This window comes from Pseudomonas putida, from assembly GCF_028682475.1.
GTDB classification, from domain to species: domain Bacteria; phylum Pseudomonadota; class Gammaproteobacteria; order Pseudomonadales; family Pseudomonadaceae; genus Aquipseudomonas; species Aquipseudomonas putida_AG.
The window spans coordinates 57672-173014 of sequence record NZ_JANHLE010000007.1; the positions used below are offsets into that span (position 1 = coordinate 57672).

The 115343-nt window shown below is 61.2% G+C and carries 98 protein-coding genes (2 of these 98 cut by a window edge); 54 read left to right on the forward strand and 44 right to left on the reverse strand.

The genetic code is table 11. The annotated features are described in order from the left end of the window. The 8 genes from NPS47_RS08240 to NPS47_RS08275 all read right to left on the reverse strand — a co-directional run. On the reverse strand, positions 1-484 hold the 5' portion of the coding sequence (locus tag NPS47_RS08240; RefSeq protein ID WP_274294490.1) for an RraA family protein. It extends 182 nt beyond the left edge of the window; the window shows 484 of its 666 coding nt (coding positions 1-484); it begins with the start codon at positions 482-484; its stop codon lies beyond the left edge, outside the window. Positions 485-499: 15 nt separating this feature from the next. After that, positions 500-1324, reverse strand: coding sequence for a carbon-nitrogen hydrolase family protein (locus tag NPS47_RS08245; protein ID WP_274294491.1), 825 nt, complete (start codon positions 1322-1324; stop codon positions 500-502). A 47-nt stretch (positions 1325-1371) separates the two neighbouring features. Further along, positions 1372-2721 carry an MFS transporter gene (locus NPS47_RS08250; RefSeq protein WP_274294492.1) on the reverse strand — a complete coding sequence of 450 codons (1350 nt, stop codon included), beginning with the start codon at positions 2719-2721 and terminating at the stop codon, positions 1372-1374. Positions 2722-2774: 53 nt separating this feature from the next. Further along, a complete protein-coding gene (locus tag NPS47_RS08255) occupies positions 2775-3530 on the reverse strand; it encodes an HpcH/HpaI aldolase family protein (RefSeq protein ID WP_274294493.1) in 756 nt (251 codons plus the stop codon). Between the two features lie 277 nt (positions 3531-3807). Then, positions 3808-5451 carry an acetolactate synthase large subunit gene (locus tag NPS47_RS08260; RefSeq protein ID WP_274294494.1) on the reverse strand — a complete coding sequence of 548 codons (1644 nt, stop codon included), beginning with the start codon at positions 5449-5451 and terminating at the stop codon, positions 3808-3810. Positions 5452-5569: 118 nt separating this feature from the next. Continuing rightward, on the reverse strand, positions 5570-6874 hold the full coding sequence (locus tag NPS47_RS08265; RefSeq protein WP_274294495.1) for an OprD family outer membrane porin: 1305 nt from the start codon (positions 6872-6874) through the stop codon (positions 5570-5572). Positions 6875-7000: 126 nt separating this feature from the next. Beyond that, positions 7001-8455, reverse strand: coding sequence for an amidase (locus tag NPS47_RS08270; RefSeq protein ID WP_274294496.1), 1455 nt, complete (start codon positions 8453-8455; stop codon positions 7001-7003). A 15-nt stretch (positions 8456-8470) separates the two neighbouring features. Further along, positions 8471-9790 carry an MFS transporter gene (locus NPS47_RS08275; protein WP_274294497.1) on the reverse strand — a complete coding sequence of 440 codons (1320 nt, stop codon included), beginning with the start codon at positions 9788-9790 and terminating at the stop codon, positions 8471-8473. Between the two features lie 152 nt (positions 9791-9942). On the opposite strand from NPS47_RS08275, the gene NPS47_RS08280 reads away from it, so the two are divergent. The 4 genes from NPS47_RS08280 (at position 9943) to NPS47_RS08295 (ending at position 13729) form a co-directional block, all read left to right on the forward strand. Further along, positions 9943-10866, forward strand: a complete 924-nt coding sequence (locus NPS47_RS08280) for a LysR family transcriptional regulator (protein WP_274294498.1) — start codon at positions 9943-9945, stop codon at positions 10864-10866. Positions 10867-11330: 464 nt separating this feature from the next. After that, a complete protein-coding gene (locus NPS47_RS08285; RefSeq protein WP_274294499.1) occupies positions 11331-11672 on the forward strand; it encodes a DUF6124 family protein in 342 nt (113 codons plus the stop codon). 171 nt (positions 11673-11843) lie between these two features. Then, entirely contained in the window at positions 11844-12233 is a 390-nt protein-coding gene (locus NPS47_RS08290) for a DUF6632 domain-containing protein (protein ID WP_274294500.1), read from the forward strand. Between the two features lie 149 nt (positions 12234-12382). Next, positions 12383-13729, forward strand: coding sequence for a tetratricopeptide repeat protein (locus NPS47_RS08295; RefSeq protein ID WP_274294501.1), 1347 nt, complete (start codon positions 12383-12385; stop codon positions 13727-13729). A gap of 69 nt (positions 13730-13798) precedes the next feature. Here the strand turns inward: NPS47_RS08295 and NPS47_RS08300 are convergent, their stop codons facing one another. The 4 genes from NPS47_RS08300 to NPS47_RS08315 all read right to left on the reverse strand — a co-directional run bounded on the left by NPS47_RS08300 (position 13799) and on the right by NPS47_RS08315 (position 20709). Then, positions 13799-15070: a Rid family detoxifying hydrolase gene (locus NPS47_RS08300; protein WP_274294502.1), complete on the reverse strand. Its 1272-nt coding sequence runs from the start codon at positions 15068-15070 to the stop codon at positions 13799-13801. 333 nt (positions 15071-15403) lie between these two features. After that, on the reverse strand, positions 15404-16411 hold the full coding sequence (locus NPS47_RS08305; protein ID WP_274294503.1) for an acyltransferase family protein: 1008 nt from the start codon (positions 16409-16411) through the stop codon (positions 15404-15406). A gap of 102 nt (positions 16412-16513) precedes the next feature. Beyond that, the gene (locus tag NPS47_RS08310; RefSeq protein WP_274294504.1) at positions 16514-19381 is read right to left on the reverse strand and encodes an HD domain-containing phosphohydrolase; all 2868 of its coding nucleotides are present in this window, start codon (positions 19379-19381) and stop codon (positions 16514-16516) included. A 158-nt stretch (positions 19382-19539) separates the two neighbouring features. Continuing rightward, positions 19540-20709 carry an MFS transporter gene (locus NPS47_RS08315; RefSeq protein WP_274294505.1) on the reverse strand — a complete coding sequence of 390 codons (1170 nt, stop codon included), beginning with the start codon at positions 20707-20709 and terminating at the stop codon, positions 19540-19542. 117 nt (positions 20710-20826) lie between these two features. On the opposite strand from NPS47_RS08315, the gene NPS47_RS08320 reads away from it, so the two are divergent. After that, the gene (locus NPS47_RS08320) at positions 20827-21294 is read left to right on the forward strand and encodes a winged helix-turn-helix transcriptional regulator (protein ID WP_274294506.1); all 468 of its coding nucleotides are present in this window, start codon (positions 20827-20829) and stop codon (positions 21292-21294) included. 24 nt (positions 21295-21318) lie between these two features. On the opposite strand, the gene NPS47_RS08325 is transcribed toward NPS47_RS08320, so the two are convergent. Genes NPS47_RS08325 through NPS47_RS08345 form a run of 5 tightly spaced genes read right to left on the reverse strand, consistent with a single transcriptional unit; the run spans position 21319 to position 24918 of the window. After that, positions 21319-21900 carry a DUF2889 domain-containing protein gene (locus tag NPS47_RS08325; RefSeq protein ID WP_274294507.1) on the reverse strand — a complete coding sequence of 194 codons (582 nt, stop codon included), beginning with the start codon at positions 21898-21900 and terminating at the stop codon, positions 21319-21321. A gap of 48 nt (positions 21901-21948) precedes the next feature. Further along, positions 21949-22776, reverse strand: a complete 828-nt coding sequence (locus tag NPS47_RS08330) for an SDR family NAD(P)-dependent oxidoreductase (RefSeq protein WP_274294508.1) — start codon at positions 22774-22776, stop codon at positions 21949-21951. A 26-nt stretch (positions 22777-22802) separates the two neighbouring features. Then, positions 22803-23222 carry a MaoC/PaaZ C-terminal domain-containing protein gene (locus NPS47_RS08335; RefSeq protein ID WP_274294509.1) on the reverse strand — a complete coding sequence of 140 codons (420 nt, stop codon included), beginning with the start codon at positions 23220-23222 and terminating at the stop codon, positions 22803-22805. A gap of 10 nt (positions 23223-23232) precedes the next feature. Then, a complete protein-coding gene (locus tag NPS47_RS08340; protein WP_274294510.1) occupies positions 23233-23673 on the reverse strand; it encodes a MaoC family dehydratase N-terminal domain-containing protein in 441 nt (146 codons plus the stop codon). A 57-nt stretch (positions 23674-23730) separates the two neighbouring features. Continuing rightward, positions 23731-24918 (reverse strand): lipid-transfer protein, encoded by a 1188-nt coding sequence (locus NPS47_RS08345; RefSeq protein WP_274294511.1) that lies wholly within the window; start codon positions 24916-24918, stop codon positions 23731-23733. A gap of 260 nt (positions 24919-25178) precedes the next feature. On the opposite strand from NPS47_RS08345, the gene NPS47_RS08350 reads away from it, so the two are divergent. From NPS47_RS08350 to NPS47_RS08380, 7 genes are all read left to right on the forward strand, one after another. Then, positions 25179-27104: a DUF1302 domain-containing protein gene (locus NPS47_RS08350; RefSeq protein ID WP_425313483.1), complete on the forward strand. Its 1926-nt coding sequence runs from the start codon at positions 25179-25181 to the stop codon at positions 27102-27104. A gap of 25 nt (positions 27105-27129) precedes the next feature. After that, positions 27130-28500, forward strand: coding sequence for a DUF1329 domain-containing protein (locus NPS47_RS08355; RefSeq protein ID WP_274294512.1), 1371 nt, complete (start codon positions 27130-27132; stop codon positions 28498-28500). Between the two features lie 420 nt (positions 28501-28920). Next, positions 28921-31017 carry a RecQ family ATP-dependent DNA helicase gene (locus NPS47_RS08360; RefSeq protein ID WP_274294513.1) on the forward strand — a complete coding sequence of 699 codons (2097 nt, stop codon included), beginning with the start codon at positions 28921-28923 and terminating at the stop codon, positions 31015-31017. After that, the gene (locus tag NPS47_RS08365) at positions 31014-32372 is read left to right on the forward strand and encodes a DNA-processing protein DprA (protein ID WP_274294514.1); all 1359 of its coding nucleotides are present in this window, start codon (positions 31014-31016) and stop codon (positions 32370-32372) included. The genes NPS47_RS08360 and NPS47_RS08365 overlap by 4 nt, the downstream gene beginning before the upstream one ends. A 339-nt stretch (positions 32373-32711) precedes the next feature. After that, positions 32712-33053, forward strand: a complete 342-nt coding sequence (locus NPS47_RS08370; protein WP_274294515.1) for a DUF6124 family protein — start codon at positions 32712-32714, stop codon at positions 33051-33053. 384 nt (positions 33054-33437) lie between these two features. After that, a complete protein-coding gene (locus tag NPS47_RS08375) occupies positions 33438-34310 on the forward strand; it encodes a TauD/TfdA dioxygenase family protein (protein WP_274294633.1) in 873 nt (290 codons plus the stop codon). Between the two features lie 106 nt (positions 34311-34416). Beyond that, positions 34417-34896: a 2,4'-dihydroxyacetophenone dioxygenase family protein gene (locus tag NPS47_RS08380; RefSeq protein WP_274294516.1), complete on the forward strand. Its 480-nt coding sequence runs from the start codon at positions 34417-34419 to the stop codon at positions 34894-34896. A 139-nt stretch (positions 34897-35035) separates the two neighbouring features. Here the strand turns inward: NPS47_RS08380 and NPS47_RS08385 are convergent, their stop codons facing one another. Beyond that, positions 35036-36079, reverse strand: coding sequence for an alpha/beta hydrolase (locus NPS47_RS08385; RefSeq protein ID WP_274294517.1), 1044 nt, complete (start codon positions 36077-36079; stop codon positions 35036-35038). Positions 36080-36188: 109 nt separating this feature from the next. On the opposite strand from NPS47_RS08385, the gene NPS47_RS08390 reads away from it, so the two are divergent. Further along, positions 36189-37214, forward strand: coding sequence for an AraC family transcriptional regulator (locus NPS47_RS08390; protein WP_274294518.1), 1026 nt, complete (start codon positions 36189-36191; stop codon positions 37212-37214). Positions 37215-37288: 74 nt separating this feature from the next. Continuing rightward, positions 37289-37522, forward strand: coding sequence for a hypothetical protein (locus NPS47_RS08395; protein WP_274294634.1), 234 nt, complete (start codon positions 37289-37291; stop codon positions 37520-37522). 177 nt (positions 37523-37699) lie between these two features. On the opposite strand, the gene NPS47_RS08400 is transcribed toward NPS47_RS08395, so the two are convergent. The 3 genes from NPS47_RS08400 to NPS47_RS08410 form a co-directional block, all read right to left on the reverse strand. Continuing rightward, positions 37700-38644: a malate dehydrogenase gene (locus NPS47_RS08400; RefSeq protein ID WP_274294519.1), complete on the reverse strand. Its 945-nt coding sequence runs from the start codon at positions 38642-38644 to the stop codon at positions 37700-37702. A 129-nt stretch (positions 38645-38773) separates the two neighbouring features. Then, on the reverse strand, positions 38774-40396 hold the full coding sequence (locus tag NPS47_RS08405) for a methyl-accepting chemotaxis protein (protein WP_274294520.1): 1623 nt from the start codon (positions 40394-40396) through the stop codon (positions 38774-38776). A 260-nt stretch (positions 40397-40656) separates the two neighbouring features. Next, positions 40657-41463 (reverse strand): lytic transglycosylase domain-containing protein, encoded by an 807-nt coding sequence (locus NPS47_RS08410; RefSeq protein WP_274294521.1) that lies wholly within the window; start codon positions 41461-41463, stop codon positions 40657-40659. A 237-nt stretch (positions 41464-41700) separates the two neighbouring features. On the opposite strand from NPS47_RS08410, the gene NPS47_RS08415 reads away from it, so the two are divergent. From NPS47_RS08415 to NPS47_RS08435, 5 genes are all read left to right on the forward strand, one after another. Then, positions 41701-43560, forward strand: a complete 1860-nt coding sequence (locus NPS47_RS08415) for an ABC transporter ATP-binding protein (protein ID WP_274294522.1) — start codon at positions 41701-41703, stop codon at positions 43558-43560. A gap of 731 nt (positions 43561-44291) precedes the next feature. After that, a complete protein-coding gene (locus NPS47_RS08420) occupies positions 44292-45221 on the forward strand; it encodes a hypothetical protein (protein ID WP_274294523.1) in 930 nt (309 codons plus the stop codon). 29 nt (positions 45222-45250) lie between these two features. Continuing rightward, positions 45251-46363, forward strand: coding sequence for a hypothetical protein (locus NPS47_RS08425; protein WP_274294524.1), 1113 nt, complete (start codon positions 45251-45253; stop codon positions 46361-46363). A 519-nt stretch (positions 46364-46882) separates the two neighbouring features. After that, on the forward strand, positions 46883-47689 hold the full coding sequence (locus tag NPS47_RS08430) for a hypothetical protein (RefSeq protein WP_274294525.1): 807 nt from the start codon (positions 46883-46885) through the stop codon (positions 47687-47689). 6 nt (positions 47690-47695) lie between these two features. Further along, entirely contained in the window at positions 47696-48157 is a 462-nt protein-coding gene (locus NPS47_RS08435; protein WP_274294526.1) for an acyl carrier protein, read from the forward strand. Between the two features lie 396 nt (positions 48158-48553). Here NPS47_RS08435 and NPS47_RS08440 read toward each other — a convergent pair whose 3' ends face one another. The 3 genes from NPS47_RS08440 to NPS47_RS08450 all read right to left on the reverse strand — a co-directional run bounded on the left by NPS47_RS08440 (position 48554) and on the right by NPS47_RS08450 (position 50806). Then, a complete protein-coding gene (locus tag NPS47_RS08440; RefSeq protein WP_274294527.1) occupies positions 48554-49279 on the reverse strand; it encodes a tellurite resistance TerB family protein in 726 nt (241 codons plus the stop codon). Positions 49280-49359: 80 nt separating this feature from the next. Beyond that, positions 49360-49794, reverse strand: coding sequence for a GFA family protein (locus tag NPS47_RS08445; protein ID WP_274294528.1), 435 nt, complete (start codon positions 49792-49794; stop codon positions 49360-49362). A 70-nt stretch (positions 49795-49864) separates the two neighbouring features. Beyond that, a complete protein-coding gene (locus NPS47_RS08450) occupies positions 49865-50806 on the reverse strand; it encodes a carbon-nitrogen hydrolase family protein (RefSeq protein WP_274294529.1) in 942 nt (313 codons plus the stop codon). Between the two features lie 103 nt (positions 50807-50909). On the opposite strand from NPS47_RS08450, the gene NPS47_RS08455 reads away from it, so the two are divergent. Then, positions 50910-51605, forward strand: coding sequence for a winged helix-turn-helix transcriptional regulator (locus NPS47_RS08455; RefSeq protein WP_274294530.1), 696 nt, complete (start codon positions 50910-50912; stop codon positions 51603-51605). 128 nt (positions 51606-51733) lie between these two features. On the opposite strand, the gene NPS47_RS08460 is transcribed toward NPS47_RS08455, so the two are convergent. The 9 genes from NPS47_RS08460 to NPS47_RS08500 all read right to left on the reverse strand — a co-directional run bounded on the left by NPS47_RS08460 (position 51734) and on the right by NPS47_RS08500 (position 64184). After that, entirely contained in the window at positions 51734-53431 is a 1698-nt protein-coding gene (locus NPS47_RS08460) for an AMP-binding protein (RefSeq protein WP_274294531.1), read from the reverse strand. A gap of 86 nt (positions 53432-53517) precedes the next feature. Next, positions 53518-54615, reverse strand: coding sequence for a thiolase C-terminal domain-containing protein (locus tag NPS47_RS08465; RefSeq protein WP_274294532.1), 1098 nt, complete (start codon positions 54613-54615; stop codon positions 53518-53520). Between the two features lie 62 nt (positions 54616-54677). After that, positions 54678-56495 (reverse strand): SDR family oxidoreductase, encoded by a 1818-nt coding sequence (locus NPS47_RS08470; protein WP_274294533.1) that lies wholly within the window; start codon positions 56493-56495, stop codon positions 54678-54680. 25 nt (positions 56496-56520) lie between these two features. Further along, the gene (locus tag NPS47_RS08475) at positions 56521-57660 is read right to left on the reverse strand and encodes an acyl-CoA dehydrogenase family protein (RefSeq protein WP_274294635.1); all 1140 of its coding nucleotides are present in this window, start codon (positions 57658-57660) and stop codon (positions 56521-56523) included. Positions 57661-57692: 32 nt separating this feature from the next. Further along, positions 57693-58838, reverse strand: coding sequence for an acyl-CoA dehydrogenase family protein (locus NPS47_RS08480; protein WP_274294534.1), 1146 nt, complete (start codon positions 58836-58838; stop codon positions 57693-57695). 111 nt (positions 58839-58949) lie between these two features. After that, positions 58950-61631 carry a LuxR C-terminal-related transcriptional regulator gene (locus NPS47_RS08485; protein ID WP_274294535.1) on the reverse strand — a complete coding sequence of 894 codons (2682 nt, stop codon included), beginning with the start codon at positions 61629-61631 and terminating at the stop codon, positions 58950-58952. Between the two features lie 250 nt (positions 61632-61881). Beyond that, entirely contained in the window at positions 61882-63024 is a 1143-nt protein-coding gene (locus NPS47_RS08490; protein ID WP_274294536.1) for an acyl-CoA dehydrogenase family protein, read from the reverse strand. A gap of 92 nt (positions 63025-63116) precedes the next feature. Further along, positions 63117-63830 carry a TetR/AcrR family transcriptional regulator gene (locus NPS47_RS08495; RefSeq protein ID WP_274294537.1) on the reverse strand — a complete coding sequence of 238 codons (714 nt, stop codon included), beginning with the start codon at positions 63828-63830 and terminating at the stop codon, positions 63117-63119. 3 nt (positions 63831-63833) lie between these two features. Beyond that, positions 63834-64184, reverse strand: a complete 351-nt coding sequence (locus NPS47_RS08500; RefSeq protein WP_274294538.1) for an alkyl sulfatase C-terminal domain-containing protein — start codon at positions 64182-64184, stop codon at positions 63834-63836. Between the two features lie 185 nt (positions 64185-64369). On the opposite strand from NPS47_RS08500, the gene NPS47_RS08505 reads away from it, so the two are divergent. From NPS47_RS08505 to NPS47_RS08545, 9 genes are all read left to right on the forward strand, one after another. Beyond that, positions 64370-65413, forward strand: coding sequence for a LacI family DNA-binding transcriptional regulator (locus NPS47_RS08505; protein ID WP_274294539.1), 1044 nt, complete (start codon positions 64370-64372; stop codon positions 65411-65413). A 49-nt stretch (positions 65414-65462) separates the two neighbouring features. Further along, the gene (locus NPS47_RS08510) at positions 65463-66767 is read left to right on the forward strand and encodes an MFS transporter (RefSeq protein WP_274294540.1); all 1305 of its coding nucleotides are present in this window, start codon (positions 65463-65465) and stop codon (positions 66765-66767) included. 32 nt (positions 66768-66799) lie between these two features. Continuing rightward, positions 66800-68083 carry a histidinol dehydrogenase gene (gene hisD, locus NPS47_RS08515; RefSeq protein WP_274294541.1) on the forward strand — a complete coding sequence of 428 codons (1284 nt, stop codon included), beginning with the start codon at positions 66800-66802 and terminating at the stop codon, positions 68081-68083. 4 nt (positions 68084-68087) lie between these two features. Further along, positions 68088-68534, forward strand: a complete 447-nt coding sequence (locus NPS47_RS08520) for an acyl-CoA thioesterase (protein WP_274294542.1) — start codon at positions 68088-68090, stop codon at positions 68532-68534. Between the two features lie 78 nt (positions 68535-68612). Next, positions 68613-70202 carry an arylsulfatase gene (locus tag NPS47_RS08525; RefSeq protein ID WP_274294543.1) on the forward strand — a complete coding sequence of 530 codons (1590 nt, stop codon included), beginning with the start codon at positions 68613-68615 and terminating at the stop codon, positions 70200-70202. A 166-nt stretch (positions 70203-70368) separates the two neighbouring features. Beyond that, positions 70369-72165, forward strand: coding sequence for an acyl-CoA dehydrogenase (locus tag NPS47_RS08530; RefSeq protein WP_274294544.1), 1797 nt, complete (start codon positions 70369-70371; stop codon positions 72163-72165). A gap of 20 nt (positions 72166-72185) precedes the next feature. After that, on the forward strand, positions 72186-73988 hold the full coding sequence (locus tag NPS47_RS08535; RefSeq protein ID WP_274294545.1) for an acyl-CoA dehydrogenase: 1803 nt from the start codon (positions 72186-72188) through the stop codon (positions 73986-73988). 36 nt (positions 73989-74024) lie between these two features. After that, positions 74025-76136: a 3-hydroxyacyl-CoA dehydrogenase NAD-binding domain-containing protein gene (locus NPS47_RS08540; RefSeq protein ID WP_274294546.1), complete on the forward strand. Its 2112-nt coding sequence runs from the start codon at positions 74025-74027 to the stop codon at positions 76134-76136. 54 nt (positions 76137-76190) lie between these two features. Then, complete coding sequence (locus tag NPS47_RS08545) at positions 76191-76973, forward strand: SDR family NAD(P)-dependent oxidoreductase (RefSeq protein ID WP_274294547.1); 783 nt, start codon at positions 76191-76193, stop codon at positions 76971-76973. Between the two features lie 152 nt (positions 76974-77125). Here NPS47_RS08545 and NPS47_RS08550 read toward each other — a convergent pair whose 3' ends face one another. Together NPS47_RS08550 and NPS47_RS08555 are read right to left on the reverse strand one after the other, a co-directional pair. Continuing rightward, positions 77126-78163: a DUF1254 domain-containing protein gene (locus NPS47_RS08550; RefSeq protein ID WP_274294548.1), complete on the reverse strand. Its 1038-nt coding sequence runs from the start codon at positions 78161-78163 to the stop codon at positions 77126-77128. A gap of 57 nt (positions 78164-78220) precedes the next feature. Continuing rightward, entirely contained in the window at positions 78221-79576 is a 1356-nt protein-coding gene (locus NPS47_RS08555; protein ID WP_274294549.1) for a DUF1214 domain-containing protein, read from the reverse strand. 219 nt (positions 79577-79795) lie between these two features. Here NPS47_RS08555 and NPS47_RS08560 point away from each other — a divergent pair, with 219 nt between their 5' ends. The 4 genes from NPS47_RS08560 to NPS47_RS08575 all read left to right on the forward strand — a co-directional run bounded on the left by NPS47_RS08560 (position 79796) and on the right by NPS47_RS08575 (position 83246). After that, positions 79796-80956, forward strand: coding sequence for a GGDEF domain-containing protein (locus NPS47_RS08560; RefSeq protein WP_274294550.1), 1161 nt, complete (start codon positions 79796-79798; stop codon positions 80954-80956). Positions 80957-81195: 239 nt separating this feature from the next. Continuing rightward, positions 81196-82077, forward strand: a complete 882-nt coding sequence (locus tag NPS47_RS08565; RefSeq protein ID WP_274294551.1) for a sensor domain-containing diguanylate cyclase — start codon at positions 81196-81198, stop codon at positions 82075-82077. Positions 82078-82145: 68 nt separating this feature from the next. Continuing rightward, positions 82146-82631 (forward strand): adenosine-specific kinase, encoded by a 486-nt coding sequence (locus NPS47_RS08570; protein WP_274294552.1) that lies wholly within the window; start codon positions 82146-82148, stop codon positions 82629-82631. 213 nt (positions 82632-82844) lie between these two features. Continuing rightward, the gene (locus NPS47_RS08575) at positions 82845-83246 is read left to right on the forward strand and encodes a hypothetical protein (RefSeq protein ID WP_274294553.1); all 402 of its coding nucleotides are present in this window, start codon (positions 82845-82847) and stop codon (positions 83244-83246) included. Positions 83247-83252: 6 nt separating this feature from the next. On the opposite strand, the gene NPS47_RS08580 is transcribed toward NPS47_RS08575, so the two are convergent. After that, positions 83253-84350: a DUF3616 domain-containing protein gene (locus NPS47_RS08580; protein ID WP_274294554.1), complete on the reverse strand. Its 1098-nt coding sequence runs from the start codon at positions 84348-84350 to the stop codon at positions 83253-83255. Between the two features lie 311 nt (positions 84351-84661). On the opposite strand from NPS47_RS08580, the gene NPS47_RS08585 reads away from it, so the two are divergent. After that, on the forward strand, positions 84662-85594 hold the full coding sequence (locus NPS47_RS08585; RefSeq protein WP_274294555.1) for a peptidoglycan-binding protein: 933 nt from the start codon (positions 84662-84664) through the stop codon (positions 85592-85594). Between the two features lie 26 nt (positions 85595-85620). On the opposite strand, the gene NPS47_RS08590 is transcribed toward NPS47_RS08585, so the two are convergent. Further along, positions 85621-86316 (reverse strand): tRNA (adenine(22)-N(1))-methyltransferase, encoded by a 696-nt coding sequence (locus NPS47_RS08590; RefSeq protein ID WP_337993418.1) that lies wholly within the window; start codon positions 86314-86316, stop codon positions 85621-85623. 413 nt (positions 86317-86729) lie between these two features. Between NPS47_RS08590 and NPS47_RS08595 the strand changes: the two genes are divergently transcribed. From NPS47_RS08595 to NPS47_RS08640, 10 genes are all read left to right on the forward strand, one after another. Next, positions 86730-87560: an alpha/beta fold hydrolase gene (locus tag NPS47_RS08595; protein WP_274294556.1), complete on the forward strand. Its 831-nt coding sequence runs from the start codon at positions 86730-86732 to the stop codon at positions 87558-87560. A 133-nt stretch (positions 87561-87693) separates the two neighbouring features. Next, positions 87694-87990: a hypothetical protein gene (locus NPS47_RS08600; protein ID WP_274294557.1), complete on the forward strand. Its 297-nt coding sequence runs from the start codon at positions 87694-87696 to the stop codon at positions 87988-87990. 113 nt (positions 87991-88103) lie between these two features. Then, a complete protein-coding gene (gene mexE, locus NPS47_RS08605; protein WP_274294558.1) occupies positions 88104-89345 on the forward strand; it encodes a multidrug efflux RND transporter periplasmic adaptor subunit MexE in 1242 nt (413 codons plus the stop codon). Positions 89346-89357: 12 nt separating this feature from the next. Next, positions 89358-92537, forward strand: coding sequence for an efflux RND transporter permease subunit (locus tag NPS47_RS08610; protein ID WP_274294559.1), 3180 nt, complete (start codon positions 89358-89360; stop codon positions 92535-92537). Further along, positions 92534-93961 (forward strand): efflux transporter outer membrane subunit, encoded by a 1428-nt coding sequence (locus tag NPS47_RS08615; protein WP_274294560.1) that lies wholly within the window; start codon positions 92534-92536, stop codon positions 93959-93961. Before NPS47_RS08610 ends, NPS47_RS08615 begins: the two co-directional genes overlap by 4 nt. A gap of 239 nt (positions 93962-94200) precedes the next feature. Then, positions 94201-94641, forward strand: a complete 441-nt coding sequence (locus NPS47_RS08620; RefSeq protein ID WP_274294561.1) for a hypothetical protein — start codon at positions 94201-94203, stop codon at positions 94639-94641. Between the two features lie 256 nt (positions 94642-94897). Then, complete coding sequence (locus tag NPS47_RS08625; protein WP_274294562.1) at positions 94898-95953, forward strand: tetratricopeptide repeat protein; 1056 nt, start codon at positions 94898-94900, stop codon at positions 95951-95953. A 168-nt stretch (positions 95954-96121) separates the two neighbouring features. Continuing rightward, positions 96122-96892, forward strand: a complete 771-nt coding sequence (locus NPS47_RS08630) for an endonuclease/exonuclease/phosphatase family protein (RefSeq protein ID WP_425313484.1) — start codon at positions 96122-96124, stop codon at positions 96890-96892. After that, positions 96889-98100, forward strand: a complete 1212-nt coding sequence (clsB, locus tag NPS47_RS08635) for a cardiolipin synthase ClsB (protein WP_274294563.1) — start codon at positions 96889-96891, stop codon at positions 98098-98100. The genes NPS47_RS08630 and clsB overlap by 4 nt, the downstream gene beginning before the upstream one ends. After that, on the forward strand, positions 98097-99050 hold the full coding sequence (locus NPS47_RS08640; RefSeq protein ID WP_274294564.1) for a lysylphosphatidylglycerol synthase domain-containing protein: 954 nt from the start codon (positions 98097-98099) through the stop codon (positions 99048-99050). Before clsB ends, NPS47_RS08640 begins: the two co-directional genes overlap by 4 nt. Here the strand turns inward: NPS47_RS08640 and NPS47_RS08645 are convergent. Next, positions 99047-99505 (reverse strand): nucleoside deaminase, encoded by a 459-nt coding sequence (locus NPS47_RS08645; protein WP_274294565.1) that lies wholly within the window; start codon positions 99503-99505, stop codon positions 99047-99049. The genes NPS47_RS08640 and NPS47_RS08645 overlap by 4 nt on opposite strands. A 153-nt stretch (positions 99506-99658) precedes the next feature. Between NPS47_RS08645 and NPS47_RS08650 the strand changes: the two genes are divergently transcribed. Both NPS47_RS08650 and NPS47_RS08655 read left to right on the forward strand, forming a co-directional pair. Then, entirely contained in the window at positions 99659-100363 is a 705-nt protein-coding gene (locus NPS47_RS08650; RefSeq protein WP_274294566.1) for a type 1 glutamine amidotransferase domain-containing protein, read from the forward strand. 108 nt (positions 100364-100471) lie between these two features. Further along, on the forward strand, positions 100472-101275 hold the full coding sequence (locus NPS47_RS08655) for a CSS-motif domain-containing protein (protein ID WP_274294567.1): 804 nt from the start codon (positions 100472-100474) through the stop codon (positions 101273-101275). Positions 101276-101336: 61 nt separating this feature from the next. Here the strand turns inward: NPS47_RS08655 and hppD are convergent, their stop codons facing one another. Continuing rightward, positions 101337-102413, reverse strand: coding sequence for a 4-hydroxyphenylpyruvate dioxygenase (gene hppD / locus NPS47_RS08660; protein ID WP_274294568.1), 1077 nt, complete (start codon positions 102411-102413; stop codon positions 101337-101339). Positions 102414-102722: 309 nt separating this feature from the next. Between hppD and NPS47_RS08665 the strand changes: the two genes are divergently transcribed. Both NPS47_RS08665 and rarD read left to right on the forward strand, forming a co-directional pair. Further along, positions 102723-104303: an EAL domain-containing protein gene (locus NPS47_RS08665; protein ID WP_274294569.1), complete on the forward strand. Its 1581-nt coding sequence runs from the start codon at positions 102723-102725 to the stop codon at positions 104301-104303. 32 nt (positions 104304-104335) lie between these two features. Then, positions 104336-105223 (forward strand): EamA family transporter RarD, encoded by an 888-nt coding sequence (rarD, locus tag NPS47_RS08670; protein ID WP_274294570.1) that lies wholly within the window; start codon positions 104336-104338, stop codon positions 105221-105223. Here the strand turns inward: rarD and NPS47_RS08675 are convergent. Continuing rightward, positions 105186-106757: a TerC family protein gene (locus NPS47_RS08675; protein WP_274294571.1), complete on the reverse strand. Its 1572-nt coding sequence runs from the start codon at positions 106755-106757 to the stop codon at positions 105186-105188. The two genes, rarD and NPS47_RS08675, sit on opposite strands and share 38 nt — an antisense overlap. Positions 106758-107100: 343 nt before the next feature. Between NPS47_RS08675 and NPS47_RS08680 the strand changes: the two genes are divergently transcribed. Next, the gene (locus NPS47_RS08680; RefSeq protein ID WP_274294572.1) at positions 107101-107688 is read left to right on the forward strand and encodes a LysE family translocator; all 588 of its coding nucleotides are present in this window, start codon (positions 107101-107103) and stop codon (positions 107686-107688) included. On the opposite strand, the gene NPS47_RS08685 is transcribed toward NPS47_RS08680, so the two are convergent. Next, entirely contained in the window at positions 107677-108462 is a 786-nt protein-coding gene (locus NPS47_RS08685; RefSeq protein ID WP_274294573.1) for an AraC family transcriptional regulator, read from the reverse strand. The genes NPS47_RS08680 and NPS47_RS08685 overlap by 12 nt on opposite strands. Positions 108463-108467: 5 nt before the next feature. Further along, the gene (locus tag NPS47_RS08690) at positions 108468-109010 is read right to left on the reverse strand and encodes a helix-turn-helix domain-containing protein (protein ID WP_274294574.1); all 543 of its coding nucleotides are present in this window, start codon (positions 109008-109010) and stop codon (positions 108468-108470) included. Positions 109011-109169: 159 nt separating this feature from the next. Between NPS47_RS08690 and NPS47_RS08695 the strand changes: the two genes are divergently transcribed. Together NPS47_RS08695 and NPS47_RS08700 are read left to right on the forward strand one after the other, a co-directional pair. Next, positions 109170-109952 carry an aldolase gene (locus tag NPS47_RS08695; protein ID WP_107023150.1) on the forward strand — a complete coding sequence of 261 codons (783 nt, stop codon included), beginning with the start codon at positions 109170-109172 and terminating at the stop codon, positions 109950-109952. Between the two features lie 37 nt (positions 109953-109989). Beyond that, positions 109990-110892: a dihydrodipicolinate synthase family protein gene (locus NPS47_RS08700; RefSeq protein WP_274294575.1), complete on the forward strand. Its 903-nt coding sequence runs from the start codon at positions 109990-109992 to the stop codon at positions 110890-110892. Here NPS47_RS08700 and NPS47_RS08705 read toward each other — a convergent pair. Beyond that, positions 110869-111882: an AraC family transcriptional regulator gene (locus NPS47_RS08705; protein WP_274294576.1), complete on the reverse strand. Its 1014-nt coding sequence runs from the start codon at positions 111880-111882 to the stop codon at positions 110869-110871. The two genes, NPS47_RS08700 and NPS47_RS08705, sit on opposite strands and share 24 nt — an antisense overlap. 168 nt (positions 111883-112050) lie before the next feature. Between NPS47_RS08705 and NPS47_RS08710 the strand changes: the two genes are divergently transcribed. Genes NPS47_RS08710 through NPS47_RS08720 form a run of 3 tightly spaced genes read left to right on the forward strand, consistent with a single transcriptional unit; the run spans position 112051 to position 114706 of the window. Further along, entirely contained in the window at positions 112051-113235 is a 1185-nt protein-coding gene (locus NPS47_RS08710) for an acetyl-CoA C-acyltransferase family protein (protein ID WP_274294577.1), read from the forward strand. Between the two features lie 17 nt (positions 113236-113252). Further along, positions 113253-114101 carry a 3-hydroxybutyryl-CoA dehydrogenase gene (locus tag NPS47_RS08715; protein ID WP_274294578.1) on the forward strand — a complete coding sequence of 283 codons (849 nt, stop codon included), beginning with the start codon at positions 113253-113255 and terminating at the stop codon, positions 114099-114101. Positions 114102-114112: 11 nt separating this feature from the next. Further along, positions 114113-114706, forward strand: coding sequence for a TetR/AcrR family transcriptional regulator (locus tag NPS47_RS08720; RefSeq protein WP_274294579.1), 594 nt, complete (start codon positions 114113-114115; stop codon positions 114704-114706). A 101-nt stretch (positions 114707-114807) separates the two neighbouring features. Here NPS47_RS08720 and NPS47_RS08725 read toward each other — a convergent pair whose 3' ends face one another. Further along, positions 114808-115343 carry the 3' portion of a hybrid sensor histidine kinase/response regulator gene (locus tag NPS47_RS08725; protein WP_274294580.1) on the reverse strand. The gene runs 646 nt beyond the window's last position, so the window shows 536 of its 1182 coding nt (coding positions 647-1182); the start codon falls outside the window, past its right edge; its stop codon occupies positions 114808-114810.

The following is a 115343-nucleotide window of genomic DNA, read 5'->3' on the forward strand; positions in this document are numbered from 1 at the left end:
GGTCCCCTGGCATCACCACCGCACCACCGCAACACACCGGCACATTCATTCGCCCGCCAATGCCTTGCAGGCGCGTCGTGATGCTCGCCACGCCCCTGGCCCAGACGGCCAGGCCCACATCGCGCAGCTCCTGCGGGTCTGCCACTGGGCCATCGATGATGACGCCACCAACGCCCGCCTTGGCGAGGGCGTAGGCCACGCCACCGCCAAGGCAGGCATGGTGCGTGTCGCCCAGACGATCGATAACCACGATATCCCCGGGGCGCAGTTGACCGACCGCATGGTGCAACAGCGTCGAGTCGGCTGCCGGCAGGGCCAGGGTAACCGCGGGGCCGGCAACCCTGGGTACCGGGTGCAAGGGCCGTATGGCGCTGTCCGGGAAACCCATCAGGCGGAAATGGCCAATCGTGGCAGGCTCGGCATTCAGTGCGCGTTCCATCAGGCTCACGGGCATCGAGTCGGGCATTGGACAGATCTTGAACATTGGATACCCTCCCCTTCAGTTGGCGACGAATCGACGAGCGATCAGCCGGTGGTTCTTCAGTGGCATGCGCGTGCGAATGGCCTGCTGATAGTTCCGGTCGATGCTGGCGCTGGCGAACGCCTCGGTGCTCGAGGCCTGCGCGACAATCTGGCCCCAGGGATCGATGATCATCGAATGCCCCCAGGTCATGTACTTGCCACTGTCGAAGGTGCCTACCTGACAAGGCGCTGCGACGTAGCATTGCCATTCGATTGCGCGCGCCCTCAGCAGCACTTCCCAATGGTCGGCACCGGTCTGGAAGGTGAACGCGGCCGGCACCACGATCAGCTCCGCACCTTCATCGCACAGTGCCTGGAACAGCTCCGGGAAGCGCAGGTCGTAGCAGATAGCAAGGCCGACCCGGACACCGTCGATGTCGATACAGACGACATCCTCGCCCGCCTCGACATGGGCCGACTCCTTCAGTTCCGAGCCATCGGCCAGCACCGCGTCAAAGCGGTGGATCTTGCGGTACTTGGCCAGCAACTCGCCCTCGCGACCGAATACCAGCGAAGTGTTGTAAACCTTTTCATCCTCCAGTTCCATGGCGCTGCCGATATGCAGGTTCACCTTCAGGCGCCTGGCCAGGGCAGAGAAGCGCTCATATACCTCACCACCCGGGAACGGTTCGGCAGACGCTTTCATCGATAGCGGCGAACCGGCGATGCAGGCGATCATTTCCGGTAAGATGACCAGGTCTGGTCGATCCTGTTCTACCGCACGTTCGACCAGCTGCTGCACCGAGGCCAGGTTGGCCTCCTTGTCAGCGGAAACATTTTTCTGAATAACGGTAATTCGCACTTTCCAGCTCCTCTTTTCATTATTTTTTGCGAAGGAATTGCCGCAGGTCACCGGACCTCGGCTGATGCACGCCCAGGAACCCTATGCCATCCAAGGTACAGACCCAACGTCGTCACCGAGAGCAGCAGCCCGCCCCCGCCCACGATGAGTACCGCAGTTCGCAAGCCAGCGGCGCCGCCGCCCAGCCACTCGACGACGCCGCCGACGAGCATCGGCCCGACAGCCAGGCCGCAGATGTTCACGACCATCACGTAGAGGGCGGAGACGCGGCTACGGATCGCTGCCGGCGAGCGTTTCTGGATAAGCGCCGGAGCGATGCCGATGGAACAGGTGCACAGACCATGCAGCGCGGCACAGGCGATGAGCACACCAACGGGCCCGCCAGCAAGCAGGAACACCAGGCCGGCAGGGATCGCCAGAACCCCGGCAACGAGCGGGACACGCAGGGCTGAGCAGATGTCTTGCGACTGGCTTGAAAGACGGTCAGCGATCCATGCGGCGGCAAACATTCCACCGATGCACGAGAACAGCACTACCGCGCCATAAATTCGACCGATCTCACCAGGCAGCCAGAGAAACTCACGAACGAAAATCGCGGGGATCCAGGTGAGCAGCGCATAGCTCATGGTCAGCAGGCCCGCCATGCCTACGAAGACGGCAGCAATGAACGTGCGATCTTCAACAAGGTACGGAATGACTTTCTGGCTCTCACCGCTATGCTGGGCTAATTCGGCAGGTGCATTTTGATGAGCGACACCTTCGCCGCGCTTCAGCACCCACCACAATACCGGCAGCAACAGCAGCCCCGGCAGTGCCACCAGCAGGAACGTCGACTGCCAAGGCTGTCGTGCTGTGACCCAGCCCAGGTCGATGACACCGATCGGTTCCAGCCATTCGTACAACGACCCGACGATATAGAACGCGGTCCCCGCGCCGATAACTGCGCCGGCCTGGAACAACGTCAACGCCCGGTTGAGAATCGCCTTGGGAAAACGTTCATAGATCACTGCATAGGCGGCCGGTGCGAGCGCCGCCTCACCTGCGCCAACCAGCATCCGCGCAAGGAGCAGGCCGGTGAAGCTGTTGGCCAACCCGCACGCCGCGGTTGCCGCACACCAGATCAGCATCCCCAGCAGTATGGTTCCGGTACGGGACCAGCGGTCTGCCAGCCAGCCACAGGGAATGCCGAGGATCGAATAGAACAGGCCGAAGGCCAGGCCGTGCAGGAGGCCGATATGCACGTCGCTGATCGCCAGCGTTGTCTTTATCGGGGCCACGAGCAGCGAGAGTGCGAACCTGTCGACAAATGAAATGACCATCGCGATGGCGAGAATGGCGGTCGTCATCCAAGCCCAGGTGTGGTCGGACCGATCGAGCGGAACCTTGCTGTTGCTCACCACGGCGAAATCCCCTTATCAACTGTCGGTAGTGTTTGCCCGGCCACCCGCGCTTACGCCTGCTCGGGAAGCAGGCTGACGGATGCATCCCAGAGTTGGCGCAAGCCCATGGCCAAGGCGAACTGCTCCATGGCGATGAAGATACGCGCTGCCCCATGCTCGATGGCGAAGGCCTTTTCCTCCGGGCTCCAGGCTGGGAAGATCCAGGGTTTGCCGGCCGCGTTCGCTGCTTCAACGATCACGCCGATGTCGTCCCAGTCACCGGGCTGCTTCTTGTAGATGCCCCGGTTGCGGCGAATCGAAAGGTCGGTGGGGCCGATGAAAACGCCATCCACCATGGGCAAGGCAAGAATGCCGTCGATCTCTTCGAGTGCTTGTGCGTCTTCGATGATCGGATAGCAGCGCGTGTGGGTGTTCTGCTGCTCGATCCAGGCGTCTGCCGGGTAGGCGAACTGCGTCGTACGCCCTCCGGCGAGGCTACGGTCACCCAGCGGTGGCAGCTTGGCGTAGCCGCAGACGCGCCGGGCCTCGGCAACGCTACTGATATGCGGGATGACCACCGCATCGGCTCCGAAGTCCAGTGCCTGTTGCACTGCTTCACGGGTGGGGCCCAACACCTTGACGAATACCTCGAAGCCCAATGCCTTCAGAAACGGAATGAAGCTGTCGAGCGTGGCCAGATCGAAGATGCCGTGCTCCACGTCCAGAATCGCAACCCGGTACCCAATGAGTTTTGCGATCTCCGCCATGCCGATGTTAGGCCCAGTGAACCAGAGCCCCAGATCTTCTTTACGCAGCTGCTTGGTCAATTCATGACTCCTCTTGTTGTTATCCATACCTCATGTATACATGTGGTATTCATGAAGAATGCTAGCGAGGTAGCCTGATGTCGTCAAGAGGATTGATTCATGCTGGAGCGCCGCAGGTCGGCACAAGGAAATGCCACGCGCCAAAAGCAAAAAAACCAGCAAATGGCTGGGTTCTGTAGCCGCTGCCGTCATGCTGCGCTCGTGTGCAAAGCAGGGGCAAAAAGCCCGGGAGTACTCACGGACTCCCACGTTGCCATGCGCCAGCAGCTACGGGGTTTCAGATCGCCAGGGCCCGCTCGCGCAACTCGGTATTGAGGATGCGGTCGTTCTCGCTGTAGTCCATCGGACAGTCGATCACGTGAACACCGGGGTTGGAAATGCAATGATCAAGCAGCGGTAACAGAGCCTCCGCGCTTTCCACCCGATGCCCGTTGGCACCATAGGCCTCGGCATATTTGACGAAGTCCGGGTTGCCGTAGTCCAGGCCGAAATCGGTGAAGCCCATGTTGGCCTGCTTCCAGCGGATCATCCCGTAACCGTCATCGCGCAGAATCAGTACAGTCAGGTTCATCTTCAACCGCACCGCGGTCTCCAGCTCCTGGCTGTTCATCATGAAACCACCGTCACCGCATACCGCCACTACCGGCCGGTCCGGGTACACTAGGTGCGCGGCCATCGCCGACGGTAGGCCCGCACCCATGGTCGCCAAGGCGTTGTCCAGCAGCACAGTGTTCGGCTTATGCGCCTTGTAGTTGCGGGCGAACCAGATCTTGTAAATCCCGTTGTCCAGCGCCACGATGCCCTCGGACGGCAGCGTGCGACGGATGTCGGCCACCAGCCGCTGCGGGTACACCGGGAAGCGGTCGTCGTCGGCACCTTCGGCGATCTGCACTTCGTTGGCTTCGCGAATCGCCATCAGCCGGGTGAAGTCCCAGTGCGCAGTGTCACCCAGGCCCTCGGCGATCTGCCAGACCGCGTTGGCGATGTCGCCGATCACTTCGATCTGCGGGAAGTACACGGCATCGACTTCGGCGGAACGGAAGTTGATGTGGATGACTTCGGTACCACCATGGACCATGAAGAACGGCGGCTTCTCAATCACGTCGTGGCCGATGTTGACGATCAGGTCGGCGGCTTCGACGGCACGGTGGACGAAATCACCGGAGGACAATGCGGCATTGCCCAGGAAGCGCGGGTTGCGTTCGTCGACCACGCCCTTGCCCAGCTGGGTGGTGACGAAGGGAATACCGGTCTGGTCGATCAGCTGCTTGAGGACCTTGGCGGTCATCTTGCGGTTGGCGCCGGCGCCGATCACCAGGATCGGGCTACGGGCGGCGCGCAGCTTCATGACCGCCGCCTCGATGGCGACGTGCTCGGCCAGTGGTCGACGGTGCAGGCTTGGCGGTATCGGCAAGGCATCGGTCTGCTCGGCGGCAATGTCTTCCGGCAGCTCCAGGTGCACCGCGCCCGGTTTTTCCTCTTCCGCCAAGCGGAACGCTTCACGCATGCGCGACGGGATGTTGTCGGCGGACGCGAACTGGTGGGTGTACTTGGTGATGGGGTCCATCATGCCGCACACGTCGATGATCTGGAACCGGCCCTGCTTGGACTTCTTGATCGGTTTCTGCCCGGTGATCATCAACATCGGCATGCCACCCAGATAGGCGTAGGCCCCAGCGGTCACCAGGTTGGTCGCGCCTGGGCCCAGGGTCGACAGGCTAACGCCGGTCTTGCCGGTCAGGCGGCCATAGGTGGCGGCCATGAAGCCGGCGGACTGCTCGTGACGGGTCAGGACCAGTTTGATCTGCGACTTGCGCAGCGATTCGAGCAAATCGAGGTTTTCTTCACCAGGGATGCCGAACACATACTCGACCCCTTCGTTTTCCAGGCATTGCACAACGACATCGGCGGCCTTGGCCATTTTGCTTATCACCTATAATTTATTTGACTGCAATGCATAAGCTGCAAGTGGACTTAGCCACTCAGCGACTACTATCCAGGACCCGATTTGAATAGGGCCCTAGTGAGGATTGGTGAAATCAGAAGTTGTACTGGTAATTGAAGTACAGCCGGTCAGCATTATGGGTCAGGATACCTGCGGGGCCACGGCTTGCGGTAAATCGCGTAATACCATCAGGTGAACCCTGGGTCTCGAATTCTTCGTGCAACCAAATAGCACTGAAACCTTTGAGATACCCTTGGAATGCATATTGCAATACGGTCTGAAGGTCGTTACGCGAGAAACCGTTGTAGCCTGCTGCATGGGTGGACATTGCATAATAGGTATCAAACGTGAGGCCCGGCATGCCAAGCCCTGCGAAATTCACACCCGCGCTGACCTTGTACATCTCTTCATTTTTCAAACCAAAGTAGTAAAACGCTTTGGCACTGCTATCCCACGTGCCATGATCCTTTGCAAAAAACAAACGATCGTAGTCATCACCCCAAACTTTGTTGTAGTTAAATCCGACATAGTAGGGCCCGGCACGGTACTTAACCGAAAGGTCCATGTAGCGCGCGTCATGGTTCTGTTCAGGCTCGTACAGGCCTTTCACACCACCATATTCAAACAACTTGCCGGCATCCTGCTGATTGCCGACGGTTGCATAGACATCAATACCCCGGCCCGAGCCGAGATCAAAGGTGTGCTCGGCTTTTGCCATCGTTTCGCGCAAATAGTCGGCGGACTCTGCATATTCTGTACGCAGCGTGCTACCGACTGGCGTTTTCCAAGAAAGCGCATACAGTCGAAGATCATCGATTTTATCGCCGCGGAAGTTTGTCAGCTCATCCCCCCAGCCGTTTTCCTGACGCGGGCTGAATGCATGAATGCGGCTGTAGCGCGCCTCTACCGAACTCACTCGATACGCGAGGTCATAACCGACCGTTGCGGCAGGAAGAATACGCGTAACGTCATCACGATATTGGCCGTAGCGGCGGATCTTTTTGCCCGCGCCGACATTCAATTCGCCTGCATCGCCAGTGAACTTGCTACGCAGATAGGCCTCCAGCGGTTTGGCGGTGCCGTGCGGATCTGTCACCGAGCGTCGTGCTTCCAGGTTACTGATGCTGGTAGTGTTTTCTCCAATATTCAGATCGTTGGCCAGACCGTAGCTGTAGTCGACACCCAACAGGTCGTGGTACCAGCCCGAGTTAAAGCTCAACTGGGCAGCTTGCACCCATTCGTCCCGGGTCGGGCCTACGCCACCACCATCGTTTTCATTCCAATAGAACTGGCTGTAACGCAGAGATGTTTTGCTGTCCTCGATAAATCCGGCAGCCTGGATGCCCGTAGCCAGCAGGCAACAACCCAATCCAGCCAGAACGCTCTGTTTAATCAGCATGAATCTACCTCTTGTTCTTAGATTTTTAGCGCATAAGTCAACGCTCGGGCGAAATGCGCACATCTCGCCCGTCGATACTTGGTGGATCGCAATCAGTTTGTTTTTTTGCTACCGGCGGCGGCAGCGCTACAGAACGCTTGCGGGTGCCTGGAAGGAATGCCACTCCAGCTCAAGCCACTGGGCGAAGCGCAGCGCGGCATGATCGGCAAACGCCGGGGCGATAATCTGCGCTCCGAAAGGCAGCCCGCGAGGGTCGAGGCCCAATGGAATCGCTGTTGCCGGTAGCCCTACGACACCGGGGTAGCCCGCCCAGAACATGGAGTCGGTGCTTTCCTGAGGCTGCCCATTGACGTCGAGCATTCGCTCCCAGCGCTCGCCCTGCTGGTTGTGCGGGAAGGCTGGGGTGGTAGCGACCGGGCAGATCAGCAGGTCGAAATCCTCGAAGAATGCCTCCCATTGCTGACTCAGCCTGGCCCGGCGCTGATCCCAGGCGAACCAGTCCCGGTGCGTGAGCGAAACCCCGCGGTAGTGGCAGGCCCGGTAGCTCATATCGGCCGGATCCAGTCCGCTGGCGACCTTCTGGGCCGCTTCATAGGCCTCGTCGGAGAAGAATGCGCCGGTCGCCGCCCGCACCTGGTGCAGGTACACGGCGCGGGCCTCCACACTGTCGACCGGACGGTGGCTCTCGCTGACATGGGCCACTTTTGGGCGCAGGAATGCTGCCAGCTCCTGCAATCGCTCCACGATCACGTTAGAAACGCGGGCCACTGGGTCGTCGCAGATGACGGCAATACGCAGCGCTGCGACCGGTCGCCCGCCGCATTTCCACTCCGTATTCCGCCAACCGTGGCGGCCAAAGCTTTGGGCAAGTGGCGCGAGGATGCTCATCGCCAGCTCGAGGTCAAATGCACTGCGCGCCATAGGCCCGGCTACACCAATATCCACGGAATCGATGCAGGTGATACCCGGCAAAGCATGGCCGGCCATCGGGACCAGACCCCATGTCGGCTTGTGGCCATAGACGCCGCAATAATGCGCCGGATTGCGGATGGATGCGCCGATATCGCTGCCCAGTTCGAGCGAGGTATAGCCGGCGGCCAACGCAGCGGCTGCCCCTCCCGAAGAGCCGCCCGGGCTAAGGCTCACGTCCCACGGGTTGTTGGTTGTCCCATAGACCGGATTGAAGGTCTGCCAGTCCGCCAGTGAGACAGGTACGTTGGTCTTGCCGAAGATGATCGCACCGGCATCGATCAGACGCTGGACAGCCACGGCGTTAGTGCTGGCGATGTTGTTCCTGAACGCCTCATAGCCCCATGTAGTGGGCAGGCCAGCGACGTCGAAGGACTCCTTCACGGTGATTGGCAAACCATGCAGGGGCCCCCAGCTCACACCTCGAGCCCGGTCTGCGTCCGCTTCGGCGGCACGCGCAAAAGCACGCTCCACATCCAGCATCGCAACCGCATTGACTGCTGGGTCGGTCGCCGAGACACGGGCCACCTGGGTGCGCAGCAGCTCGACACTGGTCATTTCACCGTGCTCAAGGTGCTTCAAGAGCTGATGGACCGTCAGATAGTGATTCATTGGCTGCACCTGTGTTCAGCGATTGACTAACTGTTTGGGAATCAGGAGCACCGCGACGCTGCCCAGAGCGAGGCATGCGGCGAGAAGGCCCAGGCCGAGCGACACGTTGCCCGTGGTCGCGGACAGCCAGCCAAACAACGATGGGCCACTGAATCCGGCCAGTTGCCCGAACGCGTTGACAAAGGCGAGACCGACAGTGGCCGCGACGCCCGACATGACTGCCGTAGGCAGATTCCAGTACAGCGCGTTGGCGATCACGTTGCCGCCGATGGCGCCGACACTGGCGATAAGCAGCAGTGTTGGGTTTTGCAGGGTGAACGGCATGACAGCCACGCTCAACGCACCGATGAAGGCGGGCACAGCGCAGTGCCAGCGACGCTCAACCAACGCATCAGAGGTACGGCCAAGGACCAGCATGCCGATGATCGCCAGCACATACGGCATCGCTACCATCAAACCGATGTCCACGGTGCTGGTCACGCCGGCGGTGCGCAACATCGAAGGCATCCAGAACGCCAGCGTGATACCGGCGAGGAACGCAAAGTTGATGAACGCCAGCAGCCAGACCAGCGGCATGCGAAAGACATCGCGCACGCGGTGGGCACTGGAGTGCTTCACATCCTCGGCGACGCGCTGTAGAAGCCACTGCTGCTCATCAGCACTGAGCCAGTTAGCCTGTTTGATCGAGTCTGGCAACAGACGCAGGGTGAGCAGGCCGAGAATAACGGCCGGCACCCCTTCGATCAGGTAAAGCCACTGCCATGCCGCCAGGTCTCCCTGATTGGCGAAGGCTTTCATGACCCAGCCCGACAGGGGGCTGCCGAGAATGCAGGAAACTGGAATCGCCGCCATGAACAGGGTGATCACGCGGCTGCGTCGAGCGGCCGGATACCACTGGGTCAGGTACAGCATGACGCCGGGGAAGAAGCCCGCCTCGGCTGCACCGAGCAGCAGTCGCACAGCATAGAACTGGGTGGGCGTCTGAACGAACAGGGTGCAGATGGACAACAGTCCCCAGCTCACCATGATGCGGGCAATCCAGCGCCGTGCACCGACGCGTGCCAGCAACAGATTGCTCGGCACCTCCAGAAGGAAGTAGGTCAGGAAGAAAATGCCCGCACCCAACCCGAAAACAGCTTCGCTGAAACCGAGGTCAGACTGCATGCCGAGCTTGGCGAAACCGACGTTAATACGGTCAAGGAAGGCAAAGACGAAGCAGACGAAGAGGAAGCTGACAATGCGCCGCGTCACCTTGGTATAGAGGGCATCCTCGCGGGCTGGAAAGCCGTGGAGGACCGGCTCGGATGGAGCCTGGTTGTAGATCTGGGATTGCATGACATCTCCTTTCTTATTCGATAGCCAGAGGTCTCGGCATCCCGCCATCGTAGAAATTCACTCCTGGTTTAACTACTGAATAGATTTCATAGCGAACACTTTTGGTGTTCACTGAAGGCTCTTAATCGGACGCTGCCATAGGGGCCAACCAGGTGAAGAACAGTCAACTACGGGTTTTTGTCGCGATTGCCGAGCACGGCACCATCCGGGCGGCAGCCCGGTCCCTGGCGCTGTCTCAGACAGCCGTCACGAAGTCGCTGAGGGAACTGGAGCTTGATCTCCAGGTACCGCTGCTGAGTCGAAGCCCACAGGGCGTACGCCTGAATGAAGCCGGGCTGGAGCTGCTCAGACGAGCCAAGCTCATCCTGGCCGAGGTGGGGGACGCACGGGCAGCCATCCAGAGCCTGTCAGGCCAGGGCGTGGCGCGGGTTCATGCAGCGGTGACGCCCGCATTCTCACTGCTTTGCCTGCCCGATGCGCTACAGCGCTTTCATAACCGTTACCCCGACGCCCGGCTGACCATCCGCGACGCCTTCGTGTCAGAAATGCTGCCGATGCTGCGCGATGGGACGATTGATGTGGCCATAACGTCCTTGTTACCGGAAGTGCTCGGCGCGGACCTGAGCTACGAGCCTCTGGGGGAAGTCGCCGTGGCGATCTCTGCCCGCACCGGCGCCTTCAGCCGAGACGCTTATCGTCTGGCCGATTTGACCGGGTCGGTCTGGCTGCTCGACCATTCGCACGGCGGCACCAGCGAAAGGGTTCGCCGGTGGTTCGCCGAGCACAATGTGCCCTTGCCGCTCCAGATGATCGAATGCCCTTCATCCATGGCCTCGCTCGTGCTCACAACCCAAGGCAAGGCGATCGCCCCAGTTCCGCAGGCCATACTTTCTCTACCGTGGCTAGCGCCCTTGTTGAGTGAGATCCCCCTGGAAGAGCCACTGCCGACGATGCCTATCGGGTTCGTCAAGCGCAAAGGTTATGTACTCGACGCTCCAGTCAGTTGGTTTGTCGAATCTGCCCGTCTGGCAATCGCGGCAGTGCCCGGTCTGAACCTTGACAGGCTGAGCGAATGACGACTTGGGGTCGAGCGTTGCCGGTCGTGGATGACCGCTATCACCCGTTAGCGCCCCTTCTCGGAGGGCAGCTTTGGGTCGAAAGCAGCCTCTCACAATTGCATCCACTTGACGGCTATCGGATTACCAAAAGCCTTCAAGTACTCCTGCTTCTTTGATCGCTTTCGTCTCTCTGACCCGATAGCCCCTTGCCCTACCCCACCCACCACGTTACTCTCCCCCAGTCGCTGCCAATTCAGCGACCGGGTTTAGCAGCCTGTCCAAAGATCAAGGTGCAAACAGCGCCCGTTCTCGATCAACTGGCGCTTTTTTTATGCCGGTTGTCTCGTGTTATGGCGGCTGTGCGCGGGGCGCCTTCGTGCGCGCCGGGTTCCTTGATCCCTGGTCTGCTAACCCGCGTACAGCTGCCACCCATTTCGTTTAGCAGCGATGCGTGGCAGTTCCACTGATCAAGGAGCTCCACAATGACAAAACCCGTTCCCGATCCACCCTTAACTACCCAAACCAGCACCACCTTCGGCTCCTGCAACGGCAGCCACGACCCACTCTTCGCTGTCCGTGCCGGTGTCTCGTCCGAAGACGCCCTGGTCCACGCCTCCGTCCTGCTCAAAAGCGCCTACCAGACCAACGCCCACGCCTGTGAGATGGTCAATGCCGAGGTGCGCGGTTTGCGCTGGGCGACTGAACAATCGCTAGAGATGAGCCTCGCACTGGTCGAGGCGTTGCTGGACGAAGTCGAAGCGCGCTCGGCAACGGCAGCGTTGTTGCGCCGCTCGATGCAAGCAGGTCAATCGGCGGCGGAGTGATCGCCTGTGATTGGCCTGGGCCGCCGATGCGGCCCAATCAACTACCGACGTTCGCGTTTTCAGCTCTTTGTGACAGGCTGGATTCGGCCAGAAGCAGCCGGTGGACGGAGCGATAGCAAATGAGTAGCTATGCTTGGCCTACTGCCGGATAGGCCCCAAAAGGAGTCCGCCATGACCGTAGTCGATCGCCTCAGGTATTTACGCGTCGTTTTGGTTTTGGCTGGCCTCGCGTGCCTTGCTCTCTACCCACTTATGCTGTTCTGGCCGTCCGGCTGGGCCTGGCACGTCGGTCACTCGGACTACCCGATGATGATCGTTGGCATCTACGCAACACTTGGCGTGTTCTTGATCCTGGCCGCACGTGATCCATTCGCCAATCTGAGCCTCATCTGGTTCACCGTGTGGTCTAGCGCCGTACACGGCGCAATCATGGCCTTCCAGGCTATAACCCAGCCGGGGCAAATGGGGCATTTGACAGGTGACGTGCCGGCGCTCTTCATCGTGGCGGTTGCCTTGGCCATCTTGACGCCCCGCTCGGTACTGTCAGGATCGGGTCGATAACTGCCTGCCGCGAAGGTTTGCTAGCGGCCAGAAACAGTCATTCACGTTTCGTCGGAAAAGTGTCTCTGAGCCAAATTCGGGAGGGACAATCGAGAGCGATCTTCACATCTCGATCATAGCCACCCTCAGGGCGTGGTCAGGAGCAAGCCATGAGCAAACGCGACCAGCGTGGCAATCCTGTTTCCTATGGCTCGCAAGCGGCAATCGATGCGCTGGACAGCGCTTGCGATCTGCTGCATGCCTACCAGGCCGATCCTCTGGCAGCCGTTGACCACATCATCGCGCAGCACCCGGACTTTGCCCTGGCCTACGCCTTTCGTGCCGGTGCGATTGCCACTGCGACCGACAAAGCGTTTGACTCAGAGCTGGTCAAAAGCCTGGACGCAGCCGAGCGCCTGGCAGCGAAAGCGAATGATCGCGAGCGTCAGCATATCCATGCGGTACGCGCCTGGTTCGACGGCGACTGGGAGCGGGCAATCGAACTCTGGGGGCGGGTTGCAATCGAGCACCCGCGCGATCTGCTGGCACTGCAGTTCGCGCACCTGGGCGACTTCTATCTGGGTTACTCGCACATGCTGCGTGATCGCATAGCGCGGGTGATGCCGCGCTGGGATCAGGACGTTCCCGGCTTTGGCTTTGTGAAAGGGATGTATGCCTTTGGCCTGGAAGAGTCAGGGGATTACCGCCAGGCCGAAGAGCAGGGTCGCGAGGCGGTTGCCTTGAATCCGCAGGATGGCTGGGCAGTGCATGCCGTCACCCATGTCATGGAAATGCAGGGCCGTAGCGAAGAAGGCGCCAGGTACCTTTCATCCAGCGCCAGTGCCTGGGCTCCCAACAGCATGTTTGCCTTCCATTTGTGGTGGCACAACGCACTGTTCCTCCTTGAAGCGAATGATGTGGCTGGCGCGCTGCGTCTGTTTGATGAGGACATTTCAGCGGGTGGGTTTGGCCAGGCGCTTGAGCTGCTTGATGGATCAGCGCTGCTCTGGAGACTTGCCCTGCTCGGTCATGATGTTGGCGATCGCTGGACAGCACTGGCCGAAAAATGGGAGTCGCGTTGTGAAGACGGTTTCTACGCCTTCAACGACGTGAACGCGATGCTGTCATTCGTGGCTACTGGCAACAGCCGGGCACAGATTCAGCAGTTGGATACCCTGAGGCGGGCCGCTGCCGGCATTGGTACCAACGCCATGATGAGTAGAGAGATTGGTGTGCCAGCGTGCGAAGGACTGGTGGCGTTTGGGCGTGGTGATTATGCCCAGGCTATCGCGTTGTTGATGCCGCTACGGGCCAAAGCCAACCGCTTTGGCGGTAGTCACGCGCAGCGTGATGTCTTCTCATGGACGTTGACCGAAGCCGCCATTCGCCTGGGCAACCGCGCACTTGCCGAGGCCCTGGTTGCCGAGCGCCTTGCATTGAAGCCTGAGAGCCCGATCAACCGCGCCTGGAACATACGTGCGGGGCAATTGCAGTCGCTGCATGAGGGATCGCAGTAAGCGAAAAAAGGAAGCCGGGGCCCCACCCCGACTTCCCTTTCTCCTCACCGCGATAGGCAAATTTGCCTGCTATTTTTTCGGCGGTGTGCCTTCAGCGTTCGCCACCACTACGTCGATCTGGACCAGCGCATTTTCAGGTAGCGCCGACACACCCACTATTCTGCGTGCAGGAACGCCGCCCGGGAAAAATGCCGTGTAAACCTCATCCATTGCAGCAATATCTTCAATGCTTTTAAGGAAGACATTGACCTTGACGACATCACTCATGGCGTGATCAATACTTTCGACAATTGCTTTAATGTTTTTCAAGCACTGCTCGGTCTGCTCCTTCACCTCCCTACCCGCCAGCTTTCCAGTGTTGGGATCTAAAGGTAATTGCGCAGAGACATGATTGTAATGAGAAAAGGCTACAGTCTGTGTGGACAGCGCATGCCTGGGGGCGCCAGCGGTGTTGTTTGCCTTTATGACAATCCCGTGCCGGTCTTCAACACGTTGCGGTGGTGTACCATCCCCGTGTGAGACAACGGCTTCTATCTGTACTAAAGCATCCATGGGCAACGCCGCGACCGCTACCGTAGTCCGCGCGGGAAAATAGGCGACCGCCCTGGCAATGGCCGAGTCCGGAAAAAAGGTGGTATACACTTCGTTCACAGCCTCAATATCCGCGAGGTTTTTAACGAAGACAGTGACCTTTACGATGTCATCAAAAGGAACATCAATACTTTCTAAAATCGCCTTGATATTTTTCAAACACTGCACAGCTTGTTCTTTTACACCCCCCGCCACCAACTTGCCTGTTTTAGGATCGATAGGCAGTTGGGCCGACAGGTTATTGTAATGCGAGAAAGCCACTGTCTGCGCCGACAGTGCGCTGACCGGTGCGTTCTCCGTGTTCTTTACAGTTTTTACCAGATCGCCTGCCTGTGGCGCATGTGGAATAGTACCTTCGCCGTTTGAAATCAGCGCTTCCACTTGCACCAATGCATCCATGGGCAACGCTGCCACGGCGACTGTCGTCAGCACTGGAACATAGCCAGGGAAGAATGCGGCATAGACACCATTAACAGCGTCGATATCGGCGATATTTTTAAGGAAGATTGTAATCCTGACGACATCTTCCATCACATGATCGATGCTTTCTATAACCGCCTTGATGTTTTTGAAACACTGTTCAGCCTGCGCTTTTACACCACCCGCTACCAAGGCGCCGGTTGCCGGGTCGACAGGTAACTGAGCTGAAAGATTATTATAGTGAGAGAACGCTACGGTTTGTGAGTATGGGCCTATCCCTTGTGGAGCTTTTCCTGTATTTCTCGCCAATACAGCGTTATAGCCACTCATCATAGTACTCCCATTCGTCTGGGACTTCGCAGGTGGTGTGGCAAGCACATAGTCCACTACGCTATCGACGGCTGCCACCGTTGGTCCGGGCGACTGACCTCACGTCCACACAGGGCAAGTGAGTCAGTGCCTGGGGGTGCTCCATGAAGCAGGATCAAGTGTAGTGGTCTCTGCGCAGACGGCGAGTCTAATTGCATCGAGTTTGTCGAATGGTACCCACGCGCGAAAGCACGGAGCGCTGATCCGCGGCCCGGCTATCGGCGAGAAAGCTCAATGCGAAAAAATGCGAAAACCAGGCCAGCACCAGCCTGCTGAACCGCCGGCTGCGGACATTTAGCCGGCAACAGACTGGCTGACCACTTTCCTGGAAAACGTCTTGCCAAACGCAATCCACCATTTTTCATAGTAGAACGTCGAGATATGCGCGGTGGCAAAAACGGCGGCGAACAACAAGGGTCGTTTCAGATATTTGACAAGGGTATCTCCACTGCCCAGCCAGGTCTGTTCTAACAGTGGGTGAACAACGTACAGCGCATACGAGATGGTGGCGATATAAAAAAGGAGGCGGTTATTCAAAAGCTGGGCAATGAGTGTCCGCCCATTGAACAGCGTGCTGCCGACCATTGCTGCGGCAAAATAGGGGCGCAAGTAGTTCATGAAGCCCGCTTCGGGATGGCTGGATACAACAAACAGCAGCGCTAGCAGTATTTGCGCAATCCACATGTGTTTCGCAAGTTGCGCAAAGGTGTCGCCCAGCCGACCGTTGTAGATCAGTGCCAGTATGCACCCGGCCAGTATCTCATCAATGCGGTAATACGTATTGATTGCGACATGGACTTCATTCATGACCCGGTACAGCGTTACGGCGATGCAGAGAAACGGGATCAGCACCATCCACTTGTTTCTCATCAGCACCACCATCAAGGCGATGGCGAGATAAAACTGGACCTCCATGCACAAACTCCAGAGATGGCCGTTTGCACTGCCAAGCCACATGGGCGGCCAGTTGGCAACGAACAGAAAGTTTGCGATGTAGAATTCCGATGGGCTGTTCATGAACGGTAACGCAATGGCCATGTACAACCAGGCGAGCGGCACAATTCTGAAGATCCTGCGAATCAGAAAGTCAACAACACTGCTGTTGCTGAGCAAAAAACTTGTGATCAAAAAGCCCGACAAGGTAAAAAATATCGCCATGCCCATCACGCCGGCGGTGGAATTCAATTGCCAGGGCTTGGGGCCAAGTGGCAACAGGTGGCACGCCAGGACCAGCAAGATGCTGATGCCACGCCATCCGTCAAGTACGCTTAATCGAGAGCCCGCTGCAGAACTATCATTCATATTTTTATTCGCTCTTTGAGTCGTCGCAGCGGTGAAAATTTCATGTAGCCAGAGCATTTAATGCCTGTAGTCTAGGCCACCTTTTGCACCTCACACCTCCCCTCACGAAAAAATCGTGCCCTGTATCTGTGCCAACCAATAGTCGACATCCACCTCATCGATCTGCTCGGCACGCAGGAAGCGCTCACCATACTGGCGATACACCCCGCTGCTCAGGAACAGCTGCAGCAGTTGCCCGTCGATGTGCTTGTCGCGGGCCATGCCGACGAGGATTTTCACCGATTCGGACAGGGTTTTCGGCGCCTTGTAAGGCCGGTCGGCGGCCGTCAACGCTTCGAAGATGTCGGCGATCGCCATCACCCGCTCGGCAATGCTCAGCTCATCCTTGCTCAGCCGGCGCGGATAACCGCTGCCGTCCATCTTCTCGTGATGGTTGCCGGCAATCGACGGTACGCGCCTGAGCTGGCGCGGAAACGGCAGGGAGTCGAGCATGATAATGGTCTGCACGATGTGTTCGTTGATCTTGAAGCGCTCCTCGTCGTTCAGGGTGCCGCGGCGGATCGACAGGTTGTACAGCTCGCCGTAGTCGCTGGCATTGGCCGGCAGGCGCATGTCGAAGCCCCAGACGTTGCGCGGGTCGTCCCTGGCCACCGGCGGCTTGCGCGCGCCCCAGGGCACCCGGTGCTCGGGGCGGTCAGCCAGCAGCGGCTCATCCACCGGCAATGGCGCCTGCGCTAGGCCGGCAAAGCGCTCCTGTTCGTCGCGCGAGATACCCAGCCGGTTGTCGAAATACCGCCGCCAGCAGCGCTGGCCGATCCGTTGCAAACGTTCGACGTCGGCCTCCTGCATGAACTCGCCACCGATATTGGCCTTGGCGACAAAGGCGAACTCCTCCTGCAATTCGGTCTGGCAGTGCTCCAGTGTGCGTTGCAGCGTGGACTGCTCGGCACCGCTGGCCAGGCCCTGCCAGTAAGCGAGCTCGGCATCGCGCCAGAGCACCTCGAAACGCATGCGTACCTCATGGATGCGGTTGTACAAGGTCTCCAGTTTGGTCGCCTTGTCCACCACATATTCCGGGCTGGTGACCTTGCCGCAGTCGTGAAGCCAGGCCGCTACACGAAACTCGTAGCGTTCGGCCTCGCTCATGGTGAAGTCGGCATAGGGACCGCTGTCCGCACGCACGGCCTGGTCCAGCAGCATCTGCGCCAGTTGCGGTACGCGTTCGCAGTGGCCACCGGTGTAAGGGCTCTTGGCATCGATGGCATCGGCCAGCAGCTTGATCATGGCATCCAGCAGGCGCTGCTGGGCTTCGACCAACTGGCGGGTCTCGATGGCCACCGCGGCAGCGCCGGACAACTCCTCGGCAAAGCGCCGGAACGGTTCGCGCACCTCATCGCGCGCATGTTCACTCTCCAACTGCAGGACCAGCATGCCGAGCAGCGCCTGGCTACGGTCATTGAGCACCACCGCCAGGCTGTGTCCGCGCAACGCCAGCGCCTGCGTGACGGCAGCCGCCAGATCCTCATGATCGCGTTCGCAAATCTTTATTTCTTCAGGGTAGCCCTCGCCCCGGCAGGAGGCCGCCAGACGCAGGAGTGCGTGGTCAGCATCGAACAGGTACACCGCGCCAGCGCTGACGCCGGCGGCGTCCACCAGATGACTGAGGACCCCGTCGAGCATGCGTTCCAGCTGGCTCTCGCGGCTGAGTGTGAGGGTGATCGCCTGGAAGTTGCGGATGGTTCCGGACATGCGGCTGAGCACCTGACTCAGTTCACGCACCTCGGATATCCGCGAGGTAACCCCCACCTCGCGGCTGAAATCGAAAGCCGTCAGGGCGCGCACCTGGTCGGCCAGCACGCGCAGCGGGCGGCCAATTCGTCGGCCGAGCAGACCGCCGAGGACCAGTAACACGCCCATTAGCGCCGCCGTCCACAGCAACTGTTCGAACAGCACCTTGCGCGCCCCGGCCAGCAGCTCGTGGGCAGGCACGGCGATCAGCACCTGCAGATCCTGTCCGGCCAGGGTCGTAAGCTGCGAGCGCATGCCATACCAGGTTTGCCCCTGCACCTGATAAGGCTGTAGCTGGGTCCCCTGGGGCAGGTCGGCGTAGATATGGTCCAGGCTGGGAATGCCTAGCTCGGCGATGCGTGAAAGGCGCACCGTCTCCCCCTCATGCACGATAACCCGCTGCAGGTCCGGATAGGCCACCACACTGCCTTGGTCGTCAACCACAGCGATTTCGGTGCCGGGGGTCATGCGCAGGTCGCGGCTCTCACTGGCCAGATCGTCGACCGAGACATCCATGCCGATCACCGCCGCGCCGTCGACGCTGCGCTGGGCCATGGTCAGGCCGATTTCGCGGGTGGTGAAAAACACGTAGGGACGGGTCAGTACGGTGGTGGAGCGCCCGGAGGCTTCGACAAACCAAGGGCGCTGGCGTGGATCGAAGTGATAGTCCGGCTTGAGCTGGGTCTTGAGCAGCGTCAACTCCCGGTCGTAGTAACGCCACTCACCCAGCATCGCGCCGTCGTCGCCCTTGCTGATGGTTTGCACCAGGAACGCAGTATCTGGCGGCGCGGCGAAGCGCTGGAGCAGCTGCGGCCCGCGTAGCCGGCGGACGAGGAGGAACTCGCCGTTGGAATAACCGACGTACACGGCGCTGAGCATGTCGTTGGTGTTCAGGTTCTCGACCAGTTGCGCGAGCCCCTCCAGGCGCTCTGTCAGGTTGCCAGCGACCGGATTGAAAGCTAGCAGCCGAATGCTGCTCTGCGCCGGATCGATCAGACGCCGGGCGCGCTCGTCGATGGTCTTGCCAAGCTGCTGGGCCGAATCGCCAGTGGCGGCCACAAGCGTCTGCTGTACCCCGCGATAACCCTGCCAGGCCAGGCCGACGCCAAGCAACAACATGCCGAGCATGATGGCCAGCGCCACCAGCAGTTGCAGGGAGACGCCCCGTCCTGGGTTCTTCATGACACAGGCCCGACGGCGCGAACCGGGAACACAAGGCTCGCCCACCGGCGGCCCTCCAGCCAAGCAGCATGACCCATCAGCGCGCAGCCCATTGCAGGTTCTCGATATGTGGCGGTTTCAACAGTGTAATCGGCCAAATCGATCATGCAGGCCTGATTTCAACTGCTCGCTGGTGTATCACGCAGATACGCCCAGTACACCAGAGCCACACCACTGATGACCGCGCCAAGCACACAGACCGCCACCCATCCCCAGTGGGCGTAAGTGTAGGTCGCAGCAATCGCGCCAAGCCCACTGCCCACCGAGTAAAAACACATATAGGCCCCCACCAGACGGCTCTGCGCATCGGGCCGGGCCGCGAAGATCAGGCTCTGGTTGGTGACATGCACGGCCTGTACGGCGAAATCCAGCAACACCACACCCACCACCAACGCCAGCAACGAGCTTTCGGCCCATGCGCTAGGCAGCCAGGACAGGGTCAACAGCGCCAGGGCGATCCCGGTCGTGCGTTGGCCACGCCCCTGATCGGCCAGGCGTCCGGCGCGTGCAGCTGCAATGGCACCGGCAATCCCGGCCAGGCCGAACAGCCCGATCTGGGTATGCGACAGCGACAACGGCGGCGCGCTCAGTGGCAGCACCATCGCCGTCCACAACACACTGAATGCGGCAAAGATGAGCAAGGCAAACATGCCCCTGACGCGCAGTACCCGCTCGCTCAGGAACAGCTGCACTACCGAGCCCAGCAGTTGCCAATAGCTCAGCCGGGCCGGTGCCAGTGTCGAGACTGGCATGCTTCGCTGCAGCACCAGCGCCATGCCGACCATCAATGCCGCCGAAATAAAGTACACCGCCCGCCAACCGGCAAGATCGGCCACCACGCCGGAAACCAGGCGTGCCAGCAGGATGCCCAGGACCACGCCGCCGGTTACGGTGCCGACCACCTGGCCACGCTGTTCGGGGCTCGCCAGGCTGGCGGCGTAAGCCACCACCACCTGGACCATGACGGCCATCAATCCGACCAGCAGCATCGCGCCGAGCAACACACTCCAGTCTTGGGCCAGGCCCACCACGCACAGGGCCACAGCCGACAGCAGCATCTGCGTCAGGATCAGCTTTTTGCGATCGAACAGGTCACCCAGCGGGACCATGAACAACAGGCCCACGGCGTAACCGATCTGCGTCGCGCTGACCACGGTGCCAATGCTGCTGGCCGGTATCGCCAGGCTGACCGACATGGACTCCAGCAGCGGCTGGGCGAAATAGACATTGGCCACCGCCATGGCGCAGGTGAGCGCAAACAGCAGCGTCAGGTGCCGGTTCAACAACATCGTCAGCCCAGCCTTGGAAACCGGTTTCAAAATGAAACCGCTGCGTTGATTTCTAACAAATGAGGTTTTAATCTGCAACCACTTTGCTTAATCTCTTATCTCTGCCGACGGTGCGCGATGACCACAGATAAACAACCGCTACAAAGCGAATGCCCGGTGGCGCGGGCGCTCGACGTCATCGGCGACCGCTGGGTGCTGATGATCCTGCGGGAAGCCTTCGAGGATATCCGCCGCTTCAATGACTTCCAGAAGCGCCTCGGCCTGGCCAAGAACATCCTCGCCACGCGGCTCAAGCTGTTGGTCGAAATGGGGGTGTTTGTAGTTCAGCCGGCATCCGACGGCAGCGCCTACAAGGAATATGTGCTGACTGAAATGGGCCGCTCGGTTTTCCCTGTCGTGGTAAGCATGCGCCAATGGGGCGAACGCTTTCTCTTCCGCCAGGGCGAGCGTCATTCGGTGCTGGTGGACAACGACCTGTCGCAACAGGTCGAGCCCCTCGTGGTCCGCTCTACGTCTGGAAAAATACTGACCCCGGCAGACTGCCATCGGCGTGTGGTCACGCGGGAGTTGCACTCAGGGAAATGAATCGTTAACCCACCTGCCACCGCTTCAGCTCGGCGCTGGGTCATCGATCGGCTGCCACTCATTGGCGCGGCGGGCGGCATCGCCATCAGGGTGATAGGCATGGCAGGTGCCGACTACCCAGTGCTTGGGCATCTGGTAATCGCGGTCCTGTGCAGCACGCTGACGTTGGCGCTTGCGCAGCACCGGCGCCAGGGTCTGGATCGCGGTGGTTGCCATGGGCCCAAGCAATTCGGTCAAGTGGGTGCAGCCCTTAACCCCACCTACCCGCTCGGCAACCCGCTTGCGGAACCCCGGGCCGATACTCACCCCCACCAATGCCGCATAGGCGCGGTTGATCTGGCTGCACACCGGGGTCGGCGCCTGTTCGGAAACGGCTTTGATCTGCTGGATCACCAGCGTGCGGTCGATGGTCATGACGATACGCATGTAATGCAGTACGCCATTGGCCGGAATGGTGCCGTAGGGGAAGTCGGTATCAACGCCTTTGGTGTCGAGCAGACGCCCCTCGATATCGAACAGGCCGTCATCACGCTCAAAACCTGTGCAAACCACCTGGCGAGTGTGCAGCAAACGCCGCTTGGGCTGACCGGTAATTGACAGGGTCATGGACATGCACTCCAGAATGGCGGAGCGCCAAGGCGCCCCGCCGCATTTTCAGACGTTACCCAAGCCGCCACCGCACACCAGTACCTGGCCGCTGACGTAGTCCGACTCCGGAATGCAGAACAGGTAGACCGCGCCCGCCGCTTCCTCGGTGTTGCCGGGACGGCCCAGCGGAATCAGGGTTTTGGACTGCTCGACGATGGCCGGGCTGATACCCACCTTGATCTCGCGGCCTTCGATGTTGATGTAGTTCGGGTCGCCTTCCACCGGTTGGGTCTGGCGGGTTTCGATATGGCCGAAAGCAACGGCGTTGACGTTGACCTTCATCCGTCCCCACTCCTTGGCCAGGCACTTGGTCATGCCCAGTACCCCGGCCTTGGCGGTCGAATAGTTGACCTGCCCCGGGTTGCCGCTGGCGGATACCGACGACACGTTGACCACTTTGCGATTGACCACGCGCCCTTCGGCGGCTTCTTGCTTGGCCATGGCGCTGATGATCGGCTGCGCCGCGCGCAGGATGCGGAACGGCGCGGTGATGTGGCAGTCGATGATGGCGTACCACTGCTCATCGCTCATTTTCTGGATCACGTTGTCCCAGGTGTAGCCGGCGTTGTTGACGATGATGTCGATGCCGCCGTAATTGTCGACGGCGGTCTTGACGAAGCGATCGGCGAAATCGACCGCGGTGACACTGCCGACGCAGGCCACGGCATCGCCACCGGCTGCGCGGATCTCGGCCACCACTTCTTCCGCCGGGCCGGCATCCAGGTCATTGACCACCACGCGCGCGCCATCGGCGGCCAGTTTCAGCGCCACACTGCGGCCAATGCCACGGCCGGAGCCGGTTACCAGGGCGACTTTGCCTGTCAGTTTACTCATCGGGATATTCCTTGTTTTTAGGGGGTTCAGGTCAGCGCCACGACGGCTTCGCCAACCAGTTTGTCGTCGCCGTATTGATTGGCGCAGCGGATCGCCAGGCGGACACGCGGTTCACCCTCGGCCTCGAAGCATTCGATGACCCTGGCGCTGCAGGTCGGGACATGCCCCAGCTGCGTGATACCGGTGAAGCGCACCGCCAAGCTGCGGATTTGCGCTTGCGCCACCCACGCGGTGAGCAGACGGCCAAGGTAGGCCACCGACAGCATGCCGTGGGCGAACACATCGGGCTGGCGCGCCTTGCGGGCGAAGTCCAGGTCGATGTGCACCTGGTTGTGGTCGCCGGAGGCACCGGCGTAAAGCGCCAGCGTGGTGCGATTGACCGCTGGCAAGGTGAGCGACGGCAGCTCGAAGCCGACCTGCACATCGCGCCATTGAATAGGGTTCATTGCCGGCTCCTCAACGCTGGACCAGGGATGAGCGGATGTCGGCGATGTGCTGGCCATCCTGATTGGTCACACGGGTCTGTTGCACCACAAACGTCAGCGCCCCGCCTTTTTTCTGGTAAACGTCCAGCACCCGGGTATCGAAGGTCAGCACGTCGCCGGCGTAAGCCATGCCGTGATAGTCGAAACCCTGTTCGGCATGGAGGATGCGCCCCAGGTCAAAGCCAAACACCTGCTGGACGATGTGATCGGTGTCGCGCCCTTCGGCTTCCAGGCACATCAGGAAGCTGGGCGGCACCGGCAGCGAGCGGTGCCCGGCTTCTCTGGCAGCGGCTTCGTCGGTGTAAACCGGGTCGGTCTCGCCAATTGCCTTGGCAAAAAAACGCAGGCGGCCCTTTTCAACTTCACAGGTGGTCACACCCAGTGAACGGCCGATCAGAGTCTTGTCTGCCATCTCAGATCATCCTGTCAGTCTGTGCAAACGCGCGCCCATGACGGGCGCGCAGTATCGTCAGGCGCGACCGAACAGGGTCACGATGCCGGCGCCACCCAGCCCCAGGTTGTGCTGCAGGGCGTGCTGCAGGTTGGCCACCTGACGCTTGTCGGCGGTGCCACGCAGTTGATGGGTCAGCTCGTAGCACTGGGCCAGGCCCGTGGCACCCAGCGGATGACCTTTGGACAGCAGGCCACCGGACGGATTGATCACCACCTGGCCGCCATAGGTGTTGTCGCCGTCCATCACGAACTTCTCGGCGCCGCCTTCCGGACAGAACCCCAGCCCCTCGTAAGTCAGCAGTTCGTTGTGGGCGAAGCAGTCGTGCAGCTCGCAGACGCGGATATCTTCAGGGCCGACACCGGCTTTCTCGTAAACCTCGGTAGCGGCCTGACGGGTCATGCCGACGCCGACAATGCTGATCAGCGACGGCGGCTCGAAGGCCTCAGGCTGATCGGTCACCAGCGCCTGGGCAAGGATGCAGACATCGGTACGCAGACCGTGCTGCTTGGCAAAGCGCTCGGAAACCACGATCGCTGCGGCACCACCGCAGGTCGGCGGGCAGGCCATCAGACGGGTCATGACGCCAGGGAAAATCACCTGGTCGGCCATCACGTCTTCGGTGGTAACGATCTTTTTGAACACCGACAGCGGGTTGTTGGCGGCATGGCGGCTGGCTTTAGCACGGATGGCAGCGAAGGTTTCCATCTTGGTGCCGTATTTTTCCATGTGCTCGCGACCGGCGCCGCCGAAGAACTTCAGCGCGTCCGGCATGTCGCGGCCTTCAGGGAAGATCGCATCGACCACTTCATGGCCCTTGCCATAGGTGATCGGACGGTCGAGCCAGTGCGACTTCAGGGCACCGGGCTGCATCTGCTCGAAGCCGAAGGCCAGTGCGCAGTCCACCGCGCCGCTTTCCACCGCCTGGCGCGCCAGGAAGAGCGCGGTAGAACCGCTGCCGCAGTTGTTGTTGACGTTGATCACCGGAATGCCGGTCAGCCCCACCTCATACAGCGCCGACTGGCCGCTGGTGGAGTCGCCGTAAACGTACCCGGCATACGCCTGCTGGACCTTGCGGTAATCCACGCCGGCATCCTGCAGGGCCTGGCGGATAGCCTGGGCGCCCATTTCGATGTAAGTCCCGCTCTGGCCAGGCTTGGCAAATGGAATCATGCCGACACCGGCGACAAATACTTTCTGCGACATCATGTTCTCCAAGGTCAGTTTTCAAGGCCTACGCCATTCACCCCTGCCTGGCGGCGATCGCGGCAAACCGTCCGACGATGGTCACGTAATGACGAGCAAAGCCGTCCCCCCCCGGTGGAGGGGGCGTACCAGCCGAGGGGCTGAGGGGTGGTCAAAACCGACCCTCCCCCCCCACTTGAGGGGGAAGGGTAAAGCGCACCGGGGTTAGCGTTTGCGGGCAGTCACCCGAACAACAACAAGATCACAGGGGTATCCTAGACGTGACTTTCGCCCTCCACCCAAGCGCGCATCGCCCGTGGCCCACCACCACGCTGCACAAAGAGTTCCGCCCGCACCTGCTGGCCCTTGCCGTTGGCCTTGGCGCGTGCACCAGTGCCAATGCCATCGACTTCCAGATCGGTGAAATCGAAGGCCAGTTCGACTCCTCGCTGTCGATCGGCTCCAGCTGGTCCGTGCGCGGGCCGGATCCGAAATTCATCAACGCCGCCAACACCATGGGCCTGCGCGGCGAATCGGCCACCCGCACCGCCGACGACAACCGTCAGAACTTCAAGAAGGGCGAGACCTTTTCGAAGATTTTCAAAGGCGTGCATGACCTTGAACTCAAGTACGGCGACAGCGGTGTCTTCGTGCGTGGCAAGTACTGGTACGACTTCGAACTCAAGGACGAACACCGCCCGTTCTACGACATTGACGACCGCGGGCGCGACGACCTGGCCAAATCGTCCGGCGCCGAGTTCCTCGACGCCTTCATCTACCACAACTACAACCTGGGTGAACTGGCCGGTAACGTGCGCCTTGGCAAACAGGTGGTCAGCTGGGGCGAAAGCACCTTCATCGGCAACTCGATCAACAGCATCAACCCGATCGACGTCGCCGCCCTGCGCCGTCCGGGTGCCGAGGTCAAGGAAGGCCTGGTGCCGGTGAACATGTTCTATATCTCCCAGGGCCTGAGCGAGAACCTCAACGCCGAAGCCTTCTACCAGTTGGAATGGGACAACTCGGTCGTCGACAACTGCGGCACCTTCTTCGGCTCCGACCCGCTGCCCCAGGGTTGCAACGACCGTCTGGTCTTCGCCGGCCCGGACCTGGCCCCGGGTGTTGCAAAAAACACCGCGACCGCCGCCCAGATCCTGCGCGGCACGGTGCTGGACAACGTCTATATGCCGCGCCTGGAGGACAACGACCCGCGCGACAGCGGCCAGTACGGCGTGGCCTTGCGCTGGTTCGTCCCGGAGCTGCACGACACCGAATTCGGCTTCTACGCCATGAACTACCACAGCCGCACGCCGTTCCTGAGCTTCAAGCAAACCACCACCGCACCGATCACCGCCGCCCAGCTGGGCGCCCTGCCCGCCGCTGCCAGGCAGCTTGCCGCGGTTCAGAACCAGTTCGACCGGGTGCGTTCGGCGCGCTACTTCGTCGACTATCCGGAGGATATCCGCCTGTACGGGGTGAGCTTCCAGACCACCCTGGGCGCCACCTCGGTCGGTGGCGAAGTCAGCTTCCGGCCGAACATGCCGCTGCAGATCAACACCGCCGACCTCAACCTGGCGGCACTGCAGTCCACCGACACCGACTTCAGCACCCAGACCTCGCCGGTGTTCACCAGCGGTGAAACCGCCCAGGCATTGGGCGGCGACCTGCCCGGCTACAAACGCATGCCGGTGATGCAGGCGCAGGTCACCGCCACCCACTTCGTCGACCAGATCTGGGGGGCCAGCCGCCTGACCCTGATCGGCGAGGTCGGCTACAACCGCATCAACGGCCTGGGCGACGCCGATGGCACCGATGTCCGCTTCGGCCGCAGCCCGGTGTTTGGCCCCGGCGCCTTCCCCGGCAACCAGAACACCACCGTATGCGCTACCGCCACCAACCCGCAAAAGGCGTGCAACAGCCACGGTTTCTACACCACCGATTCGTGGGGTTACCGGGTGCGCACCAAGCTCGACTACCCCAACGTCATTGCCGGTATCAACCTGTCGCCGAACCTTGCCTGGTCCCATGACGTGGATGGCTGGGGCCCGAACTTCGAGGAAGGCGCCAAGGCCATCAGTGTCGGACTGGATGCCGACTACCTGAACGACTACACCGCGAGCCTGAGTTACACGGACTTCTTTGGCGGTCGCTACAACACCAACACCGACCGCGACTACGTCTCGCTCAGCTTCGGCATCAACTTCTGAGTCGCAAACGACAGAGGGTACATCCATGAAAGCAAGCATGATCAACACCGTCGGCGCGCTGGCGCTCTCCCTCCTGGCCAGCAACGTCATGGCCGCCGTCAGCGAACAGGAAGCGGCGCAGCTGGGCACCACCCTGACCCCGTTGGGCGCGCAGAAAGAAGGCAACGCCGACGGCAGCATTCCAGCCTGGAACGGTGGTCTTAAAGCCGGTGCGGCAGCCGTGGACAGCAAAGGTTTTCTCGCGGACCCGTTCGCCAGCGAAAAACCGCTGTTCACCATCACCGCCGCCAATGCCGAGCAGTACAAAGACAAACTCACACCCGGCCAGCTGGCGATGTTCAAGCGTTACCCGGACAGCTACAAAATCCCGGTCTACCCGACTCGCCGCACCGCCCAGGCGGCCCAGAACATCTACGACGCGGCGAAAAAAAGTGCCGTCAGTGTGCAACTGGTCAATGACGGCACCGGCCTGAGCAATTTCGCAGGTTCGCGCTACTACGCCTTCCCGATCCCCAAGAGCGGTGTCGAGGTCTACTGGAACTACGTGACCCGCTACCGCGGCGACAACGTCGAGCGCTGGTCGGTGCAGGCCTCGCCACAGGTCGACGGTGCCTACTCGATCGTCGAAACCCATGACCAGAACAGCTTCCCGCAGTACATGGATGGCGTGAACCCGGAAGAAGCGAAGAACATCCTTTACTACTACATTTTCGCGGTCAACGCCCCGGCGCGCCTGGCCGGTACGGTATCGATGGCGCATGAAACCATCGACCAGGTAAGCGAGCCACGCAAAGCCTGGACCTATAACGCCGGCCAACGCCGTGTGCGCCGTGCGCCGCAGCTGGCCTACGATGCACCTGGCCTGGTCTCGGACGGCCTGCGTACCTCCGACAACGCCGACATGATGAACGGCTCACCGGACCGCTACGACTGGAAGCTGGTGGGCAAGAAGGAAATGTACATTCCCTACAACAACTACAAGCTGCAGTCGCCGAGCCTGAAGTACGCCGACATCATCAAACCCGGACACATCAACCAGGACCTGACCCGCTACGAGCTGCACCGGGTGTGGCATGTGCAGGCGACGCTGAAGTCCGGGCAACGGCATATCTATGCCAAGCGCGACATGTACTTTGATGAGGACACCTGGGTGCTGGCCGAGGTCGATCACTATGATGGTCGTGGGCAGCTCTGGCGGGTGGGTGAGAACTACACCTACAACAACTATGACAAGGGTTTGAATGCGCCTGCGGCGCAGGGGTTCTATGACATTCTGGCGGGGCGGTATGTGGTGGCTACGATGAGCAACGAGTCGAAGCTGGCGCCGCAGTATGGGGGACGGACCAAGCTTGCGGACTTTACGCCGGCGGCGTTGCGTAATGCGGGGATTCGCTGAGGTTTGAAGGTTGTTTTGTGAATGACGCCCTGCGATTGCAGGGCGTTTTTTATGGTTTGGATGACGGATGCCGGACGGGCCGGTGGGAGCGGGTTTGTCCCGCGATACGATGCGGCTGATAACACGCAATCGCGAGGCAAGGCCGCTCAAGCCCGCTATCAAGGGTGTGGCTCCGCGGCTGATGGGAACCTGGCAACAGGGGCACCAAAGTAGCAAGTTAAGACAGTTGCCCTCACCGGCCCTCTATGCGCTGGCTGCGACCGGCCAAAAGCGACTACTTAAGGGACAGACTGCTCAAGGTTTCGTAAACTGCACAGCAAGAGGTCATTCAAGCCGCATACAAGGCTTAAACACAAGACCATCTCCCTGCCATATTGGAGACGCCTCTTGGGGAGAGTCGATGAAAAAGGGATTTATCTAATGCAACGGGACGATGCTGAGAAACTGCTGAAAGTCGCTATTGATAACTCGGCAGCTACGTTTAGGGATGGGCAGTGGGAGGCTATTGATGCCTTGGTCAACCATCGCAGGAAGATGCTGGTTGTCCAGCGCACAGGCTGGGGCAAGAGTTCCGTATACTTCATCAGTACGCGAATCCTGCGTGATCGGGAGCTGGGGCCAACCATTATCATCTCACCTTTGCTGGCTCTGATGCGTAATCAGATCGAGGCAGCCCGCCGGCTGGGCATTAACGCCGTCACCATCAACTCCACCAATACTCACGAATGGGAACAGGCCCGGCAGGCCGTGCTAGCCGATCAGGTCGATTGTTTGTTGATCTCTCCGGAACGACTGTCGAACGATGGCTTTATGGAAACCATTCTGCAGCCAATCGCGGATCGTATCGGCTTGATGGTGATTGACGAGGCGCACTGTATTTCTGACTGGGGGCATGATTTCCGGCCGGATTACCGGCGCATCGTCAACATTCTGCGTTTCCTGCCGGCCAATACCCCTGTTCTGGGAACAACTGCGACTGCCAACAAGCGGGTTGTGGAGGATATCCAGGCTCAGTTTGGCGATATCAATATCGTGCGTGGTACGCTGACACGCGAGAGCCTGGCGTTACAGAACCTGTACATGCCCGATCAGGCGAGCCGTTTGGCATGGTTGGCTCAAACCATCCCAACGCTACAAGGTACGGGCATTCTATATACCCTCACCCAGCGTGATAGTGAGCAGGTCGCTCGCTGGCTTCGTGCCAATCGGATCAGTGCTGCGGCGTATCACAGTGATGTTGCTCACCCTGACTTTGGCAGTAGCGATCAATACCGCCAGCACCTGGAAGATGAGTTGCTGACAAATAACCTGAAGGTGCTGGTGGCGACCTCTGCGCTGGGAATGGGCTATGACAAACCGGATCTTGGCTTTGTCATTCACTACCAGGCGCCTGGCTCAATCGTTGCGTACTACCAGCAAGTCGGCCGAGCAGGAAGGGCTATAGATTATTCGCTTGGCCTGCTCATGTCCGGGGAGGAAGATGAGAAGATTCATGCGTTTTTTAGGCGCTCGGCCTTCCCGCCCGCCGGGCAGGTTAGGCACTTACTGGGCGTACTGGCTAACTTCGATGGGCTGACAGTTCGTGACCTGGAAGAGCACAGCAATCTCTCCCATGGGCAGATAGAGAAGATCCTCAAGCTCCTCAGTGTTGAGAACCCTGCCCCCCTTATCAAAATCGACAGCAAGTGGTTGCGCACCCCGGTTCACTACGAACTGGATGAGGCCCGTATTGCCCGACTCACCGAGTTGCGCGAGCAGGAGTGGCAGCAGGTTCAGGCTTACCTGAATGAGCCTGGTTGCCTAATGGCATTTTTACGCGGTGCGTTGGACGACCCGGAGCATGAAGGCTGCGGAAAATGCACGAACTGCATGGGCACGGCGCTGGTATCTTGCAATGTAAACAGCAAACTAGTGCATCAAGCTGCAACATTTATTCGCCACGCCGAATTTCCGATCAAGCCCAAGAAGCAAGTCGCCAAAGGAGGTTTCAAACACTACGGCTTTCCGACGAACCTCCCACCTCAGCTACAAGCGGCTGAGGGACGGGTGCTTTCACAGTGGCGTGATGGTGGCTGGGGAGATTTGGCTGCTGAGGGCAAGGAGCGCGGTCATTTTGACGATGCTTTGGTTTCTGCCATGGCGGAGATGATCCACTCGCGTTGGCAGCCGAATCCCAAGCCTGCGTGGCTGTGCTGTGTGCCTTCCCTGGGAAATCCAACGCTAGTCCCTAATTTTGCTCGGCGGTTGGCAGCTGCTTTAGGGATTCCTTTCGTCGGCTGCATAAGTAAGGTCAGGCAGAATGAGCCGCAGAAGTTCCAATACAATCGCTTCCACCAGTGCCGAAATTTAGATGGTGTGTTCGCTGTAAGCGAAAATATCCCTTCTGGCCCGGTGCTGCTGGTTGATGACATGATCGATTCAGGCTGGACGATGACCGTCATTGCTGCACTGCTCAGGCATGCTGGCAGCGGGCATGTCTATCCGCTGGCAATTTCATCTACGGCAAGCAAAGCATGATAAATACCAATACCCAGTCGATCCTCCTGCTGACTTCTTACTTTTCGAAGTCAGCCGGTGACGCCAAACCGCTTTCCCCAACCGAGTGGGGGCGTTTCGCTCTGTGGCTCAACGCGCAGAGCAAGACGCCTGCAGATTTGGTGACGGATGATCCACATGCAGTGCTTCAGGGCTGGCAGGATGACAAGATCTCGTTGCATCGCATTGAGCAGCTGCTTGAGCGTGGTCACGCGCTGGCATTAGCCCTAGAGAAGTGGAGTCGCGCCGGAATATGGGTGCTGACTCGCTCGGATGCTGACTACCCCAAATTGCTCAAGCAACGTTTACGCAACAGTGCGCCACCCGTGCTTTTCGGTTGTGGTAACGCACGGCTGCTTAACCAGCGTAGCGTTTGTGTGGTCGGCGCGCGCAAGGCGGATAATGCCGATCTCAATTACGCCACTGCTTTGGGTGAGCGTATTGCTGTGGCAGGCATGACCGTGGTTTCAGGTGGCGCACGCGGCGTCGATGAAGCTGCAATGCAGGGCGGTTTACAACAGGACGGAACCGTCATCGGCATAATGGCAGATAGCTTGTTGTCGGCGGCGATGGCCAGCAAATGGCGACAGGGATTGATGAGCAACAATCTGGTACTGGTTTCGCCGTTCTATCCTGAGGCTGGATTCAACCCTGGCAATGCCATGGCGCGTAACAAGTACATTTACTGCCTGAGCCAAGCCGCAGTGGTTGTTCGCTCCGATACCAAAGGCGGAACCTGGAGCGGCGCGATTGAAAACCTGAAAAAAGTGTGGGTACCTTTGTGGGTCAAGCGTGATCAGGATGTCCACTCTGGGAACCAGGCATTAGTATCGCAAGGCGGGCGATGGTTGGAGGAGGAAGCAGAGCATTTGGATGTGCAGAGACTGTGTGCTCAAGCCACTCCCGAACCAGGTGTTTCCGGATTGCGGACTGCTGTCCAAGGACTTGCCTGCACGGAAGCCGAGCAACCTAGTCCAAGTATTGCAAATGAAGATACCCCGCAAGCAACTTCCTCTGTAAATGGATTGATTGGTCAGGGTACTGAGGCTACTTCAGAGCAAATCGCTGCTGTTGCAGAAATGAGTTTTTATCAGTTTTTCCTCAAAAAAATGGCGTACTTTAATGACGCTGTCACAGTTGATGAGCTGGATGCGCAATGGGACGTGTCCAAGAAACAGATCAATGATTGGCTCAAGCAGTCAGTCGACGAGGGGGTTGTCCAGAAGCTGACAAAACCTGTGCGCTACCAGCTCCAGAAAGACCCAAAGCCTGAAGATTGCGCTACTGCAAATCCAGTCCATGAATCTGCCGGGCAGCTGGGATTCGTCCTCGATTAATGCTTCGTCCTAGTGCGATGCGACCGGCCGCGCTGGGCCGAAAACACCCATAAAGTACTCCCCTCTTGAATCCCTGCTCCAACCCCGTTACCCTCCATAACGTCGCTGTAAATCCAGCGACCGGGTTTGGTAGCCCGACCTCTCCAAGACGTGCAAGCGTCCCATCCGTCTCGGCAGGCGCTTTTTTTGTGTCTGTCGTTTCGTGTCATGGCGGCTGTGCGCAGGGCGCATTCGTGCGCGCTGGGTTTCTTGGAGTCCCGGTCTACCAACCTGTGTACAGCCGTCACCAATCGTTTGGTAGCGAGCGGTGAATGGCTCCACTACTCCAGGAGCTCCACCATGACAAAACCCGTTCCCGATCCACCCCTCACCACCCAAACCAGCACCACCTTCGGCTCCTGCAACGGCAGCCACGATCCACTCTTCGCTGTCCGCGCCGGTGTCTCATCCGAAGACGCCCTGGTCCACGCCTCCGTCCTGCTTAAAAGCGCCTACCAGACCAACGCCCACGCCTGTGAGATGGTCAATGCCGAGGTGCGTGGTTTGCTGTGGGCGACTGAGCAATCGCTGGAGATGAGCCTCGCGCTGGTCGAGGCGTTGCTGGATGAGGTCGAAGCGCGCTCGGCAACGGCCGCGTTGTTGCGTCGCACGATGCAAGCAGGCCAGTCGGCGGCGGAGTGATCGCCTGCGATTGTCCTGGGCCGCCGATGCGGCCCTATCAACTACCGTCGTTCGCGTTTTCAGCGCTTCGTGACAGGCAGAATTCGGCCAAAAGCAGACACCCGACTGACATCAAAACACAGTCCGTTCACCTCAATTTCTTGTCCCAAAACGCGAAGAAACTGTCCTGTCGCGCCAATAGCATTGCACCCAAGATACCTACTATAGGAGCGCCCCTGTTCAAACAACCGAGGGCGCTACCCATAGCGGATGCCCCTATGGCGCACCGCTGAACAGCACGTATTGGAGACAATAATGACAACAGTCGCCGCAGACCAAGACACTCCTTCACCTATCACCCCCTCGGCATCCGCCATAATCCGGCCGTCAGTCCGACAGCATTCAATCAAGGTGGAGATTTGTTCCCCGGCCATCGGCGCCGAACTCCGCAACATCAATCTAGCCGATGCGACCCAGGACCCCGACCTGATCGCGGAAATCAGGGCGCTCTGGTTGAAACACAAAGTGCTGTTCTTCCGAGATCAGAACATCAGCCCCTTGGAGCAACAGATGTTCGCCGCGCAATTCGGCGGGCTGGAAGGTCATCCCCTGGCGCCGAGCCATCCGGAAGCAGACAAACTGCTGATGTTGTACCGCAATCTCGACCCAAGTAAACCCAAGAGCTTTGTCGAGAAGGCCAGTCGCGAAAACCTTTGGCATACCGATGTCACCTTCAAACCGGCACCACCTCGCGGAGCGATATTGCGCTGCGAGCAGGGTCCTGAATCCGGTGGCGACACTCTGTTCTCAAACATGGTGATGGCTTACGAGAATTTGCCGGAAGCCATCAAACAACGGATCGATGGTCTATACGCCAAGCACAGTGCCGAGCACTCCTTTGGTGCCCAGTTGCCACGTGAAGAACGTCACGCCATGGCTGCGAAAAACCCTGCCGCCGAACACCCGGTGGTGCTGATTCATCCAGAAACAGGCGAAAAGGTGCTATTCGTCAACTCCGCGTTCACCACGCACTTCTCGAATTTCTTCAACTTCGAGGATATCCGCTACGGACAGGACTTCATGCCGGAGGCTCATCATTTGATGAACTACCTGACGTCTCAGGCCGCGATCCCGGAGTACCAAGTGCGCTTGAAATGGCGAACCAACACGATTGCCATGTGGGACAACTTGCAAGTCCAGCACTACGCGGTGGCTGACTACGGCAATGCACCACGCAAGATGCTGCGCGCCACTCTCGCGGGCACCCCGCTCACCTGATCCCGAATCCTCGGTGGAGCCTCCAAGCCCCCCGGCCATCACCGATGGTCGGGCGATCCTGGCTGCCAACAAATACTCGATTTGAACTGCGTCAAAGGAGAGACCCATGCTCTACGAACACGTCGACACTGCCGTCATCGATGCTGAAACATTGCCGTGGGTGCCGTTCACACCCTATGCGGAAAACGTCCTGCTCAAGTACTTCAAGCTCGACCCGATCCGTGGTGAATGGATCGTCATGATGAAAGCGCCGATAGACATGCAACTCCCCAAGCACCATCACACTGGAACGGTGATGGTCTACACAATCGAAGGCCGGTGGAAATACAAGGAGCATGACTGGATCGCCGGCCCTGGCAGCATCGTCTATGAGACTGCCGCATCGACTCACACCCCCGAAGTCGTCAGCACGGGCAGCGCCGACGGGTATGTGCTGACGCTGGTTCACGTGACCGGTGATCTCGCGTTCCTGGACGGGAACGACAACATCGTTGCGCTCGAAAACTGGAAATCCGGATTGCATCGCTACCTTGCCTATTGCGAGCAACACGACATCACGCCGAAAGATCTGACGGCGTTCAACTGATCCGGATGGCATGAGAAGTACCGGCATCCCCGGTGTTTAGGGGTGCCGGTTGTGCGTCACATCGAACAACCCCTTAGCCGCTCGAATGTCACGATGCACCGTGCGTGAGCGCCACAACCTACAGTGCAAAACGCAGGCTCTAGCGTTCCAAATGCTCAAGAAACTCCAGCAGCAATTCGTTGACTTGGTCGGCGCGCTCTTCCGCCGCGCTATGGCCCACACCGGCAAGCAGCACCTTTTTCCGCAATCCAGGCAAATAGGTGTCGAGTTGCTCGTAAAGGCCACGTATTTCGGCGGGTTCAAGTGACGGATCAGCAGCACCACCGATGAACATGCTTGGCTGGCGAATGACCGCCCCGTCGAGAAACGCTGTGATTTCCCAATTCCGGTCGCGACAGCGGTAGTAATTCAACGCACCGGTAAACCCTGTACGTGTGTACTCCGCGACGTAGTAGTCGAGCGACCGCGCGCTCAACCATGACGGGAACTCCCCCTTGGGCTCCGTGAAAGCATTAAGAATGGGCTCACCAGGCTCGACGAACAAGCGCCAGCGTTCTGCTCCGACTGCATTGCCGGAGATCGAGTAGAAGACACTGCGCAAGGTCTTGCGCGGATCATTCGCTAACTCGCGATCCGGCTTATCGAGCTGCTGGAAATACAGATGGTGGTACACCCTGCCCTTTGCCATTGCCTGTAAAGCTACGGTTGGTTTGATCTTGCCCCGTGGGGGCACGGGCGTATTGAGCATCACGAGGCTGCGGAACAGATCCGGGCGCAGCATGGCCGACGCTTGGGCCACCCAAGCGCCCAAGTCATGCCCAATGATCACCGCAGATGTTTCGCCCACTGCCGCCATCAAACCAACCATATCGCCGACGGCCTGGCTCATGTCATAGGCCTCGATGGCGTCAGGTCGATCTGTCTGCCCAAATCCCCGTTGATCCGGGACGACGACCCGATAACCAGCCTCGGCCAACGCCAGGATCTGGCGCCGCCACATGTACCAGAGATAGGGAAACCCGTGCAGCAGAAGGACGAGTGGACCTTGCCCTTCGTCGACATAATGCATGCGAATACCGTTGATTTCAGCAAAGCAGTGGTTGAATGCGTCTGGGTCGTCGGCATCCACTTTCCCCATTGCGGCGAGCGACTGACCAATGTGCATTGCAGCGGGCGTATCCATTTACTACCTCCATTTTTTGTCGTTGTCGGCGTTGAAGGTAGCCCTGACAAGGTGTTTCGCACTAAGCTTCTTAGGACACAAAATTGGGAATCTGGGACACGAGGAAAACATGTATAGCCTCACGCGAAGCGCCAGCCTTACCGGCTATGAGCCGGTTGCCCGTTCAGTGGGGCTCGATCCTTTTCGTATGCTGCGACTGACCAAACTGCCGGCCGGCATCCTCGACGATCCGAATATCATGATCAGTAGCGACTCGGTGGGATGGCTTCTGGAGGAGTCCGCGCGTCTGTCCGGGCAAGTGGCTTTTGGGCTGTTAATGGCAGAGCACAGACTCCTTTCCAACTTTGGCATGTTGGCGTTGCTAATCCGCGAAGAACCAACACTTCGGGCAGCGCTGCAATCTTGCTTCCGCTATATGCGCCTGCATAACGCCGGTGTGCACTTGCGGCTTGAAGATGCGGGCGATCTGACCTTGCTGCATGTGGGCGTGAACATGCAGGGTCATCATGGTGTCTGGCGCCAGGCTATCGAACAATCGACCGGGATCATGCTGCGCACGTTGAGTATTCTGAGCGGCAATACCTTCCGCCCGATAAGGGTCTGCTTCACCCATGAATGCCCTTCCAACCTGGAAATCCATCAGCGCGTATTAGGACCCGCTATCGAGTTTTCACAGGAACTCAATGCCATCATTTGCCGCGGGCGCGATCTGGACATGCCCATTCCTGCGGCTGACCCCGCGTTGAATCGGGAGGTCAAGCGATCACTGGATATGCAGCTGGCTAATCTGCAGGACGAGCCGACGCAGCGAGTACGTCAGATCGTCAAGATGCTGCTGCCAAGCGGGCTGTGTTCTGTCGATGGCATTGCCCAACACCTTGGCATGCATCGACGCACACTTAACCGTCACCTGGCGAGCGAAGGACAGAGCGTGACAACGATCATCAACGCTGTTCGTGCTGAACTCGCCGAAGAGTATTTAGCCAATAGCAAGCGCCGACTGTATGAAGTTGCCGAACTTCTCGGATTTTCTTCTGCGGGAGACTTTTCACGCTGGTTCCGCAGCCAGTTTGGCAAGACGCCTTCGGCTTGGGCCACCTCCTACCGAGAGAGCAAAGCAACACCCCCGATCTAAATTTCAGAAGATAGGTTCAGAGGCGATTCACACGCCTAGCGGTCATCCACGTCGACTGAACCTATGAAGCCGCACTGAACGCATCCGACGTCGACCGTGTCATGACCTTGTATGCAAACGATGCCGTGTTCATGCCTCAGCACAGCCCGCCGGCCGTAGGCCGTGATGCAGGAAGCGCGGCGTATCGCCAGTTCAGCGATCAAGCCCAGATGGTGATGTTCCTCAAGAACGTCGCAATGGCTGGTGGACTTGTGCTGTTGGCAGTCGCGGGACCCGGCGCGTTCAGTTTCGACGCTCGTAGAGCCTGACTCAGCTGTCATAAAGCGAAATAGAAACTGCCGGTGGGAATCCACCGGCAGGTGTAAAGCGGTGGGAGCGGGCTTGCCCCGCGATTGCGGTCTATCAGCGACATCGCATCGCGGGGCAAGCCCGCTCCCACCGCAGAGGCTGTTTTCAAGGCACCAGGTCAAGACTGCTGCGGCCCCTCATCCAGCCCCGCTCACTAAAGCATTCATCTCAGCAATATCGCGCACCACCTGATCTGCAGAATGATCGAACATCGCCTGCTCCTGCGCATCCAGGGACATCTCGATCACCCGCGCAACCCCCAGCTCTCCCATCACACAAGGGACACCCATGGCGACACCGGTTCGCCCGTACTCGCCCTCGAGAATCGCGACCGTCGGCAAAATGCGGTTTCGCCCATTGGCGATGGCATCGACCATCTCTGCAATGGCCACGCCCGGCGCATCGCAGGCGCTGCCGACCTTCTTCAAACCCAGAATCTCGCCGCCACCCTGACGGGTGCGCTGCACAATCCGCTCTATCTGCTGATCAGTCAGAAAGTGCGACAGCGGCACCGAACCGACCGCACAGTAGCGCATCAGCGGCACCATGCTATCGCCATGCCCGCCCAGCACCAGCGCGGTGATATCCCGGGCAGAAAACCCGGTCTCTTCGGCAATGAAACATTTCATGCGCGCGGTATCCAGCACCCCCGCCTGCCCGAACACCCTGTTACGCCCGAGCCCACTGAGACTGCACGCCCGGTAGGTCAGCACGTCGACCGGGTTCGACACCACCAGCACCGTCGCCGCCGGGGCATGCCGATTGATATCGCGCATGATGCCATCGAGAATGGGCAGGTTGATGCTCAATACATCCTGACGCGACTGGCCAGGCTTGCGCGGCACACCCGCGGTAATCACCACCAGGTCGGAATCCTGCAGCAATTCGGCATCGGAGCCGCCGTAAACCCTGGTATCAGAACCGGACTCAACTGCCGCCTGCCAGACATCCAGCGCCTTGCCCTTGGCCAAATCACCCTGCACATCAATCAACATCAACTCACGACAGTACTCTTCCCGGGCGATGATCTGCGCAGCGGCCTCACCCACTATTCCGGCACCCACGATTGATAGCTTGTTCACCTCACACCTCCCAGCGGGTCGCGCCACCAGCAACATGCCCGCGTGTACAGAGAAGTATTACCCGCAAATGCTAAAAGACCACCCGAAGGTGGTCCTTGAGGAGTGGACTCAAGTTGCGATCAACCCAGGTTAAACCACAAAGTTCGACACCAGACCATTGAGGGAAACGGCCAGCCGCGACAGTTCCTGGCTGGCAGCGCTGGTTTGTGTCGCACCGGCGGCGTTCTGCGAAGCCAGTTCGCGGATATTGACGAGGTTGCCATCCACTTCCCGGGCTACTTGCGCTTGCTGCTGCGCAGCACTGGCAATCACCAGGTTGCGTTCATTGATCTGCGCGAACGAAGACGCAATCTGATCGAGGGCCTGACCCGCTGCCTGGGCCACTTCCAGGGTGCCATGGGCGCGGGTGTTGCTTCCTTGCATGGCATTGACCGCCTGCACGGTCCCTTGCTCGATGGCCATGACCAATTGCTCGATTTCCTGGGTCGAGCGCTGGGTACGATGGGCAAGGCTGCGCACTTCGTCGGCGACCACGGCAAAACCGCGACCGGCCTCACCCGCCCTGGCCGCTTCGATGGCCGCATTGAGTGCCAGTAGATTGGTTTGCTCGGCAACCGTGCGAATGACATCGACCACCTGGCTGATGTCCCGTACCCGCCCGGCCAGGTTTTCTACCTCACCGGCCGTTACCGTTACGCCAGTGGCCAGCTCGGCAATAGCATCGACGGTACGCAACACCTGCTGTCGGCCCTGCTGCGCGGTCTGGTCGGAGGCGCGCGTGGCGTCGGCCGTGACCTGCGCGTTGCGGGCAACATCCTCCGCGGCACTGGTCATTTCATTGACCGCCGTGGCCGCCTGCTCGATCTCGCCATTTTGCTGATGCAGCCCATGACTGGCAGTTTCGGTCACCGCACTCAACTCTTCGGCAGCCGACGCCAGCTGATTGGATGACTCGGAGATAGCCAGGATGGTGTCACGCAGATTGCTCTGCATGGTCACCAGTGCGCCCATCAGCCGCGCGGGTTCATCACTGCCGACCACCACGGCGCTTGTGGTGAGATTGCCGGTTGCCACCGTCTCGGCCAACCGGACGGATTGGCGCAGCGGCAAGACGATGCTGCGAATCAAGCCAACGGCAACGATGCATGACGCCAGCGCGACGACCAAGAGCACGCCGATTACACCACTGCGTGCACTTTTGAACACCTCGACACTGTTGGCGGCAGCACCATTGGCACCGCGGTTGTTAAATTCGATCAGCTCGGTGAGTGTCTTGCTCAGCTCGTCCGCACGCGGGTTCATCTCACCATTGATGAGGTGGCGGGCTTCGTCGAGTTGATCCTTGCGCGACAAATCGATCACTTTGGCCTGAAGAGACATGTAGGCCGCTGCCGCGGTCTTGAAGCGCTCGAACAATACCCTGTCCTCATTGATGAGAATGGTTTTTTCGTACTGCTCCAGTTCTTTCTGGGTTTCGACCTTGAGCAAGTCTATTTTGTTGTAGTTCTGCTCAAGGCTTTGCGGGTCGCGGCTGATCATGACGCGCAAGGTCAAGGCACGGATACGTTGAACGTTTTGCGCGCCGTGACTCAAGCTCATCACCCCGGGTAACCAATCGTCACTTATTTGCCGGGTGCTTTCACGCATGTCGTCCAGCTTGGACAGCGCAAATATACCCAGGCCTGCAGTCAATACTGCAACCAGGCTGAAACCAACGGACGCACGCCAAGCAATACTTATGTTCCTGAACATATAGGGTTTCTTCTTATATTTTTATAAGCAATCGGCTCCAGCCATCGGTGCTCCTTCACGCAATGCTAATTGCTGGAAAGTGAAGTTGTGGAACGAGCAGCTGTTTACCGCTCTGAGACTAACCCTCCGCTCAGTGTCGAGACTGGCAGCGGATTTTTCTACATGATTGCCTGGAGGCCAGCTTTACCTTCGATGCCATTTTCTTTGCATTTCATGCCAGATTCACAACGCCGAACTAGCGGGTTATGCGTCCTACGGTACTAGCGCTGATTGCGATAGCGTTCGGTCAAGGACTGCACGCGGCTGACGTAGGTTTGCGTCTCGGCGTAGGGAGGCACCCCGTTGTACTCCTCCACGGACGCTTCACCGGCGTTGTAACCTGCCAACGCCAGCATCTGGTTGCCGTTGAAGCGCTTGAGCAGCCAGGCCAGGTAGCGCACGCCGCCACGAATGTTCTGTCGGGCGTCGAACGGATTGTCCACGGCAAAGCGCGCGGCGGTGGCGGGCATCAATTGCATCAGCCCCTGGGCGCCGGCTTCGGAAATGGCGTTGGCGCGAAACGCCGACTCGGCATGTATCACGGCGCGGACCAGCGCCCTGTCGACACCATACTGGCCCGACGCGGCTTCGATCTCCCGCCGATAGGATTGGGTGTCCAGGCGCAGTGAGGCGACCTTGAAATCCTTCGGCGCCATGCACAGATAGCAGCCCTTGATGTAATAGAGGTCAAGGACATCGACCCGTGCGGAGATCCCGACCGGGCGCCGGCTCACATATTGACGAACACCCCGGTGGACGAAGGTGAACACCCGAACCCGCACCGCGCCTGCATCGTCGTACCGAACCAGCCGTGGCAGGGCTTTTGCCTTGGCGCCGACAGTGGCGCCCGCCACGCCATTCACGCGAGTGCAGCGGGCGCTGGTAGTGGCTTGGCTGCTGTAGCTGATGGCGCCGTCGCTGGTTTCGCACTTGAACATGGCGCTGGCGCACAGTGGCGCGACCAGCAAAGCCAGCTGGATGCAGCCCAAAAGACTCTTGCGAGCCCATCGCCATGCTCTGGAACTCATCACATCGCTCCACGCCGCAGGCGCCTGGCCCGGGCGCTGTCTTTGGAGGACCTATTGTGGGTAACCCGCCTTTTGTTCTGGTAGTTATACCCCTTGCAACACCCCTTGTAACCGGCCTTGGAACTTGCCTTGACGTACGGGCTGCCGGCGTTCCCGGGCGAGGCGCAACCTCGCAAATCCCGCAAAGCAACCGTTCGATGGCAAAATCTGCCGAATTTGACCGTATTGGAGACCACCATGCTTGGTGCATTTGAGCGAAGGCTCGACCCCTTCCCTCCTGACGAGGTCCCGCCACCGCCCGTGGGCCTGGCCCGGTTCCTGTGGGCGTGCACACGGGGCGCCCGCGGCTACATCCTTGCGTTTGCGCTGCTCAGTGCCAGCGTGTCGATCTACGAAGCCTGGCTGTTTTCATTCCTCGGTCAGGTCGTGGATCTGCTCGCCACCTGGCAGGCAGGCGGTGAAGCGGCGGCGCAGGAAAGCCGCGTGTTGTGGGGCATGGCTATCGTCATGCTGGGCAGCATCGGGCTGGTGGCGTTGCGAACCATGGTCCAGCACCAGATATTGGCGATCAACCTGCCATTGCGGCTGCGTTGGGATTTCCACCGTTTGATGCTGCGGCAAAGCCTTTCGTTCTTTTCCGATGAGTTTTCCGGGCGGGTCACCACCAAGGTCATGCAGACGGCGCTGGCCGTGCGCGACCTGCTGTTCACCCTGATCGAGATCGCCCCCGGGATTGGGGTGTATTTCATTGCGATCATCGCCCTGGCGGGCGGATTCGCGCTGAAACTGATGCTGCCTTTCGTGGCCTGGGTGGTGCTGTTCGGTCTGGCCATGCTGTACTTCGTGCCGCGTCTGGGCAAAGTCGGGCAGGAACAGGCCAATGCGCGCTCGATGATGACCGGGCGTATCTCGGACGCCTACACCAACATCACGACGGTGAAGCTGTTCTCCCACTCCAATCGTGAAGCGCACTTCGCACGGGCAGCGATGGAGGACTTCAAGCAAACCGGCTTTCGCCAGATGCGCCTGGTCAGCCAGTTCGAGATCGTCAACCAGGCATTGGTGGTGGCGTTGATCATGGCCGCCGGTGGTTACGCCCTGTGGCTCTGGCACCAGGGTGAGGTCGGCGCCGGTGCCGTGGCCGCGATCACCGCCATGGCGTTGCGGATCAATGGCATGTCGCACTGGATCATGTGGCAGATGACGTCGCTGTTCGAGAGCATCGGCACCGTGCAGGATGGCATGGCCACCCTCACCCGCGGCCCCAAGGTGCAGGATGCGCCGGATGCAGGTGTGCTGGTGACCACCGGCGGAGCGGTAACCTTCGACAATGTCAGCTTCAACTACAGTGGCGAGCGCCAGGTGCTCGATGGCCTGAGCCTGAGCATTCGCCCGGGCGAAAAAATCGGTCTGGTAGGCCGCTCCGGCGCGGGCAAATCCACGCTCATCAACTTGCTGCTGCGCTTCTATGATGTCGACAGCGGGCAGATACGCATTGACGGCCAAGACATTGCACAGGTGACGCAAGACAGCCTGCGCAGCGCCATCGGCATGGTCACCCAGGATACGTCACTGTTGCACCGTTCGATTCGCGACAACATCGCCTACGGCCGACCCGATGCGAGCGACGCACAAGTGCGCAGTGCCGCGGCCAGTGCCCAGGCCCATGAGTTCATCAGCCAACTCAGCGACCGGCAAGGCCATACCGGCTACGACACCCTGGTGGGCGAGCGCGGCATCAAGCTTTCCGGCGGCCAGCGCCAGCGCGTCGCAATTGCCCGGGTAATGCTCAAGAACGCCCCGATCCTGCTGCTTGACGAGGCCACCAGCGCACTGGATTCCGAAGTCGAAGTGGCCATTCAGGAAAGCCTCGATGAGATGATGGAGGGCAAAACCGTGATTGCCATCGCCCATCGGCTGTCGACGATTGCGGCGATGGATCGGCTGATTGTCATGGATGACGGACGCATCATCGAACAAGGTACCCACGCCGAACTGCTGGCAAAAAACGGCATCTATGCGCAGCTGTGGCATCACCAGAGTGGCGGGTTTCTGGGTGAGGATCAGGGGGTGGCCGAGGCGATGGATCAGGGGTGAGCGTGAACGGCCCAGAGGAGCTGCGAGCGGATGTTCTGGGTCGAGAGCAGTTGGTCGCGACTGATCGCTATGATCCGAAGCTGCCGTTGGTGGAAGGCAGCTACCGGCCTATGTCGCGCTCTAGCGCTCGACGCAGTTGGCTCAAGGGGTTTCGCATGGACAAGGAGCGTTATGCGACAAAAATGGCTGAAAGCATTACGCCACTTCTGTCATCTACTTATAGTTAGCGAGCCCGTACACCAAAAGTGCGGACGCATGGTTATCCGTCACGGAAGGAACTACGCTTTCCACAAAGATGCGAAGCGTCGCCTAACAATGCACTCAACTGCCGCTCACTCTGAAAGGTTGAAGGAGCATAGTGCAATGGAGCTCATCGAGTGCTGTGCAACTTCCAAGCTTCCTGTGAAGGCAGGTTTGGCTGTGGCTCTGCAGTCAACGCATTCAAAAAGTTTGCAATCATTTGAGCGCTGCGGTGGTTCTTCGCAAGTCGGTCGCTGCGCAGGAGGGGCTTGGCCGTGCTCTGCAAGCTTGTCGATCCCGACGTGCTCATCGGGCTCTGTTGCGTCGCGACGCTGGTTTCGTTCAGTGGCTCCTGGCACGCTCGGCGCTTTCGGCATTTGCATGCCACCCAACTCGCGCTTCGAACGGGACAGCCCTGTCGACGCGCTCAAGCTGCGGGTAAAGAGCTCGACTGGCCAATTCAGAAGCGTCACTGAATTCCAGGAGCAGGTATGACACTCAAGCCCACCGAAACACGAAAGAGGCCCGGCGTCCTAAAGGCGATGATCGTCATTTGCGCCGCGCTTTCGGCAGCATCCTGCCATAGCCCGGCGGACCGGGCGCCGGGCTTCGAGGGGGGCGCCAAGGACGCAGTCGCGCCAGAGAGCTTCGACCGCATCGAGTCTCTGGTAAAGCAAACGTCGGCAATCGTTCATGGCCAGGTCACCGGAATCTCCTATTCATATGACGATTGCCTCGGACCACGGACAGTCGTCAGCCTGAGCAGGGTTGAGACGCTCGCCGGGACATCTGTTGGCGATCACATCAGTCTCATCACGTTCGGCGGGAAATTGCCAAGCGGTAAGTTCGTCACCGCGAGCGAGCTCCCGAGATACGTCGACGGCGCGTCCTACGTACTCTTCCTGTTCAACAGAGACTGGCGCTTTTCACCGGTAATAGGCGATCTCGCCTTTCGCGAGGAGACAATCGGCGGCCGAAAGGTTCTCGTCGATAGTGATGGTTTCGGGGTTTCAGGGATAGGAAAGCTCGGTATCGAGCGCAACACTGCGCGGCTGACTGAGCCGGCGCTAAACCGCTTCGCAAGCGAGCGCGCAAGCATTGTCATGGACGCGGTGACGGAACCGCTGCCCGCAACGCCCTGTAGGGCAGGAACCCAATGCGAACCTTCAACTACGGACGGCGATGCGGCGGCCCGCGAAGTACTACCGCAAGGTCGGCCGATTGCAGTCGCCGCTCGACCGGCGATCCTCCCCGGCATTGGGCCCACCGAAGTTAGCGCCGCCATCACTATTGACGAACTCGTCGCTGGGATTGGGCGCGCGGCTGACAAATCGGGACAACGACTAGGAGGACAAGCTCAGCTCAAGCCGCGCCTCGGCTGCATGCGAGTCACCCCAACAGCTCGGTGGAGGCAAAGATGAAATCAAGCATCCATTCAAGGACCAGGGTCTTGTCTGTCTTCGTCGCACTCGCGCTGTCGAGCTCCGGCGGCGTGCAGGCCGGTTGGAAAACCTGCGACGGGGTTCCCGTCCGCCCAAAATATATGCCGCTGGGCTTCCTCGTGAACGGCTGTAGCGTCGGCGACAATTCGACGCCGCGCGGGCGCAGCGTGGTGATCGCACTCGGAGAAGTCATGGGCTATGCGCCGCTTGCCAAGCTCGTCAACTGGGTCTCCGGCGCGTGCCAAATCACCCACGAAGACAATGTATCCGACATCGCCGTCGTCGATGCCCCCGCGACCGACGGCAGGCCGGGCCTCACGCTCACCTGGACCGACGGTTGCACGGTCATCGGTGACGAGCACATTCTCGAATCCGACGTGATGGCACGCTCGGACCTCGACTTCAACGAGCCCGACCATTCGTTCGTTGCCTTGAAATCATCTGACGCAGGGCTTGGCCGCGCCGTCATGGTCCATGAAACCGGCCATGGTGTCGGTCTCGAGCATGACGGCAATTTCGCGATCATGCGTGACGGTATGCCGGCTCGCGTGCCGTGGATCGGCGGTATCTATGGAGGTTTCGGGGCAGGTAATTCGAGCCACGTCCGGTTCACCGCGATCGACGTCCATTCGGTGAGGGTCCTCCACGGAATCCCGCAGGATTATCCGAACCTCTATGTCTCCGCGCAGTGGTTGAACCGCAGCAAAGGTAGAAACGTCATCGATAACAATGACATGGACCAGAACGGCAATCCGCTCGGTTCGCCCAGAAACATGTGCCCGGGGCAATCGATGACGATGATGACGGCGGTCGGCAATACCTCGCAATTCTCACGCAGCAGTGACCTTCGAATCTATGCCGACCAGGTCGACAACTGCACATCCCTTGACGGCGTTGGCACCGAACTCTCCTATTGGGGCGTTTCCGTGCCGGCGTACAGTACGAGCAACTTCATCATCACCCAGACGATCCCGGCCACTATCCCGCGCGGCGTTCCACTAAGGATCTATTCGGCAGTCAACGTGCGCGAGGAACCGGCGGGCGAAAAGAAGGCGTTCGACGACTGCGCGCGAAGTGCAGGAACGATCATCGTTGGGAATGCTGCTGTCTGCGGCTTGTAAGGCATGCGCTAGGCGATGGCGCCGCAATTGCCTCCCGCTGATATCCCGACGGGGGTTCCTGAATTTGATGCAGTGGTTCCTGGGGAGACCAGTGGGTTTCATCCGTAACGAAATCGGGCCGCGCGCCCAACAATAGGTTCAAGGGGCGCACCAATCCTCTGACTCGATGACCGGTCCGGAGGCAATGGAGCTCCTATCGTCTCAAGGCGTCGAACGTCAGGTTTGGGTCGGATAGATTCTTGAGTGACCGTGTGCGTAGGCTGAGCAGCAGCCCAAGCCCAGACTCTTTGCAGGTCGCGTGGCTACGAGGCAGTGAGGAAAACGGTTTTCACTGCAGTTCAGCGGAGTTGCATCAATAAGAAACTGCGCTGCACCCGTCAGTGTTTAAGAATTTGTCGAGAAGTCGCACGCCCTGCGACCGCGACTTGACGTCCTTCTCAGCACTTCTATACCTGTATTAGACCGATACGGAGCCGAAAACCTATCGGTTGGGTCTTAGAAAGTCCCGCAGGAGCATGCATGAAGCTAGATGATGCTTCAAAAGTGACGGCGATAACGTCCACGATCGTGGCAATGATCGTGTCTGTTGCCGCATATATCAGCAATAGCCAAGTGCAGGCTCTGGACGCCAAGCTCCAGCAAATCAGCTTCGCCGCGAAGTCGTTCGAGCACGCTAAAGAACAGTTTTCAGTCGCCGCGAGAATAGCGGTTGAGTACGCTACACCCTTAGCGCGCGAGTTCGCGCTACAAGTGGCCGATCAACGCGCTACGGGTGCCCAACAACTGTCTCAAGTAATGATACCTACAAATGCCCTATCAGACGAACTGCTGGGACAATGGAGGCAGCGCAAGGGCTTAATGACGGGACAAGCCTGTCAGAAGGGAGGACTAAAGGCCAGACAAATTGCTCTACTTCAGACGAAAAATTACGGAACGGTAATGGCGGAAAGTGTCGTTCTTCGAGCTGGAAAAAAGAGTCCCAGCGAGGCCGACAAAGACGGCCGTTGGAATGTACTTGACGAAGTTGGAACGCCCGTGGCGTACGCTGACCTGGGCAGCATTGCCAAGACATGGGACCAGATAGACATTCCGATTGGAACGCTCATGGGTTCAGACGTGACTTCGGACAAACTAAAAACCGTAAAAGTGGTTCTTGCTAGCGTTTCCGGCTCGACTGACTTCTATGGACCAATACTGGTCCCGGAGGAGATTACATGGATAGATCCGTTAAAAAAAGAAAAGAAGTCTATCGCTTTGGATTTGGTCTATTTCAGGTCGGCGCTTTTGGGCGCTGAGATAGGCTCGCTTTCTGCTGGCTGTAGGTAGTCTGCCGTGTCGCGCGCCGCGAAAATCGCTACCGGATCAATAATTCTTGTTGCGTTCGGTACAGCTTTCTTAGCGCAATCCGTCGTAAATCGTCGGCAGGCTTCGGAAGATGAATATATCGCAAAAATCGAAAATGATCTTTCTATTGTTTACGGGGCTTATTCGCGAATCGTTAGAGACGGTGTGAAGCGCGCTTTATCTGAAAGTCTTCAAATTCCGGTTGACTCAATCAAGGACGTTGATACGCTTAACAGCCTCGGGGCGGACAGCCTGGATACAGTCAGTTTTGCCCTCGATCTGAATAAGTATTTTCGCGTCGAAATTGAAGATGTGGTCTGTGACAACATTACCGAATATAGTGTCTCATATATTGCGGAATTCTTGATCAAAGAGTACCTACTTAAAGACGTCCGATTCGTAGGGAGCCAACAAAGTACTCCATTCTCGCTGCAGAAATCCGATGACTGAGTTCAGCCATTTTAACTAGCTTCGTTTTTTGAGAACAAATGTGGCAGCGCTTGGCGGTCCTGATCCAGAAGCTTGGGCTAGGTGAGTCCGACGGAGAACATTGTTTACCGAATTATCAGGCGGTCTTTCTGGTCGTAATCGGCGGGCTCGCCTTGCTGAAGTTTCTAGGTTATATGTAGGCGCGCAAAGTGCGAGCATACCTATACAACTGCTACTTGCTAAAAACGTCTCATCGAAATTGAAACGGATACACCTAAAAGGGCTGCCAAATGGCAGCCCTTTTAGGTTCTGGTATCGACTGGCGTGCCCCCCGTCGGAGATAAGAGTGCATGCAACCTCCCGAGCCTTCCCTGCGCTGACTTCAGATTGATGAAGAGCGCAGGCCTCTCAGCCCGATCAGGCGGTTCCCTTGGCCTGCTGCTCCAGGTGCACCTGCAACTCCGGATCGATTTGCAGTGCGCCGGCCAGTTCGTCAAGGTAGGCCCGCTCTGCGTCCTGCTGGTCATCCACGAGCATCACACTGGCCAGGTACACTTCTGCGGCCATGCCCGGGTCCTGAGCCGACTGCGCCACCTCGGTAGCATCGAGTGGCTTGCTGACTTCCTCATCCAGCCATTGCTGCAGCTGCGGGTCGCTGGTTTGCCGTTTGATTTCAGCGTAGATCAACTGTTCTTCCTGCTTGTCGATGCGACCGTCAGCCTTGGCTGCCGCAATCAGCGCGCGCAAGATGGCATGGCTGTGATCCTCGGCTTCGGGGCCGGACAATTGATCGACCGTACGCACCGCCTGTTGCGGGGCTGCGGCCTGGCTGCGCTGCCAGCTTTGATAGGCCTGGAACGCCATCATGCCCAACGACGCCAGGGCCGCGTAATTGGTGCCACCCGCGGAGCGCCCCTGGGTAAAGCCGCCAGCGCTGCCACCAGCACCGCCACCCAGTATGCCGCCCAGTAAACCACCCAGGCCACCACCGCCACCCGTTGCACTGCCGCCGCCAAGCAGACCGCCCAACAAGCCGCCCAAACCGCCCAGGCCGTCTTGCGACGACAGGCCGCCGCTCCCTTGTTGCGCTTGCGAGCCCTGCCCGGCCCGCAGTAACTGTTCGAGTAAATCACTGGTGTTCATGGCTCCGCCCTCGCTCGGTAGTCGTTGCCCAGACAAGCAACGATAGCCCCCTCAAGGCGATCCGCCATGACCGTCTGGCGCTATTCGTCGACGCTGATGCCCGATCCGCCTAATTCGCTGGGGACATCCTTCATCTTGGGCAAGCCGTCTTTGATGCGCAGCCTGGTCTCCTGATAATGGACGTGAACCTCTGGTGCATACGCCAGATCCGGAATGGCTGCGGCATACACGTCGATGAGCCCCATCCCCGGGTGTTCGGTGAAAATATGCCCGCCGCAAAGCTTGCACCATTTGCGAAAACTCTGCGGTGTCTTGCTGTAGGTGCCAATGTTCTCAGCCCCCCGAGTGACCTGTACCGCCTCGGGTTTCCACAGCGTGAAGGCATTGACCGGCGCTGCCGACCAATGTCGACACGACTCGCAATGGCAATAGCCCATTGCCGCAGGCTCACCGCTGACGGTGAACTCGACTGCGCCGCAAAAACAACTGCCTTTGTAAGACTTTTGATTGCTCATGGAGTGACTCCTTTTCGGTTTTGACACACATCGCCGAAGTTGAAAGGGATCGCCTGAGGGTCGGTCAGCTTCATCCGTCGATCAAACGCACCGCTGTCGCCGGCGTGCGTCGCACCTGCAATTGGAAAATGTCAGGGCGCGCATAGTGCCCGGTGACGTCAAGCGCCCGCCGCGCCGGCGCCACGAGTGACACGTCGATGTCTGCATACAGAATGCCTGCCTCCCGGTGCAATGGACCGGCTGTGATCCGCCCTTGAGGGTTGACCACCACCGAGTCGCCGTCGTTGATCCACTCTTGCGGATCGGGAAACACTTGCATGCGCGCCGGAAAGTCATCGGGAATGTCACTGCCGCGCAGCAAGGTGCCACTGCCGAGCACCCAGCATCGACCTTCGAGTGCAATGTGACGCATCGTGCTGATCCAGCCCTCGCCGGTGTCGTACGTTGGGGCGACGTAGATTTCCACGCCTTGGGCATACAAAGAATAGCGCGCCAAGGGCATGTAGTTTTCCCAGCAGATCAGCGTACCAATGCGCCCCACAGGTGTATCGACCGTACGCAACCCGGACGCATCACCGAAACCATGGACCATGCGCTCAGGGTTGGTTGGCATCAGCTTGCGATGGCGGTTGAGCACTTCGCCGTGCGTACCGATAACGACTACGCTGTTATAGAGCGTGCCACCGCCATTACGCCGCTCGCATTCATTGATACCGCATACGATTGTCACGGCATGAGCGCTGGCGGCCTCGCACAGTTCGTTCAAGTCACCGTTTGCGAGATCAACGGCATTGGCCAGCAGACGCGTGTGCAACTGGCCGATTAACGCCCCGTCTTTTCCCGCCGCCAGCCGCCAGATCCACGACGGGTAACCTGGAATGAACGATTCGGGCAAAACGATCAGCGAGGCGCCGGCCGCTGCGGCCTCAGCGACCGATTGCACGGCCCGGGCGATCGTTGCGCTGCGATCGAGCAGCACGGGCGGCCGCTGAATGATGGCTATCGTGGTCATGGCGTTCTCCTGAGGCGATGGCTTTCGGAGATTTCAGCGTGCGCGTGGCGAAGGCGCGAGGCTAGTTCAGAATCTGAAGCGTTGTAGTTGCGGAGTACAGGCGATGGATGAAAGCTACGGGCAGTTCTGCACGGTCGCGCGCGGCGCTGAAGCCCTGTGCGAGCGCTGGACACCTTTGGTCGTGCGCGAGCTGCTATGCGGCAGCAAGCGCTTCAATGAACTGCACCGCGGCGTACCACGGATGTCCACCAGCTTGCTGGCACAGCGGCTGCGCCACCTGGAAGCGATCGGTGTGGTACATCGCACAGCCACAGGCAAAGTCTGGGAGTACAGCCTGACCGAGGCAGGAGAGGAATTGCGCCCCATCATAATGGCGCTAGGCCATTGGGGTGCGCGCTGGATCGGTAGTCGCCTGCGCGATAATGAACTCGACGCGGGCCTGCTCATGTGGGACGTGCGCCGGTTCGCGCGCATCGAGCTGTTCCCGCCGCGGTCGGTGGTCATTCACTTCAGGTTCCGCGACGCGCGGTCCGGCGAGCAGGAGTGGTGGCTGGTGGTCGAACAGGGTGTGGCAGATCTGTGCCGCGACGATCCCGGACGCGAACTCACGCTCGTCGTGGACTCCAGCGTGCGTGCATTGACCGAAGTGTGGACTGGCGAACGTACACCCAGGGAGGTGCTTCAGTCGCAAGAGCTGCGTGTAGACGGCGCGGTGCAGGATGCGGAAAACTTGTGGCGCTGGCTTGGCACCAGTGCGTTCGCCGGTACCCGCAGTGCTGCAGGCCAGGCTTTGCATTAGTCATCGAGAAAAGATGGAGCGCAATCGCGGGGCAAGCCCGCTCCCACCGAGGGTGTCGGCAGCGTGACTGCACAGCAAGTGAAAAGGCCGGTCACAAGGACCGGCCAGGATTGACGCGATTACCGTGCTTACTCAAACACCACCTTGCCGCGACTACCACCCCACCCTTCGATCTGGTTGTGATAGCGCTCCTCAATCTGGCTACGACGGATCTTCAAGGTCGGCGTCAGCAACGCATTGGCGATAGACCAGGGTTCATTGACCACCACCAGACACGCCAGTTGCTCGTGCGCCTCGAACTGGCTGTTCACCTCCGCCAGGAACACCTCAAGCTCGGTGACGACCTTATCCCGTCCCTCGGCACTGGCCAGGGCCGCTCGGGTATCGGCGGACACGTTGAGCAAGGCCAACGGCTGCGCCAGACCGACACCGGTAACGCAAGAGGCCTCGACCCTTGGATGGTTACCCAGCTTGGCCTCGATAGGTACGGGGGCCACGTATTTGCCCTTGGCGGTCTTGAACAGTTCCTTGACCCGCCCGGTGATACGCAGGCGCCCCTGCTCATCCAGCTCGCCACGGTCACCGGTACGGAACAGGCCGTCCTCGGTGTAGCTCTGGGCCGTCAGTTCCGGCAGTTTGTAGTAGCCGAGCATCTGCGCCGGGCTCTTCACCAGGATTTCGTTATCCGCCCCGATCCGGCACTCGACCCCCGGAATCACCGCGCCGACATAACCAACGCGCACCTGCCCCGGCAGACTGAAGTGCGAGGTGCCGAAGTTCTCCGACATGCCATAGCCCTCCAGCAACTCCAGCCCCAGCTGGCGGTACCACTCCATGACTTTGACCGGCAACGGCGCCGAACCGGAGAGCCCGGTATGCACCCGGTCAAGCCCCAGCGCCGAGAGAATCTGCGCCTTCATCAGCGGGCCTTCCACCGGGTTGGCGAATACCGCGGCCTGGGTGGCCGGGTCGATGCGTTCGTTGATGCCCTGATAGAACTTGCCCCACAAGCGCGGCATCGACAAAAAGATCGTCGGCCGTGCCCGGCGCAGGTCTTCACTGAAGGTGTCCAGCCCCAGGCTGAAGAACACCTGGCAACCACTGAACAACGAGACCGCCTCCACCACCGCGCGTTCGGCGGTATGCGCCAGCGGCAGGTAAGACAGCAGCCGGTCGCTGCTGCGGGTGCCCTCGCCGTTGGCGTACATGCAGCCGGTCACTGCCGGGGCGTTGTACATGGCCCGGAAGCTGTGCATCACGCCCTTGGGATCGCCGGTGCTGCCGGAGGTGTAAATGATCGTCGCCAGCTCCTCGGCGGCCGGCAGGTGCACCGTTTGCAAGGGCTCGGTCGTGGCGATGATGTGTTCCCATGACGTGCCTTTGCCACAGCTGGACATTGGCAGGTCAATCAACGCCAGGCTGTCCGGGATCGAGGCGCAGATCGCCTGCCAGCCGGCCGCCTCACCTTCCAGGCGGCCGACGAACAGCAGGCGCACTTCGGCGTGCTCCAGCACATAGCGCACGGTGTCAGCGTTGGCGGTGGTGTACAGCGGCACGCTGACGTGCCCGGCCATCCAGATCGCCAGGTCGGCGATGATCCAGTGGGCGGTGTTTTTGCCGAACAGGCCGATCGAGGACTTGGCCGGCAAATCGAGCGAACGCAGATGCGCGGCCATGCGCCGCGCCTGGTCGCCGACTTCGCGCCAGCTGTACTCCTGCACACTGCCATCCGGCAAGGGCTGGGTCAGGTAGATCGCATCGGCGGTGTTGTGCTCCCAGTGGAGGAAACGATGCAACAGCGTAGTCTGATTATTGTTGTTGTTCATTGCAGATCCTGCGTCTGAAGGGTGGTGTTCCACCTATTGAAATTGTTCTGTTTCGAGCCGGTCCTGATGCGCGTTGGCGCAATGCTTCAACTGCGCTGATAAAGTGTGGTGATCACCGTACCGGCAGCGCTGGTGTAGTGCTGCAGGCCAATGCGGGCGTTGGCGACCTGACGCCGGCCGGCGCTGCCACGCAACTGGTGGGTCAATTCGATGCATTGTGCCAGAGCGCTGAGCGACTGCGCCTGACCGAGTGACAACAGGCCACCACTGGGATTGACGACCAGGTTGCCACCATAGGTGTTGTCACCCTCCTCGACCAGCTTCTCGGCGCTGCCCTCCAGGCAGAAGCCCAGCGCTTCGTACAGCAGTAGTTCGTTAAGGGTGCTGCAGTCATGCAGTTCGCACACCTCCACTTCCTGCGGCCCCCGGCCCGCTTGTTCATACAGCTCGCGGGCGGCAGCCACGTTGATGTCGTAGCCGACGTCGGCAAACGTCGATCCCAGCGTCGTCCCGGCCACCTGCACCGGCGCAACGCAGGCCTGGGCCAGGGTGCGGATCAGCGGACCGTTACCGTAGCGACTGGCGAACTCGCTGGAGCACAGCAGCACGGCCGCGACGCCGGCAACGGGCCAGGCAAACTGTGGCTGGGTCAGTGGGTCGGCAAGCAGGCTGGCCCCCAGTACCTGATCCAGGCTCAGTGGTTGTCCGAAGGCGGCCAGAGGATTGAGCGCCGCATGCTGATGGGCCTTGACGGCGATCATCGCAAAGGTTTCGCGCCGCACCTGATAGCGCGCCATGTACTCGCGCGCCGTACTGCCCAGGCGTTCGAGCATGGCGCTCATATCGGCTAACACGCTGGGTGCGCTTTGTACGCCCAGCACCAGAATGCTTTCGGCCTGCCCCTGCGCGATGGCCTGGCAAGCATCAGAGAACAAGTCGCTTCCCTGCCCAACGTGGCGCAACGGCACCCGCCCCACCCCAGCCTGTTCGAGGCCGAGCTGCACGACAGCCGCCCGGGGAACATCCGCAGCGACATAAACCTCGGTAAGGCGGCTGGCGGACACCCCGGCATCGACCAGCGCCTGACGCGCCGTATGGCCAATCAGGGCCACACCGTCCGGGCTCAAGGCGGCCGGGCTGAAGGGGGACATACCTACGCCAATCACATTGACGCAACGTTGCATCGCGCTCTCCTGAAATACAAAGCTGCCGCTACCGGTGCAGGCTAGCGGCAGGTGGCCATGGATCAGGCCGGCACGGACTCGAACAGTTCGACCGCGCCATTTTTCAGCACCACGACATCTCGCTCCACAGCGCGCATCTCGACAATGATGCGCGTCGCAGACTCACGCCACATGCGCGTTTCCAGGGTGTCACCGGGCATCACGATCGAGGCGAAGCGCGCACGCACGCTCTTGAACAGACGCGAGTCGTTGTCGCAGAACGCCTTGATCACGTGCCGCCCGAGGTAACCGAAGGTGCACAGGCCATGCAGGAACGGTTTCTCGTAACCGGCCTTGGCGGCATAGTCCGGGTCCACGTGCATCGGGTTCCAGTCGCCGCACAGGCGGTACAGCAAGGCCTGGTTGACCTCGGTGGTATCGGCCAGGACGGCGTCGGGTGCGCGGTCCGGCGCCACGTTGATTTCTTCGCTGGCAACACGCTCCAGCCCGGCACCTGGAACGCCCGGGTAGAAGCCTGTGACCTCGTTGTAGAACAGCGGCGTGCCGTGCTCGTCGGTGGTCTCGATGGCCAGAATGCTCACCGAGCTCTTGCCTTTGTCGATGGCCGCCTTCAGGCGCATGGTGTGCTTGAGCTTGGCCTTGGGCGGCAGCGGACGGTACATCACGGTGTACTGCTCACCGTGCAGGCCCTTGGCGAACGGCAGGTTCAGGCCTTCGAGCTGTGGCTCGCCGGATTTCGCCGCACGCAGGAACACTTCGGTCGCAGGCAGCACGGCCATGGTCGGCAGCACGCGGAAATCGTCACCATTGAACTCGTTGACGTAGAGCAGTTCGGTACGGTCCAGCGGGTCTTTGGCGGCGCCGACAGCCAACGCATACAGCGCGGCATCGTTCTGGTCGTACTCGGTTTCCAGGTAAGACACCGCATTGGCCGCCACTTCCATATCGACGAACGCGTTGCCGCCTTTGGCCGGGGATTCCATGCGCGCAAAGAACTCTTTGAAGCTGTCACCGCCGTTGGCGTGATACACGCTGTGCTCGTCGAAACGGGTGATGCGTTCCCAGTTGTCGCGCACCAGCTCCGGGCTCAGGGTGTTGGAGTGCAGGAAGCGGCCCTGGGAACGTTCCCAGCGATACTTGGCATGGAAGCCGCCGCCGACTTCGAACAGCCCGCCGCTGTCCTGGCACTGCTCGCTGCACAGCCAGCCCACCAATGGCGCAACGTCTTCGACTTTCAGCTTGTCGTGCAGCTCCTCGGGGAACAGCCCGCTGGCGATCACCATGCGCGAAGCGGCAATCGGCGCAATGGTGTTGACGCGGATGTTCTTGCTCGCGCCTTCGATGGCCAGCGAGTTGGCGAAACCGATCAGGCCGGACTTGGCGGTGGAATAGTTGCACTGGCCAAAGTTGCCGAAGATGCCGGCACCGGAGGCGGTCATGACGATGCGGCCATAGCCCTTGTCGCGCATGATCGGCCAAACGGCGTGAGTCAGGCGGAACGCGCCTTTGACGTGGACATCCTGGATCAGGTCCCACTGCTCCTCGGTCATCTTGTGGAACGAGGTATCGCGCAGGATGCCGGCGTTGTTGATGAGGATATCGACGGTGCCGAATGCCTCCAGCGCGGTGGCGACGATTTTCTCGCCCTCGGTCACCGAATGATGGTCGGCGACCGCCTCGCCACCCATGGCACGGATTTCAGCGACCACGGCGTCGGCCGCTGCGCTTGAGCTGCCGCGGCCATCGGTGCTGACCCCCAGGTCATTGACTACAACCTTGGCGCCGCGCGCCCCCAGCAGCAAGGCGTGGGCGCGGCCCAGGCCGTTGCCGGCGCCGGTGACGATAGCGACTTTGCCGTCAAAACGAATTTCTTCAGACACGTGTGCACTCCTATTGTTATCGCGCTCACAAGGTGCGAGCGATGATTTCCTTCATGATTTCGTTGGTGCCGCCCCAGATGCGGTTGCCGCGGGTGTCCAGGTACAACCTGGCAATCGGGTATTCGGTCATGTAGCCGTTGCCGCCATGCAGTTGCAGGCAGGCATCGACCACCCGGCTGCTGAGCTCGGCGGTCCAGTACTTGGCGACCGCTGCGGTCTCTGCGCTCAGCTCACCGCGCAGTAACAGTTCCATGCAGCTGTCGACCCAGGAGCGGCCGAGCTGGATCTCGGTCTTGAGCTGCGCCAGGGTGAAACGCGAGTTCTGGAAATCGAGCACCGGCTTGCCGAAGACGATGCGTGTGCGCGTGTAGTCGAGGGTGTGTTCAAGTGCGGCCTCGGCCTGGGCCTGGAAGCCCACGGCGCCGATGATTCGCTCCCACGCCAGGTCGTGCATCAGCTGGTAGAAGCCCTGCCCTTGCTCGCCACCGAGCACGTTCTCGGCGGGCACGCGGCAATCGTCGAAGAACAGCATGCTGGTGTCCTGGGCGTGCAGGCCGATCTTTTCCAGCGGCTGCGAACGGCTGAACCCGGCCCGCTCCTTCTCGACGATAACCAGCGAGATATCCTTGGCGGTGCCAGTGTTACCGGTCTTGCAGACCACCAGCGCCAGGTCGCAGGAGGCGCCGTTGGAGATGAAAGTTTTCGAGCCGTTGAGGATCAGCTGGTCGCCCTCGGGCGTGGCGCGGGTGCGCACCGCTTGCAGGTCCGAACCGGTATTGGGCTCGGTCATGGCGATGGCACCCACCGCCTCGCCGGCAATCATCTTCGGCAACCAGGCCTGCTTTTGCGCCTCGGTGCCATAGTTGAGGATGTAGAACGCCACCAGACCATGCACGCCAAAGCCGATCAGACCGGTGGCGCCGACACGCATGAACTCTTCGGAAAAGACCATATCGAACAGGCGGTCGGCACCCGGGCCGCCATATTCTTCGGGCATGGAAGGCAGCAACATGCCCAGCTCGCCGGCCTTGCGCCACACTTCACGGGGTACGCATTTGTCTTTCTCCCACTGGGCGTGGAATGGCGCGACTTGCTCTTCGATGAAGCGGCGGCAGGCGCGGCGGAACTCGTCGTGCTCGGTGCTGAACAGTGTACGGGGGATCAGGTAGTGCATTGGGTAGTCCTCAGCGGCCCGGCTCAGAGTGTGCGTCCGACCAGATCTTTCATGATGTCGTTGGCGCCACCGGCGATGCGCAGCACGCGGTGATCGAGGTAATGACGGGCTACCGGGTACTCGAGCATGTAGCCGTTGCCGCCGTGCAGCTGCACGCACTCGTCCACCACCTTGGTGTAGAGGTCCGAGCACCACAATTTGGCCGCAGCGGCCGCTTCGGGGCTGAGGGTGCCGGCCAGGCACTGCTCCATGCAGCGGTCGACGTAGTTCTGCGAGACCGCCAGTTGCATCTTCAGGTCGGCCAGTTTGAAACGGGTGTTCTGGAAGGCGAAAATCGGCTTGCCGAACACGTTGCGGCCCTTGGTGTATTCCAGGGTGCTTTCCAGTACCGCCAGCGCGCCGGCCACACTGCTGATGGCGATGGACAAGCGCTCCCAGGCCAGCTCTTTCATCAACTGGAAAAAGCCCTGGCCGGGCACGCCACCGAGCAGATTCTCCCTGGGTACGCGCACGTCTTCGAAGAACAGCATGGTGGTGTCCTGCGCATGCAGGCCGACCTTGCGCAACGGTTGCGAACGGCTGAAACCGGCACGATCGGCTTCGACCAGAATCAGCGACGTGTCCTGGGCGCCCTTGCCGGAGTTGCCGGTCTTGGCCACCACCACGACGATGTCGCAGTTGCTGCCGTTGGAGATGAAGGTCTTGGCACCGTTGATGACATACTCATCGCCCTCCAGTACCGCACGGGTCTTGACCGCCTGAAGGTCGGAGCCGGTGTCCGGTTCGGTCATGGCCACCGCGCCGATGGCCTGGCCTGCCGCCATCTTCGGCAGCCACTGGAGCTTTTGCGCTTCGCTGCCGAAGTTCACCAGGTAACCGGCAACGATGTCGTGCACACCGAAGCCGATCAGACCCGACGCCAGACCCGCGCGGTAGATCTCTTCCGTGGTGACCATCGAGAAGCGGCGATCCAGCCCCAGCCCGCCATAGGCCGCCGGTGTGGTCGCATTGAGCATGCCCAGCTCGCCGGCGTGCTTCCAGATGTCGCGGGGTACCCGATGATCGGCTTCCCACTGCTCCTGGCTGGGCGCACACTGCTGCGCCAGGAAGCGCCGCACGCTGTCGCGAAACGCCTCGTGCTCATGATCGAACAGGCTACGCGGAATCATTGAAGGTTCTCTCCTCGGCTCATCGTTCTGCCGCCCTTGCAGGTGGCGTTGAATCGATCATAGGAGGAGCTTTCAGCGATCCGCCCCCTCACAGCGGGGGGGATTTCGTGCCTACTCGATCAAACCGTGCTTGCGTGCCCAGCTCACGGCGTCATAGCGGCTGGAGACGCCCAGTTTGGCGTAGATGTTCTTCAGGTTCCATTTCACTGTTTCCAGGGAAATGTTCAATGTCAGGGCGACCCGTTTGTTCGCCATCGCCTGGCTGATCAGTTCCAGAATCGCCAGCTCACGTGGCGTCAGCATCGACGGCGCACCTGTGGCCGACGCCTCATTGCTGCGCCCTGCAACCCCGTGGCCGAAACGCTCCAGCAACAGCGCCAGGTAGCTATCGTCTGCTGGTGTCAGCGACACGTTCGTCAGCGCCGCGAGCATTTTGCGCAGCACCTCGCCCTCATCCAGGAAGGTACGCACCAAGCCCAGTTGGCGCCCCTGGGACAACGCGGCAAGCAATTGCTCCTTGGCCTGCTGCGGTTGCAGCAGGTCGGCTCTGGCGCAGGCCGTCAACAGCTGGCCGGTGACCTGCAACTGCCCACGGTGGTAGTGGTTGGCGTAGCAATCGAGCGTTTCCAGTTCGAGCAGGGCTTTGTCCGGGTAGTTGGTGGCCAGCAACAGACGCGCGCGGGCCAAGGCCGCCATCGCCACGATGTCGGCCTGAAAGCCGTGCGCGCCCTGATAGGGAACGCTCAGCGCCTGCAGTTTGGCGACCTGCTCGCTGGCATGCGCCTTGTCATTCTCAAGCAAGGCAATACGCACCTGCTCGGCCAGGCAGTGGACCAGCGCACGGTCCTGGCCAATGGCACGGAAGTGACGCTCCTGGCGTTCGAGAAAGGCCATGGCCACCGCGGCACAATCCTGCAGCAGGTCCAGGCGTGCGCGACAGATCGTGGCGCGCAACATGGTGTCGGGCATGGCCCATTGCAGCAGGCCACTGCGATTGGCGAGGATTTCCCGCGCTTCGTCGGTGCGGTCCAGCTCACGGTACACCTCAGCCAGGGTGGCCGCGCCCAGGTAGGCGCTGGCGGAGCGATGACCGTGGACCGAGACGGCGCGCGCCAGCTGCGCCGAGCCAACGCGCTCGGCTTCGAGGATTCGCCCCTCCTGCAAGTAACACAGGGTCCGCGCGCCCTGGGCGACCAGGGCCATTTCCGCATCCTGTTCGGACTCGGGAATGGGGTTGTCATCCAGGCAGCGCAGCGCCTCCTCGATCCTCCCCGCCGCCAGGTAGGCAATGGCCAGCAACGCTGGCGCACCGTAGCGGGTCACCGAGTAGTCATCGGGCAAGGCCTGAAAGCCCTTGAGCAAATCAATGATCGGCTCGGTGCGATCACGCTGTAACTCGATGGCGGCCTGCACCAGTGGCAACCGGTAGGCAACGTCGTCCTGATGGGCCGCACCGCTGTGATGGAACTGCTCGAGCCAGGCCTCGGCTTTGGCCGGGCGCGCGGTCAGGGCATAGGCCAGACAACCGAGAAAGAACAACCGCGGCCGGGAAAACAGGATGTCCTGCGGCAGGCGGTCGAGCAGGCGCAGCAACGGGCTCAACTGCCCCAGGCTCCAGGTCGCCGGTGCGGCCCGCTCGATCACCTCGGCGGCAAACCGCAGGTCACCGGCCTGGGTGGCATGGCGTACGGCTTCGGCAAGCAATTTGCGCTCGGCGAACCAGTGTGCCGCGCGGTTATGCAGTTCGGTTTGCGAGGTGCTGTCGCGGCGTGCCAGGCGCGTGGCAAGAAAGTCGCCGAACAGCGCATGAAAGCGATACCAGGGCTGACGGTCATCAGCCTCGACGCGAAAGATCAGCAGATTGTCTTCGTCGAGGCGCTTAAGCATGGCCTGCGCCGTTTCACTGCCGGTCACCGCTTGCGCCAGCGAGGCATTGAAACGCCGGCAGATGCTGATGCTTTCCATAAAGGTCGCAAGCTCGGCGGGCAGATGGGCCATGACGTTTTCAGCCAGGTAGCTCTGCAGGTCGTCAGAGCGCCAGCCCATTTCGCGCAGCGTGCCACGCGAATCCGGATCGCTGCGCAGGAGGATGATCACCAGCTGCAGGGTGGCCGGCCAGCCACTGGTGAGCTCGTGGATCTGGTGCAGTTCTTCCGGGCTGAGCTTCAACGTCGCCAGGCTCTGTTCCAGGAACAGGCGCGACTCGCTCAGGTCGAACGGCAGCGCGGCACAGTCGATTTCCACCAGCTGTCCGCTCAGGCGCAGGCGGCTGAAGCTCAGCGGCGGGCCAACCCGCGATGAAATGACGAAATGCAGGTTATCGGGGCTGTGATCCAGCAACTTCTGCATCAGTTGGTGGGCGCGCGGGTCAACCACATGCTGGTAGTCGTCGACGACCAGGAACAACTCTTTGTTGATCGCGGCGGCGCCTTCGACAATGGCCGCGACGACTTCATCGATCAGTTCCTGGCGCGCCCCCTCCAGCGGGATGCCGCTGTCCAGGACGATGCCCAGCCGTTGCAAGGCGCCGCGCAAATAGGCGAAGAAGATCGACAGATGTTTGTCATCGGCGCTCAGCGACAGCCAGACTACCTCGGCGCCAGAACGCATCATCACTTGCCGCCATTGCGCCAGCAACGTGGTCTTGCCGAACCCGGGGCTGCCGGTAATCAGGCCCACGCGGCACTGTGACATGCCGCTCAGGTCCTCCAGCAGGCGCTCACGAACGATCGTCTGAGTACCGATGCGCGGCGGAGCGAATTTCGTCGATACGAGCAGTTTGTCGGTATGCATGTGCTGACTGGTCTCCGATCCTGCCGAATGCAATGGCGCAGCGTCGGCGACGCTGCACAACCGGCAAGGTGTGGCCACGGTTTGGCGAATGTCGGATTATTTACCCGAGTACCGTCAAAAGTCAGCACGTATCGTAGCTTCGCACTGGCTGGTGGCAACCTCGGGAATCCGCCTGGCACAGATGGTGGCGGGGAACCGAGACAAACCACCCCCTACAAGTGAGGGGGGCTGGCGATATCAATGCAATGCTTCAGAGTGTGCGTGCCACCAATTCGCGCATGATGTCGTTGGCGCCACCGTAGATACGATTGACCCGGCTATCCAGGTAATGACGCGCCACCGGATACTCCAGCATGTAACCGTTGCCGCCGTGCAGCTGCACACATTGATCGACCACTTTCGAATACAGCTCGGTGCACCAGAGCTTGGCCGCTGCGGCCGCCTCCGGGCTCAGCTGGTGCTGCAGGATCAGCTCCATGCAGCGATCGACAAAGGTCTGCCCGAGGACGATTTCGGTCTTCAGTTCGGCCAGTTTGAAGCGTGAATTCTGAAACTCGATGATCGGTGTGCCAAACGCTTTGCGTTCGCGGGTGTAGGCAATGGTCTGCTCCAGCACGGCCTGACTCGCGGCAATCGAGAGGATGCCAATGCTCAGACGCTCCCAGGCCAGTTCCTTCATCAGCTGGTAAAAGCCCTGGCCCGGCTCGCCGCCGAGGATGTTGCTGCGGGGCACACGCACGTCCTCAAAGAACAGCATGGTGGTGTCCTGGGCGTGCAAACCGACCTTGCGCAACGGTTTCGACTTGCTGACGCCCGCCCGGTCCGCTTCCACCAGGATCAGCGAGATGTCCCGCGAGCCCTTGCCACTGTTGCCGGTCTTGGCAATCACCACAATGATGTCGCTGTTGGTGCCGTTGGAGATGAACGTCTTGGCACCATTGATGACGTATTCGTCGCCGTCCAGCACTGCGCGGGTTTTCACCGCCTGCAGGTCGGAGCCGGTATCCGGTTCGGTCATGGCCACGGCGGCGATGGCTTCACCGCTGGCCATTTTCGGCAGCCATTGCTGTTTTTGCGCTTCGGTGCCGAAGTTGATCAGGTAACCGGCGCAGATGTCGTGGACATTGAAACCGTTCAGGCCCGAGAGCCCGGCACGGGCCACCTCTTCGACCGCGATCATGGAAAAGCGCCGGTCCAGCCCCAGGCCACCGTAGGCCTCCGGCGTGGTGGCGTTGAGCATGCCCAGCTCACCGGCACGCGCCCACACCTGGCGCGGCACCCGGTGATCCTCCTCCCACTGCTCATGGAAGGGCGTGCAATGTTCGGCGAGGAAACGCCGGACCGTGCTGCGGAACGCTTCATGCTCATGATCGAACAGGGTACGCGGAATCATCGTTTGACCTCGGGATACGGTGGCTGATGTGTGCCACCTTAGGGCTGCGGGCCGAGGTTGCGCCCCCCTCGAAGCGGGTAAGCCCCACCAGGTTATTCCGGGTCTTGCGTCGTCAGCAGCGCATGGATCATCCGCGCCAGCATGCGCACGGTGCCGTCCTCGATCAGGTAGTGCGGCTTTTCGATCAACAATGCACGAGGCAAGGCGGTGACCGCCTGATAGGCAAGAAAACCCGCTTTCTCGCGATCCCGCACCAGCACCTGATTGGAAAAGCGTTGCACCAGCGCCGGAATCACCATGGAAATCCAGAAACGCTCCGGCTTGACGATTTCCAGGCGCACCAGCTCGCCATAGTAGGCGCTCTTGATGCTCAGCTCGGAGTCGATCTGCAACCAGCGGTGCAAGGCTGACAGGCCGGTGCGCAAGAGCATTTCGATACCGTCATAGAGGCTGGCCGACGCCGGTAGCGCATCAATACTGGCGATCGCCTGCAGGCGGGCATCGGCGCGGTAATCCTCGAAGATCGCGCCGATCAGCGACTCGATGGTCGGGAAATATTCGTAGATCGAACTGATGGCCACGCCGGAGTAATCGCAAAGGCGATAGATCGACAGTGCCTCTCGCCCTTCCCCTTCGAGGATCTCACGCCCGGCAGTTTTCAAGGCCTCGACCAGGGCGACCGAGCGTGCCTGCTTCGGTCGCTTGCGCGGCCGGGCCGGCAGTTCCACGACGACATTGTCATGCCGGCCCTGGCCACGAGCGCCTGTCCCCTCGTGACGTGGCGCCGTATCGGGACGACGGGCCATGGGTCAGGGCGTCACGACGTTGAACGTGGGCTGGAAGCTGGCCAGCATGCCGAGCATCGCCTGGAAGCGCTCAGCATTGCCGTCGAGCTTGATATCACCCTGCTTGATCGCCGTGGCATCGGCCTGGGCATCGCGGGCGGCTGTGTTGTCAGGCTCGGCGAACACCGGGCCCCTGCGCGCGGCTTCATAGTCGGCGCGATCCTCGAAAGGCAACGCGTTGAGCACCGCCTGGTTGGCCGCGGCCGTGGTCGGGCTGGCAGCCTTGGCCGGGTGGGTCGAGGCCGCGTCCGTCGCCCATGACGGGGTGCCGGACAAAGCAATGGCAGTGGCACGTGCAGCAAGCGAATAGCGCATTCAGATTCCTTGAGCGTGGCTGAGGCTGTGCACGTTGCTCCTCGAACAGGCGCGCCCTGAGTCGCACGTTATGCCGGTTTACTTGGCGGCCTCCCCCCTCTATTGGGGAGGGGGGCATGACGGGCAAGCTGGGTAGCATCCGGGGCATCAGTGCACACGATTGCACAGCAGCCTGAGGAACCGGCATGACGAGTGATCGCAGCGCCACACAGCCACCCGCCCCCTCCAGCCCGCTGGCTGGCACCCGGATCACCGCCCGGGACCTGGCCCAACGCCTGGGAGTCGCCACCTCGACGGTCACCCGTGCCTTCGACGCACAGTCGCGGATCTCTGCCGCAGTGCGCGCACGCATCCTGGCCATGGCCGATGAGCTGGGCTATCGACCCAATGCCATCGCCCGCTCGCTGAACCGGCGGCGCACCGGCATCGTTGCCCTGGTGATGGGCGACATGAGCAATCCGTTCTACCCCGCGGTGCTGGAGGCGTTCTCCCTGCAACTGCGCAAGTCGGGCCAGCAACTGCTGCTGTTCGTGGTCCCGGCTGGAGGTGATGCCGACACGCTGATGTCGCAGCTGCTGCAGTACCAGGTGGACGGCATTGTGGTCACGGCGGCGAAGCTGTCTTCGCACATGGCCGAGCTGTGCGCTCGCCAGGGGGTTGCCGTGGTGTTCCTCAATCGCCGCGTCGAAGACCCGACCGTCTGGTCGGTGTGCTGCGACAACCAGCGCATGGCCGCCGAGGTGGCCGCGTACCTGGTCGGGCAAAAACGCCGCGCCTGCGCCTTCGTTTCCGGTGACCCGGACGTCTCCACCACCGCCGACCGTCTGCGCGGTTTCGAACAGGGCCTGGCTGCGCACGGGCAAGCGGTGGTCGCCAGCATCCACGGCGGCTACAGCTATGAAGGCGGACGCGCCGCAGCCGCGCGATTGTTCAGCGCCGGGCAACCCGCCATCGACGCGGTGTTCTGTGCCAACGACGTCATGGCCCTTGGCGTGCTCAGTCACCTGCGCATGCACACCCGCCTGCGGGTGCCCGAAGACGTCGCCGTGGTCGGATTCGACGATATCCTCGCCGCCGGCTATCCGGAGCATGCCCTCACCACCGTGCACCAACCGCTAGAGCAGATGATCGCCTGCGCCATCCGCTTGCTGGGCGCAGGCCGCCCCGCCGGCGGTGCCCCTTCGCTGTACGAAGTACCCGGGCATCTGGTGCGGCGCGCCACGGCGTAGCGCCACACCCTTGCAGGCCAATAACAACAAAAACCCTCAGGAGACAGGCATGAACCCCAGCGAGACCGCGGACGACCGCAAGCTGTACCGAAAAATCGGCTGGCGCATCATGCCGCTGCTGATGGCCGCCTATGTGGTGGCGTTCCTTGACCGCATCAACGTCGGTTACGCGCAGTTGCAGATGAAAGAGACGCTGGCGTTCAGCGACGCCGTCTATGCGCTGGGCGCGGGGATCTTCTTCATCGGCTACCTGCTGTTCGAGGTGCCCAGCAACCTGATGCTGGAAAAGATCGGTGTGCGCAAGACGCTGCTGCGCATCATGGTCTGCTGGGGGGTGGTCGCCATGGCCATGATGTTCGTGCAGACCCCGACGCAGTTCTATGTGCTGCGCTTTCTGCTGGGCGCCTTCGAAGCAGGCTTTACGCCCGGGGCCTTGCTCTACCTGACCTTCTGGTACCCGCCAGCGCGGCGTGCGGGGATGATCGCGGTGTTCCTGCTCGGGGCTATCTTCGCCAGCCTGATCGCCGGGCCGCTGTCGGGGGCGATCATGAAATTCCTTGATGGCTTCAATGGCTGGCACGGCTGGCAGTGGCTGTTTCTGGTGCAAGGCCTGCCCGCTCCGCTGCTGGGGCTGCTGGCCTGGCGCGTGCTGGTCGACCGTCCTGAGCAGGCCGGCTGGCTGAGTGCCGAAGAGAAGGCCCGCCTGCGCACGCAACTGGACGCCGAGCAGCAATCAGCGCACAAGGCCAGCCATGCCTCGCTGCGCGACCTGCTCGGCGATACCAGGTTCTGGGCGTTGTCGCTGGTCTACGTACTCATGGTCGCGGGCACATATGCCATGGCCTTCTGGACCCCCAGCCTGATTCGCGGCTGGGGCGTCAGCGACCTGATGGAAATCGGCATCTACGCCACCCTGCCGCAGTTGTGCGCGGTGGCCGGGGTGCTCCTGCTCAGCCGTAGTTCCGACCGCCTGCGCGAGCGGCGCTGGCATTTTTCCAGCGGCGCACTGATGGCCGCCAGCGGCCTGGCAATCATCGTCCTGGCGCAGGGGCAACTGGGCACCTCGCTGATCGGCCTGTGCCTGGCCATGCTGGGCATCGCCTCGGTCACGCCGGTGTTCTTCGCCCTGGTCTCGGAATACCTGCCGCACCCCTCGGTAGCGGTGGGGATCGCCCTGGTCAGCAGTATCGGCAACCTCGGCGGCGCGGTCATTCCGTCGCTCACCAGTGCCCTGAATACCGCCAGCGGCGGAACCACCTACAGCCTGTATCTGGTCATGGGCCTGTACCTGCTCGCCAGCGCCATTGTGCTGCGGGTCGCCCGGCCTGCCCTGCAGACCTACCAGTCCGCCTGAGGCTCAACCTCTTAAACCGAAGGAGATCTACCGTGATTCAACACCTCAAGAAGGGGCAATCAGCCCAGGCCAAGGCCAGTGACCAGGCCCAGGTTCGGGCCACCGTCGAGGGTATCCTCAGTGATATCGAGCAGCGCGGCGATACGGCGGTACGCGAATACTCAGCGAAATTCGACAACTGGACACCGTCCAGCATGCGCCTGAGCCAGGCGCAGATCGACGCCTGCATCGCCAGCCTGCCGCGCCGGACACTCGACGACATTGTGTTTGCCCAGACCCAGATCCGCCGTTTCGCCCAGGTGCAAAAAGACTCGATGCACGACGTCGAAGTCGAGACCCTGCCGGGGGTGGTGCTCGGTCATCGCAACATCCCGGTCAACTCGGTGGGTTGCTACATTCCTGGCGGCAAGTATCCGTTGATTGCCAGCGCGCACATGAGCGTGCTGACCGCCAAGGTTGCCGGGGTCAAGCGTGTGATTGCCAGCGCGCCGCCTTTTGAAGGCCAGCCCTGCGCGGAAATCGTCGCCGCCATGCACCTGGCCGGCGCCGATGAGATCTACTGCCTTGGCGGCGTCCAGGCCGTGGCCGCGATGGCCCTAGGTACCGAAAGCATCGCCGCCGTCGACATGATTGTCGGCCCCGGCAACGCCTATGTCGCCGAAGCCAAGCGTCAGCTGTATGGCCGCGTCGGTATCGACCTGTTCGCCGGCCCCACCGAAACCCTGGTGATCTGTGACGACAGCGTGGATGCCGAACTGGTCGCCGTCGACCTGCTCGGCCAGGCCGAGCACGGCCCCACCTCCCCGGCCTATTGCGTGACCACCAGCAAAACCATCGCCGAACAACTGCCCGCCGCCATCGAGCAGGTGCTTTCACGCCTGGACACGGCGCCAATCGCCAGCGTCGCCTGGCGCGATTTCGGCGAGATCTACCTGTGCGACAGCGACGAAGAGGCGCTGGAAGTCGCCGAGCGCCTGTGCTCCGAACATGTCCAGGTAATGACCCGCGACCCGGACTGGTACCACCAGCGCATGACCCGCTACGGCGCGCTGTTCCTCGGCCACCGCACCAATGTCAGCTATGGCGACAAGGTCATCGGCACCAACCACACCCTGCCGACCATGGGCGCCGGTCGTTATACCGGCGGCTTGTGGGTCGGCAAGTTCATCAAGACCCACACCTACCAGCGCGTGCTGACCGACGCCGCGAGCGTGATGATCGGCCAGTACTGCTCGCGGCTGTGCGGCTATGAACATATGTCCGGTCACAAAGAACAGGCGGACATCCGTGTGCGCCGCCTGCAGCAGGAGGCTTGAAGCCATGAGCAAACCTGTACCGCAAGCGCGCAGCGCCTACCCCTACCTGCGTGACATCACCACACGCTGGATGGACAACGACGTCTACGGCCACGTCAACAACGTCATCTACTACAGCTGGTTCGACACCGTGGTCAACGGCTGGCTGCTCGAGCAGAACCTGCTGGACTTCGATCAGTGCCCGACCGTGGGCCTGGTGGTCGATACCCATTGCAGCTACTTCTCCTCCATTGCCTTCCCCGATCTGGTGCGCGCCGGCTTGCGTGTGGCACGCCTGGGCAGCTCAAGCGTGTGTTACGAGGTCGGGCTGTTCGCCAACGACAACAACGAGGCGTCGGCCCAGGGCCACTTCGTGCATGTCTACGTCGACCGCGTAACCCGCAGGCCGGTGCCACTGCCGGCGGCGTTGCGCGATGCGCTGGAGACCCTTCAGGTATTGTCCCCGAACTGATACACCCATGAGTTCAAGCCCTGGGCGCATCGCACGCTCAGGGCGCGCAGGCACAAACAACAATAAAGGAGACTGCTGATGATCGAACGTCTGAGAGGGGCAATGGCCCTCGCCTGCCTGTTGCTGGTCAGTCCGTTGACCCATGCCCAGACCGCCAGGCCCAATATCCTGGTGATCTGGGGCGACGACATCGGCTGGCAGAACGTCAGCGCCTATGGCATGGGCACCATGGGCTACAGCACACCGAACATCGACAGCATCGGTATGCAGGGCATCCGCTTTACCGACCACTACGCACAGCCCTCCTGTACCGCAGGCCGGGCCGCGTTCATCACCGGCCAGTACCCGATCCGCTCGGGCATGACCACCGTCGGCCAGCCGGGTGACAAGCTCGGCCTGCAGGCGGCCTCGCCGAGTCTGGCCGAAGTGCTGAAAAACGCCGGCTACAGCACCGGGCAGTTCGGCAAGAACCATCTGGGCGACAACAACCCCAACCTGCCGACGGTGCATGGCTTCGATGAGTTTTTCGGCAACCTGTACCACCTCAACACCGAAGAGCAGCATCAGTACACTGACTACCAGAACTACGCCAAAGACTATCCCGGTGGACCGCAGGCCTACGCGAAGAAATTCCAGACCCGCGGTGTGCTGCATACTTTCGCCAGTGACCAGGACGACGCCAGCGTAGACCCGCGTTTCGGCCTGGTCGGCAAGCAGACCATCGAAGACACCGGCCCCTTGACCATGAAACGCATGGAAGACTTCGACGGCGCCGAAGTGATCCCCATGGCCCTGGACTTCATGCGCAAGGCGCAAAAACAGGACAAGCCCTTCTTCGTCTGGCTCAACACCAGCCGCATGCACCTCTACACCCACCTCAACGACAAATGGCGTCACGCCGCTGCGCAGTACACCCATGAAGACGACACCCAGGGCAGCGGCATGCTCCAGCATGACCATGACATTGCCCAGGTGCTCGCCTTCCTCAAGGACCAGGGGCTGGAGGACAACACCATCGTCTGGTACTCCACCGACAATGGTCCGGAGCATTCGTCGTGGCCTCACGGTGCAACCACGCCATTTCGCGGCGAGAAGATGACCACCTACGAAGGTGGCGTGCGCGTGCCCTCGATGTTGCGCTGGCCGGGGGTCGTCAAGCCGGGGCAGATCAAGAACGGCATCCAGGCGCATCAGGACATGTTCACCACCCTGGCGGCCGCAGCCGGAGTGCCTGACGTCGCAGAACAGATGAAGACGGAAAAAAAGCAGTACATCGACGGCATCAACAACCTCGACTACTGGACCGGCAAGTCGCCTGTAAGCCTGCGCACCAGCCTCCTCTACTACATCGAAAGTAAATTGACCGCGGTGCGCATGGGCCCCTGGAAACTGCATTTCTCCACCAAGGAGGACTACTACGCGCAACTGGTACCGCGCTTCGCACCGTTGATGTTCAACCTGCGCAGCGACCCGTTCGAAAGCTACGACAGCAAGGACTCTTACGGCCAGATGATTCAGAAGTCCTCATGGATCTCAGGGCCGATGGGCGAGCTGATCGGCGCGCACCTCAAGACCCTGGCCGAGTATCCACCGGTGCAACAGGCCAGGTCGTTTGACCGTTCGAACCTGGTACAGGACTTTTTGCAGAGCCAGAAGAAGGCACCTTGAAGCCACCGGGGGGGCTGCGAACGCATACCAAGGGCGCGGCCCACCCTACCGGGGTGGGCACGTCGGCGGGTCCGATCTGTTGAACTGCGTGTCACAGCCTCCCCAGACATCCACTTTTCAGGAGTCGTCTCCATGAGCCACAACAACATCGGGCCAGGATCCAGTCATGAGTGAATACCACGCGCCGTTGCGCGACATGCAGTTCGTTCTCAATGAGCTGGGCTACTTTGACCAGGTAAAGACATTGCCCGGTTGTACTCACCTCGACGCCGAGCTGGTCGAGGCCATTCTCGGTGAAGCCGGCAAGTTCGCCCACGGCGTGCTGTCGCCGCTGAACGTCCCGGGCGACCGCGAAGGCGCGCGCTGGTGCGATGGCGAGGTCGCCACCAGCAGCGGCTGGCGCGAGGCCTACCAGCGCTTCATCGATGGCGGCTGGAATGCGCTGTCCTGCGACCCGGAATTCGACGGCCAGGGCCTACCACGGGTGGTGTCGGCACTGGTGGAAGAGATGTGGAACGGCGCCAACCTCGCGTTCGGCCTGTGCCCGATGCTCACCCGTGGTGCTATCGAGGCGATCGAGTTGCGCGGCTCGACCTACCTCAAGCAAACCTACCTGAGCAAGATGATCAGCGGCCACTGGACCGGCACCATGAACCTCACCGAGCCCCAGGCGGGCTCGGACCTGGCTGCCGTGCGCACCCGCGCCGAGCCGGTGGGCGATGGGACCTACCGCATCAAGGGCCAGAAAATCTTCATCACCTATGGCGAACATGACCTCACCGAGAACATCGTTCATCTGGTACTGGCCCGTACACCTGGCGCACCGGCCGGGGTCAAAGGCATCTCGCTGTTCGTAGTACCGAAATTCCTCGTGCACAGCGATGGCAGCCTGGGCGCGCGCAACGATGTGCGCTGCGCGTCCATCGAGCACAAGCTGGGTATCCACGCCAGCCCGACTGCCGTGCTGGCTTTTGGTGACCATGACGGCGCCCTGGGCTGGTTGGTGGGCGAGGAAAACCGCGGCCTGGAATACATGTTCATCATGATGAACGCGGCGCGTTTCAGCGTCGGCGTTGAAGGCGTCGGGTTAAGCGAGCGCGCCTACCAGCGGGCACGCGCCTATGCCCGTGAGCGTATCCAGGGCAGCGAGATCGGCGCTGCACAGCGCAGCAACGTGGCGATCATCCGCCACCCGGATGTACGGCGCATGCTGCTGTCAATGAAGGCGCGCACCGAGGCCATGCGCGCCCTCGCCTGCGAAGTGGCGGCGGCGATGGACTGTGCCGAGCGTCACCCGGACCCCACCAGCCGCCAGGAAGCACAAGCCCTGGTCGACCTGATGATCCCGGTGGTCAAGGGCTGGAGCACCGAGAACGCCGTGGACATCGCCTCGCTGGGCATACAGATCCATGGCGGCATGGGCTTTATCGAAGAAACCGGCGCAGCCCAGCACCTGCGCGATGCGCGGATCACCACCCTGTACGAAGGCACCACCGGTATCCAGGCTGCCGACCTGATCGGCCGCAAGATCGCCCGTGATGGCGGCAAGGCCATCGGTCAGCTGAGCAAGCAGATTTACCGGGTGATGGAGGAGCTGGCCTGGGCAGACGATCCACAACTGCAGGCCAACGCCAGCGCGCTGGCCCGGGCGCTGGTGGCACTGAATGCCAGCGTCGAGTTCATCGTCGGTCATTTTGCCGCCGAGCCTGCCCGAGTGTCGGCGGGGGCCGTGCCGTTTCTGCAACTGCTGGGCATCGTTGCCGGTGGCTGGCAGATGGCCCGTTCAGCACTGGTCGCGCATCAGCGGCTCAAGGCCACAGACCACGATCAGGACTTCTATCGCGCCAAGTTGCTCACCGCACGCTTCTATGCCGATCACCTGCTGCCACAGGTCGAGAGCCTGTCGCACAGTGTGATCCACGGCGCCGATGCCGTTCTGCAGATGCACGATCAGCAATTCTGAACCCAGTACGAGAGATCCCGATGACCGATGCGCTGCTCAACGAACGCGAACTGAGTTTCCAACTCTATGAACTGCTCGACACCGAGGCGCTGCTGCAGCGTCCACGTTATGCCGAGCACGACCGTGCGGTGTTTGACGCCACCTTAGAAACCGCTCGCGGCATCGCCGCCGAGTATTTCGCCCCGCACAACCAGAAAGGCGACGCCCAGGAGCCGACCTTCGACGGTGAAAAAATCACCCTGATTCCGGAAACCAAGGTTGCCTGGGACGCCTTCGCGCAAGCCGGTTTCCTTGCCGCCCACCATGATGCCGACGACGGTGGCCTGCAGCTGCCGGAAGTCATCCTGCGCGCCAGCATGGCTTATTTCAATGCCGCCAATATCGCCACCGTGGCCTACTCGTTCCTGACCATCGGCGCTGCTAACCTGGTCAAGAGCTTTGCCAGCGACAGCCTGCGCGAGCGCTTTCTGCCGGCGATGCTCGATGGCCGCTTCAGCGGCACCATGGCCCTGACTGAACCGGGCCAGGGCTCGGCCCTTGGCGATCTGCGTACCCTCGCCCGCCCCGCCGAAGACGGCAGCTACCGCCTGTTCGGACAGAAGATGTTCATTTCCGGCGGTGACCACGAGCTGACCGACAACATCGTGCACATGGTCCTGGCGCGCATCGAAGGCGCCCCGGCTGGCACCCGCGGCATCTCGTTGTTTCTGGTGCCCAAGTACCTGGTCAACAGCAGCGGTCAGCGCGGCGAACGCAACGACGTGGCCCTGGCCGGGCTGCTGCACAAGCTGGGCTACCGCAACACCACCTCGACCGTGCTGAATTTCGGTGAACAGACGGGCGCAGTCGGTTACCTGGTGGGCGAGGCCAACAAAGGCCTGTCGTACATGTTCCAGATGATGAACGAAGCGCGTATCGGTGTGGCCCTGGGCGCTTCGGCGCTGGCCTACCAGAGCTTCATTCATGCCCTGGACTACGCCCGCGAACGCCCGCAGGGCCGTCTGCCAGGCGCCAAGGATCCGTTGTCGCCACAGGTGCGCATCGTCGAACACGCCGATGTGCGGCGCATGCTGCTGCAGCAGAAAACCTATGCCGAAGGCAGCCTGGCGCTGTGCCTGTATGCCAGCAGCCTGTACGAAGATGCCCATACCGCAGCCGAACAGCAGCGCCGTGACGATGCCGCTGAACTGCTCAACCTGCTGATCCCGATGGTCAAGTCCTATCCGTCGAAGTACGGCGTTATCGCCTCGGACATCGGCGTGCAGATCCTCGGCGGCTCCGGCTACATCCGCGAGTACCCGCTGGAGCAGTACTACCGGGACAACCGCCTGAACCCCATCCATGAAGGCACCGAAGGTATTCACGGCCTGGATTTGCTCGGACGCAAGCTGCAACAGAACGGCGGTACGGGTTACCGTCTGTTCTGCGAGCGGGTCCGGCGTACCCTCGACGAGGCCGGGCGCGACGACCGCTGCGCGGCCCTTGCCTACCTGTTGAGCAGCGCCGTGGATCGCTTGCAGGATGTCACCGAAAACCTGCTGGCTCAGGTCGCCGCCGACGCCAATCGCGGCCTGTCCAACGCCACGGCGTACCTGGACCTGTTCGGCCGCGTGCTGGTGGGCTGGCTGTGGCTGCGCATGGCGCTGGTCGCCAGCCGTGCCCTGAGTGCCGGCGCGGTAGACAGCGAAGCGGACTTCTATAACGGCAAATTGCAGGCAGCGCGCTACTTCATGGATTGGGAACTGGCCGGCATCGATGCCCAGGCGCGCCTGCTCGCCAGCGCCAACCGCACCAGCGTTGACATGCAGGACCAGTGGTTCTGAGCCCGTCCCCTCATTAGAGCTATGCAAGGAGTCACCATGAATGCCCTGGTTACCTATCAGGTGGAAGACAACCTGGCCCTGATCGGCCTCGCCCGTCCTCCGGTCAACGCCCTCGGCCAACCGCTGCGCGCCGCCCTGCTGCAGGCGTGCGAGCAGGCCAACGGCGATCCGTCGGTGCGCGCCATCGTGATCTTCGGCGCTTCGGGTCTGTTCTGCGCCGGTGCCGATATCACTGAGTTCGGCAGCCCGGCCTCATTTGCCACGCCGAATCTGCCCGACGTACTGCTGCGCCTGACCCGGCTCGACAAGCCACTGGTGGCCGCCATTGGCAAACTCGCCCTGGGTGGCGGTCTTGAGCTGGCCCTGGCCTGTGGTTATCGCATCGGCGAACCGCAAACCCGCGTCGGCTTGCCGGAAATCAACCTCGGCCTGCTGCCCGGTGCCGGTGGAACCCAGCGCCTGCCGCGACTGATCGGGGTACAGGCGGCACTGGAGATGATGATCAGTGGCGCCCAGGTGCCGGCCCAACGCGCTCTGGAGCTGGGTATTGTCGACCGCCTCGCAGACAGCGCCGAACAGCTGCTCGCCAGCGCCTGTGACTATGCTCGCGAGCTGATCGCCAGCGGCGCCCCGGCCCGCCCGAGCGAGCCTTTTGCCGATCCGGCCAAGGGTGTCGCTGCAGACTTCTTCGAGCGTTACTGCGTCGAGCAGGAACCACGCTGGAAAAGCCGCTTGGCCCCACGCCTGGTGTTTTCGGCGGTGCAAGCTGCCTGTCTGCTGCCACTGGAGCAAGGCCTGGCGCGCGAACTGGCGCTGTTCAAGCAGGCTGAAGCCTCGCGCCAGTCCGAGGCGCTGCGCCATGTGTTCTTTGCCGAACGCGAGGCCGGCAAGGTGCCCGGAATCGACGCCAGCACGCCGTTGCGCCCGATTGCCAAGGTCGCCGTCATCGGTGCCGGGACCATGGGTGGCGGCATCGCCATGAACTTCGCCAATGTCGGTATTCCGGTAATCCTCCTGGAACGCCAGGGCGAGGCCCTGGACCGCGGCCTGACCCAGATCCGCCAGACCTACGGCATCAGCGTCAAGCGCGGCAAACTCAGCGAGGCCCAGCTGGAGCAGCGCATGGCACTGCTGAGCGGCACCCTGGATTATGCCGACCTGGCCGACGCCGACCTGGTGATCGAGGCGGTGTTCGAAAAGCTGTCGATCAAGCAGGAGGTGTTCCGCACCCTGGACCGTGTGTGCAAGCCTGGGGCCATTCTCGCCACCAACACCTCGTCGCTGGACGTCGACCAGATCGCCGCCGTGACCTCGCGCCCGCAGGACGTGATCGGCCTGCACTTCTTCAGCCCGGCCAACGTCATGCGCCTGCTGGAAGTGGTCAACGCCCGCGAAACCGCCGCCGACGTCCTGGCCACCACGCTCAAGATCGGCCGTACCATCGGCAAGATCCCGGTGGTCTCCGGCGTCTGCTTCGGCTTTATCGGCAACCGCATGCTCGAGCCCTACGCCCGTGAGGCGCACCGCCTGGTACTCGAAGGCGCCACGCCAGCCCAGGTGGACGGCGTACTCACCGGGCTGGACCTGAACATGGGCGTGTTCAGCATGCTCGACCTGGCCGGCATCGACGTGAACTTTCTGGTGCGCGATGCCAACCGGGCGGCCATCGCCCACGACGACAGCTACTGCCGTCTCGGTGACGAACTCTACGCGCTTGGCCGCTACGGCCAGAAAACCGGGCGCGGCTTCTACCAGTATGAAGGTCGCGAGCGTCACAACGACTACGAAGTGGTTGCCCTCGCCGAGCGCCTCGCCGGTGAGCTGCATGTCACCCGCCGCCCTATCGACGACGGGGAAATCCATGCCCGTTGCCTGTTCATGCTGATCAACGAAGGCATCCAGTTGCTCGATGAGGGTATCGCCTTGCGCTCGGGGGATATCGACCTGGTGTGGATCAACGGCTATGGCTTCCCGGCCCACCTTGGCGGCCCGATGCACTACGCCGAGCAGTATGGCCTGGACAAAGTGCTGGCCGGCATCCGCCACTATCGCGATACGCTGGGTGATTATGGTCGGATGTGGTTTACCCCGGCGCCATTGCTCGAACGCCTGGTGGCCGCCGGCAAGACCACCATCGACCGCATCTGATGCATCAGGCAGGCGCCACGGTGGCGCCTGCCCTCGCACAAACAGGATTAGCCCATGCAAGAAGACATCACTTCTCCCTTCTCCCTGAGTGGCCGAACGGTGCTGGTCACCGGTGCATCCAGTGGTATCGGCGCTCACCTCGCCCGCGTTGCCAGCCGTGCCGGTGCGCGGGTGGTCCTGGCGGCCCGGCGCGTGGAACGTCTGCAGGCGCTGGCCGAAGCGCTGCGCCAGGACGATGGCCAGGCCCTGGCAGTGGCCATGGACGTCACCGATCGGGCCAGCGTCGAAGCGGCTTTCGATGCCGCCGAAGCGGCGTTCGGCGTCGTCGATGTAGTGCTCAACAATGCCGGGGTCGGTAACGGCCAGCGCGTACTTGAGATCAGCGAGCAGGACTGGAGCCACATGTTGTCGACCAACCTCGACGGCGTCTGGCGCGTGGCCCAGTGTGCGGCACAACGTCTGGCGCGCGCCAAGCGTGGCGGGAGCATCGTCAACATCGCCTCCATGCTCGGCCTGCGCGTCGGTACCGGCTACAGCCATTACTGCACGGCGAAGGCCGGCGTGGTGCAACTGACCAAGTCTCTGGCGCTGGAGCTGGCCCGTTATGACATTCGGGTCAACGCCATTGCACCGGGCTACTTCATCACCGAAATGACCGACGGGTACTTCGACAGCGAACAGGGTCAGGCCTACATCCGCAATGCCGTGCCGATGCGTCGCCTGGGACGTCTGGAAGAGCTTGAGGGGCCGTTTTTGCTGCTGGCCAGCCAGGCCGGGGCTTATATGTCGGGGTCGGTATTGGCGGTGGATGGCGGACAGTTGGTGGGGAGTTTGTAAGACTACTTCCCCCCGGTGGGAACAACTGTCTGTCACCTGCTTATTTGTGGGAGCCGGCCTTGCCGGCGATGGGGCGCGTAGCGGCCCTGGCCCGGCTACGCCGGGCATCGCCAGCCAGGCTGGCTCCCACAGGTTGATCCAGCCCGCCCAGCTCAGGAGGCGGGATGTGCCGCAGGCAACTTCCACGAGCCATCCAGCACCGCCTTGGCCGGCTGATAGAAGCGCACCATGTAGTTCCAGCCCGGCATGATCGGCAAGCAGTTGGCAACCGTCGCCGTGCAGCCGCCGAAGCGAACCGACACCCTGCCGTCCTCACCTTTGCGCGCGGTGAAGTTGTTCAATGCGTAGGCTTCCTGGGCATTCTTCTGGAACTGCCCCTGCGCGTTGTAAACGCTGATCGACCAGAATGCCCCGGCAGGCACATTGGAAACGTCCAGCTGGTAAGCGGTCTTGCCATCATTACGCTTTGGCGTGACAACCTGATAGTAAGCATCCTTCTCCGGGTTGCCGCCCCAGGCCATGGCACTGCCGATCAGGTGGCGTATCGGGTCGACGTTTTCACGCTTGCCGAACATGCCGCGCGAATCAGGCAGAGTCGAGCCCAGCTCGAACAGCGTTTTGCGCAGGTGCGCCCGAGTGCTTTCGTCCCAGCCCGGTACCTGGAACTGGCCAGGACCACCGTCCTGTTTGACCACGATTGCATCCTGCAACGCGGCGATCTTGCCGAGGTCCTGCGGGTCGGCCGGATTGATCAGGGTGCGTACACCGAACAATACATAACGGGTGGAAACGTCCGACTTGTCGAGGCGGTACTCCCCGGCGCCATAGTGGACGCCAATGACCTGGTGATCCTCGTCGATCATCACCAGCGACATGAACCGACCGCCGGCATCCGGCATGGTCACGCTGACGGGGCCGGCATTCATGTCGAACACGGCTGTTGAATACAGGGTGTCGCGGTTCGGTCTGACCACGGTCGGACGGTCCACCGGGATCAGGTTGCGCCAATGCGCAAACGCGCCAAAGCCGCCGCGTTTGACGGTCAGGTCGAAATAACGGTCGGTTTCGGCGCGGATGAAGTTGTCGACGGTGACCGGCACCACCGCCGTTTGCAATGCATCGCCATGCGCAACCGGCAGGTAGGCGCCGTACAAGGCGATAGCCGCCAGCAGTGCTTTCAATTCATTCATTGTTCTTGTCCTTATGATTGCAATGACCGCGGCACGGTGACCGCGGTCTTGGAGCCCTCAGAGCCTGACCAGCGCCGGAGGGAAATAGTCGCCGGCGGCTACCACGCCCTTGGCGCCGTAATAGCGCAGTATCAGCCTGAACGGCTGGCCCGCCGCGGTAGGCAGCCAATTGCCCTGGCTCGCGCCTGCCGGCTGTTGCGGCCCGAAATAGAGGGTTAACGAACCATCCGCGTTGTATTTCAGCTCGGACTGGTTGTTGAGCAGAAAACGCCCCAGCGCATTGGGCAACACACGGAAATTCTTCGCATCGGTGGCGGTGATCGACCAGAAGTAGCGGGCGAAATGTTGCGGCAACTGGTCAGCGGGAATCGTCAGGGAATAACTTTGGCCACCATCGAGCAACTCGCCGCTGCCTGTTACGGCCGCCCGGAAGTAATGCACCTCCTGCTGGGTGTTGGCCCAGATGCCGCCATAGTCGACCAGGGTCCGGGTCAGGTAGTCGCTGCCGTATGCGCCGGATACTGCCGGGCGTACCCAGCCATTGCGCACGGTGCCCGGGCCGAGCGTGACCGCCGCCCTGGCCAGTGCAGGATAGGTACCGGTTTTGATCTGCTGATCGATACGTGTGCGCGTGGCCGGGTCTGCAACCTGCGCGGCAATTGCCCGTACCTTGGCCTGCAGCGCTTGCATGCCGGGGTTCAGGTCCGGCTCCTGCAGGGCAACCTCAGCCCTGTCGAATGCCTCGACGCCAGGCAGCTTGTTCAGCGCGAACACCGGCGCCTCCGGTACAGCCGGGAGTGTTGGTGTACCGGTAGTACGCAAGGTGAACTGCTGTTGCAGCTGCTCGGCCTGCTGCCAGTCGGCGCCCAGCTCTACCCGCGACAGCACGCGGGCGGTGCGTACCGGCAGATCGATACGTTTGACGCCAGCAGGCAGGGTAACCTTTGCGCCCTTCAGACAGACCGCAAAGTCGCCATAAGGATGGTCCGGCTGACTGCGCTCATTGATATTGGCCAGGGTCTCGCCCCAGCCATTGAGGAACTGCACCGTGTAGTAGCGATCAACGATTTTCGGCACCGCGATCTGCGCGCAACTGCGCTCGTCAAGAGCTAGCCAGGCTTCCGAATAGGCAACATCCAGGTTGGGGTTGGGCCACTCGACATCCCCCGGCTTGCGGTGCACCAGCTGGTTCCACTGCATCCCTTGGTGAAAATCCAGCTGCTGTTGGCGCTGCACCAGCAGACGACCCAGCAAATAGATGTAGGCGTCGCTGATATCCTGATCCGAGAACGCCTGCGTTTGCGGCGCAGTGACGGTTTCAGTGGCATGGACAAACGATGACTGCAGTGCAGCCGTCAGGCAGGAAACCGCAAAAACGCCCCCTGCAAGTGCCCGTCGCGATGATCGTTTCATTATTATTCTCCGTGGTAATCCATTATCTGCAGCACGCGCACTTATGCATGAGGCAGACCGGATCCGCCCCTCCCCTTTGGAGTGGGGACGAGGATGCAAGGGTATCGAGCCGCCCCAGCGCTACAACGCCCTGGCTATGGCAGGTCGGAACACGGAAAAAATTGACGCAAACGCTTACAATTAACTCCATTTCTGCCCCTCAGACAGACCCTTCAGGCTATGGCACTCGACCCTCCCACGCTGTTGACCCTTTCCATCGCCCTCGCCGCGGCCGCCGCCCTCTATCTGGCGGTCGAGTGGCGCAGCATCCGCGAACCCTCGCTGCTGTTCTGGAGCGCAGGCTTTGCCACCATCAGCATCGGTTCGACCCTCGCCCTGCTACGCATCAGTGGCCTGCTGCTGATTGGTATCTGGTTCGCCAACGGCCTGCTGGTGCTGGCCCACTGGTTGTTCCTGATGGGTGTCGCGCGCTTTACCCAGACCCGCCTGTCCCGCGGTTGGTACCTGATCGTCGTCACCTGGTTCGCGCTGCTGCTACTGCCGAGTGAGCCGTGGTGGTCGAAGGTCATGCTGATGGCCAACTCGCTGCTGGTCGCCGTGTTGGCGCTCCGAGCCAGCTTGCTCCTGCGCCCCCATGGCAAGTCGTTGAGCGTTGGCGCCGTGCAATTACGCTATGTATTGCTGATCCACGGTCTGTTCTATCTGGCCAAGGCCCTGACCGCAGTGATTCCCGGCACGCTGATCGACCTGGCGGCGTTTCATGGCGAGATCATCCAGATTTCGCTGGTCGAAGGTGCGATGGCGATCATGTTGATCGCGCTGTCGATGACCGGCACCGAGCGCCACCGCCGTGAGGCGCGCATAGCGCGACTGGCCGCACGCGATCCGCTGACCTCCCTGTACAACCGTCGCGCCCTTGAAGTGCGGGCTCCGCGCTTGCTTGAGGGTGTCTCGGCGACACGGCCAGGCGCCTTGATGCTGATCGACATCGACAACTTCAAAGGCGTCAACGACCTGCACGGCCATCTGGCCGGCGACCGCCTGCTCATCGCGCTAAGCGAAATGATCCGTTCGCACCTGCCCGAAGGCGCATTGGCCGCCAGACTGGGCGGTGACGAGTTTGTCATTGTGCTGAGCAACACTTCATCGCAGCGCATCGTCACGCTGGGCAATACCTTGCGCGAGCGCTTTGAGCAGATGGCCTCGGCCTCGTTCGTCACGCCCGATGCCGTGACCTTGAGCATCGGCGCCACCTTGTTCGACCAGCCGCCGGCGAGCCTGGCGGCGTTGATCGAGCAAGGCGATGCGGCGCTCTACGAATCCAAGCGCGCTGGACGCGACAGTATCCGTCTGGTGGAGCGTACGCTTGCAGGTCTTTAATAGCGGGTGAAAGCAGCCCTTGGTGGGAGCAGGCCTTGCTCCCACTGGGCAGGCGTTTCAAGCAGATTTCGGTGTTCAACCCAATCCCGCTCGAATGATCCGTTTGTCGGGTGGCGCGAGACTGGACTTCAATGGCGCGCCAGTCCATTTACAGGCGCAGCGCAAGTCTGCAGGATTGCTTGCCGCCGCCCTGCACGGTCAGGCTATGATCAAGCTCTTTGAACCGGACCTCCTGGCCTATGCCCGTTGACCTGCAAGCGCTCTACCCCAAACTGATCCACCTGATGCTGGACACGGTGTTCGTGGTCGACCGGGACAACCAGATCGTATTTGTCAGCGATGCCTGCGAGACGCTGCTCGGTTATCGCGCCGACGAGCTCACCGGCACGCCGATCACCGACTATATCCATCCTGACGACCTGTCGGTGACACGGGCCTCGATCGTCCGGGTCATGAATGGGCATTCTCACGTCGACTTCCGCAACCGCTACATCCGCAAGGATGGCGGTGTCGTGCACATCCTCTGGGCGGCCTTCTGGTCGGATGAGGTGGAGGCGCGGATCGGTGTCGCGCGGGACGTGACCGCCCTCCGGCAGGCCGAGGAAGAATTGCACTTCATGGCCCACCATGATCCGCTGACCGCGCTGACCAACCGCTCGCTGTTCAATGACCGGCTGGACTCGGCCCTGCGCGCCGCCCACCGCCACAACAACATGCTGGCGTTGCTGTTCCTTGATATCAATGATTTCAAAGGCATCAACGATGTGCATGGCCATGCCATGGGCGATCAGGTGCTGTGCATGGTTGCCCGGCGGCTGCAAGGCTGCGTGCGCGAGACGGACACGGTGGCGCGGATGGGCGGTGATGAGTTCACCGTGCTGTTGACCGATATCCACTCGCAGGAAGCCGTGGCCGAAAAAGTGGCACAGATCCTCGCGGTCATGGCCGAGCCGCTGGGTGCCGAGTTTGGCGCGATCAACATGCCATCCTGCAGTATCGGCGTGGCTTTCTATCCTGTTGACGGTAAAGATGCCGATACGTTGCTCAGCCATGCGGATGGCGAGATGTACCGGGTGAAAAGGCAGCGTTCTGCGGCGGCCCAAAGCCGTCAGGAGCATTAGCAGCCCAGTAGCTATGCTTGATCTGTTACCAGGCCCTGGTAGCAACATCGTGAAAGGAGGCGTTTGAGATGCAACTCATCACGTTGAAAATCGATAAGCCGGATACGACAAACTTCATTCTGGGACAGACACACTTCATCAAGTCCGTCGAGGACATCCATGAAGCGTTGGTGAATGCCGTGCCAGGTATCCAGTTTGGCGTGGCCTTTTGTGAAGCTTCTGGCAAATGCCTGGTGCGATGGTCTGGCACCGATCCCGTAATGATTGAACTTGCACAGCGAAATGCCCAGGCCATCGGCGCAGGCCATAGCTTCATCATTTTCCTCGGCGATGGTTACTTTCCGCTGAACGTGCTGAACACCCTCAAAATGGTGCCAGAGGTATGCCGTATTTTTTGTGCAACAGCCAACCCGACTGAAGTGATTCTGGCTGAGACGGAACAAGGCCGAGCCATTCTCGGCGTAGCGGACGGCTTCTGCGCCAAGGGTATTGAAGGCGACGAGGACATCCAGTGGCGTAAGAGTTTTTTGCGGCAGATTGGCTACAAGCAGTAAGTTGCTGTTGCTCACCAAAGGCCGCAGACGGCCAGGTGTCTGCCGGCAGGCTGTTGTCGCAGACCTTTGAAGCATCGATCTCTAAATAATTGGTTACGTAGAACTTTTCCCTGTTTACGGGTCTATTTGCATAAGCCCGTCAGCTCAGCTAGCACGACACGAAGCTGCCCGATGGCTACACGTCCAATTGTCATTCAGAGGTTGTCTTCGCTCATGAAATTCCATGTCCCACGGATGGTGCTCTTCAGCCTGTTCGCGTTTGCGGCAATGGGCTCAGCATCAGCAACGCAAATGAAGGCCTCAACCCCTGTTTTCGCAAGCGCAGCCCCAGCCGTTCAGGCTCCGGCCGAGGCTGCCGGCAGCCCTTGGCCGAGCCTGGCCAGTACGGCCGACAAGCAGCCAGGGGCATTGCTGGCCCATGACGACCGCTACTGGCACGACCATCGGTGGGACGACCGTAGAGACGATTGGCGTCGAGACAACTGGCGCAGAGAGCAAGCCCGCCGGGAAGCCGAACGCCGTCGTGATTGGGAACGCCGTCGTGACTGGGAGCGCCACCATGATCGGGCGATGCGCCATCGCTACGAGAACGATCACCGCTACTACCGTCGCTAGGTCACGCTAGCCTGGCGGATCGAGGACAAACAGGTCCCCTTCCACACTCAGATCACCGTGTCTACGACTCTGCGCTGCCGAGTCGTAGACAATCAGCAGCTCCTCACCTTGCTCGCCGGCATCGAACAGGCACATGCCCTCAGCATGGTCGTCGCCTTGCCCGAACGGCACGTCCAGCACTGTCTCCAACTGGTCCGCAAACACCAGGCTTTCCTCGCCGGGGACGAAACCGCCGCGCCAGCGAAACACCGTTACCGGGCCGTCCAGGTTCATGGTCGGGCCCGCCAGGATCAGCAGATCGTCGCCGCTGACGCACAGATCACGCACCCCCAGGCCATTCAGCGCGAAGAAGTGTTTGCGGTAGCGGCGCCCATCCGCGCCGATCTTCTTGAGCACCAGCGTGTCGGTCGAGCCGTCCTTGAGTTCAGGCTCGATCTCCAGCAGCACGGCCCAACCGCGCAGGACCGGGCCGCGCAAACCCAGCAACAGGCGCGATCCGACTACCGCCAACCCTTCGATATCGAAACCGTTGTCTTTGCCTGGAATGCGCAGGAAATCGCGCAGCTGATCATCTTCGGCAATTTGCGCAGTCAGGTCGTTACCCGTCTGGCTGCCACGCAGCTGAGCCGCGGTACGCCCATCGGCAACAACCTTCCCGGCAAGTTCACAGTTGTCGTTTTGCTGTACCACAGGAATGCGCGCCAACAGAAAGCGATTGCCGTCCGCCTCTACCGTCGATAACCGCTTGATGTTCTTCTGCGCAGGCTTGTCGGCTTCGGCCTTTTTACGCTTGAGGCTATGCGAACCCACCACCCAGAGGTAGCCACTGTCGCCGGCATAGGCCAGGCCTTCGATATCGATCTCGGCGTCTTCCTCCGCCAGGGGCAGGTCCAGGTAGGTCATGAGTGGGAACGATTGGTGCTGATCGCAGATCACCCTTTCACCCGGTGCAGCGTCCTGGATGGTCAGGCGTTCCAGGCTCGTGGTTTCGTCGTTGGCCAGCCAGAGTGAGTCGCCAATGCGCTGAACGACCGAAAGGCCATCGCGCAACGACGCAGGCGCCGGACCAAAGCACAGCAGTGCAACATGGCTTCGCTCGCTCATGAACGCTCTCCTTTGTTGAAGGCGTTGAAACAACAAACTGCTGTCGAGGCTAGTGGCTGCCCGACGACATTCAAGCCCCTGCGCTAGTCTGTTTTTTCACAGCCGATAGAGCGCTGGAGAATAACCTGAGCGTTTGCGCGAGATCCGCAGGCGCGCCGGCAAACACCTTCTGTCGTGCGACCGCGCAGGTGGCTAGACGGGTATAAAACTCTCGGCTAACCCTATTAACTAGTGCCGATGAACAGGTGTAGCTCTGCCAACAAGAGCCGGTTGTTGCTCCTCGTCACTCGCCAGACGCGAGGAGACCAGCAATGCTGACGCCACTACAGAAACGAACCGCCCAGGCCATCGTCAACATCTTCGAAACCGGGAGCGTCCTCGGTGACTACGGCAATGTCACCGTGATCAAGGGTGATTCCGGGCACCTGACCTTCGGGCGATCGCAAACCACCCTGTCTACCGGCAACCTGCATACCTTGATCGAACGCTATTGCCAGAACCCCGGTGCGCGATTCAGTGAACGTCTCAGCCCCTTCCTGGCTCGCCTGGCAGCCTGCGACACCGCCCTCGACCATGCCGGACACCTGCACAACATCCTGCGCGCCACCGCCGACGACCCGGTCATGCGCGAGACCCAGGACCTGTTCTTCGATCAGACCTATTGGCAACCCGCGGAAAAATCCGCCATGGGACAGCACATCACCACGCCGCTTGGCCTGGCGGTGGTCTACGACAGCACGGTGCACGGTTCCTGGAAACTGATTCGCGACCGTGTCACCAGCGACAAGGGAAGCCCCGACGCCGCAGGCGAACGCGAGTGGATCACCGCCTATGTCGAAGCGCGCGAAGCGTGGCTCGCCAGCCACCCCAACAAAGTGCTGCACGCCACGGTCTATCGCACTCAGGCCTTCAGCCGCCTGATCGCGCTGGGGCACTGGGGGCTTGACCTGCCGCTAGTGGTTCGTGGCCTGGAAATCTCCACCGCTACCCTCAATGCAACACCACCGGGCTGCTACGACGGCCCCCAACCCGGCAGCCGCCTGCTGGCCTTGCAAACACCCTTGGCGCGAGGCCTTGACGTGCGCCTGGTGCAGCTCGGTCTGTCTGCCCATGGCGCAGACATCAAGGCCGACGGCGTGCTCGGCCAGACCAGCGCGGCACGGCTCAAGGACTACCAGAAGGCCAACGGTTTACCAGCGTCTGGCGTGGCGGATGCCGCGCTGATCATGCAGTTGCTGGAATAAAGCCAGGGCAATGAAGCGAAACGGGCTCAAGCCAGCAGTTCGGTGATCCACCGGGCCTGCCGGGCAATCTCCTGCACCTTCTGCTCAGGCACGGCATGCCGCGCCCGGGCGAAGTTGTTCAGTGTCTTTTGCTTGAGACGCAGCTGGCGCTGCCATTTGACCAGGAACGCCGGGCTGCGTGCCTGCATCTGCAGTGGGCCGAAGTACAGCTGCTCGGCGCTGTACTTCACCGGTCCGGCGCGCTCGGCGACGATGATTTCATAGTCGAAGCGGTTTTCCCGCAGCACTTCCTCATGGAGGATGCAGTAGTCATTTTCCATCAGCCAGTGACGCAGTGGCTGCTCGCCGCCGTTGGGCTGCAGGATCAGACGCTCTTGACCGCTGAGATGGGCTTTGCCGCTGTCGAGAATGTCGCGGATCGTTTCACCGCCCATGCCGCAGATACTGATCGCGGTAATCCCGTCGCCCGGCTCGATTGCCGCCAGGCCGTTGGCCAGGCGCACAGTGATGCGCTGCTGCAGACCGTTCTCGCGCACACTGCGCTCGGCCGCCTGGAACGGCGTCAAGGCCACCTCGCCGGCCACCGCCGCGGCGATGCTGCCACGGCGCATCAGTGCCACCGGCAGGTAGCCGTGATCCGAGCCGATATCGGCCAGCCGCGCACCAGCCGGTACCTGCGCCGCCACACGCTCCAGGCGCATGGATAATGTCTGTTGGTTCAACCGCAGCCCCTTTCAACCAGCAATGTCCGGCACCTTTGGCCGGATCGGGGGGCGATTCTGTCGAGCAATGCGGGGGATTTCAAGTTTATGCAACCAGGGTCAACGCGGCCGCTGCTCTCCACAGGGAAATAGACTCGGTGGGAGCGGGCTTGCCCCGCGATGCGATGTGACTGACAGCCCGCAATCGCGGGGCAAGCCCGCTCCCACCCGAGACAGTTGCTACCACCGAGGGGGAGTCAAGTTACCTGGGCGCTGATGATGATCTGCAGGGTCCACCGAGAGGTAATCAGGCCGCTGCGTTTCGCCAGTTCTCCTATTCTCATAGCTCGCCTTCAGTAGGGCATTGACCTTGAACCTTACTTTAACCTTGGCGTCGATTCACCCAACAAGCACATCTCAGAGGAGCAGCGAACATGGCATTCGTCACAACCAAAGATGGTGTTGAAATCTTCTACAAAGACTGGGGCCCGCGCGATGCCCAGGTCATCTTCTTCCACCACGGCTGGCCACTGAGCGCCGACGACTGGGACGCGCAGATGCTGTTTTTCCTGGCCCAGGGCTACCGTGTCATCGCCCACGACCGCCGCGGTCACGGGCGCTCCAGCCAGGTCTGGGATGGCCACGACATGGACCATTACGCCGACGATGTGGCGGCGCTGGTCGATCATCTGGGCGTACGCGGCGCCGTGCATGTCGGCCACTCCACCGGCGGCGGCGAAGTGGTGCACTACCTCGCCCGCCACGGCCAGGAGCGCGCCAGCAAAGCGGCGATCCTCGGCGCTGTGCCGCCGTTGATGGTGCAGACCGCCAGCAATCCCGGTGGCCTGCCCAAGTCGGTGTTCGACGACCTGCAGGCGCAGCTTGCGGCCAACCGTGCGCAGTTCTACTACGACATTCCGGCCGGGCCGTTCTACGGCTACAACCGCCCGGGAGCGGCGCCGTCGCAGGGGGTGATCTGGAACTGGTGGCGCCAGGGCATGATGGGCTGCGCCAAGGCCCACTACGACGGCATCGTCGCGTTCTCGCAGACCGACTTCACCGAGGACTTGAAGCGCCTGACCCTGCCGGTGCTGGTGATGCACGGTGATGACGACCAGATCGTGCCCTATGAAAACTCAGGCCTGCTGTCGGCCAGGCTGCTCAGTAACAGCACCCTGAAAACCTACAAGGGCTACCCTCACGGCATGCCCACAACCCACGCCGACACCATCAACGCCGACCTGCTGGCCTTCGTGCGCAGCTGAGGCACGGGTGCCGGAGGTGACGCCTCCGGCATCCGCCGATTCCGACCAGCAGCCCTGAGCGAGCGCAAATGGCAGCTACGATTGGTGTATCAGTTACCATGACCGCAATGGGGCTTCGTCGAGGGGAAACAGGATGACCGGCAGATCAGGGTTCAAATGCTCATCGCTCCTGGTCCCCTCGTTCCTGGCCATCAGCCTCGCGGTGTCGGCGGGATGCTCGAGCAAATCGACGAAACCACATTACTCGAGTTCAAAAGCAGGCTCCAGCTGTTACGCCAAAGCCCTGCCGACCTCTGGCGAAGGCGGCCTGGCCTGGGGCGCGACCCTGCAAATGGCGCGGCAAAAATCCTTGAACAACTGCATACGCTACGCCGGCCGCTCCGGGGGTACACCCGAGACCTGCAAGGTGGTGTTGGCCGAGTGCAAGTAGCACCCACCCGTTCATATCATTCCGAATGATAGTTACCTTCGCCCCGTTCGATTCGTCGTTAATAGTTACAAATCGCAGAATCCGCCCATTCTTAATAAATTGGCGGATTCTCCATGGAACAGTCACTCAAACCTTTGCGTTACCCCCTGGCTCTATTGGCAGTACTGGTGATGAGTGCCTGCGGTCGCACCCCGGAAGCCGTTCAGGCGCCCGCGGCGGCCAAGGTCAGCGTCGCCAAGGTACTGGAGCAACCGATCAATGAATGGGACGAGTTCACCGGTCGTCTGGAAGCGCCGGAGACGGTAGAAGTGCGACCGCGGGTGTCCGGCCAGATCGATCAGGTGACCTTCACCGAAGGTGCTCAGGTCAAGCAAGGCGACCTGTTGTTCCAGATCGACCCGCGTCCGTTCCAGGCCGAAGTGCGCCGCCTCGAAGCCCAGTTGCAGCAAGCCCGTGCCACTGCCATTCGCAGCGAAAACGAAGCGCGCCGTGGCGAGCGCCTGCGCAGCAGCAACGCTATCTCCGCAGAGTTGGCCGAGTCGCGCAGCAGTGCCGCCGCCGAGGCTCGCGCCGGTGTCGCCGCGATCCAGGCGCAACTGGACCTGGCCCGCCTGAACCTGAGCTTTACCCGCGTCACTGCACCGATCAGTGGCCGGGTCAGCCGTGCCCAGTTCACCGCCGGCAACATCGTCAGCGCCGATGTCACCCCGCTGACCAGCGTGGTCTCCACCGACAAGGTGTATGCCTACTTCGACGCCGACGAACGCGTCTACCTCAAATACACCCAACTGGCGCGCAACGGTCAGCGCGGGCAGAGCACGCCGGTGTACCTGGGTCTGTCCAACGAAACCGGCAACCCGCACCTGGGCCAGATGAACTTCGTCGACAACCAGGTCAACCCCAAGACCGGCACCATCCGTGGCCGGGCGGTGTTCGACAACACTGACGGGCAGTTCACCCCAGGCCTGTATGCACGTCTGAAGCTGGTCGGCAGCGCCACCTATTCGGCGGTGCTGATCAATGACGAAGCGGTGGGTACCGACCTTGGCAAGAAGTTCGTGCTGGTCATGGACCAGGACAACAAGGCCGCTTACCGCGCCGTGGAACTGGGGCCGAAACTCGAAGGCCTGCGCATCGTGCGCAGTGGCCTGAGCAAGGATGACCGCATTGTGGTCAAGGGCCTGCAGCGGGTGCGTCCCGGCTCGCCGGTCGATCCGCAGGACACGCCGATGGCCAGCGAAGCGACCATTGCCGCCCTCGCCCAACAACGCCAGGCGCTGGAAGCCAGTACCCAGGGCAAGCCTGCCGCCACTGCCACCGTCAAACTCGCCAGTGCTTCGGCACCGCGCGGTTAAGGAACCGGTCCGATGAATTTTTCCAAGTTCTTTATCACCCGGCCGATTTTCGCCGCCGTGTTATCGCTGCTGATCCTGATTGCCGGCAGCATCTCGCTGTTCCAGCTGCCGATCAGTGAATACCCTGAAGTCGTGCCGCCCACCGTGGTGGTGCGCGCCAACTTCCCCGGGGCCAACCCGAAAGTGATCGGCGAAACCGTGGCCGCGCCCCTGGAGCAGGCCATCACCGGCGTCGAGAACATGCTCTACATGTCCTCGCAGTCCACCGCCGACGGCAAGCTGACCCTGACCATCACCTTCGCCCTCGGCACCGACCTGGACAACGCCCAGGTGCAGGTGCAGAACCGGGTGACCCGGACCCAGCCCAAGCTGCCCGAGGAAGTGACGCGCATCGGCATCACCGTCGACAAGGCCTCGCCCGACCTGACCATGGTCGTGCACCTGACCTCGCCGGACAACCGCTACGACATGCTCTACCTGTCCAACTACGCCATCCTCAACATCAAGGACGAGCTGGCGCGCCTGGGCGGGGTCGGCGATGTGCAGCTGTTCGGCATGGGCGACTACTCCCTGCGGGTCTGGCTGGACCCGAACAAGACCGCCTCGCGCAACCTCACCGCCAGTGATGTGGTTGCCGCCATTCGCGAGCAGAACCGTCAGGTTGCCGCCGGCCAGCTCGGTGCACCACCCGCGCCGGGCAGCACAAGCTTCCAGCTGTCGGTCAACACTCAGGGCCGTCTGGTCAGCGAGGAAGAGTTCGAGAACATCGTCATTCGCTCCGGCGCCGACGGTGAAATCACCCGCCTCAAGGACATTGCCCGGGTCGAGCTGGGTTCCAGCCAGTACGCCCTGCGCTCGCTGCTGAACAACCAGCCGGCGGTAGCCATCCCGATCTTCCAGCGCCCGGGCTCCAACGCCATCGAGATCTCCGATGAAGTGCGCTCGAAAATGGCCGAGCTGAAGAAAGACTTCCCCGAAGGCATGGACTACAGCATTGTCTATGACCCCACCGTGTTCGTGCGTGGCTCCATCGAAGCCGTGGTGCATACCCTGTTCGAAGCGCTGGTGCTGGTGGTGCTGGTGGTGATCCTGTTCCTGCAGACCTGGCGTGCGTCGATCATTCCCCTGGTCGCCGTGCCGGTATCCTTGATCGGGACCTTTGCAGTGATGCACCTGTTCGGCTTCTCGCTAAACGCCCTGTCGCTGTTCGGCCTGGTGCTGGCCATCGGCATCGTGGTGGACGACGCCATCGTGGTGGTGGAAAACGTCGAGCGTAATATCGGCCTGGGCTTGAAACCGCTTGAAGCCACGCAAAAAGCCATGGGCGAAGTGACCGGCCCTATCATTGCCACCGCGCTGGTGCTGTGCGCCGTGTTCGTACCCGCAGCGTTCATCTCCGGCCTTACCGGGCAGTTCTACAAACAGTTCGCTCTGACCATTGCCATCTCCACGGTGATCTCGGCGTTCAACTCGCTGACCCTGTCGCCAGCGCTGGCGGCGGTACTGCTCAAGGAGCACCACGCGCCGAAGGACCGCTTCTCGAAAGTGCTGGAGCGCCTGTTCGGCGGCTGGTTGTTCAGCCCGTTCAACCGCTTTTTCGACCGTGCCAGCCACAGCTACGTCGGCGCCGTCGGCCGGGTCATCCGCAGCAGCGGCATTGCCCTGTTCGTCTATGGTGGCCTGATCGTCATGACTTGGCTGGGCTTCTCGGCGACCCCGACCGGTTTTGTGCCAGCACAGGACAAACAGTACCTGGTCGCCTTCGCGCAACTGCCGGACGCCGCTAGCCTGGACCGCACCGAAGCGGTGATCAAGAAGATGAGCGAAATTGCCCTCAAACAACCGGGCGTAGCCGACTCCGTGGCGTTCCCGGGCCTGTCGATCAACGGTTTCACCAACAGCCCGAACAGCGGCATTGTGTTCACCCCGCTCAAGCCTTTTGATGAGCGCAAGGACCCGAGCCAGTCGGCTGCGGCAATTGCCGCGGCACTGAACGCGCAGTTCGCCGATATCGAAGACGCCTACATCGCCATCTTCCCACCGCCGCCGGTACAGGGGCTGGGCACCATCGGCGGTTTCCGCCTGCAGATCGAGGACCGCGGCAACCTGGGGTACGAGGCGTTGTACAAGGAAACCCAGAACATCATCGCCAAGAGCCAGAATGTGCCGGAGCTGGCCGGGCTGTTCACCAGCTATCAGGTCAACGTGCCGCAGGTCGATGCCGCTATCGACCGGGAAAAGGCCAAGACCCACGGCGTGGCCATCAGCGACATCTTCGATACCCTGCAGATCTATCTGGGCTCGCTGTATGCCAACGACTTCAACCGTTTTGGCCGCACCTACCAGGTCAACGTCCAGGCTGAACAGCAGTTCCGTCTCGAAGCCGAACAGATCGGCCAGCTCAAGGTACGCAACAACCAGGGCGAGATGATCCCGCTGGCGACCTTCATCAAGGTCAGCGATACCGCAGGTCCCGACCGGGTGATGCACTACAACGGTTTCATCACTGCCGAGATCAACGGTGCCGCAGCCCCTGGCTACAGCTCCGGGCAAGCGGAACAGGCCATCGAGAAGCTGCTCAAGGAAGAACTGCCCAACGGCATGACCTTCGAATGGACCGACCTGACCTACCAGCAGATTCTGTCCGGCAACACCGCGCTGTTCGTCTTCCCGCTCTGCGTACTGCTGGCCTTCCTGGTGCTGGCCGCCCAGTACGAAAGCTGGAGCCTGCCCTTGGCGGTGATCCTGATCGTACCGATGACCCTGCTCTCGGCGATCACCGGGGTGATCCTCTCGGGCGGCGACAACAACATCTTCACCCAGATCGGTTTGATCGTCCTGGTGGGGCTGGCGTGCAAGAACGCGATCCTGATCGTCGAATTCGCCAAGGACAAACAGGCTGAAGGGCTCGACCCGCTGGCCGCGGTACTGGAAGCCTGCCGCCTGCGTCTGCGGCCGATCCTGATGACTTCGATCGCCTTCATCATGGGTGTGGTACCGCTGGTGTTCTCCTCCGGTGCCGGTGCAGAGATGCGCCATGCCATGGGTGTGGCGGTGTTCTCCGGGATGATCGGGGTGACCTTCTTCGGCCTGCTGCTGACACCGGTGTTCTTTGTCCTGATCCGCCGTTATGTCGAACGCAGCCAGGCCCGCAAGGCGGCCCGCGCGCTGAAGCTGGAGACTCATGCATGAACAGCCCTCTGAAACTTTTTATGCCGAGCCTGCTGGTCCTGGCCCTGGCCGCCTGTGCGGTGGGCCCGGACTACAAAACCCCGGACACCGCGGCGGCGCAGCTGAGCGCCGCCAATGACCCGGCGGCCAAGGCCGAGTTTGACCGCAGCCGTTTCGAAAGCATCTGGTGGAAGCAGTTCGACGATCCGGTGCTCAACCAGCTGGTCAGCCAGTCGCTACAGGGCAACCGCGAACTGCGCGTGGCCTTCGCCCGACTCAAGGCGGCCCGGGCGATCCGCGACGATGTCAGCAACGATGCCCTGCCGACCGTGACCAGCCGTGCCAGCAGCGAGCTGGGCAAGGGCCAGGTTCCGGGGCAGACCGACGACCGGGTCAACAGCGAGCGCTATGACCTGGGCCTGGACATGGCCTGGGAGCTCGACCTGTTCGGCCGCATCCAGCGCCAGCTGGAAGCCAGCGAAGCCCAGCAGGACGCGGCCCAGGCCGACCTGCAACAGCTGCAGGTGAGCCTGATCGCCGAACTGGTCGATGCCTATGGTCAGCTGCGCGGTGCGCAGTTGCGCGAGAAGATCGCCCTGGCCAACCTCAAGACCCAGCAGGATTCACGCGGCATCACCGAAACCCTGCGCGATGCCGGGGTTGGCAACGATCTCGATGTCGTGCGTGCCGATGCACGGCTGGCGCAGGTCGAGGCCACCGTCCCGCAGCTGCAGGCTGAACAGGTACGGGCACGCAATCGCATCGCCACTTTGCTCGGCCAGCGCCCGGATGCCTTGAGCGTGGACCTTTCGCCGGCACAACTGCCAGCGATTGCCAAGGCGCTGCCGGTGGGCGACCCGGGTGAGCTGCTCAAGCGCCGTCCGGACATTCGCAGCGCCGAACGGCAGCTGGCAGCGGCAACGGCCAATATTGGCGTGGCCACCGCCGACTTGTTCCCGCGGGTCAGCCTCAGTGGCTTCCTCGGCTTTACCGCCGCGCGCGGCTCGCAGCTGGGTTCATCGGCTGCGCAAGCCTGGGCGCTGGGCCCGAGCATCACCTGGGCGGCGTTCGACCTCGGCAGCGTGCGGGCGCGCCTGCGCGGTGCCAATGCCGATGCCGAAGGGGCTCTGGCCAACTACGAACAGCAGGTTTTGCTGGCGCTGGAGGAATCGGAAAACGCCTTCAGTGACTACAGCAAGCGTCAGCAACGTTTGCTTGCCCTGCTGCGCCAGAGTGAAGCCAGCCGCAAGGCTGCCGATCTCGCTTCGATCCGATATCGCGAAGGTACCGTCGATTACCTGATTCTGCTCGACGCCGAACGCGAACGTCTGAGCGCCGAAGACGCCCAGGCTCAGGGTGAGGTTGAGCTGTACCGTGGCATCGTCGCTATTTACAAGGCCCTGGGGGGTGGCTGGCAGGCCGAGAGTGTTGCCGTGGCGAACTGATTCAACAGCTCCTTTGGTTGGTTTCTGACCGGCCCTTTGCCTCGCCTGCTCGCGCTCGCGGGGCTTTTTTGTGGTGCAAGCGCCTAGTCCTACATCTCAGGCGACTCACCCGTCAGACGTTTCCTCATAGATCTTAGGAATTGTCCTCTATCACCCTGAATGGTCCGACGATATGTTTGCTTCTCCCTGCAAGGCACAGGGTTATACAACTACACACATATGAGCAAAAGGAAGTACTTGTGAACGCAGTTCTGAAGTTTCTCGCAATATCGACGCTTGCCGCCGCAGCCACCGGTTGCACCAGCTACAACATCAGCCAACCGTCTTCGCCGATCGACAGCCAAGTCAAAGCGGACCTGAAGGCTGACGTAGCCGTGGGCGAAGCCATTTCGGGTCAGTCGTCCGTCAACATCCTGTTTGGCTTCCTGCAATTCGGCGGTGACAACCAGTTTGCCGATGGTGTCGCGTACGGCGGCGAAAGCGGTGGCGCTCTGGGCGGCCTGGGCCTGGACCCTGTCAGCGCGGTCAAGTCTGCTGCGGCATTCAAGGCGGTGAAGGCTTCGGGCGCAGACTTGATCGTGGCCCCGCGCTATGAAGTCAACGAAGAAAACTACTTCGTCTTCAAGAAGGTTTCCGTGACCGTGAAAGGTAACAAAGGCAACATCCGCAGCATCCGTTGACGCCTGCTGTACCCGGCGGCCCAGGTGGAGAGTCGTTGAATTCGCGGGTGTGGCTCCCCATTCGCGAATTCCTCTCCATTATGCTTTCCTGGTTCCGTTGAAACCCTGATGATAGTTAATCCCTTAGCCCGTCCCCCACGGGCTTTTTTTGGTTCTTCGCACACTCCTGGGGGACTAAGGTCCTACAGCATTTGACGCAGCCACCTACCCTGTCCCAAGCTGATACCCTAGCCTGCCGCGTGCCCCGGATCCACCCATGTCGAAACAACGCCAATACACCCTGATCAGCCTGATCCTGCTTATCGCCCTGGGTCTTGGCGGCTATTTCTGGCGCGACGACAGCCCGGCACCGCCCCCCGCCCTCAAACACAGCTATGCCAAGGCCGTGGCCATGGCCCACAACGGCCAGCCCGGCGCGGCCAGGGTCCTGTATCAGCAACTGGGGCGCACGGACCTTTCCGCTATTCGCCGTGCCGGCCTGTACGCCGAACTGCCCAACTACCCCTCGCCGCTGGCACTGAAACTGGCCAACCGCGACCTGCAGCACGACGATCCACTGGTTCGCCGTGCCGCCATTGCCAGCATTCAAGCCATGCTGCCCGGTGCCCAGCGCAGCCTGGCCCTCGGACCGTTGCTCGACGATGAAGAGCAAAGCGTGCGCTTTGCCGTGGTCGATGCCTTGCTGGGGCTCGGGCCTGACGATATCGGCCTGTACTTCGGGCCCTTGCAGCACAGCCTGGAGCAGTATCAGCAGGTACTCGCGCAGCAGACCGACGACCCCGCCGCGCAGTTGCATCTGGCCCAGCTTTACCTGCACGAGAACAGCCTCAAGGAGGCAGATGCAGCCCTCGACAGGACCCTGCAACTGGACCCGGACAACCTCCAGGCCTTGGCCGTACGCGTACAACTGCTGGAACGCCAGGAGCAGACCGATGCCTCGCGCAAGTTGCTGGCCGACGCCTTGCAGCAGCGCCCGGACTCCGCCTTCCTGCAGCACGAACTGGGCCACTGGCTGCTGCGCCATGGCCAGGACGAATACGCCCTGCTGGCCTTTGCCCGCGCTCTGGAACTCGAACCGGACAACAACGAGTACCGCTACACCCTGGCGACCACGCTGCACCAGCTTGAACAGGTGGAACCGGCGCAGAAGCAGCTCGAAACGCTATTGTCTCGTGACCCGGCCAACCGCAAAGCCAGGGTGACGTTGATTGAATACTGGAAAGAAACCGGGCAGATGCAGAACGTTCAGGTGCTGCTCGCCCAGCTCGAGCAGTTGAACCCAGACGACCCGCTGGTACAGCAAGGCCTCTAGGCATGGGCCTGACCATTGGGCAATACAGTTGAACCGCCGTTGATACCTGAGGGTCCAGTGATAGTGCAACGACAGTAAGCGCCCCTGGCGAATGCTGTCTGACCCTATCAAAGGAGGTCCGACGTGGCTGAACCGTTGCCCCCTGGTGAACCGACATCACACCTGACACTGCCCACCGATCGGCTGGGCACGGCACCCGCCGTAGACCATCTGCGGGTGCTGACCGTCAACGCCCATAAAGGCTTCAGCCCCCTGAACCGCCACTATGTCCTGCCTGAACTGCGCGAAGCGGTGCGCAGTGAAAACGCTGACCTGGTGTTTCTTCAGGAAGTGCTCGGCAGTCATCGCCAACATCGGCGGCGGCACCGCAACTGGTCGGATGTGCCGCAGTACGAGTTCCTCGCCGACAGCCTCTGGCCGGTGTTCGCCTACGGTCGCAATGCGGTGTACCCGGACGGCGAGCACGGTAACGCGCTGTTGTCCAAATACCCGATCCTGCGCCACGACAATCTCGATATCAGTGTCAAAGGCCGCGAACAGCGGGGCCTGCTGCACTCGGTGCTGGCGCTGCCCGAAGGGCTGCAGCTGCATGCCATCTGCGTGCACCTGGGGCTGGATGAACGCCAGCGCCAGCAACAGCTCGGGCTGTTGTCCGGGCTGCTCGACAGCTTGCCGCCGCTGGCGCCGGTGATCGTCGCGGGCGACTTCAACGACTGGCGTCAGCGCGCCGACGCACAACTGGCTGGCAACGGGCTGCAGGAGGTCTTCACGCAGGCCTACGGCAAGCCAGCGCGCAGCTTTCCGGCGCGCTGGCCGTTGCTCTGCCTGGACCGCATCTACCTGCGCAATGCCCGCGCCCATGCGCCGAAGGTGATGTCGCGCAAACCCTGGACACACCTGTCCGATCACTTGCCCTTGGCTGTGGAGGTGCGCTGGTGAACGGACAATGGCGGGCCGACAACCAGGTTCAGTTGCTGATCAATGGTGAAGACTATTTCCCCAGTGTGTTTGCGGCCATCGAACAGGCGCGTGAAGAGATCCTCCTGGAAACCTTCATCATTTTCGAAGACAAGGTCGGCCGCCAGCTACAGCAGTTGCTGATCGATGCAGCGCAGCGTGGCGTACGGGTGGAGATGCTGGTCGATGGTTTCGGTACCGCCGACCTCAGTCACGACTACATCAAGGCGCTCAGCGACGCCGGTGTTCATTTGCAGGCCTTCGATCCGAGTCCCAAACGCCTGGGCATGCGCACCAACCTGTTTCGCCGCCTGCACCGCAAAATCGTGGTGGTCGATGGTGAAGTCGGCTTCGTCGGCGGCATTAATTTCAGCGCCGATCATCTGCAAGATTTCGGTGCCATGGCCAAGCAGGATTATGCCGTACAGGTGCGTGGGCCGATTGTCGCCGACCTGCGCAACTCAACCCTGACCCTGCTCGACGAGTCCACCCGCTTACGCCAGCGCAGTCGCCATTGGTGGCAGCGCGCCTTGCCGCTGGCCGCCGACAGCGATCAGGCCAGCATGATCCTGTGCATCCGCGACAACCAGGATCATCCCAATGATATCGAACGGCATTATCTCAAGGCCCTGAACAGCGCCCGCGAACGCATCGTCATTGCCAACGCCTATTTCTTTCCCGGCTATCGCCTGCTGCGTACCTTGCGCGATGCCGCCCGCCGCGGGGTGAAGGTGACTCTGGTGCTGCAGGGCATGCCCGACATGCCGCTGGTGCGCCTGTGCTCACGGCTGCTCTACAACTACTTGCTACGCGATGGCGTACGGATCTTCGAATACTGCGAGCGGCCGTTGCATGGCAAGGTGGCACTGGTGGACCAACACTGGTCAACCGTGGGTTCCAGCAACCTCGACCCCTTGAGCCTGTCGTTGAACCTTGAAGCCAACCTGGTGATCCACGACCCGCCACTCAACGCGCGCTTGCATGAGCACCTGCAGGACCTGTGCATTCACCGCTGCAAGCCGGTGAGCCTGCGCCGGGCATTGCGTGGTTACTGGTGGCGGGCGCCGCTGATCTTTCTCAGTTTTCACTTCATCCGCCACTTCCCGGCCATGGTCGGCTGGCTCCCGGCCCATGTCCCGCGCCTGCAGCCGCTGTTGCGCGAACAGCAGCCCACAGGCAAAGCCACATGAGCAAGCACGCCGGCCACTGGCATCGCGCCCGCCAACTCCTCACCCTGGGCTTTTTCATCCTCGTCCCGGTGTTGCTGTACACCTTGCTCAAGAACCTCGACTGGCAGGAAGTGCGCCACGCGCTGACGTCCTACCGCTGGCAAACCCTGGCACTGGCCGCGCTGGTCAGCGCTTGCAGCTTCGCCCTGTTCAGCAGTTTCGACCTGATCGGGCGGCGCTACACCGGCCATCATCTGCCGGCGCGCCAGGTACTGCCGCTGGCCTTCGTCTGCTACGCCTTCAACCTCAATCTCAGCGCCTGGGTCGGGGCCATTGCCCTGCGTTATCGGTTGTATACCCGCCTGGGATTGTCGATGGCCACGGTGACCCGGATTCTCAGCCTGGGCTTGCTGACTAACTGGACAGGCTACTTATTCCTGGCTGGCACGCTGTTTCTCTGCGGATTGCCACACTTGCCTGCGGGCTTTGAAATCGGCAGCAGCGGCCTGCGCCTGATCGGTTTGCTGCTGTTGTTGATCGCCCTGACCTACCTGCTGGCCTGCCGCTTTGCCAGGCGCCGCACCTGGCAGCTGCGCGGCCACGACATCACCCTGCCCGGCCTGCCCATGGCGGCCCTGCAACTGCTCATGGGCGCCAGCAACTGGGCGCTGATGGCCCTGGTGGTGTTCAGTCTGCTACCGGACAAGGTCGGTTACCCGACTATCCTCGCGGTGCTGATGATCAGCAGTATCGCCGGCGTCATTACCCACATACCGGCAGGCCTGGGCGTCCTGGAAGCGGTGTTTCTCACCCTGTTGCAAGCCCATTACGGCAAGGGCACCCTGCTGGCGGCGCTGATTGGCTACCGGGTGGTGTACTTTCTCTTGCCACTGATGGTGGCCGGACTGGTCTATCTGCTCCTCGAGCGTCTGGCCAGTCAGCGTACCGACACTTCAGCCAATAACGCCTAGCGGCCGATGTCTTCGTCCCACAGCTCTGGTCTGGCCTTGATGAAATCTTCCATCATGCGGACGCAATCGCCATTGTGCTGAACCTCAAGCGCCACACCACGGGAGGTGAGCAACGCCTCTTCACCGAGGAAGGTCTTGTTTTCGCCGACGATCACCCGCTTGATCCCGTACAGCAGGATCGCGCCACTGCACATCGCACAGGGTGACAAGGTGGTGTACAGGGTCGATTCGGCATACACCTTGGCCGGCTGACGACCGGCATTCTCCAGGGCGTCCATTTCGCCATGCAGGATTGCACTGCCGGACTGCACCCGCCGATTGTGCCCGCGACCGATAATCCGGCCTTTGTGCACCAGCACCGAACCAATCGGAATCCCGCCCTCTTCCAGCCCCTTGCGCGCCTCGTCGATGGCGGCCTGCATGAATTCATCGGTTTGCGCTGTGGTGGTGCTCATGGGGTTGTTGACTCCAGTGTCAGATTCAAGGCTCCAGCAAGGCTAGCACACCGCCCGCAAGGAATGGCAACCTGGCCAGTCACTACTATGCTGTAGGGGTTTTCCTTGGTGATCCGGGCGTACCGGGTCCGATCCAGTGAAGGGAGCCTGGTGATGAGCAAGAAGATTCTGGTGGTCCTGACCAACACGGCCAAATACCCGACGCTCAAGCGCGCCACCGGGCTGTGGCTGGGAGAGGCGGTGCATTTTGTCGAAAAAGTCGAGGAGGCAGGCTTCAAGGTCGATTACCTGAGCCCGACGGGTGGCTATGTTCCAATCGACCCACACAGTCTGAGCATGGCCAAGGACATTGATTGGGAGTGGTACAACAACAAGGCGTTCATGAATCGCCTGGGCACCACTTTGAGCCCCGGCCAAGTCAAGGCTTCGGACTACGCAGCGATCTATTACGCCGGCGGCCACGGGGTGATCTGGGACTTTCCGGACAATACCGGACTACAGGACCTGGCACGGCGTATATTCGAGGCCGGCGGGGTTGTCGCCTCGGTCTGCCATGGTGCTGTGGGCCTGCTCAATATCAAGCTCAGCGACAACACGCTGCTGGTCAAGGACCGTGAAGTAACGGGGTTCTCCAACATCGAAGAACAATTGGCCGAGCTGGACAAAGTGGTGCCCTATCTGACCGAAACCGAATTAAGTGCCCGAGGTGGGCTGTACCGCAAGGCCGAGGATCCCTGGCAGACATTTGCCATCGCCGATCAGAAAGAAGGTCGCTTGATCACCGGTCAGAATCCGGCATCCGGGGCCGCGGTAGCGGACCTGGTTGTGAAAGCCCTGGCTGCAGGCAAGGCCACTTGAACCTGACGTCAAGCTGAAGAGTACTACAGGCGCTAACAATGACGCCTACAGGCGATTCGGGTGCGCTTCTCTATGCTGACCCTCGGTTCAGCATAGAGGCACCCAACCATGGTTCCACACTCCCACGCCGGGCGTAGCCTGATCGAGTTTCTTGTCACCCTTCTGATCGGGCTGGCACCTATCACCTGTGGCCTGCTGGTACTGGTATTGCAGGTCGACCGTAAGCAAGAAGAAACCATCGAGGTGACCGCTCGCGAAGCCGTTTACGCCATCGACAGGGTTGTCGAGTCCCTGCACGACGCCAGTCACCAGGCCATAAAACTGCTGGATAAGCCCTGTGATGCGATCTTGCCTGATTTGCGCATGGAAATGGTCAAACAACCGAACGTGCGCTCATTGGCCCTGAAAAAGGACAACCGCATTTATTGCAGCACGCTGTATGGATCGACCGACATTACCCTTGATCTGGGTAGCTATGTTGAAGGACGGCTGCGCGTGTACCCGAGCAACATTGCAACCCCGGGCTCGGATATCTTGCTGTATCGGCTGCAGGAGGGCCGGTCCGCGATCATTGCTGCCGCCAATCTCAAGATCCTCCAGGCAGAGTTGCTCGGCTTCCAGAATTCCGTGGTATTGAGCCTGCAGTTTGGTGGCCAGTATGTCTGGGCAACGGGCAACGGCGAGTACTACAAGGTACCCAATCATGCAGAAAACACCCTGAAGCTCACCTCGCAAAAGTATGGCTACACCGTGCATGCCGGTTACCCGGACGGCGAATCCTGGCAGGTGATTCGCCACGCGATGCGCGCCGCCTTACCGTCCCTGCTGCTGGTCGGCATCATGACCTCGGCGGCCGGATACTGGGGGATGTTCAGACGAACAAAAAGCCGTTCAACGCCTGCACAACCCTGACAGCACAAACAAAAAAGGCCATTGAGTATCCTCAATGGCCTTTTACTGTTACTGCACTCGATTACTCGGCGTTCAGCACACCACGGCGTACCTGATCGCGCTCGATGGATTCGAACAGTGCCTTGAAGTTGCCTTCACCAAAGCCATCATCGCCTTTGCGCTGGATGAACTCGAAGAACACCGGCCCCATCAGGGTTTCCGAGAAGATCTGCAACAGCAGGCGCTTGTCGTCTGGCTGCGAAGAACCATCGAGCAAGATGCCTCGCGACTGCAGTTGGTCGACTGGCTCGCCATGACCTGGCAGACGGCCTTCGAGCATCTCGTAGTAGGTCTGCGGCGGCGCGGTCATGAAACGCATGCCCAGTTTCTTCAGCGCATCCCAGCTCTTGAGCAGGTCATCGGTGAGGAAGGCCACATGCTGAATGCCTTCGCCATTGAACTGCATCAGGAACTCTTCGATCTGCCCGGCGCCCTTGGACGACTCTTCGTTCAACGGGATGCGGATCATGCCGTCGGGTGCGGTCATGGCCTTGGAGGTCAGGCCGGTGTACTCACCCTTGATGTCGAAGTAACGGATCTCGCGGAAGTTGAACAGCTTCTCGTAGAACGCCGCCCAATAGGCCATGCGGCCACGGTAAACGTTGTGGGTCAGGTGATCGATGATCTTCAGACCCGCACCGACCGGGTGACGGTCGACACCTTCAATGAAGTTGAAGTCGATGTCATAGATCGAACTGCCTTCTTCGAAACGGTCGATCAGGTACAGCGGCGCGCCGCCAATACCTTTGATCGCCGGCAGGCGTAGCTCCATCGGACCGGTTTCGATTTCCACCGGCTGGGCACCCAGCTCCAGGGCACGGGCGTAGGCCTCATGGGCGTTGCGCACACGGAAGGCCATACCGCACACCGACGGACCGTGCTCGGCGGCAAAGTACGAAGCAATGCTTTTCGGTTCGTTGTTGAGGATCAGGTTGATGTCACCCTGGCGGTACAGGTGCACATCCTTGGACCGGTGGGTGGCCACCTTGGTGAAGCCCATGATCTGGAAGATCGGCTCGAGGACGCCGGGCGCCGGCGAGGCGAACTCGATGAATTCGAAGCCCATCAGGCCCATCGGGTTTTCAAAAATGTCGGCCATGCTCATTACCTCATCATCAAAGCGCTAAAAACAGTGATTACTTGCTATCGATGTCGAGCGAAGATGGCGGCGCGCAGGAGATGCCCCTCACACTGCGTGCGAGGTAGTCACCATAGATCAGCTTGAACCCATGACACTTCATATGGACCCATTCTCGGCGGGTTGATTCCTCGGGTGGCGAGGAACCTTATTATTGTATGCGTAAGGTGATTCTACAGTGCGTAATCCAATTTGTCGCACTTTAAGTTCAGACACGATTCCGACGTACGGCTATCCTCTGCACAGTGCTGTCTTTTCAGGTTAGTCGTCATGCCCTTATCGGTAAAACACCGTCCACTGCGCCTCTGGCGAACAGTCTTGCCCTGGCTGGTAGGCGCCTTGCCGATCCTGTGCGGGCTGCTGATCATGCAGTGGCAAGCCGAGCGGGAATTGCACAACCGCAGCGAAGCCACTGCGCGCAGGGTGGCCAGCCAGATCGAACGCATCCTCGACAACGCCTCCAGCGCCGCCCGCGAGCTGCTGCCGCTGGCCGGGCAGCCCTGCGTCGAAGAAAAACTGGCCTTGCGTGATCAAGTCACCCGACGCGCTTTTGTTCGTTCAACCAACCTTGAGTACCGCGGCGAACTGTATTGCAACTCACTGTTCGGCCCCCGCAGCGAGCCGGTCAAGGTCAGTGACTATGTTCAGGGTACGCTGTGGCTGATGGATGGCAACTCTGTCACCCCCGGTCATCCGTTGCTGGTGTACCGGGTGGCCGAAGGCGAACGCGCGGCCATCGCCACCGTCGATGGCGATCACCTGATCGGTGCTCTGTACCTGCTCGGCAATGACAATCAACTGATGTTGCAAGTCGGCCAGCACTGGATCGACCGTGGCGGCCAGGTCCATACCGGCGTTGCGCCAAGGTCGGAGGTAGCCGCCACCGAGTTTGCTTCGACGCGCTACCCCTTCTCTATTCACAGCGGTTACATCGAGGGCACCGTGGGCCAGCAAATGCGCAACGAGTACCCAGCCATGTTGGGCCTGCTGGTATTACTCGGCGCCATCGCCGCAACCACCTGCTACTGGCAACTGCGTCGGGCCAGCTCACCGCGCGCCGAACTGCAGCGCGCCATCGAAGCCCACGAATTCATCCCTTACTTCCAGCCAGTGGTGCGCCGTGGTGACTACCGCTGGGCCGGTGTCGAGGTGCTGATGCGCTGGCAGCACCCGCGTGACGGCCTGGTATCCCCGGACCTGTTCATCCCCTATGCCGAACACAGCGGGCAGATCGTGCCCATGACCCGCCAGTTGATGACCCGAACTGCCGAGGCATTGGCCCCGCATGCCGAGCGCATGGAGGATGGCTTTCACATCGGCATCAACATCACCGCCGATCATTGCCAGGACCTGGCCCTGCTCGATGACTGCCGTGGGTTCCTCGCCGCCTTTCCCCTGGGCCGCGTGCGCCTGACCCTGGAGTTGACCGAGCGCAAACTCATTTCCCCGAGCGAAGTCACCCATGCGTTGTTCGCCGGCCTGCATGAGCTGGGGGTGATGATTGCCGTGGACGACTTTGGGACCGGGCAGTCGAGCCTGGCCTACCTGCGCCAGTTCCAGGTCGATTACCTGAAGATCGACCAGAGCTTCGTGGCCATGATCGGCGGCGATGCGCTGTCCTTGCATATCCTCGACAGTATCATCGAGCTGTCGAGCAAGCTGGGGCTGGGGATCGTTGCCGAAGGGGTGGAAACCGAGGCCCAACGTGACTACCTGGCCCGGCACAACGTCGATTTCCAGCAAGGCTACCTGTTTGCCCGGCCAATGTCGGCCGAAGCATTCATTCAGGCCCTGGAAGCACAAGGCCCGGCATCAGCCACTGACAACCAGGTCGTGCCCCAAGGTGGCTGATCACCCTTCTTTTTCCAGCTACAGAGGCCCTCGTGTCCAAAGGCATCGTTTCATCGGTCACGGCATCGTGCTTGTTCGCCGTGATGTATTACTACACCTCGCTATTGACGCCACTGGACGGTGAAGAAATCTTTGGCTGGCGCACCCTGCTGACCCTGCCCTGCCTGACCCTGTTCCTGCTGCTGAGCAAGGACTGGCCACTGGTGACCGGCCTGCTCAAGCGGATCCGGCAAAAGCCGGTACTGCTGCTGGGTTTGATCGGCACCTCATCGCTGATGGGCGTGCAGCTCTGGCTGTTCCTCTGGGCGCCGTTGCACGGGCGCAGCCTTGAGGTGTCGCTGGGGTACTTTCTGTTGCCGCTGACCATGGTCCTGACCGGACGCGTGGTCTACGGCGAACGCCTGTCACGCCTGCAAAAGCTGGCCGTGGCCTGTGCAGCGACCGGCGTCGCGCACGAACTGTACCAGCACGGCAGTTTCGCCTGGGAAACCCTGCTGGTCGCCATCGGCTACCCGCTGTACTTCATCCTGCGGCGCAAATGCCGCACCGATCACCTCGGGGGCCTGTGGGCCGACATGTGCCTGCTGCTGCCAACGGCGCTGTACTTTGTCGTCCAGGGCCCGTTGAGCGCCCAGGACCTGGTCGAACACCCGGCCCTGTACGGCCTGATTCCGTTGCTGGGGGTGATCAGCGCACTGGCGCTGATCTGCTACGTACTGGCAAGCCGCCTGCTGGCCTTCAGCCTGTTCGGCCTGCTCAGTTATGTCGAACCGGTGCTGCTGGTGGCCGTGGCCCTGCTACTGGGCGAGACCATCGGCCCCGACCAGTGGCTGACCTACCTGCCAATCTGGCTGGCAGTCGTGGTACTGATCCTTGAAGGCATCAAGCACCTGCTGCGCCATCAGCGGCGTTCGGCCTGAGGCGCACCTCGCGGACCCGGCGCTCCTCCACCGCAACCACGGTCATCTGCCAGCCATTCCAGTGCAGGCAGTCGCCGACCACCGGCAAACGATCCAGCAGGCTCATGACCAGGCCGGCGAGGGTCTGGTAATCCTCGGTCGGTTTGGCGGCAAAGCCGGTGCGTGCCTGGATCTGGCTCAGGTTCAGCGCACCGCTGACGACAAAGCCCTGTTCGTCCTCGACGATCCCCGGGCCTTCGACCTCGCTGGCATCGGGCAACTCACCGGCGATGGACTCGAGGATGTCGGTCATGGTCAGGATGCCGGTGAAATCACCGAACTCATTGACCACAAAGGCGATGTGGGTCGACTGGTTGCGCATCTGTTCCAGGGCGTTGAGGATGCTGAAGCTCTCCAGCAAGTTCAGCGGCGCGCGGACCAGGCTTTCCAGGTCCGGCTCGTTACCGGCCAGCAGCTCCTTGAGCAGTTCCTTCTTGTGCACGAAGCCCAGTGGTTCGTCGATACGGCCCTCGCGGATCAAAGGCAAGCGCGAGTAGGACGAATGCATCAATGCCGTACGAATAGACTCGGGCGATTGCGCCAGATCGATAGCATCGACCTCGGCCCGCACGGTCATCAGTGTCTTGACCGGACGCTCGGCAAGTTTCAGCACACCGCTGATCATCACCCGCTCGCGACGATCGAACAGCACCTGCTCCTCGCCGCCCTCAACCAGGTCGGCAATTTCCTCACCAACTTCGTCCGCCTCGATGCGTCGTCCGCCCAACAGGCGCAGCACCGCATGGGCGGTGCGCTCACGCAACGGCCGGTGTTGCTGCAGGCTGCGCTTGCGCCGGGCGCGGGCCACCTGGTTGAACAGTTCGACCACAATCGCGAAACCGATAGCCGTGTACAGATAGCCCTTGGGAATATGGAAGCCCAGGCCTTCTGCAGTCAGGACGAAGCCGATCATCATCAAGAAGCCGAGACACAGCATGATCACCGTCGGGTGGCTGTTTACGAAGCGCGTCAACGGCTTGCTGGCGACGATCATGATACCGATCGAGAAAATCACCGCGATCATCATCACCGACAACTGCTCGACCATACCCACGGCAGTGATCACCGCGTCCAGCGAGAACACCGCGTCGAGCACCACGATCTGCGCCACGATAGGCAAGAACGCGGCATGACGGGTGCTGCCACTGGACTGGGCGACATGGCCCTCCAGACGCTCGTGCAGTTCCATGGTGGCCTTGAACAGCAGGAACACACCGCCGAAGAGCATGATCAGGTCACGGCCGGAGAAGCTCTTGCCGAACACCTCGAACAACGGTTCGGTCAGGGTCACCATCCAGGAAATACTGGCCAGCAGGCCCAGGCGCATGATCAACGCCAGGGACAAACCGATCACCCGCGCACGGTCGCGCTGATGCGGAGGCAGCTTGTCAGCCAGGATGGCGATGAACACCAGGTTGTCGATACCCAGTACCAGTTCCAGCACAATCAGCGTGGCAAGGCCCAGCCAGGCCGTGGGGTCGGCTAGCCATTCCATGGGCGGGTACTCATCGGGCTGTACAGCGGGGAAACGTCACAGAGACGGGAGAATGGCCAGGACGGCCAGGTACTGGGGGGCTCCGAGAACGAAGTCATATCAACCTAATATCAATTGGGGATGAGATCCTACAATTGCAGCAGGGAATTCTTACAGCGCAAAACTATTTCAAATTCTGTATCAACTGTACTGTGGGAGCGGGCTTGCCCCGCGATTGCGGTGTATCAGTCCCACTGCAATCGCGGGGCTAGCCCGCTCCAACCGGTTAGAGGGTAATTTTCTTCAATACCAGCTCCCGTCAACTCATCAGACTGAGTTCACCTTTCCTACAGGATGAACACCAATGAGTCTGACCCTGTCCATGGCCGCCTTCGCGCTGGCCGCGTCCATCTCCCCCGGCCCGGTAAACATCGTCGCTTTGGGCAGCGGTGCCCGTTATGGCTTGCGGGCCAGCCTCAGGCATGTCACCGGGGCCACTCTGGGTTTCAGCCTGCTGCTGTTGCTGATCGGTCTGGGGCTGCACGAGTTGCTGCGTTACTGGCCGGCGATGACCCAGGTCCTGCATGCCGGCGGCGTGGCCTTTTTGCTGTACATGGCCTGGAAACTGGCCAGCGACCGCGGTGAACTGGCCAGTAGCAGCGCCCCGACAGCACCGTCGCTGCTCGCCGGGGCCACCCTGCAATGGATCAACCCCAAGGCCTGGCTGGCCTGTGTGGCCGGTGTCGGCGCCTACGTCGGCGAAGGCCAGACGGCCCTGCTCTGGCAGTTCACGGGCATCTACTTTGTCGTCTGCTACCTGTCCATCGCCAGCTGGGCCTGGGCCGGAAGCGTCATCAGCCAGTACCTGGGCAACCCGCAACGCGTCCGTGTGTTCAACCGGGTGCTGGCGGCGCTGCTGGTGGCCAGCGCCCTGTACCTGTTACTGGCCTGAGCGATAGTGCCCCGGTGTCGCCGCCAGGTGACGCTTGAACGCCCGCTGCAGGTGGGCCTGGTCGGCAAACCCGGCTTCCAGCGCCACCTCGGCGATCAACGCGCCGCGGCGCAGCCGGGCGCGGGCAAACTGCACCCGTTGATCGAGCAAGTAGCCATGGGGCGTCAGACCGAACTGCTGCTTGAACGCGCGGATCAGGTATGAAGTAGACAGCCCTGCCGCCGAGCCAATGTCTTGCAGGCGCAGCGGCTGGGTGCAGTGCTCGCGGATGAAGGCGGCAGCGGCCAGCAAACGCGGATTGACCCGCCCCACAACCGTTACGCCGGAGGGCAGTTGCTGGATCAGTTCACTGAAAAAAATGCATAACGCAGCCTGCTTGCTCGCGATGCTGACCTGATCATCCAACAGCAACGCATGCAGTTGGCACAGGTCCTGGTAAAGGGCTGGCGAAACGCTGCTGAGGACCTTGAACGGCTGAAACCCCAGCGCCTGCAACCAGGGCACGTCCACGTACAGCATGAGGTACGACCAGGGTTCACCCTCGATCGGGTTGCAGGTATGCACCACGCCGGGGTTCATCAGCACCACGGTACCGGTGCTCACCTGCTGGTGGCTGTCACTGCTCACATACGTACTGCGACCCGCAGTGATCGCGCCGATGGAAAAGCTCTCGTGCGAATGCGCCGCATAGCAGACGTTGCGCCCATCCTCGACGCTGCGCGCCTCGATGTAGGGCAACGCCGGGTCACGCCAGAAACGAGAGTGGCTGTCCATTGTCATCAGCCTTCGGCGTCATGCACCACCACCAGCAACTGCGCCTGCACCTCGCCCAGCGAGCGCAGGCGGTGCGGCGTCTGGGCGTTGAAGTACAGCGCATCACCGCGTTCGAGGATGACCCGCTCACTCATGAAATCCACCTCCACCTGGCCTTCGTGAACAAACAGAAACTCCTCGCCCAGGTGCTCCTTGAAGGTCGAGTCACTGAAATCCGGCGGTGGGCTGATGATGAACGGCAGTAAGCTGCGGCTGCCGATATGGTTGGCCAACACCGCATAACCCGGGCCCTGAGCACTCCCGGAAAGCGCCTGGCGTTCGCCACTGCGTACCAGGCTAAAGCGTGCCTGGCCGGGTGCATCTTCGGCAAACAGCTCTTCGACATTGACACTCAACGCCCGCGCCAGCTTCAGCGCCGCGGCAATCGACGGCGTGTTCAGGCCACGCTCGACCTTGGAGAGATAGCTCTTGGTCATGCCGGACTTCTCGGCCAGCACCTCCAAGGTAATCCCCAGTTTTTTTCTCAATAATTTCAATCGGATAGACATGTGGTGCAATTTTCCCAGTGCCACGGGCAAGCTTTTTCTTGCTAATGACACATTGTGTCATTTATCCTTTTTTGTGTCATTCGCTTAACCGCCCCTGCACCTTCCAAGTAACCGGGGCGGGCCAGCCTGACATTTCTCTACACCATCGAGGATATCCCCATGGCCAAGACTCTGGCACTGCCCAAGGACCAACTGATCAAGCAGGCCCTTACACAGATGCAAGGCTCGCTTGCCGATAATACGTGGACTGCACGGGAAAAGCTGGCCCTGACCTGTCGAATTCTCTTCGACAACGGTCACGACTCGGGCCTGGCCGGGCAAATCAGCACCCGCGGGCCACAACCTGGCACGTTCTATACCCAACAACTGGGGCTGGGTTTCGATGAAATCACCGCCAGCAACCTGTTGCTGGTCAATGAAGACCTCGAAGTGCTCGAAGGCCAGGGCATGCCCAACCCGGCCAACCGCTTCCACAGCTGGGTTTATCGGGCGCGCCCGGATGTGAACTGCATCATCCACACCCACCCGACCCATGTCGCTGCGCTGTCGATGCTTGAAGTGCCGCTGCAGGTGTCGCACATGGACCTGTGCCCGCTGTATGAGGACTGTGCCTTTCTTGAAGCCTGGCCCGGGGTGCCGGTCGGCAACGAAGAAGGCGAAATCATCAGCGCAGCGCTAGGCGACAAACGCGCCATCCTGCTCTCGCACCATGGCCAGCTGTCCACCGGTGCGAGCATCGAGGAAGCCTGTGTCATCGCCCAGTTGATCGAGCGTGCGGCCAAGCTGCAGTTGCTGGCCATGGCCGCAGGCGAAGTGAAGCCGATCGAGCCGGCGCTGGGCCGCGAAGCCCATGACTGGATCTCCCGGCCAAAACGCCACAGCGCTGCCTTCAACTACTATGCGCGGCAGTGCCTGCGGGTGCATGCCGACTGCCTGAACTGATTGTTCGCCCTATTGCCTTACTTGCGGAGTACGTTTCATGACCACAAAATTCCACGGCATCATCGGCTACACCATCACCCCGTTCAGCAGCGACGGCCAGCACCTTGACCTGCCTGCCCTGGGCCAGTCCATCGACCGCCTGATCGCCGGTGGCGTGCATGCCATCGCCCCGCTGGGCAGCACCGGCGAAGGCGCCTACCTGAGCGATAGGGAGTGGGACCAGGCCACCGAGTTCAGCCTGGCGCACATTGCCGGCCGCGTGCCGACCATCGTCAGTGTCTCGGACCTGACCACTGCCGGCGCCATCCGCCGCGCGCGCTTTGCCCAGGCCCATGGCGCCGATGCAGTGATGGTGTTGCCAACGGCCTACTGGAAACTCAGCGAAGCGGAGATCTTCGAGCATTACCGCGCCATCGGTGCCAGCATCGATGTACCGATCATGCTCTACAACAACCCCGCCACCAGCGGCACCGACATGTCAGTGGAACTGATCCTGCGCATCGTGCGCGAAGTTGAAAACGTCACCATGGTCAAGGAGAGCACCGGCGACATTCAGCGCATGCACAAGCTGCAACTGCTCGGTGAAGGCAAGGTGCCGTTCTATAACGGTTGCAACCCGCTGGCCCTGGAAGCGTTCATCGCCGGTGCCAGCGGCTGGTGCACGGCGGCGGCGAACCTGATTCCCGAACTCAACCAGGCGCTGTACAAGGCCATCGTCTGCAACGACCTGAAGACCGCCAAGGCGGTGTTCTACCGTCAGTTGCCGCTGCTCGACTTCATCCTCAAGGCGGGCCTGCCGGCCACGGTCAAAGCCGGCCTGGCCATGCGCGGCTTGCCGGTAGGTGAGCCCCGGCGGCCGGTATTCGCCCTGAACCAGGCCGGGCAGGATCATCTGCGCGCCTTGCTCGACGATCTGCTATCGCCGGTTGGCCAGGCGTAAGCGGTAGCCCCCCGGGCTTTCGCCAGTCCACTTCTTGAACGCGCGGTGGAACGCGCTGGGTTCCTGGAACCCGGTGCGTTCTGCAATCTCGGCAATGCTCATGTCGGTTTCGCGCAGGCATTCGAAGGCCGTGGCCCGGCGCACTTCATCCTTGATTTGCTGGAACGAGCGGCCTTCGCGCTCCAGCTGCCGGCGGAAACTGCTGGCACTCAGGCCCTGGCGCTTGGCCATGGCCACCAGCGTTGGCCACTGGCCCTGATCACGCTCGCGCAGGTAGCGGTACACCTGGGCCACCTGACCGCTGTGGTTGCGATAGCGAATCACCAGCCATTGCGGCGCACTGCGCAGGAACGTCTTGAGCGCGGCCAGGTCCTGGATCACCGGCAATTGCAGGTAGTCGGCAGCAAACTCGATTTCAGTGACGCCCATGCCTAACTGCAGGTTGGGGCCCCAGAGCAGCGGATCGTCATCCTGCGCCGGACGCAGATCCGTCAGCGCGGTACGATCGATCACCAGGCGCTGGCCACCCAGCCAGCACAACAGACTGATCACCAACGCCAGAAACGTTTCTTCGGCATACACCCGGGTCAGCGGGTCTTCAATGCGCGAGTGCACGCTGATCACCGCTCGTGCACCTTTGATCGACAGGCTGGCACGCATATCGCGCAAAAACAGCGCAAAATTGCTCAGGCACTGGCGTAGCGCCTTGCCCAGGGTCGGCTCCTGGATCAGGCCCCGGCAGATCAGGGCAAAACTGCCGATGGGCATGCCATGGCTGTCGAGATCGAAAAATTCGTCGTCCAGGTCCTGGATCAGCAACAGCCAGAGCCTGGCAAAGGCGCTGGCCGGCACCCGGGCGCCAGTGCTGTCGAGCACTGCCGGGTCGATACCGGCGTCGCGCAACAAAGCCGCCGCCCGCTGCGGCTGGTCGCGCAGGGCATGCAACATGGTATGGACGAAGTAAACCGCGACTGTATCGTTTTCCCGCATGGCGGATTCCGCAAGGGTATGGCAAAAAATACCAGTTTCAGTGAACAGTTATGGCATAGGCCCGGCGCAAGGCTTTGCCTAGACTCGATGACAACCTGAACTGGCCTGGCGTGCATTCTCTCAGAGCCAGCCCCCGCCCCGCCATGCTTTCGCATACTGGAGTCGATCATGAATACCCCGGAAATCTACGTAATCAGCGCCGTCCGTTCGGCCATCGGCACATTTGGCGGCAGCCTCAAAGACCTGCCTCTGGCAGACCTGGCCACGGCCGTGACCCGCGCAGCCATCGAGCGCGCCGGTGTCGCGCCTGAGCAGATTGGCCATATGGTCATGGGTAACGTGATTCCGACCGAAGCCCGCGATGCCTACCTGTCACGTGTGGCAGCCATGAATGCCGGCATCCCCAAGGAAACCCCGGCCTTCAACGTCAACCGTCTCTGCGGTTCGGGCCTGCAGGCCATCGTTTCCGCCGCCCAGAGCCTGTTGCTGGGCGACGCTGAAGTGGTCGTTGCCGCCGGCGCCGAATCCATGAGCCGCGGCCCTTACCTGCTGCCGCAAGCCCGCTGGGGCGCGCGCATGGGTGACCTGCAAGGCGTGGACTACATGCTCGGCGCCTTGCACGACCCGTTCGCCGGTTTCCACATGGGCATCACCGCCGAAAACGTTGCCGAGCGCAATGGCATTACCCGGCAGATGCAGGATGAACTGGCCCTGGTCAGCCAGCAGCGCGCCGCCCGCGCGATTGCCGAAGGCCGTTTCAACAGCCAGATCGTGCCGATCGATATCCCCAGCCGCAAAGGCACCGTGCGCTTTGAAACCGACGAGCACGTGCGCGGCGCAGTCACCACCGAGCAACTGGCCGGCATGAAGCCCGCCTTCAAGAAAGACGGCACCGTCACCGCCGGCAATGCCAGCGGCCTGAACGATGGCGCGGGTGCTCTGGTGCTGGCCACCGGTGACTTCGTCAAACGTCATGGCCTCAAGCCATTGGCCCGTCTGGTGACTTACGCCCATGCCGGCGTCGAGCCGGAGTTGATGGGCCTGGGCCCGGTCCCAGCCACCCGCAAGGCGCTGGAAAAGGCCGGTCTGACGGTCGCTGACCTGGACGTCATCGAGTCCAACGAAGCCTTTGCTGCCCAGGCCTGCGCTGTCGCCGCTGAACTGGGCTTTGATCCGGAGAAGGTCAACCCCAACGGTTCGGGCATTTCCCTCGGCCACCCGGTCGGCGCTACCGGCGCAATCATCGCCACCAAGGCCATCCACGAGCTGCAGCGTATCGAGGGCCGCTACGCCCTGGCGACCATGTGCATCGGTGGCGGTCAAGGCATCGCCGTGGTCTTCGAGCGCGTCTGAACCCGGGAGTGTTCACAGTGAGTATTGAAAACATTGCAGTCATCGGCGCCGGCACCATGGGCAATGGCATTGCCCAGGTGTGTGCGGTGGCCGGTTACCAGGTCACCCTGATCGATGTGTCCGACGCCGCGCTGGAGCGCGGCCTGGCCACCTTGCGCAAGAACCTCGAGCGCCAGGTCAGCAAGCAGACCCTGACCGCCGAAGCGGCCGCCGCGGCGGTGGCGCGCATCCGCACCAGCACCGACTACGCCCAGCTGCAACAGGCGCAGCTGGTGATCGAGGCCGCCACCGAAAACCTCGAACTCAAACTGCGCATCCTCCAGCAGATCGCTGCCAGCGTCAGCAGCGACTGCGTGATTGCCACCAACACCTCGTCGCTGTCGATCACCCAATTGGGTGCGGCGGTCAGCCAGCCTGAGCGCTTTATCGGCGTGCACTTCTTCAACCCGGTACCGATGATGGCCCTGGTCGAGATCATTCGCGGCCTGCAGACCAGCGACGCGACCTATGCCAAGGCCCTGGCCCTGACCGAGCAAGTCGGCAAAACGCCGATCAGCGCCGGCAACCGTCCGGGCTTTGTGGTCAATCGCATCCTGGTGCCGATGATCAACGAAGCGATCTTCGTCTTCCAGGAAGGCCTGGCCAGTGCTGAAGACATCGACACCGGCATGCGCCTTGGCTGCAACCAGCCGATCGGCCCGCTGGCCCTGGCCGACCTGATCGGCCTGGACACCCTGCTGGCGATCATGGAGGCCTTCCACGAAGGTTATAACGACAGCAAATACCGCCCTGCCCCCCTGCTCAAGGAAATGGTTGCCGCCGGCTACCTGGGTCGCAAGAGCGGTCGCGGTTTCTTCACCTACTGAGGAGCAAGCCGATGGACGCCGCTTTGCGTTGTGCGAACTTTGAAGAGCGGCGTGACAGGGCCCTGGCGCTGTTCGCCGAGAAGGGCTTTGGCCAGGTCAGCATGCGCGAGCTGGCCAGCCATCTGGGTTTGACGGCGGGGGCGCTGTATCACCACTTCCCCAGCAAGCAGGACCTGCTGTACGACCTGATCGAAGAGGTCTACGAGGAGCTGCTTGCCACCCTCAACCAGGGCCGTCGCGTTCACCAGCAAACCCTGACTGAAGTGATTGCCGCACACTGGGCGCTGCATGCCGAGCGCCCGTTGCAGTTCCGCCTGGCCGAACGCGACCTCTGCTGCCTGAGCCCGGACCAGCAGGCGCGTATCGGTCAATTGCGCCAACAGTATGAAGCGTCGCTGCTGCGCCTGATCGTGCCCAAGTCGACCTTGCGCGGCCAGGCCCTGGCCGCGACCGCCCATGTGATTGCCAACCTGCTCAACAGCCTGCCCAGCTGGTTGCAGGCATCGCAGCTGCCGCAGGCCCAGGGCCTGGCCTTGATGGAAAGCATGCTGATGGGTGGGATCGAGCGGACCTTGCGCGGCGAAAGCCTCAATACCATGGTGTGATTGCCCCCCTGGTGGGAGCGGGCTTGCCCCGCGATTGCAGGCTTCCAGTCACATCCAATCGCGGGGCAAGCCCGCTCCCACCGGGTGCAGTCGCTCCCCTGTTACAGCGGCAGGCGCACCGTAAACGTCGCGCCCTGCCCCTCGGTACTCTCTACGTCGATGCTGCCGCCATGGGCCAGGACAATCTGCTCAGAGATGTACAAGCCCAGCCCCAACCCCGCATTGCCCGGATTCGAGGCCACCCGCTCGAACTGCTGAAAGATGCGTTGCTGATTCTGCGCACTGATGCCAATGCCTTGGTCGCGGACTTCGATACAGGCCAACCCTTGATATTCGAAGGCGCGCACCCGCACCGGATGCTCAGCCCCATAACGCAAGGCATTGGTCAGCAGATTGGCCACCACCTGCTCAATGCGAAACTCATCCCACACCCCCCGCAATGGCGCCTCGGCCTTGAACTCGATCACCGAGCCGGCCGCTGCAGCCTGGGCGGCGAAATTCTCGATCAGCCCCCCAACCAATTGCGTCAGGTCGAACTGACTGGGCCGGATCGACAGCTTGCCGGTTCGGATCCGCGAGACATCGAGCATATCCTCGATCAGACGGATCAGGCTGTTGATCTGGCGCTCGTCGCGCT

Excerpts from the sequence above, each read along its gene's own strand:
- NPS47_RS08495 (WP_274294537.1), bottom strand. The coding sequence starts at position 63,830 with ATGGCCCGTCGTCCCGATACGGCGCCACGTCACGAGGGGACAGGCGCT.
- NPS47_RS08555 (WP_274294549.1), bottom strand. The coding sequence starts at position 79,576 with ATGAAACGATCATCGCGACGGGCACTTGCAGGGGGCGTTTTTGCGGTT.
- NPS47_RS08270 (WP_274294496.1), bottom strand. The coding sequence starts at position 8,455 with ATGAATCACTATCTGACGGTCCATCAGCTCTTGAAGCACCTTGAGCAC.
- NPS47_RS08685 (WP_274294573.1), bottom strand. The coding sequence starts at position 108,462 with ATGGACAGCCACTCTCGTTTCTGGCGTGACCCGGCGTTGCCCTACATC.
- NPS47_RS08335 (WP_274294509.1), bottom strand. The coding sequence starts at position 23,222 with ATGAACCCTATTCAATGGCGCGATGTGCAGGTCGGCTTCGAGCTGCCG.
- hppD (WP_274294568.1), bottom strand. The coding sequence starts at position 102,413 with ATGGCCGACATTTTTGAAAACCCGATGGGCCTGATGGGCTTCGAATTC.
- NPS47_RS08535 (WP_274294545.1), top strand. The coding sequence starts at position 72,186 with ATGACCGATGCGCTGCTCAACGAACGCGAACTGAGTTTCCAACTCTAT.
- NPS47_RS08505 (WP_274294539.1), top strand. The coding sequence starts at position 64,370 with ATGACGAGTGATCGCAGCGCCACACAGCCACCCGCCCCCTCCAGCCCG.
- NPS47_RS08405 (WP_274294520.1), bottom strand. The coding sequence starts at position 40,396 with ATGTTCAGGAACATAAGTATTGCTTGGCGTGCGTCCGTTGGTTTCAGC.
- NPS47_RS08315 (WP_274294505.1), bottom strand. The coding sequence starts at position 20,709 with ATGTTGTTGAACCGGCACCTGACGCTGCTGTTTGCGCTCACCTGCGCC.
- NPS47_RS08265 (WP_274294495.1), bottom strand. The coding sequence starts at position 6,874 with ATGCTGATTAAACAGAGCGTTCTGGCTGGATTGGGTTGTTGCCTGCTG.
- NPS47_RS08300 (WP_274294502.1), bottom strand. The coding sequence starts at position 15,070 with ATGAGTGGCTATAACGCTGTATTGGCGAGAAATACAGGAAAAGCTCCA.
- NPS47_RS08260 (WP_274294494.1), bottom strand. The coding sequence starts at position 5,451 with ATGGCCAAGGCCGCCGATGTCGTTGTGCAATGCCTGGAAAACGAAGGG.
- NPS47_RS08490 (WP_274294536.1), bottom strand. The coding sequence starts at position 63,024 with ATGATTCCGCGTACCCTGTTCGATCATGAGCATGAAGCGTTCCGCAGC.
- NPS47_RS08420 (WP_274294523.1), top strand. The coding sequence starts at position 44,292 with ATGACACTCAAGCCCACCGAAACACGAAAGAGGCCCGGCGTCCTAAAG.
- NPS47_RS08330 (WP_274294508.1), bottom strand. The coding sequence starts at position 22,776 with ATGAGTAAACTGACAGGCAAAGTCGCCCTGGTAACCGGCTCCGGCCGT.
- NPS47_RS08430 (WP_274294525.1), top strand. The coding sequence starts at position 46,883 with ATGAAGCTAGATGATGCTTCAAAAGTGACGGCGATAACGTCCACGATC.
- NPS47_RS08650 (WP_274294566.1), top strand. The coding sequence starts at position 99,659 with ATGAGCAAGAAGATTCTGGTGGTCCTGACCAACACGGCCAAATACCCG.
- NPS47_RS08415 (WP_274294522.1), top strand. The coding sequence starts at position 41,701 with ATGCTTGGTGCATTTGAGCGAAGGCTCGACCCCTTCCCTCCTGACGAG.
- NPS47_RS08675 (WP_274294571.1), bottom strand. The coding sequence starts at position 106,757 with ATGGAATGGCTAGCCGACCCCACGGCCTGGCTGGGCCTTGCCACGCTG.
- NPS47_RS08275 (WP_274294497.1), bottom strand. The coding sequence starts at position 9,790 with ATGCAATCCCAGATCTACAACCAGGCTCCATCCGAGCCGGTCCTCCAC.
- NPS47_RS08705 (WP_274294576.1), bottom strand. The coding sequence starts at position 111,882 with ATGCGGGAAAACGATACAGTCGCGGTTTACTTCGTCCATACCATGTTG.
- mexE (WP_274294558.1), top strand. The coding sequence starts at position 88,104 with ATGGAACAGTCACTCAAACCTTTGCGTTACCCCCTGGCTCTATTGGCA.
- NPS47_RS08720 (WP_274294579.1), top strand. The coding sequence starts at position 114,113 with ATGGACGCCGCTTTGCGTTGTGCGAACTTTGAAGAGCGGCGTGACAGG.
- NPS47_RS08500 (WP_274294538.1), bottom strand. The coding sequence starts at position 64,184 with ATGCGCTATTCGCTTGCTGCACGTGCCACTGCCATTGCTTTGTCCGGC.
- NPS47_RS08680 (WP_274294572.1), top strand. The coding sequence starts at position 107,101 with ATGAGTCTGACCCTGTCCATGGCCGCCTTCGCGCTGGCCGCGTCCATC.
- NPS47_RS08640 (WP_274294564.1), top strand. The coding sequence starts at position 98,097 with ATGAGCAAGCACGCCGGCCACTGGCATCGCGCCCGCCAACTCCTCACC.
- NPS47_RS08545 (WP_274294547.1), top strand. The coding sequence starts at position 76,191 with ATGCAAGAAGACATCACTTCTCCCTTCTCCCTGAGTGGCCGAACGGTG.
- NPS47_RS08365 (WP_274294514.1), top strand. The coding sequence starts at position 31,014 with ATGATAAATACCAATACCCAGTCGATCCTCCTGCTGACTTCTTACTTT.
- NPS47_RS08580 (WP_274294554.1), bottom strand. The coding sequence starts at position 84,350 with ATGAGCGAGCGAAGCCATGTTGCACTGCTGTGCTTTGGTCCGGCGCCT.
- NPS47_RS08295 (WP_274294501.1), top strand. The coding sequence starts at position 12,383 with ATGAGCAAACGCGACCAGCGTGGCAATCCTGTTTCCTATGGCTCGCAA.
- NPS47_RS08340 (WP_274294510.1), bottom strand. The coding sequence starts at position 23,673 with ATGGCAGACAAGACTCTGATCGGCCGTTCACTGGGTGTGACCACCTGT.
- NPS47_RS08585 (WP_274294555.1), top strand. The coding sequence starts at position 84,662 with ATGCTGACGCCACTACAGAAACGAACCGCCCAGGCCATCGTCAACATC.
- NPS47_RS08625 (WP_274294562.1), top strand. The coding sequence starts at position 94,898 with ATGTCGAAACAACGCCAATACACCCTGATCAGCCTGATCCTGCTTATC.
- NPS47_RS08325 (WP_274294507.1), bottom strand. The coding sequence starts at position 21,900 with ATGACCCTGTCAATTACCGGTCAGCCCAAGCGGCGTTTGCTGCACACT.
- NPS47_RS08595 (WP_274294556.1), top strand. The coding sequence starts at position 86,730 with ATGGCATTCGTCACAACCAAAGATGGTGTTGAAATCTTCTACAAAGAC.
- NPS47_RS08510 (WP_274294540.1), top strand. The coding sequence starts at position 65,463 with ATGAACCCCAGCGAGACCGCGGACGACCGCAAGCTGTACCGAAAAATC.
- NPS47_RS08390 (WP_274294518.1), top strand. The coding sequence starts at position 36,189 with ATGTATAGCCTCACGCGAAGCGCCAGCCTTACCGGCTATGAGCCGGTT.
- NPS47_RS08345 (WP_274294511.1), bottom strand. The coding sequence starts at position 24,918 with ATGTCGCAGAAAGTATTTGTCGCCGGTGTCGGCATGATTCCATTTGCC.
- NPS47_RS08385 (WP_274294517.1), bottom strand. The coding sequence starts at position 36,079 with ATGGATACGCCCGCTGCAATGCACATTGGTCAGTCGCTCGCCGCAATG.
- NPS47_RS08565 (WP_274294551.1), top strand. The coding sequence starts at position 81,196 with ATGCCCGTTGACCTGCAAGCGCTCTACCCCAAACTGATCCACCTGATG.
- NPS47_RS08520 (WP_274294542.1), top strand. The coding sequence starts at position 68,088 with ATGAGCAAACCTGTACCGCAAGCGCGCAGCGCCTACCCCTACCTGCGT.
- NPS47_RS08530 (WP_274294544.1), top strand. The coding sequence starts at position 70,369 with ATGAGTGAATACCACGCGCCGTTGCGCGACATGCAGTTCGTTCTCAAT.
- NPS47_RS08380 (WP_274294516.1), top strand. The coding sequence starts at position 34,417 with ATGCTCTACGAACACGTCGACACTGCCGTCATCGATGCTGAAACATTG.
- NPS47_RS08445 (WP_274294528.1), bottom strand. The coding sequence starts at position 49,794 with ATGAGCAATCAAAAGTCTTACAAAGGCAGTTGTTTTTGCGGCGCAGTC.
- NPS47_RS08455 (WP_274294530.1), top strand. The coding sequence starts at position 50,910 with ATGGATGAAAGCTACGGGCAGTTCTGCACGGTCGCGCGCGGCGCTGAA.
- NPS47_RS08525 (WP_274294543.1), top strand. The coding sequence starts at position 68,613 with ATGATCGAACGTCTGAGAGGGGCAATGGCCCTCGCCTGCCTGTTGCTG.
- NPS47_RS08310 (WP_274294504.1), bottom strand. The coding sequence starts at position 19,381 with ATGAAGAACCCAGGACGGGGCGTCTCCCTGCAACTGCTGGTGGCGCTG.
- NPS47_RS08355 (WP_274294512.1), top strand. The coding sequence starts at position 27,130 with ATGAAAGCAAGCATGATCAACACCGTCGGCGCGCTGGCGCTCTCCCTC.
- NPS47_RS08290 (WP_274294500.1), top strand. The coding sequence starts at position 11,844 with ATGACCGTAGTCGATCGCCTCAGGTATTTACGCGTCGTTTTGGTTTTG.
- NPS47_RS08360 (WP_274294513.1), top strand. The coding sequence starts at position 28,921 with ATGCAACGGGACGATGCTGAGAAACTGCTGAAAGTCGCTATTGATAAC.
- NPS47_RS08485 (WP_274294535.1), bottom strand. The coding sequence starts at position 61,631 with ATGCATACCGACAAACTGCTCGTATCGACGAAATTCGCTCCGCCGCGC.
- NPS47_RS08600 (WP_274294557.1), top strand. The coding sequence starts at position 87,694 with ATGACCGGCAGATCAGGGTTCAAATGCTCATCGCTCCTGGTCCCCTCG.
- NPS47_RS08285 (WP_274294499.1), top strand. The coding sequence starts at position 11,331 with ATGACAAAACCCGTTCCCGATCCACCCTTAACTACCCAAACCAGCACC.
- NPS47_RS08610 (WP_274294559.1), top strand. The coding sequence starts at position 89,358 with ATGAATTTTTCCAAGTTCTTTATCACCCGGCCGATTTTCGCCGCCGTG.
- NPS47_RS08690 (WP_274294574.1), bottom strand. The coding sequence starts at position 109,010 with ATGTCTATCCGATTGAAATTATTGAGAAAAAAACTGGGGATTACCTTG.
- NPS47_RS08615 (WP_274294560.1), top strand. The coding sequence starts at position 92,534 with ATGAACAGCCCTCTGAAACTTTTTATGCCGAGCCTGCTGGTCCTGGCC.
- NPS47_RS08550 (WP_274294548.1), bottom strand. The coding sequence starts at position 78,163 with ATGAATGAATTGAAAGCACTGCTGGCGGCTATCGCCTTGTACGGCGCC.
- NPS47_RS08560 (WP_274294550.1), top strand. The coding sequence starts at position 79,796 with ATGGCACTCGACCCTCCCACGCTGTTGACCCTTTCCATCGCCCTCGCC.
- NPS47_RS08410 (WP_274294521.1), bottom strand. The coding sequence starts at position 41,463 with ATGAGTTCCAGAGCATGGCGATGGGCTCGCAAGAGTCTTTTGGGCTGC.
- NPS47_RS08460 (WP_274294531.1), bottom strand. The coding sequence starts at position 53,431 with ATGAACAACAACAATAATCAGACTACGCTGTTGCATCGTTTCCTCCAC.
- NPS47_RS08540 (WP_274294546.1), top strand. The coding sequence starts at position 74,025 with ATGAATGCCCTGGTTACCTATCAGGTGGAAGACAACCTGGCCCTGATC.
- NPS47_RS08665 (WP_274294569.1), top strand. The coding sequence starts at position 102,723 with ATGCCCTTATCGGTAAAACACCGTCCACTGCGCCTCTGGCGAACAGTC.
- NPS47_RS08465 (WP_274294532.1), bottom strand. The coding sequence starts at position 54,615 with ATGCAACGTTGCGTCAATGTGATTGGCGTAGGTATGTCCCCCTTCAGC.
- NPS47_RS08305 (WP_274294503.1), bottom strand. The coding sequence starts at position 16,411 with ATGAATGATAGTTCTGCAGCGGGCTCTCGATTAAGCGTACTTGACGGA.
- NPS47_RS08655 (WP_274294567.1), top strand. The coding sequence starts at position 100,472 with ATGGTTCCACACTCCCACGCCGGGCGTAGCCTGATCGAGTTTCTTGTC.
- NPS47_RS08370 (WP_274294515.1), top strand. The coding sequence starts at position 32,712 with ATGACAAAACCCGTTCCCGATCCACCCCTCACCACCCAAACCAGCACC.
- NPS47_RS08440 (WP_274294527.1), bottom strand. The coding sequence starts at position 49,279 with ATGAACACCAGTGATTTACTCGAACAGTTACTGCGGGCCGGGCAGGGC.
- NPS47_RS08450 (WP_274294529.1), bottom strand. The coding sequence starts at position 50,806 with ATGACCACGATAGCCATCATTCAGCGGCCGCCCGTGCTGCTCGATCGC.
- NPS47_RS08575 (WP_274294553.1), top strand. The coding sequence starts at position 82,845 with ATGAAATTCCATGTCCCACGGATGGTGCTCTTCAGCCTGTTCGCGTTT.
- NPS47_RS08695 (WP_107023150.1), top strand. The coding sequence starts at position 109,170 with ATGGCCAAGACTCTGGCACTGCCCAAGGACCAACTGATCAAGCAGGCC.
- NPS47_RS08710 (WP_274294577.1), top strand. The coding sequence starts at position 112,051 with ATGAATACCCCGGAAATCTACGTAATCAGCGCCGTCCGTTCGGCCATC.
- NPS47_RS08320 (WP_274294506.1), top strand. The coding sequence starts at position 20,827 with ATGACCACAGATAAACAACCGCTACAAAGCGAATGCCCGGTGGCGCGG.
- NPS47_RS08645 (WP_274294565.1), bottom strand. The coding sequence starts at position 99,505 with ATGAGCACCACCACAGCGCAAACCGATGAATTCATGCAGGCCGCCATC.
- NPS47_RS08480 (WP_274294534.1), bottom strand. The coding sequence starts at position 58,838 with ATGATTCCGCGTAGCCTGTTCGATCATGAGCACGAGGCGTTTCGCGAC.
- NPS47_RS08700 (WP_274294575.1), top strand. The coding sequence starts at position 109,990 with ATGACCACAAAATTCCACGGCATCATCGGCTACACCATCACCCCGTTC.
- NPS47_RS08570 (WP_274294552.1), top strand. The coding sequence starts at position 82,146 with ATGCAACTCATCACGTTGAAAATCGATAAGCCGGATACGACAAACTTC.